Raw genomic sequence first — 92,912 nt, forward strand, 5'->3', positions numbered from 1 at the left:
CCTGCAAAACACAACGAGCCTCAGGCACTTATGCCTGAAGCTCGTTAGTCAGCTATCTTTTCATTTAAAACTTATAAGATAGGGTTGTAAGGAATTGTCGGGGCGCAATAGGATTTACGCTATAATTTTCATGTACGAAGTAATTAAGCTCATTGGTTATGTTCGAAACCTTAGCAAGCAAAGAAAAACTTCTCCAGGTATAGCCGGCAGAAAAATCTAATGTGGTAAAGGCACTTAAAGGGATTAACCTGATATTGGTCGCATTTTTGGCATCGTTCCAGCCGCCATTTCTTTTCCCGGTATAGAAGGCCGAAGTTCCAAGTTTAAGCCCTTTAAACATCCCATCTTGCAAGGTATAGAAGAGGGTGGCATTTGCAGTATTTTTAGTAGTGCCCACCAGGCGCACATCTTCAATCATACCGGTAACATCCGCAGTATTGGTGTAACGCATATAATTGTAGCTGTATCCAAACAACAGGTTTAACCCTTTTGCTAAATTTCCTGTTACATCCAGTTCTAAGCCATCGCTTGTGGTTTCACCATTCAACTGCCTAAATATAGTACTTGTTGTGCCATCCGGTAAAATTGCAGCTTGCGAAATGTTATTGTTGATTATCTTGTAATAAGTTAGGTTTACAGAAAGCTTGCCACCTAAGAAATCATTCTTAATTCCCGTTTCGTATTGGTCTACCACCGATGGCTTTAAGGCTTCATTGTTGATGTCTACCCCCGAGTTCGGAATAAAATTGTTCGCATAGCTTACATATAATGACGTAGTTTTTAAGGGTTGATAAATCAAACCTAACTTAGGTGAAATGGCATCATCAAACTTAGTTGCACCTTTCGTCAGGTTTCCTGATTCTAAACTTGTAGCACGAGGACTAGCTGTTTTCTGATTGGTGTAGCGCAAACCTGCAAGAACTTTGAATTTCTCGCTTAGTTCTACCAAATCCTGTACAAAAGCACCGTATCTATAAATTGGCGCCAACGTTCTGCTGATATTGAATGCTTCGGGCATAATACCTGAACCATAATAAGTATTTGGATCGAAAAGGTTTACATTACCATAGTTGAATGTCGTAATATTTGCACCCTGAGCAGTTTTTCCATAGGCGAAGGCGTTACTTGTAACACGAGATTGATCTGCATCTAAACCAAACAATAAAGTATGCTTAACATTTCCTGTAGTGAACTTGCCATTGAGGTTCATTTGTTGGTTATAGGTATATTCTTGCGTAATTGCCCTGGCTAAATTTCTTGCGGATATGCCACTAGCATTTGCCTGGATGCGCTCCGAACCGTAGTAATTTCGGTTGTAAGATTGAAACGAACCAATAACATTTAGTTTCCAGTTATTGCTTAGACTATGTGAAATGTTGGCTTGTGCGGTTGCCGTGTTAGTCTTGTTATAAGCCCAGGGTGTATTGATGAATTTGTCTCGGCCATAGTCTATTATTTGACTGTTTACAGAGCCTACTCCAAAATCTGGTGTATAGTCGCTTTTCAGATAGTCACCCTGCACTAAAATTTCAGTTTGCTCGCTAACTTTATAAAGTAACGAAGGATTGATATATAGCCGGTTTGATTTTACAAAATCTCGAAAACTGCCCGCATTCTCATATGTAGCTATTGCCCTGAAGGCAAGTTTTTTAGATATTGGACCGTATAGGTCAACAGTGGGCTTGTATTGGTTGTAGCTTCCCGTACGCATAAGTACCTCACCACCTGACTCAAATTTTGGTTTTTTGGTAATCATGTTAACCACAGCGCCACCAGAAACTCCACCATATAATAGTGCCGCACTTCCTTTCAATACTTCTACTGATTCTAAGGTGCTGGCCTCTGGGCTGCCCCCGATAGATGTTCTGGCACCATTCTTAAATACGTTATTACTTCCTAAACTATAGCCCCTGGCATAAAAATTTTCGCCCACTGAACCGCGATTTGCACCTAACGCTACGCCGTTAACGTTCTTCATTACATCTCCCAAGCTATTCGCCTGTTGATCTGCAATCACCTCTGTACCTATAACTTGTACTGCCTGAGGCAAATCTTTCGGAGCAATAGCAATCTTACCAAGATTAACAGGTTTTGTATTGGGCGTTCTATATCCTGTTACTGCTACTTCATCTAATTGTGCAGATGATGCTGCCATCATAAAATTGATCTCAGTTGTTTGTCCCGCGGAAACCGAAATAGTCTTTTCTTGCCCTGCTATTCCTATTGCGGAAACTTTTAGTAAGTATTTTCCCGAAGCTATATTCTTTAAGATAAACTTTCCCTGCTCATCGCTTTGAGTTGTTTTATTGGTGCCTTGCAGCCCGATACTCACAAATGGAGCTGGGTTATTATCACTTGAAGTGATTGTTCCGGTTATTGTACCAGTCTTTGTTTGCGCATAAATGGTCTGTGCCATCAAAGCCAAGAGGATAAAGCTAAAAGTAAATTTTCTACACATCTTATTTAGATTGATTCTTATTTAGGGCAAAGAAAGTATATTTTTGCTTTAAAAAGAAATTATTTTTAATTATTCTAAATAAGGATAAGGATTTACACTTAATACGCTTAGGATGATATTATTCTAGAGGAAGCCTGGATGCGAGACAACACAGAATGCTTTGATTGGTAAAATCAGCCGCAAAAAAAAAGTCCTTTGATAGGGGACATACCACCATCAAAGGACTTTTTTCATTTTTATAATGTCGAAGCTTTACTTCTTACCAACTTTTGGTGCCAAGGTTAGAAACATACGCTTTCCTTCTAATTTTGGAAGAAGCTCAACTTTGCCAATTTCTTCCAGCGCCTGGGCAAATTTTAAGAGTAAGATTTCTCCTTGATCTTTATAGACTATTGAACGGCCCTTGAAATGTACAAAGGCTCTAACTTTTTCACCGCTTTCTAAAAATGAAACGGCGTGCTTCAGTTTAAATTGAAAATCATGATCATCTGTGTTTGGACCAAACCGAATATCCTTAATAATAGTTTGTTTAGCCTTAGACTTAATTTCCTTTTGCTTTTTCTTCTGTTCGTAAAGAAATTTACTGTAATCGATAATTCTACACACCGGGGGAACGGCATTAGGAGAAATTTCTACAAGGTCTAAGCCTTGTTCTTCTGCCAGTTGCACAGCTTGTGCTAATGGATAGATGGCGGTTTCAACGTTTTCGCCTCTTAACCTTACCTCTGCCGAAGTAATAAATTGGTTGATCTTGTGTTCTGCTTCTTTCTTTCTGAAGGGCAAGCGTGGCCCTCTGTAAAATCCTGCTCTTTTTAATGCCAAATTTGATGAGTTTAAATTAATATTGAACCATTTAACTGATCTCGAAAAAATCAGTGTTGAGATAATATACGTTTTTAAACCCAAAATAACAATACAGATTTCGATGATGACATTACCAGGATATAAGATTTTAAGCTTTGCATCAGGCAAACCCTATTTTACATTTACTAATACCCTAGTTTTTTTGCAAGCTTACCGATGGTAAGGCCTTGCACAAGTATGGAGAAAATGACGATGATATAAGTAATGAGCACAAATTGATCGCGATACATTAATGGGCCTAATGACAAGGCTAAAGCTACTGATATTCCACCCCTTAAACCTCCCCAGGTCATGATAGTAACAGCATGTTTTTCGAAATCTACTTTGTAGCGCATCAGTGAAACAGGAAGAACCACCGAAATCCATCGGGCCAGCAAAACAACAACAATGCAAATGATTCCGATCCAAAAAACAGTTTGGTCTATTTTAATAATCAACATTTCTATCCCAATGAAAAGAAAAAGCACTGCGTTGAGAATTTCATCAATCATCTCCCAGAACTTACCTAGATAGTCTCGGGTAAGATCAGACATACCCTCACGTTTAGATTTATTACCCGTAAATATTCCCGCGACTACCATAGCAAGGGGTCCCGATACGTGCAAGCTTCCTGCAAGAAAATATCCACCAGTTACAATAGCCAATGTGATGAGGACTTCAACTTTGTAATCGTCTATAGAACGTAATGCCCAATACCCGATATAGCCGAGCAACACGCCAAATAAAATTCCACCAATTGCCTCTACCAGGAACAATTTGCCAATAGACAAGACCGAAATATCCGCACTTGAAGACCTTGCGATTTCTGCGATGCTAATAAATACAACCACAGCAACGCCATCATTAAATAATGATTCACCAGAAATTTTAAGCTCGAGGCTAGCGGGGATGTTCGATTTCTTTAGAATACCTAACACGGCAATAGGATCTGTAGGGGATATTAATGCGCCAAATAAAAGGCAGTAAATTAAGGGAATAGGCATACCGAACCAGCCAAATAGGTAATGCACCAATAAGCCTACCACGAAAGTGGATATAAGAATGCCCACAGTAGCGAGTACAATAACAGGGAAACGTTCCGATTTTAGTTTGCCAGCGTCTACGTGAATGGCTCCGGCAAACAGTAGAAAACTCAGCATAAAGTTCATCAAAACATCTTGGAAATCTACTGATCTGGCCAGTGAAAGTGCCTTTGTAGAAATAAAGCTTGTAGCACTCCCTAAACTAACCAGTAATACAGACGAGATAAGTGATAAAGCCATGATCCCAATGGTTGGTGGCCATTTGATGAAACGGTGGTTAATGTAGGCAAATAGTGCTGCCAGTACGATTGTGATGGCGATAATTTCTTGTGTACTCAATTGATAAAGGTTTGGTTGTGCGTTTTTATTGAATAGAACTGATGAACTAATTTAAAACAATTTTTACAGAATCGCCCTTAACCCGTGTTCTGAGCCATTTTTCTAGGCGCTCTTTTGTACCGGGCGTCAACCTTCCGTTTAAATCGCCGTTAAATAGTATTACAGTATCTTTCTTGGTGCTATCGATTAAATTAACCACCGTATTTGATAAGCTGTAGGATCTTATTTCTGGAAAAAGAGCCCCAATTTCGGAGCGGATGTCTGGCAAGGGTTGTTCCAAAGGATTCACTTTGTTATTTGATGTAGTGAGGTTTTCATTTTTAAAAACATCTTCCATAATGCTGGCTTTAATTTGAGAAAAATCGATTTCCTGCCTGGCGCTCAAACCCTGTCTGATCATAAGTTTAGTTCCCGCGAGCTTATATCTTTTGAGGTGTTCTTTGATGCCCTTTATCGTGGTTGCAGGCAATTCCTCTCCAATTAAAAGCAAGTCTATTTCTTTCTGTTTAGCACTGTATTTAAATGATTTATTTACAACTTGTGTATTCTGAAACTTAAATTCTTCTCTAATGAAAATCTGAGCGTTATTTTCGAAAATACTTTTCTGAACAATTCCGTAAGCCAGGTAAATGCTAGGCAAAATAGTAATGAGCACGCTAATTAAAATATACCTCGACACTTTCTTCTCCGTCCCTTTATCTTCGAAATGCTTTTTCTGGAACCTAAGAAAACGTACGATTAGGTAGGTTGATATGCAGATGAAAAGGCTATTGATAAAAAAGAGATAGATTGCACCAAGAAAATAGAGAAAATTTCCGCTTGCCAAACCATAACCCGCAGTACATAATGGAGGCATGAGTGCGGTAGCAATGGCCACACCAGGAATCACGTTGCTTTTTTCTTTACGCGTTACCGCGATAATTCCTGCCAAGCCTCCGGCAAAAGCGATGAAAACATCCCAAATAGAAGGTGTAGTTCGGGCCAGTAATTCACTTTGCGCATCGTGTAAGGGGGTTATATAAAAATACAATGTAGATGTTGCGATACTTATGATAGTAGCAATCAGCAAATTTCGGCCACCTCGTTTTACCAGATTAAAGTCGTTAGTGCCTATACCAAGCCCAATGCCCATAATCGGACCCATAAGGGGCGAAATGAGCATGGCCCCAATAACCACGGCAGTGGAGTTAACATTTAAACCGATTGATGCAATTAGAATAGCAAATATTAATGTCCACAAGTTGCCGCCTACAAATATTGAATTCCGCGTAATGGAATCTACAACCTCTGTTTCACTGGCTTTGTCGAGCTGGAGATTAAACCGGTTGGAAAAAAACTCCTTAAGTGCGCCAGAAACATCCCCTTTTTGTTGTTGCATATCATGATTAATTTATTAGCCAGTTGCATCGTGGAACAGGTTTGCCTTTATGCTGCTCCAAAATGATTGGTTAGTTATCGAACAAAACAAGTGATATTTTGTTGAGATGACAAAAAAATATCTTTCCAATTGAAAAATAGTTACCAGGATTAACCCATATATCCAATGCATAAACCTTAGAATTTAGCTAATTTGTTATACCTTTAGGCGAGAAATATGATTGAAATTCCCTACCCAGAAAATGAGTTAAAGCGTTTGCATGCGCTTGAAAGCTATGGCTTAATGGATAGTGGTAGTGATCCTGATTTCGATTCCATTGCGCTTATTGCATCTACGATATGTGGCATTCCAATGGCATTGATTACCTTTATTGATGATAAAAGGCAATATTTCAAATCGCATGTAGGAACAGAGCTAACCGAAAATCTTCGTGAACTTTCTTTCTGTACACATGCTATCGCATCGGCAGATGATATTATGATTGTTGAAGATGCCAGGCAGGATCTTCGTTTTGCCAATAATCCGGTAGTTACCGGACCAACAAATGTTGTTTTCTATGCTGGTGTACCACTTATAAATGAAAATGGGTTTGCTTTGGGAACCATTTGTGTATTAGATCAAAAAACGCATAAACTTAATGGCTCACAAGTTGCCGCATTGCAGTCGCTGGCTAAGCAAGTAATCGATAAAATAGAGTTAAAAAAGAAAGTTGCGACTTTAGAACTTGCTAACAGAGAGCTTTTGAATGCCAATACACTCATCCAAAAGTTTGCTTCAATGGCTGCTCATGACATTAAAAATCCGTTGAGTAGCGTTTCTTTAACTTCTCAGTTAATTAGAAAAATAGCGATAAACAACAGCGATGAGCGACTTGCTAAATTGGCAGATTTAAACATTTCCTCTGCAAAATCTTTATTATCTCTTGTTGATGAAATGCTGGATTATTCCAAATCTCCAGAAAGACTATTTGCACGAAAACAGCGCATTAATGTAGCAGCACTCTTCGAGCGGATAAATAACCTAACAAATATTCCGGATAGTGTGAAGGTGGATTATTCTACATCGCTTAGCGAGATTGTATTTCCTTCCATTGCGGTTGAACAAATCATGCTAAATTTGCTTTCTAACGCGATAAGGTATAATGACAAGGAATATGGCCAAATTTCGATTAGCCTAAGTCATGATGTGGACCATTACATTTTGAAGGTGGCCGATAATGGGATGGGTATTGCTGAAGAACACCACGAACTTATTTTTCATCCAGATACCACGCTGGCCAATCAAGACAGGTTTGGTGCTAAAAGCACTGGCATTGGCCTATCTACTGTTAAAAATTTAGTTAATGCGCTTAACGGATCCATATACCTGGAATCGGTGCTTGGGGCTGGCACCACATTTACGATAAATTTAAGAAAGATGATTGAAAGGGAAGACTAATGCCTTCCCTCACATCTTTAAATTTCTAAAGCTGCTCTGATTTTATTTTTACTAGTCGATTAATCTTGAGCCTGCTATTTCGACTATTTTTTTCGCCTTGACTCCATAATGGCTCTGATTTTATCAAATGGTTCTACATTGGCACGTTTAGCCCAATTGGCATAAGCAGTAGTCATTGTTTTCACTTGTTCTGGCATAGTAGCTGCCAGGTCATTCGTTTCAGATCTATCTTTTGATAAATCATATAATTCCCATTTGGGAGGCTTGTTGTCGTGATGTTCAGTTACGAGCTTAAATTTTCCCTGTCTAACTGCAGCATTGCCTTCGTGTTCCCAAAAAATTGGCTGGTTGTGTACTGGCTTCTCGATTCCTTCTATAACAGGTAACAGACTCTTTCCTTCCATAGGGTTTATGCTGTGACCTTTATATTGAGTAGGGTATTTGGCACCTGTTACGTCGACAACAGTAGCCATAATATCTGGTAAAAAACCATACTGATCTGAAAACTTTCCTTTTGTTGCAGCTGGCATGCCTTTGGGCCAGTGCACAATCAGTGGTGTAGCAATTCCGCCTTCATTTACCCAGTGCTTGTATTTTTTGAAAGGGGTATTCGATACATTTGCCCAAGACTGTCCGTAGCTTAGCAAATAACCCTTCTTAGTACCAAGGTTTTCCTTCAAACCACCGCCAAGCTGTCCGCCTTCTGCACAGGCACCGTTATCGGCTAAGAATAGAATTAAAGTATTATCTAGTGTTCCCGATTTTTCTAAAGACTTTATAATTCTTCCGACATTTTGATCCATCCGATCAATCTGAGCTGAATAGATCGCCATGCGGTAATCCATCTCATCTTGTTTTTCAGGCGTAAGCTTATCCCAGTCTACGCCATCTTCATCGGTAAGGTTTGTAGTTGAAGTAATAACACCCATGGCTTTCATTCGCTCATAACGGGCTTCTCTTAATTTTTTCCAGCCGAGTTTATACTCTCCGCGATATTTATCGATATCTTCCTTGAAAGCTTGCAGAGGCCAGTGTGGGCTCGTGTATGCGAGGTACATAAAGAAAGGGGTATCTTTTTTCTTAAACCCTTCCTCCATAAAATCAATTGCATGGTCGGTTATGGCGTCTGTAAGGTAGAAATTGTCGCCCTCTGGTTCTACGGGCGTATTCATTAAGGTTAGTCCCCTTAGACCTGTTGGCTCAAAATAATTGGCCGCTCCTGCCAAAATCCCGAAATATTTATCGAAACCTCGTTGTAAGGGCCAACGTTGTTTACCATTATAGCCCAAGTGCCACTTGCCTGACATTAACGTTTGATAACCTGCCGTTTTAAGCACTTCAGCAATGGTAACACAGGAATTGTTTAATGCACCCTGATAGCCCGGTAAATTCATTTGATATGCGGTGCTGTCTTCAGGATCGTTAGTCATGTGGCCAATACCCGCCTGGTGCGGATATAAACCCGTCATTAACGACGCCCTGGTTGGGCAACATCTGGCACCATTGTAAAACTGCCTAAACCGCAAACCATTTGTGGCCAAACGGTCTAGATTTGGCGTTGCAACCTCACCACCGTAGCTGCCAATATCCGAATAACCCATATCATCAGCAAGAATCACAATAATATTTGGGGCTTTATTTGGTTTAACCTGATCTGTTTTGGCAGTAAAAGAAAAACCGATAACTGAAAGGGTACATAATACCGCACAACCGATTGATATTTTTTTGATAGATTTCATGCTGATAATTTTAAAATGTAACAAAGTTTATTAACCCTTGTGCGGTATAAAATAAGCTATGGTTTTTTAAATTTTTGTTCTAAAACCTTAATAAAATAGCCCCCAACAACACTTCTTGCCTGAAAACCTACTTGTTTTCCAGTGGTAGTTTCATGCCAATCGCTTATTGGAACTCTCGAAGTAGTTTCCACCGCATATTTATACACCGGATCGATGAAGCTTTTAAAGTCTTTATCATTATCGGCCAATACCGCTGTCCAGAGAATCCAATCAGATTTTGTGTAAGTCTTCCTGCTATCTAATGGAAGCCCGTAAGCATTTTGCTTGGTTAAATAGTACTTTACTTCGGTATTATATACCTCTGATGGGAAAAGACCAAGATTGAGTAGTTTATCCCAAACCAGGTTATACTTCTGGCTCCAGGTTCTCTTTTTATCAAATGTAAGGGCATAATGATCGCCGTCTTTAGCCATGTCCATCCATTTCAATGCCATGTCTTTAGCCATTTTAGTATATTTTTCTGCGGTTGCTGTTTCTCCTAACTGAGCTGCCAATTTACCGTAACATCCCAGGGCAACAATGGCCTTAACAGATAAGTTTGAGTTTCTTGCCAGGTGTCCTGCGAAATCGTCGGTACACAATTGGTTACCTGGATCAAAACCCTCTTTGCTTAGGTATTCTGCCCAGATGCCTAACGTTTTCCAATGTTTCTTGGCAAAGTCGGCATTGCCCTCAGCTTTAGCAACAGCAGCGGTTAAAATAACCATATTTCCAGCTTCCTCTACCGGCATATCCTCACCATAAGTTTGGCCATTAGCAAGCGGATAGGTGCCCAAATCGTGAGCAGGGAAAGGTTTTGCCCATTTTCCGCTCTCACTATAATAAAAGATTCCATTTAACAAACCTTTGGCTAATGCCGGGTTGTAAGCTAAGAATAATGGTGCAGATGGATAGGTTACATCAACAGTATAGATAGATCCGTTGCTAAAATTTTCTTTAGACATGAATAGTAAATCGCCTTCTGGGCTTTCTACCAATTTATGCGCAGAAATTGCTTGGCGATAACCCAATACACAGAGTTTAGCGTATTTCTCTCCTCCCGCAGTTAAAGCATCCTGATACATTTGCTTATCAAAGGCATTACATTTGCTAATAATGTCTTGATATTGAGTTGTGGCAAGCGCCAGTTGTTTCTCGATCGTTTCCTTACCTGTTCTATTCCAGTATGGCTTCAGGTTTTTTCCAAAATATTGAACCGACTCTAAGTCATCATAACCCAGCATTACATACTGTGATTTAACAGCTTTTTCTACTTTTCCTAAAGAGATATTGGTTACCAACGATAAACCTGTACCAGTTACAGAATTTGCATTTGCACCCTGGTTAGCTGATGAAGATTGCCCCGTAGTAATATTTTGAGTTACTACCTTGGAAGTGGGAACCGCAACGTATAAATGGCCCCAATCAATGCGTAAGTTATCACCTTTCTTACCCAATATAGGTTGTTCTACCGTTCCCGCTTTTAAAATAGAAAGAGATGAATTAGTTACTTTTTCTGCTTTCACTTTTTGATCTTTGCTGTTAACTGCAAGACTAGAGGAAGTGGAGAACATAATTTCGGTTGTGTGTGCTTTGCCATCATTGGCGTTTGCAGCAAATGTGATGTATGATATTGGTCTTGATACTAAATCGAGGTTATTCAACAATAATGGAGAAGCAAATGTTACCTGCAAATTTATCGGCCCGGCAGCAAAATTATAAGTTGTTTGCGTAGCAGAGATGTTAACTTTTTGTTGTGTAGCCATAGCCATTGGTGATGCCTCAGGGATTTTAGTTACAATAGATGCATCCAGCCATTGTCCGCCTCGGGTGTTAGTAATATGGATTGCCAAGGTGTTCTGCCCTTTTTTTACCGCTTGTTTAGCTTCATTATTTAGTGGAACATATATAAAATCGTCTTCCGTCCATCCTCGTTTTTTGAAAGTTTGTACACCATTTACATACACTTCAATGTTGTCATCATGATTGATTTTTAAATACAGCGATTCTTTGTTTTCAGAAGTTACCGTAAATGTTGTTCTGGCCCAGAGGTCTTTAGAAGTCCAAGGCGTGCCCGAATTGCCAAATTTGCTTCCGAAAGGTGCATTGCCAGTTTTCCAATCGTCACTTTTATAATCTGCCGACTGCCAGTCGCCTTTGGGTTGGCTTTCGGTATAGCTAAACATTTTATCCTTGCTTAAAGCTTGATATTTAGTTTCTTTATCACCTAAAAAACGATAAGGTTTTCCATCTACGGTAATAATGCCTAATAGTGCTTGTTCTGTTCCTGTCCAATGGCGGGTAACAGATGATGTTAGTGAATCAGTGTTAGACCAGATACTGAAATAAGGATCATGAGTGATTAATGGATAGGATGGTGCTTTTGTAACCTGGGCATTTGCTGAGGCTGTAAAAAGAAATAAGATGGCAAGAAGTTGTTTATACATAAATTGTTTTTTTGAATGATTATTTTTTGGTTTTAGAAATGTGTTGATATTGTGTCTGGCAATGTTTGAAAGCCATAACTGCGATTATGGCTGCTCCAATCCCTGCTTTCCATTAGCAGAAATTTATGCCTTCAAAGCGGTAAGGTTTTGTTTTCGTATGGAGAAAAACCATGTTAATTAGATAGTTATATTTGGCCTCAATTGTGAAGTATGTAGTCTTCATTACAAATTAAATCAAATTGATTGAACGTTTTTAATCAATGTTATGCTGATTTGTCTCAATTTCGATTTAGACTTGTTCAATTTTGTTTAGATAACAATTAACAATCGTTATCATTGTATCCCAAGCAGATTTTTAAATCAGGTATTGCGGATTTCAAAATCAGTGCCTGTTTAATTTAAGCTTTACCAGCATAAAGATATAAAATTATAATAATCAGTGTCTCTAAGTCTTGTACTACAGTGAGCATTGGTCAAGCAAAACCCAACAACGATTAATTTTTACATCAGGAGATGAAGTATGTTTAAGCGATTTTGTCTGATAATTTATTTGATTTCAAATGCACTTCTTTCAGAAGCACAATCTTTTTATTTCCAAAACTATCAGGTAGACGATAAATTGTTACATAATACGGTAACAGCGATTACACAAGACCGCAGGGGATTTATTTGGATTGGTACCAAGGGCGGATTAAACCGGTTTGACGGATATTACTTTAAAGATTTTTCAATTGATGAGAAGCGCTCAGGGGAAAATTCGATTTCGGTATTGAAAGAAGATTTTCAAGGCAGGTTGTGGATTGGAACACTTAGTGGGCTTTTTTATCTTAACACCAGCTCTGAACAAACTACCAGGATTAATTTACCTTTTGGTGGTATAGCCAGTATTTCCTGTGCAAAGCCAGATATGTTATGGATAACCGCTAACGGTAAGATAGTTGGTTACCAACCCTCAAATGGGAAATATTTTAATACCAATGTAGATGCAGGTGTTAGCGAGTTAGACCAAAATAATCAATTGTGGATTGGTACAGCAGATGGCTCCTTAAAATCAATGAATGTTAAAGGCACTGACTTGCCAATCAAAGATTTAAACATTCAATTAAGGGCAAATTTAAATTGGCCCATCACAAAAGTATTGCCAACACCCAATGGGGTACTCATTGCCACTACACATGGGTTTTTTAGGTACGATGCAGTTACGGGCAAAACAAAGGCTTTACTTACTAAAAATGATGATGGCACCACAGTATACGTTCGGGATCTGAAAGTTCTATCAAACGGAGAATGTTGGTTGGCAACAGAGCGGGGAATCTATATTTACGATTTGGCGAAAAACACATCTAGGCACATCGGTAAAGAAATAGGTAATTATTATTCACTAAGTGATAATGCTGTTTATTGCTTAATACAAGATCAGCGCAAAGGGGTTTGGGCAGGTACATTTTTCGGGGGCATCAACCACATATCCATGGAAAACAATGCTTTTGAAAAGTATTTTCCTACCAATTCCGAAAATTCGATCTCTGGAAGTGCAGTAAGGGAAATTTGCGCAGATGCACAGCAGAATATTTGGATAGGTACCGAAGATGCCGGTATCAATCGGTTCGATCCACAAACTAAAACATTCCATCAATTCGCAGGCGGAAAGTCGCCATCCAGACTTTCATACCCTAATATTCATGGCTTGCTGGTTAATAACGGAGAAGTATTTGCTGGTCCTTTTCTGCGTGGCTTAGAAATTTTCAATAAAGATTCTGGCAAGTTGTTAAAGCGCTTCAATAGTATCCGTTTGCAAAGGGGAACTGGTAAAGCCTTTATTATGTCTATCGCCAAAACCAAAACAGGACAAATTTTGGTTGGCACTACCGGGGCTGGCCTGTACTACTATCTGCCCCAATCGCGTAAATTGATAGCCATCCCACAAATTCCACAAAATTCTTATGTATACGCCATCGCAGAAGACCACGAAGGAACAATTTATACAGGAAGCTTAGCAAATGGCGTATTCTTTCATAACCCTAACACAGGTAAGCATGGAAATATAAGATTTAAAGACAAATTCAATCCAGCATCTACGGAAAATCTTATTCAGGGCATCCACGAGGATAAACATCAGAATCTTTGGTTTTGTACAGAAGGGGGTGGCTTAATTAAGATGGCGAAAGACCATAAGACCTTTACACGATACAACACCGATACTGGCCTTCCTACCAATAATTTGTTCCGCATTTTAGAAGACGAATACGAAAACCTTTGGATAAGCAGTTTGAAAGGATTAATCTGCTTTAATATCAATACAGCAAAATTTAAGGTATATTCTAAAGCAAATGGTTTGTTAACAGATCAATTTAATTATAATTCTGCCTACAAAGATGGAAATGGGAAAATGTACTTTGGGTCTGTCAAGGGATTAATCGCATTTTATCCAGATTCTTTACCTAAACAAACACCCGTTCCACCCATATATATCACTTCTTTGCATGTTAGCGTAAACAGTGCCGAGGAAAATTCAACACAAGCTAAAAAGCCGATTTTATCTGTAGATTCTATCACATTAAATTACGATCAATCTACTTTTGATATTGAGTTTGCAGCTTTAGATTATGCCGCTCCGGATCTCATTAGATACCAGTATCGCCTGGTAGGCTTGAGCGATCAATGGACACAAATCAATACCAACAGGAAAGCTTATTTTACCAATCTTGCCCCGGGCGAATATCGTTTCGCTATTAAAGCTAAAAGTAACATCGGCCTATGGCAAACGCCAGAGCGGGTATTATATATTAAAATTTTACCACCTTTTTGGAAATCAAATACCGCATACGCTTTATATACTTTCCTTTCGATATTAGGTATTTTTCTGGTGATATATTTCTATCATCGATCGATAGAAATCAAAAATAAACGTAAAAACCAGCTATTTGCGCTGAAAAAAGAAAAAGAGATCTATCATTCGAAGATTGAATTTTTCACCAACATTGCTCATGAAATTCAAACTCCGCTTACTTTAATTAAAGGACCTATAGACTGGGCATTAAATAAAGCAGATGATGTGGCTATTGTTAAACGAAACCTGGAGCTGGTAAAGAAAAATATTCACCGTTTAATTACACTCACTACGCAGATGCTCGATTTTAGAAAAACAGAGGAATACCACTTTTCGTTAAATTTTGAGCGGGTAAATGTCAACAAGTTAGTTGCCGAGCAAGTGGAGATATTCTCTTTAGAGCTTTCTAACCGAAATCTTCAGCTGGAAATGGCATTGCCCAAGAGAGGTTTAATAGCCTACCTAGACAAAGAGGCTTGCATCAAAATAATTAGCAACCTACTTTCTAATGCAGTTAAATATTCTAAAAGCAACATTAAGATAAGTCTTAAATCTGCTACATTACAGGGTTGCCAATCCGTAATATTAAGGATTGAAAATGATGGAGAGCCAATCGAAAGTAAAGACCAAGAGCGGATATTCGAGCCTTTTTACAGAACTGAAAACCAACGCAGCATTCCCGGATCTGGCATTGGTTTAGCACTTGCAAAGCATTTAGCAGAGCTACATCATGGAGATTTGATATTGATCGAACATCCTGAAATTAATATCTTTGAATTAACCCTACCTGTAAACCAAGAAGTAAAAATCGAAATTAATTAAGACACTGAACAATGCCACATACCATATTACTGATAGATGATGAAAATGACCTTTTGCAGTTTATGTCTGAAGTATTGGGAGAGCACTATACGGTCCTTACCGCATCAGATGGATTTAAAGCGATAGATGTTTTAGAGCAACATGCGGTCCATTTAATTATTAGCGATGTAATGATGCCAGGAATGGACGGTTTCGAATTGTGCGCTAAAATTAAGTCTAGCGTTGAATACGCACATATTCCTATTATTCTGCTTACTGCAAAGAATACTTTCTCCGCAAAAATCGAGGGATTAAATCATGGAGCAGATGCCTACATCGAAAAGCCTTTTTCATATGATTTGGTTTTAGTTCAGGTTGCAAACCTGCTGAAAAATCGATCAAAGGTTAGAGAACATGCACTTCAGGATCCATTTAGTCATCTAAAATTCGAGCAACGTTCACAATCAGATAACGACTTTTTACAAAAGTTGGATCATTATATTTTAAAGAATCTTAGCAATAGCGATTTTGATATTGATGATTTAGCTGAACACATGAATATGAGCAGGCCTACGTTGTATCGAAGAATTAAGCAGCTACTCGATGTACCTGTTAAGGATTTGGTTACGCAAGCCAGATTAAATAGATCGGTGCAGCTAATGGCAGAAAATAACCATAAGATTTTCGAAATTGCACAAATTGTAGGCTATAAGTCTCAAACGGTTTTTGGAAGAAGCTTCCAGCGATATTTCAAACAATCTCCAATCGAATATATCTCAGCGCTTCGAGATAAGCTTAACAACGGTCAGTAATTAACTGTCTATTTTTCGCCCACTGGCGATATCATTACTATTATTTGAGATAAATCATCTAAAGATTGAGTAAAACGGACTTATCATTAGTACTACTTTCGTATAGTCTGATAATGAAGAAGGTAGCATAAATGTACTGCCCTTGGCGTCAGATTAATTAATGAACCAGATGGATAACAACCATCATATTAGGTAACCAAATATTACTCAATTATGCTGAAATTAACCGCAGTTTTTTGGCTGCTCTGTGCTTGCATTCTGCCGGCATACGCTATTAAGAATAACTCCAGATTTAAAAAGAATACCGCTTTTTTTCAGGAAAAAGAAGGAAACATTCGAGGGACAGTAACCGATGAACAAGGCGTCTCCATTCCTGCAGTTACCATCGTAATAAAAAATAAAACCATAAGAACAGTTACCGATGGAAATGGCCGCTACAGTATCGCAGCGAATGAAAATGATGTGCTTGTTTTTAATTACGTAGGTTTTAAACAACAAGAAATTAGGGTTGGTAGTAGCACAACCATCAATGTTAAACTAATCACTTCATCAGAATCATTAACAGAGGTGGTAGTTGTTGGCTATGGTGAACAACGCCGAACCAGTGTAACGGGGTCAATTGCAACCGTCAACTCGGCCGAATTAACTGAAACCCCTGTTCCAACCGTTTCACAGGCTTTAATTGGTAAAGTTGCAGGAGTTACCTCGAGGGCGCCAGACGGGAGACCGGGTGCCGAGGCGAGGTTACAGATCAGAAACTTAGGCGATCCCTTATATGTTATTGATGGCGTACCTTCAGGCGCCCAACAGTTTAATAACCTAAACTCAGAAGATATTGAAAGTTTATCTATACTTAAGGATGCGGCTGCGGCCATTTATGGTTTAAGGGCATCGAATGGGGTAGTATTGGTATTAACCAAAAAAGGTGGTTTGAATAAAGAAAATCGAATTAATGTAAATGCATACTATGGTTTGCAGAGTTTATTCCGTTTTCCAAAGGCGGCAAATGCAGGCGATTATGTGCGGGCACTTGCAGAGGCTGATATTAACCAAAATGGCACCTCTGTCTGGACACCTGAGGAGGTAAATAAATGGCAGCAGGGTGTTCCCGGTTACGAGGGCTTCGATTGGTCAACTTATATCAAAGATTACGCCCCACAATCTTATATCAACCTTAACACAACAGGTGGTTCGCAGAAAACCAGTTATTACCTGTCGCTTTCTCGAACCGATCAGGATGCAGTTTTTGAAGGGTATAATTTTAACAGAACCAATTTACAAACCAACCTCGAAACCCGTATTGGTCAGCGATTGAAAGCGGGCGTTAAGATCAACGGAAAAATCGAAATCAGAGATTTACTGGGTCTTCCTGGCGACGATGATTATTTCAACGCCTTATTGGGGCAATTTAGAAATCTACCAACCGAAAGTCCATATGCAAACGGAAATCCAAACTATCCTGCAACCAACAATAACTTTGCAACCAACTACGCAACTTTCGAATATTCGGGATATAACAAAACCGAGCGTAGAACACTACAAACTACTTTCGATCTGGAATATAAGTTTCCAATTAAAGGCTTAACGGCAAATGGAATGTATTCTTTTTTCTACAATAATCTATTAGGCAACACATACGAGAAAACCTACAAAACATATACATACAACGCTGCATCGGATACTTATAATGTTACCGGCGGACAGCAGAATCCATATCGGTCAAGAGATAATGGCTACATTATAGACAATGTTTTGCGTTTGCAATTGAACTATGCCGGAACTTTCGGAAAGCACAATGTTAGCGCTATTGGTGCTATGGAAACCCAGGAAAGGGTAGACAAATTATTCTTCGTGCGTTCACAACCGGTAAGTAATGAAATTGACATCATCAACTTCTTTAACGAATTGCAGGCGGTAAGTGATAGGGTTACAGAAGAAGCAAGAGCGGGCTTTATCTTCCGTGCAAACTACGATTATGATAGTAAATATTTGTTAGAAATAGGCGGAAGATATGATGGTTCTTGGCGTTTTCCAAAAGGTCACCGTTGGGGCTTGTTTCCATTTATATCTGCAGGATGGAGAATCTCTAAAGCAGATTTCATGCAGGGAGATGGCATTAAAAAAGTAATTACCGATTTAAAGTTGCGTGCTTCTTATGGCGAAACGGGTAGTGAGGATAATGGTGTGGGCGCATTTGCCTATCTGCCTGGTTATAACTTCGGATCTGGCAATGCCTATTTAGATGGCCAATTAATTACTGGTATAGCGGCAAGAGGACTTCCTGTTACCAGATTAACCTGGGTGAAGAGCGCTATAACCAATATCGCAGTTGATTTTAATTTGTGGTCTGGTAAGTTGGGTGGCTCTGTCGAAGTTTTCCGCAGAGATTTAACAGGAATACCAGCTCCCCGTTACGATGTTTTGCTCCCAATTGAAGTAGGGTTTACTGCACCGAGTGAAAATTTAAATGCCAATAGAACATTGGGTGTTGAAATGGCTTTAAACCACGCGGGCAAAACTGGTGGCTTAGAATATTCGGTGGGGGTGAATGCAACACTGGCAAGACTAAGAAATGTCTATACCTATAAACCTCGTTTCGGTAACTCGATAGATCGTTATCGCAATTCAATAGAAGATCGTTGGGCCCGAATCAACTGGGGATACGAATTTATTGGCCAATTCCAAACTGCAGAGGAAATAGCAAACTACCCTGTTGATATAGACGGGCAAAATAATACCACCCTTTTACCAGGCGATTTTATCTACAAAGATCAGAATAACGATGGCGTAATTGATGGTTTAGACGAAAGGCCAAATGGATACAGTGAAAGCAATTTACCGTACCTAAACTTCGGGTTAAACAGTTCATTTGCCTATAAAGGTTTCGATGTACAGCTTAATTTCGCCGGCGCAACCATGCAGAGTAGAGGGCGTGCTGCAGAACTTAAACTGCCGTTTCAAAACGATGCAAATTCGCCAGATTTTCTTTTAAACGATCGTTGGCACAGGGAGAATATCTTCGATCCGAATAGTGCATGGATACCAGGAACTTATCCCGCCCTTAAAAAATCAAATAATGAGAGCAACCAGCGTGCCTCTAGCTTCTGGTTCAGAAACACATCTTATTTAAGGCTTAGGAATGTGCAATTGGGTTATAACTTACCACAAAAGTGGCTTAAGGGCGCCAGCATTACCAAAGTGAGAATTTATGCCAACGGGTTTAATTTATTCTCTATTGATAACTTGAAAGATATTGGAATAGATCCTGAAACACAATTAAATACCGGCTTGGAATATCCTTCTGTAAGGGTATACAACTTAGGGGTTAACTTAACATTTTAGAAAGATGAAACAATTTAAGAAAATTATACTTTACGCAATCTGCGCTACTATGCTAAGTCAGGTGGTAGGATGTAAAAAATTTCTCGATCGTAAACCAACAGATGTATTGCTCGATGAGCAGGTTTGGAGCGATCCGAAACTTGCCATCTCGGTTTTGGCTAACATATATAACCGCTTACAGCCAACCGGTGGATTGGAAAGCGGAAAACTATCTCCTACCGATTTGGATGAAGCCATGTGGTCGGGTGGCCTTGGCGCAAATAATGCCAGGAATACCAGGGTAAATTATCCTTATACAGATAAACAACTTTGGTCTTACGACTTAATCAGGGATGTAAACCTCTTTCTCGAAAATCTCGAAAGATCTACTGCCATGGCAGATGCAGACCGTAAACATTTGCTGGCTGAAGGTCGGTTTGTGAGGGCTTACATTTATTTTCTTCATGTACGCAGCATGGGCGGTGTGCCACTTGTTACCAATACCTTTCAGTATGATGGTTCGCCAGATGTTGACGCACTAAAATTACCTAGAAGTACAGAAGCTGGCATTTATGATTTTATTGGCGCCGAATTGGATGCAATTAAAGATCAGCTTCCGCTTACAGCAACAAGTAAGACAAGGGCAAATAAGTGGACAGTTTTGGCCTTAAAATCTCAGGCAATGCTTTATGCCGCATCTATTGCCAAGTATAATAGTTTAATGACAGATCCTATCGTACTGCCAGGTGGCGAGGTGGGTATTCCGGCAAGCAAGGCAGAGGGCTACTATCAGCAGTCGTTAGCAGCTTCAAAAGAGATTATCGATAGTAAGCAATTTGTGCTCTATAATGAAAACCCAGATAAAGCTCAGAACTTCTACGACCTGTTTACTAAAAAAGCAAATAATAGGGAAGTGATTTGGGCACTTGATTACACCCTGGATGGCAAATACCACGATTATACTGTTGAAAGCATCCCTCGCTCTTTGCGTGAGAATGCTACAGGCTCTGCGGGAGTTACGCCTTCGCTTAATTTAGTTGAAGCTTTCGATTACCTAAATGGAACAAGTGGTGCACTCAAAATTCAAACGGCCAATGGCTCCGATTACATTTATTATACTCGTCCGGAGGATTTATTTGCCGGTAAAGATAACAGGATGTTTGGCAGCATTATCACACCAGGCTCTACTTTCCGTGGTAAACGCATTGATATACAGGCTGGAGTAATGGAATGGAATGCCGCAACCAATCAGTATGTTATTCGTACCTCTCCAGATTTGGGTAGTGTTTTTACCGACGGCGGAACTTTAGTGGCTGCAGATGGTCCGCTTCCAAACGCCGCTAACGTTACAAATACTGGTTTTTACATGAGAAAGTACGTTGATTCAAGGATAGGTTCAGGACAATCTGGTCAAGGAAGTGATGTCTGGTGGATTCGTTACCGTTTCGGTGGCATTTTGCTAAACGCTACCGAGGCTGCTTTCGAATTAAACAGAGTTCCGGAAGCTTTAGGGTACATTAATCAAGTAAGAGAAAGGGCTGGGTTTCCTGCAAATAGTTTGGCAACACTTAGCAACGATATCATCAGAAAAGAGTTTCAGGTAGAAATGGCTTTCGAAGAGCAACGTTATTGGGATTTGAAACGTTGGAGGATTGCCCATGAGGTATTTAATGGAAACAGGCAATCGCCAAACACCCTGGTGAATGCACTTTGGCCATATCGTGTAGTTAGGCCTTCAGACCCAACTAAACACAATAAATACGTTTTTGTAAAGCGTGTAGCACCAAGGTTTACACAACCAAGATTATTTAGGCTAGGTAACTATTATTCATCAGTTCCACAAAATGTACTTAATGCCAATTCACTTATAGTTAGAAATCCATATCATTAATTTTCATAATCATGAAACGAATATTATACAGTATCATTTTTTTAGCGCTGGCAATAACAGGTTGCGAATATGATAATTACGAACCACCTAAATCCCAGTTAAGCGGCCGACTTCTTTTCGAGGGCAAAACTTTTGGCATTAGACAAGGAATAAGTGTTTTACAGCTAACACAACCTGGCTTTGAAACCGTTACACCAATCAATGTTAATGTAAAACAAGACGGCACTTTCGCTGCCATGCTTTTTGATGGAGACTATAAGTTACTGCAGATTGCTGGCAATGGACCTTGGGAAGTTACAAGCAGTACAATTGATGTGGCTGTAAGAGGAACCACAAATATAGATGTCCAGGTTAAACCATATTTCTCTCTTAACAACGTTAGTTTTACAGTAGAAAATAATGTACTAAAATCGTCTTGTGTGTTGGTTAACAATGTTGCAGGAAGACAACTGGAGCGCATATCGCTTATTTTAGGTAAAACAACTATCGTTGATGATCCAACAAAATTGGTGCCTTCACCAGCAGATCCGTTAAGTACAAAAGTTGGAACAGGCTTAAATTTAACGCAACCGATTCTGTTAAGCCAAAATTTAGCAGTAGCGCCTTTAACTACCTTGCCGTACCTTTATGCAAGGATCGCAGTTAAAGTGGTTGGCGTCCCCGAGTTGCTTTATTCAGATGTTTTCACTGTAAAACCGCAATAAAAATCATCAGCACTATGAAAAAATATGCTTATACCTTAACATTGTTGCTCCTATCTGCTATAGGATGGTCTTCTAAAGCACAGGTCACACAACAATCTCGTCCTAACGTGGTAATTATTATGGCTGATGATTTAGACACCCGACAATTAAGTTGCTATGGTGGAAAAAATATTCAGACCAGAAATATTGATAAATTAGCTGGGGAAGGTTTGAAGTTTAATAACATTTATGCTTCCCATGCTACCTGCGTGCCTACCCGTGCCTCGCTGTTTACAGGCTTGTATCCTATGCGACATGGTTCATTCCAAAATCATAAACCGGTATATCCAAATATGAAAAGTGTAGGACATTATCTCGCAAACGTAGGCTATCAGGTAGCATTAACGGGCAAAGATCATAGTACCCGCCCGGCAAGTGCTTTCCCTTTCGAGATCATCAAAGGATTTCAGCCACAATGTACTTCGAGTAATGATGAATACGAATTGGATGATGTAGAAAAATTCATGACCAATCAGCAAAAGCCTTTTTGTCTTTTTATTATGAGTATTAACCCGCATAAACCTTGGGATCAAGGTGATCCTACAGAATTTAATGCAGACAAGTTAATTTTACCTCCAAGTATGGTAGATACTAAAGAAACCAGGAAAGAGTATTGCAATTACCTGGCGGAAATTCGTCGCTTGGATAACCAGGTAGGTGATGTGATGGCAATGCTTAAAAAAACTGGTCAGGATAAGAACACTATATTTATGTTTTTAGGCGAGCAAGGACCGCAGTTTGCCGGCGGTAAATGGAATTGCTGGGATTTAGGACAAAAAAGTTCGATGATTGTGCGATGGCCAAATCAAATAAAACCAAATATTCAAACGAATGCCATTGTACAGTATGAAGATATTACGCCAACCCTCATTGATATTGCCGGAGGAAAGGCAATTGATTCTCTCGATGGGAAAAGTTTTCTTCCGGTACTTAAAGGGAATTCTAAAACAGCTCGCAGTTATGCATACGGCATATATAATAACATTCCTGAAGGGCCTGCTTACCCTATGCGTAGCCTGCGAGATGAACGTTATAAACTAATTTTGAACCTAAGCCCAGAAAAAACTTACGGCATAAAGTGGTATAATGGACCTGGGGATCTGGGTGTTTGGAAATCGTGGAACGATAAAGCCGAAACGAATGCAGAAGCCAAGTTCTTGGTTAACCGAATTAAACACAGACCAGCCATTGAATTTTATGACACCCTAAAAGATCCTTACGAATTAAACAATTTGGCAAATAATCCATCTTACAAAAAACAAATTGATACCTTCAGTAAGGTACTGAAAGATTGGATGAAACAACAGCATGACGATGGTGCATCTGTAGATCGGGTTTATGCAAAACAAAATTAGTATGAATAAGACAATGAGAAGGGTAGTACCAATTATAAGCACAGCATTCGCTGTGCTTGCCGTGTTTGCATTCAGGGCCCCAGATAAGTTAGGTAGGCCACCGGCAAAAAAACCAAATATTATCTTCATCATGGCAGATGATTTAACCATGACAGACATCGAACCCTTTGGTAGCACCCAGGTACACACGCCAAATCTAAAGCGTTTAGCCAGCGAGGGCATGTGTTTAGATAACATGTTCAATATGGTGCCGGTGTGTTCCCCAACCCGTCAATCATTACTTACGGGTTTGGGTCCGGTAAGAAACGGTGCTTACCCCAATCACACCATGATTTATGATGGAATAAAGACACTTCCAATCTATCTTCAGGCACTTGGCTATCGTACTGCAATAATTGGTAAAAGGCATTATGCACCAGAGTCTGCTTACCCCTTCGAGTTTTTGGGAGGAAAAGATGGCGACAACGGGCAGGGTCAGGACGTTGATCTTTCGAAAGCAGAAAGCTATATCAAAAAAGCTGCCGGGAAACCTTACTTCTTAATGTTTGCCAGTAATCAGCCGCACGAACCGTGGAATCGCGGCAATCAGAATGCTTATCAGCCAGAAAAAGTGAAGCTTAATCCTAATATGGTAGATACCAAGGTTACCCGCAAGCAGATGACCAAATACTTTGCTGAAATTACTTATCTAGACAGTTTGGTAGGCGTTTGCTTAGACATGGTAGAGCGTTCGGGAGAAAAAGATAATACCATCATTATGTTTGCTACAGAACAAGGCAATTCTTTTCCTTTTTCGAAGTGGACGCTCTATGATCAGGGACTACGCTCTGGTTTTATAGTGCGCTGGCCAAATAAGGTAAAGCCCGGATCTCGTAATCCTGCTATGTTAGAATATGCAGATATTACCCCCACACTCATCGAACTCGCCGGAGGGAGCCCTGAGAAAATTAATACCGGATCCAAAGATGGAAATGGCAAAACCGGGTTTGATGGTGCCAGTTTTAGAAAGGTTTTGCTTGGAGAAACACAGCACCAGCGAGATTATGTTTTTGGTGAGCATACCACCCGTGGAATTATTCAGGGAAGTGATGCCTATGCCACGCGGTCAGCAAGAAGCAACAATTACCTTTATATTCAAAACCTAAATTCTGATGGCATTTTTAAAAATACTGTTACCAATTCGCCATTATTTAAATCTTGGATGGAAGAAGACGCCGCAAGGGCCACCGCTTATCAAAAACGCCCAAAAGAGGAATTGTACGATGTAATCAAGGATCCATTCAACCTGCATAATTTGATAGAAGATCCAAAGTTTAATGCGGTAAAAAAAGACCTCTCTACTCGGCTTGCCGCATTTATGAAACAACAGAACGATAAAGGCATAGCCACAGAAATGGATGCCTTAAATCGTCAACCTAAACATCAACAAAAAGATTAATATGAGAAACATCAGTTCATTATTCATACTGTGCCTGCTATTGATTAGCCACGTAGGGTTTACACAGGAAAAGCAACCAAACATTATTATTATCCTGGTAGATGATATGGGTTTTAGCGACGTAACTACCTTTGGAGGGAAGTTTGTGCCAACGCCAAATATAGATCGGTTAGCAAAGAACGGTCTTATGTTAAACCAGTATTACAGTGGTGCGCCAATCTGCTCACCATCAAGAACTAGTTTGCTTACCGGAATGTACCCGGGAAGGTGGAATTTTAGTACTTATCTCGATAACAGACAGCACAACAAGAATGCCGAGCAAGCAGATTTCCTTGATCCGAATGCCCCATCCATTGCCCGCGTTTTTCAATCTGCGGGTTATGCTACCGGCCATTTTGGTAAATGGCACATGGGTGGTGGCCGCGATGTAAAAAACGCTCCAGGATTTGAAAAGTACGGTTACGATGCCCATGCCAGTACTTATGAGAGCCCAGATCCAGATCCACTGCTCACTGCTACAAACTGGATTTGGTCAGATAAAGACAGTATTAAAAGATGGGATAGAACTAAGTATTTTGTAGACAAGACCTTAAATTTCTTTAAGCAAAATAAAAATAAGCCACGCTTCGTGAATCTCTGGCCAGATGATGTACACACACCATGGGTGCCAAATGTTGGTGAAGAATATACAGGGAATTTCCCAATGGGACAAGAGTCTGAACAAGCTTTTAAATTGGTGCTGAAAGAATTAGATGTACAGGTTGGCCGCTTAATCGATGGACTAAAAGAAATGGGTGAAGATAAAAATACCATCATCATTTTTACCAGTGATAATGGACCCTTACCAAGCTTTAAAGGGAGTAGAACAGGTGGTTTACGTGGATCGAAATTGTCTCTTTATGAGGGTGGTACAAGGATGCCATTTCTAATCTGCTGGCCTGGGCATATCCCTCAGGGAAAGGTAGATGCTACATCTGAAGTTAATGCGATTGATCTTTTGCCATCGCTGGCTAAAATGGCTGCTGTAAAACTGCCTTCTGCATACAAAGGCGACGGTATCGACCGAAGCAAGGTCTTCACTGGTTCAGCATCATTAAGAGGGAAGAATATGTTTTGGGAATACGGACGGAACAATATCGCTTTTAAGTATCCGGCTGGGCCAAATAAAAGCCCAAATTTAGCAGTACGTGCAGGAGAATGGAAATTACTAATGAACAACGATGGATCTGATGTACAACTTTATAACATCGTAAAAGATAAAAACGAAACAACAGACCTCAGTACCCAGGAAACTAAAATAACTAATAAATTAAAAACTGAATTAAGTGCCTGGTGGGAATCGTTGCCTAAACTTAAAAACTAGTTTGCCACATGAAAAACTTAAAAATAATACTTAGCTTTTTACTGCTGTATGCCGTAAAATTAAGCGCACAGGAAATAGACTATACTGAGCCTGTAAAGGGTCAGTGGTCTAAAGAGCGGGCGAAAGAGTGGTATGCCAAACAGCCATGGTTGGTAGGTGCCAATTACCTGCCCGCAACTGCTATAAATCAAATCGAAATGTGGCAGGCCTCTACCTGGGATCCGAAAACAATCGATAAGGAATTTGGCTGGGCAGCCCAAACCGGCATGAATACCATGAGGGTGTTTTTGCACGATATGGTATGGGCATCTGATAAAGCTGGTCTCTATAAACACATGGATGAATTCCTGAAAATTGCCTCAAAGCATGGAATCAGGCCATTTTTCGTGTTTTTTGATGATTGCCATTTTCCTAACCCAGTACTAGGTAAGCAACCGCTGCCAGTAATTGGTTACCACAATTCTGGTTGGGTAAACTCGCCAGCACGCGACTTAGCTTTAAGGTTTTCTGATGATAAGGCTACACCGAAAGAAGTTGCAGATTTAAAGGGTTATGTACAGGAAACCATCAAACATTTTAAAAATGATAAAAGGGTATTAATGTGGGAGCTTTACAACGAGCCTGGCAGAGGGAATAACCTAGATGGGGGAGATAAATCATCGAGCATTGGCGATAAATCCAATAAGCTTCTTCATCAAGCATGGGTGTGGGCAAGGGAAATCAACCCATCTCAACCCATAACTGGTACGGCTAAAGGCAGCTTGGGGGAAATGAATGTTAAAATTAACCGCATAAACGCAGATGTCCTTTCGGTACATAGCTATGAAAAGCCAGAAGTTTTAGAGCGTGTTATAAAGAACTACCAAGCCGATGGCCGACCGATTATTATGACCGAGTGGCTGGCGAGAACGCAGGAAAGTACGGTAGCAGGATGTTTGCCAATACTAAAAAAATATAATGTTGGTGCAGTAAACTGGGGTTTTGTATCTGGTAAAAGTGGTACCGTTTGGCCTTGGTTTAGCAGAAGAGAAGATGGTAAAAACATCAGCGTTAACCAAAGACGTGAGGAAGGGAAGGTGGTACAACCAGGACAACCTTTTCCCGAACCTAAACTTTGGTTCCACGACCTGTACCGGACTGATGGCACACCTTTCGATCAGAAAGAGATCGATATTTTTAAAGAATTAACCCTAAGCAAAAAATAATAAGCTCAGCCAGATTACGTATGAAGATGAGAATGAACAATATGATGCTAATTGCCCTTGGCATTTTCGCTGCCACGGCAATTACAGTTCCGCAGAACGTTGCGGCGCAAAAGAAGTCAACCAAAAAACCAAATTTTGTGTTAGTAATGGCCGATGATTTAGGCTTTTCAGATTTAGGTTGCTACGGTGGAGAAATTAATACGCCCAATCTCGATCGTATTGCCAAGCAGGGTATGCAGTTTACAGAGTTCTACAATGTGAGCCGATGCTGCCCCAGCAGAGCGTCTTTGCTTAGCGGCTTATATAATCATGATGCTGGAATAGGCGACATGACCACTCCTCAAAATGATGAGGGCTATCGTGGATACCTGGGCAAAAATACAGTTACTATTGCAGAAGTGTTGAAGGAATCTGGATATCGTACAGGTATGGTTGGGAAATGGCACATATCTAATACCATCACCCAGAGCAATCACGATGACCAAATGAAATGGTTAAATCACCAAACCACACACCCATTATTTTCCCCTGCAGACCAATATCCAACCAGCCGTGGGTTCGAAAAATTCTATGGTACCATTTGGGGTGTCATCGATTTTTACGATCCATTTAGTTTAGTAGAGGGTAACCAGCCTGTAACCAGCGTACCAAAAGATTACTACCATACCGATGCAATAAACGATAAAGCTGTTTCATATATCCAGGAATTCAGTAAAGGCAGCAATCCATTTTTCTTATACATTGCACATAATGCCCCACATTGGCCAATTCAGGCTCCAGAAGCAGATATAGCAAAATATGCAGATACCTATAAGGTTGGGTGGGATGTGATTAGAGAAAACCGTTACAAGAAAATGGTAAGCCTTGGATTAATAGATCCTAAAATCGTTAAGCTTTCTCCACGCAACCCCTCTCAATTAAGCTGGGCTGATAACCCTAAAAAAGAATGGGATGCAAGAGCAATGGCTGTTCATGCAGCGATGATCGACCGTATGGACCAAGGTTTAGGAAGGGTAATAAAAGCCTTAGAAGAAACCGGGGAAATGGAAAATACGGTTTTTGTATTTCTAAGTGATAATGGAGCAAGCGCAGAGTTATCAGATAAATATGGTCCTGGTTTCGACCGCCCCGGCCAAACCCGTGATGGTAAAAACATCTCTTATGCCACCGACAAAACGGTGATGCCTGGTCCGGAAACAACTTTCTTTTCGATTGGGCCGGCTTGGGCTAACGTAGCCAATACTCCTTTCAGACTATGGAAATCTCAATCGTTGGAAGGCGGAATCCATACACCAATGTTGGTATCTTGGCCAGCAGGAATCAAGAATAAAGGAAGCAAAACAGCTCATGTTGGTCATGTAATGGATTTTATGGCTACTTTTATTGAAATGGCTGGTGCGCAATATCCAAAGGAATTCAAAGGCAATCAGATTACGCCTTTGGAAGGAAAAAGTTTCACCAGTGTACTTGCAGGCAAAAATACGGTTTCGCACCAAGCTTTGTTTAATGAACATGAAGGCAGTAAATATGTACGTATGGCAGACTGGAAACTTGTTGTAGCTGGTCCGAACAAAAAATGGCAGCTGTACAATTTGGCTAACGACAAAAGCGAGTTAAATGATCTTGCTGCAGAATATCCAGATAAGGTTAAAACGATGAGTGCATTGTGGGATGAATGGGCAACCAAACATCATGTACTTCCAAAACCAGCTAGATAGCGCATTTAAATATGCAAGACAATCCTGTATGTAGTTGCGTTTATCAACTAGATACAGGATTTTTATTTCATTCATTTATCTACCCACCAAGATATGAAAACAAATATATTTAGTGTGCTTACTGCACTATTTGTAATGTGGTTTATGCCACAAACCGCAAATGCCCAACAAGCAAAAAAACCAAACATCATTATTATTTTGGTTGATGATTTGGGCTGGGGAGATGTGGGCTACCACGGCGGAGATATCCCCACACCAAACATCGATAAGTTTGCGAAACAAGGTATAGAACTGAACCGATATTATACTGCTGCGGTTTGTTCGCCAACCAGAGCCGGGTTGTTAACTGGTCGCTATCCCGATCGCTTCGGACTCAGGAAGACAGTAATTCCTCCCTGGTCTGATTTTGGTGTGAGTACTGACGAGGTTTTCCTCCCTCAGCTGTTGGATAAGGCTGGTTATAAAAATAGAGCGATACTGGGTAAGTGGCACTTAGGTCATGTGGCGCTTAAATACCATCCGTTAAATAGAGGCTTTACCCATTTCTACGGCCATTTGAATGGCGCAATAGATTACTTCACCCACACCCGCGAAGGTGAATTAGACTGGCACAATGATTTCGAAGCAAGCCACGATCAAGGTTATTCTACCGATCTAATTGCAAATGAAGCCATTAAAAACATTAAATCTTACAGCCAAACGGCTCCATTTTTCCTTTACATTGCATTTAATGCTCCACATGGGCCGCTACAGGCAAAGGAAGAAGACTTGAAACGGTTTGGTTATGATAGCAACAAGCCTAGTTTCGCCCAGCAAGGAAAATACGGGGCAGAGGGGAGAGGCAATACCAAAGCACAAACCTATGCAGCAATGGTGAATAACCTGGATGCCAACATTGGGAGAATTCTTCAGACATTAAGCGAACTTAAACTAGATGAAAATACCATTGTTCTGTTTCAGAGTGATAATGGCCCGGCACCAAACGAAGCTGGATCCAGTGGCGAGTTGAGGGGAACGAAGTTTACCGAATGGGAAGGTGGCGTAAGGGTTCCGGCAATTATCAGGTGGCCTAAAGGCTTTAAAGGCGGCTGGAAGAGCGAGCAAGTGATGGGTTATGTGGATGTATTCCCGACATTGATGGCTATTGCCGGGGTTTCAGAGAAAACCAAAAACCCTCTTGATGGAATTAATGTACTGCCTGTATTAACACAAAAGCAGCCAAATATTAAGCGAGATTTGTTCTTGGGAGCAGGGGTACTAGTAAACAAGGAATGGAAAGTGCTGGAGAAATCTGACCAGAATGCCAATATGAAGCTAACTTCAGATTTACTTTTCCAGATTGATAGAGATGTTAGCGAAAAAAATGATGTGAAGGAAGAAAACAAATCCGTTTATGACGCCCTTAAAAAAATACTAATACCATTTAATGCAATAAAAGCGCCAATTGAAGTGTCCAATTTCGATGCAGGGCGAAAAGGATTTGTGGCACCTAAGGAATGGAAAATAAACAACTAAAATAATCATCAACAATAAAAAAAGATTATATCCGCCTGAACATTGGACGTATATAATCTTTTTTTTACTTCCGGTTCTACTTGGTATTTACCGTAATTGCTCCGCCACTTAAAAGCAAGCTGTGGGGTATGAAATAGCCATCCATTGTTTTACCGTTTACACTAACAGACTTTAGATCTCGCTTGCCACCTGGGTTATTGATGGTTAATGGTTTCCCTGCATTAATTTTCCAGGTAACCTGGTCGAACTGCGGTACAGTTACCAGGTATTGTGGGTCGGTAGCCGAGAATGTGTACAGCCCTAAAGAACTTAATACATACCATGCCGACATTTCGCCTGCGTCATCCATCCCAGATAATGTTAATCCATCTTTCATTCCATAAAGGTTATTCAGGATATAATCTAATAACTTCTGAGTTTTCTCTGGCTTATTAATAAAATAGTAACTAAACGCAGCCTCATGGTCAGGCTGGTTTCCCTGGCAGTATTGGCCAATCATCGTTTCTACGTTTCTGGCAATGTACTTTGGGTTCCAGGGAGTAGTAAACAAGGCATCTAATTTATCTTCGAAGGGTTTAGCACCGCCGTATAATTTTATTAAACCATTCATATCGTGTGGCACATAAAACGAAACTTGCCAAGCATTGGCCTCACGGTACATGTATTCATAATAAGGATATTGCGGATTGAAATTTTTAATCCAGGAACCATCTTCTAATTTTCCACGCATGAACTTCGTTTCTGGATCGAAAACATTTTGATAGTTCTTCGATCTGGCCATCAACAAATCGTAATTCTTAGTATCCCCAAGTTTTTTCGCTATTTGTGCCAGTGAATAATCATCATATGCATATTCAAGCGTTTTGGATACACCAGCTCTTCCCTTTGTTTCCACATGGGGTGAAGCAATATCCGGGTCTGAGATATAACCTTTTTCCATATATTCTTTCAGAAACGGACGAGCCCTGCCAGGTACATTCGCATTTTTTAGCAGTAGCTCGTAAGTCGCTTTGATGTCGAAATTATCGATGCCTCTTAGATATGCTCCGGCAATAGACGAGGCGCCATGGTCTCCGTGAAAAAACGTAGGCATGGATCCGGTTTTCTCGCCAACATCTTTCATTGATTTAATTACGTCAAGCGCAACCTTCGGACTAATCAAACCCAATAGCACGTCTTTATTTCTATAAGTATCCCAAAGTGAAGGCTCCGTATAATAGTTGAAATCTGCCTTGGAAACTTTTTTTACTGCATCTCTATATTCGCCATTTACATCGCTTCGAAGTGCAGGCCACAACAAAGACCTGTAAAGTGAAGAATACAACATCTCTTTTTGTTTTGGATTGCCTCCGGTAACATCTATCTTCGAAAGTAATTCTTCCCAGCGCTGGTTAGCCAGATCGCGAACTTCAGCAAATGTGCGGTTGCCAATTTCCTGATCGAGATTTTCTTTCGCATTTTCTGCGCTAACAAAAGACAAACCAATCTTCAGTTCCACCACCTGTTTGCCATCATCAGCTAAATTGATAATGGCATAACCATTCTTTTCGCCAGCATTATTTACATCTAGTTTTTTGATTTTGGTATTCAGCTTTGCGAAAAAATAAATGTTTTCACCACCCTGGAATCCGTTAACTGCCGAATCGCCAACTTGTTTGATTTCCCATCCATTAACCCTGCTTAAAGCTTTAGACAAATCGAACAGAATTTGTTTGTTTTTCTTGTCTTTATACGCATAGCGATGATAACCACAACGTAAGGTAGAAGTTAAACTCACATCGATTTTATAATCTTCCAGGTATACCTGATAAAACCCCGGCGATGATTTCTCTTTTTGATGTGAAAATTTGGAACCAAATACTTTCCCTGGGTTAGAAAGCGGTAGAATGGGAATGTTGGCTAAGTTCCAGTGTCCTTTATTGGTGTGGGTAAAACTTAAAATCTTGGAGTCTTCGTATTGGTAACCTGCACCTGCAGGCTGATAGGCGGTCATGGGACTCAACTGCACCATGGCATTGGGCAATGAGCTGCCAGGAAATGTCAAACCCGACCAAGCCCTCCAGTCTTTTGGAAGTTTGTAGCCCAGAATGGCGCTATCGGTTAAGGGAGAAGTTCCAATAAATGTATTTACATAATTGGTATAGCGTTTACCACTCTGGCTCTTGGCGGTAATGCCATAGAAAAGTATCGGAATAAATAATACAAAGATTTTCATCTTCTGCTTTAACGTTTGTCCTGATTGCATGTTCGTTCATTTTAAAGAAGCCGTTGCGTGTGCGATATTGCTTAGCTCCATTCTCATTTGTGAAGCACTAAAATAAATCATTTGGTGATATGTTTGTACAAAGTAAAGGCGGTCTTTTCTGCATTTATTGAATAGCATTTTAGAACAAAACCGGAAAATATTAGGTTTGCGATGTTTCAAGCTAGTTTTTATCATCGCCAATACACAAGAAGGTGTTGGCGGGAAGTACGTAATATATCAGATTTGTGACTTGAGAAGTAAGCACTCTATAAAAATGAATACGCTTTTATGAGCGCATTATCGGTAGCAACATGCCTTAGCTTAAGTTGCAGGAATTAAAAAAGCCCGATCATGTATGTGATCAGGCTATATTATCTTTGGCGGAGAGCGAGGGATTCGAACCCCCGGACCTATTACAGTCAACAGTTTTCAAGACTGCCGCATTCGACCACTCTGCCAGCTCTCCGCTGCAAAAGTACAAAGTTGATCGTAATCTGCAAATCATTTTGAATTTAATATTCAATAAAAAATATTAAGCCTTGTTAACCATGATGTTAGAATTCAAATTTTCTTCAGAAGCCTCAAGTTTTTATTATTAAAATCATTCTTGAAGTGTTTTGATTGCTATTTTTTATGTTTTTTCTGCACGTTCGAACCGATCTACCGCAATAACGCCATTGCCTTCCACAATAAAACAGACTAAGCCAATTAACACTACTGTAGAAAGCCAGAATTCTGAGTAGGGTTGGAAAATTCCATTTGACATGTTAATAAAAAACACTGCGCCAATTAAGATAGGCAGGTTGATAAGGCAAGAGAGCCGCGTGTGTGTGCCAATAGCAATTGCCAGTCCACCAAGAATATGCGATAGAATGATGAGGTGCGCAATTAAACTGATTCCGAAAGCCGTGGCTAAAAATTCTCCACGCATTAGGTGGTTAAATGCTTCCATGTTAATATAAAAACTTACCCCTTTCCAAATTAAAACTGTTCCTAAAGCAATTCTAAAATAATCAATCCATCTTGGGTGATGATGGTCTCCCCATCTTTCAATTTTTTTAAGTAAGCTCATAATCTTTATATTTTGGTTGAAACAATTTACCAAAATAAATTGATTTAAAAAAGGAGAACCCCTTGTTTTTAAATGTTTTAAATTATAAGCTACTTCCCGGAGGGAGCTCGTATGGAGGCCGGCCATGCTCAAAAACACGGGTAAACTCTGTTCCCTCGGTACGAATTACGTCGCCTTTTCTAGTAATCCAGTTTCCCTCCCGTAAGCCAATTACCTTAGTATCATTTTGTGTTAGAAATTCCATAATTCTTGTTTCCCGGGTTTCGCCATTGTGTCTCAAATCAGGGTTTGGGTCTAGGTAATGAGGGTTGATGTTGAAAGGTACAAGACTAAGGCAATCAAAAGATGGTGGCAGTACAATAGGCATATCATTGGTCGTCTTCATATTTACCCCACCAATGTTACTTCCTGCACTGCATCCTAAATAAGGTTTGCCAGCTAAAATATTTCGTTTTAAAATAGGCATCAAACCCAGTTCGTGCAATGTTTTAACCAGTAGAAAAGTGTTTCCACCTCCGGTAAAATACCCTTGGGCCCGCTCAATTGCCATTGCTTTATCTTCAAACTCATGAATTCCATGCACAACAATGCCTAAGCCCGAAAAAAAAGTAGCCACACGTGAAGTGTAATCATCTAAAGAGATGCCTCCCGGCCGGGCATAAGGAATGAAAATAAGCTCATCGATGTTTTTAAAAAGTCCGGTGATTTCCTGCTTCAAGTAGGAAAGATATTCGCCCCCGAAGAGTGTTGAGGTGGAAGCTAAAATGACATTCATACCGTTTTGGGTTTGGTGTTAGAACCATTTCTAATTCTGCTTAACGTTTCTAAGCGTACACCGATGAACGAGGCAACACATTTAAGTGGAATCCTGTTTATCAATCGGGGATACATGGCTACAAACCTTTCATAGCGTTTTGCGGCGCCTGGCATGCGAGATAGCAATGCCCGCTCTGATGCTGCTTTTAAATACATTTCTGTTAGTTTCCGACCAATTAAGTTGGCAACCGGATACTGTTCGAACATCATTTTCGACATACTATGTGGAATAGCAATTGCCATTACCTGTTCTATGGTCTCAATATATTCATCGGTTGCCGCATCTTCCCAAAGGTTGTTGATGGTGCCAGCAAAATCATTTTCTATTGCAAACCAAGTGGTGATCTTTTGTTTATCAAGTTTGATGTAGCCATATGTTGCACCGCTTAAAATCAGAAAAAGATATTTATTTCGCTTAGATGGCGAAGCAATATGTTTGTTTTTGCCAAATTCAACAGGAAAGGTGTGTTCATTTATTATCGCCTCAAGTTCTGGAGTTAATGGATGAAATTTCCTGAATACCTCGATCAAAGGTGATTGTCCATTGAAGTTGTCCCATTTTTTCTCGCCATAGATATTTGAGATGTTCATGATCGTAGATTTCGCTGTAATACAATCGCAGCAGTTAATAATAGGGAGTTTAGTTAAAACAATAATACATAAATATTTATTCGCAGCGAGAATGTTAACAGATAATCAGATAAATTTTAGGGTTTTAAAAGCAGAATTGTTGAAATATTATTATTAACTAGATCATTTCTACAACCAATCGGTCATTTATGAGAGAAATCGTGGAAAGATTGAGACAGATCATCTTGATAAAAACCTCAAAAATATGCTAATTGCGCCTTTCTTATAAAAACTAATCAAATTACATATTACTTGAGTCTATTTTGATTGAATTACCATTCAACGGCTCAAACACAAACACAAACAAATGAAAAAATTATCTACTATTTTATCTCTCTTGTGCATTGCTGCATCGCTAAATGCCCAACAGAAAGCATCGCAAAGCTGGGCGCCGGTAAAAGGAAAAATTTCTACGCCTTGGGCCGATGAGCTCGATTCCAAAAATGTACTTCCAGAGTACCCTCGTCCTCAATTTGAACGCAGCAATAACTGGAAAAGTTTAAACGGTCTTTGGGATTATGCCATTGGATCTAAAACTCAAAAACCGAATATTAATCAAGGTAAAATCTTAGTTCCATTTGCTGTAGAGTCGTCGCTTTCTGGCGTTGGCAAAACTGTGGGTAAAGATAGCTTGCTGTGGTATAAAACAACGTTCACCGTTCCATCCACACTAAAAGGTAAGGAGATATTATTACACTTTGGAGCGGTTGACTGGCGAACAACTGTAACTTTGAATGGTAAAGAAGTAGGAAAACATGAGGGTGGTTTCGATCCTTTTAGCTTTAACATCACACCATTTCTAAATAAAAGTGGCGCACAGGTTTTAACCGTAGAAGTATGGGACCCAACCGATGATGGTCCGCAACCAAGGGGTAAGCAAGTGAAAAAGCCAGAAGGCATCTGGTATACGCCTGTAACAGGAATCTGGCAAAGTGTATGGATAGAGGGTGTAAACCGTGCGCATGTAGATCATATTAAAACCACTCCAGATATTGATCGTTCTACTGTAGAAATAGTTCCTTTTGCGGAGAATATTGCCGCAGGAGATCAGGTTAAAATTTCTGCCTGGGATGGTAAAAACAAAGTGGCCGAAGCAATGTCTGACGGGAAATCTGCTGTACAATTGAAAATTGAGAATCAAAAATTGTGGAGCCCTGCTAATCCTTTCCTTTATCAATTGAAAATAGAATTGCTTTCTGGAAATAAAGTAGTAGATGTGGTAAGTAGCTACTTCGCAATGCGTAAAACTTCAATAGGAAAAGATGCAAATGGGATCCAAAGAATGTTACTTAACAATGAATTTGTATTTCAATATGGTCCGCTAGACCAAGGATGGTGGCCAGATGGGCTTTACACTGCCCCAACAGATAAAGCCCTTAAGTTTGATATTGACAAAACTAAAGCAATGGGCTTCAACATGATTAGAAAACACATTAAAGTAGAACCTGCCAGATGGTACTATTACTGTGATTTAGAGGGAATGTTGGTATGGCAAGATATGCCTAGTGGCGATTTAGGCAACAGATGGGAAAACAGACCCGGCGTATTTGATCACCAAACAGATCAAAAAAGAAGCGCCGAATCTGAAGCTTATTACAGAAAGGAATGGACTGCCATCATGGAAACCTTGCACAACTTTCCATCTATTGTGGTTTGGACACCTTTTAACGAGGCTTGGGGCCAGTTTAAAACAGTCGAAATTGCCAAATGGACTAAAGAAAAAGATCCTTCCAGATTAGTAAATACGGCCAGTGGTGGCAATTTCCACCCAGTTGGCGATATCATCGATCTACATAATTATCCCCATCCGGCAATGCCAAGTCCTGATTATTTTGGTAAAGACTATGCACTTGTTTTAGGAGAGTTTGGTGGCTTAGGTTTGCCAATAGATGGCCATGTTTGGCAGCAAAAAAATAATTGGGGATACCAGAGTTTCAAAAACAACACTGATCTTTATAACAAATATGCAGAGTTCGTAAAACGGACGGAATACTTGATTAAAATTGGTTTATCTGCTGGTGTATATACCCAAACTACAGATGTGGAAGTAGAAACCAACGGTCTAATGACCTATGACCGGAAAGTGATTAAATTCGACGAGGCCAAATTGAAAGAGATTCATAGCAAACTCTATCAAGTGCCTGTAGCTATATCTAAATAACCTTATTAAGTCAACATCAGAACGCCAGGGTTTTTAATCCTGGCGTTTTCGAATAAGTGTAATTCCGATTTATATCATCACTTAAGAAGCTTAATTGCAATCCACTCAGAACTTATTGCTTCCGATTTTGTTGACTATCGGAAATGGAGATAAGTCAATATATCTTATTAATGCTCATTGCCGGATGCGCAAGTATTGGCATGGGTTTTATGCCCGCCCTGGCTAAACGGTTCAAAGTATCTTATTCGTTAATATATGTGGCTATTGGCGTGGTCATTTTTTTGTGCTTTCCAAATTTCCTTCCGGCACCTCTGCCCCAGAAAAATGAAACTTTGGTTGTCCACCTTACGGAGTTAATTGTAATCATCTCGTTAATGGGCACAGGCATTAAGATTGATCGGAGGTTTTCTTTTACAAGTTGGAAAACAACATTGAGGCTTATTTTTGGAGCCATGATTTTGTGTATCGCTATTTGTGTATTCATGGGCGAATATTTTCTGAATTTAGCATTGCCCTCTGCATTGCTGCTGGGAGCGGTACTTGCACCTACAGATCCGGTATTGGCGGCCGATGTACAGGTTGGCCCACCAAATGAAGTAGGGAAATCTGAAACAAAATTTGCCCTTACATCCGAAGCAGGTCTTAACGATGGAATGGCCTTTCCGTTTACTTGGCTCGCTATTTTAGTTGCCAATAAAGGACTTAATTTCGATTTGGGATTACATTGGTTTGCATGGTATTTCTTAGGTAAATCTATAATCGGTATCCTGCTTGGCTGGGCCTGCGGAAAGTTTGTTGGCTATTTGGTATTTTCTGTATCTGAAAAATATCGTCTTTTGAAGGCTTCAGATGGGTTCCTAGCCATATCGTTGACCTTACTAACCTATGCACTTACCGAATTATTGCATGGTTATGGTTTCATTGCGGTTTTTATTGCAGGGATCACTTTAAGGCACTATGAGAAGCAGCACAAATATCATCAACAGCTGCATTCTTTTACCGATCAGATGGAACGCATGCTGCTGGCTGTTTTACTAATATTTTTTGGAGGTTCGTTAGTGAGCGGAATACTAAAACCGCTCAACATCCAAATGGTGTGTGTTTCGCTGGCATTTGTTTTACTGGTACGGCCAGTAATCACTTACGTTGTGTTGGTTGGAACGGAAACGCATTGGAAGGAAAAACTCGCCATTAGTTTTTTCGGCATTAAGGGAATGGGCTCTGTTTATTATTTGGCATTTGCGTTAAATGAGACCGCTTTTAATGGTATCGATACCCTATGGGCAGTCGTTTCCCTTACTATCCTGCTTTCCATCATCATTCATGGCTTAACCGCAACATCCGTAATGGATTATTTAAAGGTGAAGGTCGAAAAAGTTCAGCAGCAGAAGCCGGCATAAGGATCTTTACAACTGAATTAAAGCCACTTATGCTTTCTATGCCATTTGAAGTATTCTATTATCGATTGCCTTGTTCCTGATTCTACTAAGCGTTTCAAGTCGGATGCCAAGATAACTTGCCAGGTAACGCTGCGGAATTCGGCTGATATCGATGCTAGAACTCAACAGTCTGTTGTATCTTCCTAAAGCCGATGGAATTCTAGATAGGATAGATCGTTCTGAAGATGCGTGATAAAATAGGGTTAATAGCTTTCTTGCAATGATACCTGACTCAGGGAAATGACTATAAATAAAGTCGTTGTTTTGATAAGGAATTCTGATCAGCTCACAATCCTCAATTGCCTGTAAATATTCGATGGAATGGATATCAACTTCATTTGGATTTCTGATTGCTTCAATAAATTCATTTTCAAAGCTAAATCTGGTACTGATATCTTTTTTATCTTCCTTAACAAAGGCTCTCGCAACGCCCTTCACAATGAAAAATATCGAGTTATTATTGTCTATTGGTGATAAGATATATTTGTTCTTTCTAACGTTAACCTGCTGGCAGTGCTCTTCCAAATAGGTTTTGAATTCATTCGATAGTGGGTTGAATAAAGTTAAGTAGCTGATAAGTGGTTTTATAGCCGTGTAAATTTTTGGGTTGGCAATCATCTTGGGTTGATTTAGGGAGTGAGGAGTGTATTGAAGTAAACTAAGCTTCAACAAATGATTACCCAAAGATATTTGTTAAGTCAAAAAAGATAGCCGCAGCGAACCGAAGTTATCTATAACCGTTCAACCGTTATATCGAAAATGTTAATTTTCATCTAAATTGATGTCATTTTTGACAGATATGCCGTAGGCATCATGCCTTTTTCTTTTTTGAAGGCATTGTAAAATGTGGCCTGATTTTTAAAACCGGCACCTTGGGCAATGGCTTCTATCGTTATTTTATCTCCCAGTAAAGGGTATTGTTTCAAAAAATAATCTACCCGGTAAGCATTAATCCAATCCCTGAAATTTTTGCCAATGTGATTGTTAAGTACGTACGAACAATGATGGACGGGGATATTAATTTTAGTGGCCAGGTCAATAATTTGCAACTCGGGTATGAGATAGAGCTTCTCATTTTCCATTACGTCTTTCATCAGCATAATATACAGCGAAATCTGTTGGACGTTTAAATTAGCTCTTTTTTGCTGTTGCGCCATTTCCTTTGGCAAATCAACAAGTTGCTGCTCCAATGCAGATGACGGTACGTCGATTGCCTGTGGCTTAATCTTTCCATCCGTTAAGTTGGTGAAGCTAATTTCTTCCAATTTATTGTCTGATGGTTTTGTTTCCTCAACCAATTGATATTCACTGTTCTTTCTATTCCAGTCGATTGAAACCAGCAAAAAACCATAAAACATATGTGGGCGATGGAGTGTGTAAAGTAATATTGAAATGAGCAGGCCACAAGTGATGGTAAGCAATGTTGTACTTCCAACAACGATACCCTCAGTTTTAAGTAATAACGGTACCAGTCGCATAAATTGGAATACACTAACAATACTTAGCAGGAAGAATACCCAATATTTGATCTGCGAATTTGATGCCTTTGAGAGACTTGCTTTATTTCTGACTACGCTAAACCATGTCAGCATCAAATATCCTAGCGTTACCAGAGGTCTAAAGAGTTGGTGAAAGGCAGGTGGAAAAAGTCCACTTCTTTCAGTGAGGCTATGGAATCCGTTTTCTGTAAGTTGCAAGCTAATCAGCTCCCAATTTAAAGGAGCGAGGTGTGGCCAGGGGATAACATGTATTAGCGCTAATAAAGCCGGTATAAAGTGTAGCCATTCTAATTTTTTGAGTCCTTTTCGCTGATTGATAAAGCCATTGATATAGAGATAAAAACATGCGGGGGCAGCGAAAAAGAGCGGTGTAAAAATTTGATACAAATAGCTTAACAAAGCTGGTTCACGCAAACTAATTAATAGCGCATTAAATACCTGGCCGAATTTAGCAAACAGCATAACTGCCAAAAGAAGATTTTGTTTCTTATTACCCTTTTTTGCAAAAAAGAGGTGCACTGAAAATAAAAGCAAAAAGAAACAAGTAATTCCGGCAAGAAAACTTAGATACTGCATATGTGTACGCTAAGTTAATTGTTTGATGTGAATTATTGTGTCATTCAGTTTATTTTTTGATAATAATCAATTTTATGACATTTGATGTGAGCTGATTTTCCTAAAGAAGACATTAGACCTAATTGACTTGTGGATTACGGTAGTTTGATTTTGTATTGCCAAAATTGAAAAGCAAGCTAAACCTAAGTGTATTTGCTAAAGGGCTTTGTTGAGTGGTGGCAGCGAGGTATGAAAGATCTATGTTTACAACGTTGTATTTCAATCCGGCACCGACCGTAAAATATTGCGTATCACCTTTTTGTGGGCTTTCATAGTGATAGCCAGCACGAAGGGCAAATTGTTTATTATAACGATATTCAATCCCGGTAGAAATACTAACCTCTCTCAATTCTTCGCTGAAACCTCCTGGTGCATCGCTGAAAGAACCAAAAATACCTGCTGGAACGGAGCGGTTAGGATCTTTTCCACTGATGATATTTCCTTGAATGTCATAGATAGGCTGCGTGGGTACCAGCAATTTGTTGAAATCCAATGCAAAGGTAAGCTCACTATAACTGTCTACCAGGAAGGTAGATGCACCACCAATTTTAAGATTTGTAGGCAAAAAATAGCTGTCTCCTTCTGCGCTGTAGCTCATCTTAGTTCCTATATTAGCAATATTTGCACCCAAGGATAAGATGGCATCGCTACCCAATAATTGAGTATTGGTTTTAACAATTCCTGAAATATCTACTGCAACAGCCTGGCCTGCAGAGCTTAATTGCGTACTTCCAAAGAGTCCAGATGAAAGGTTAGAACGAATGTACCTCAGGGTAGTGCCCAATGCGAAGCCATCGCCAAAGCTTCGAACAAAGGAAGCATCCAATGCCAATTCACTCGGACTAAAACTCCCCAAATCTTGCTGGTTCTCGTCGATCAGGTTAATGGATCCTAGCGAAAAATATCGCATTGACGCAGCAATGGTATTTCTATCATCCAGCTTATAGTAACCACTTAAATAAGCTAAATTAATATCGGGTACCAGGTTTTTTAACCATGGGCTATACGATACGCCAAACCCATAATCATCTGGTAAATAAGCAAGTTTTGAAACGTTAATACTAGAACTGTTAGCATCTCCCTCTACTGCCACACCAGCATTTCCCATACTGCCAGCTCTGGCATCGGGGGTAATTAACATGAAAGGTACTGCAGTAATGATATTGTTTGTTTGGCTTCCATTTGTTGTGGTTTGTGCATTGGCAGAAACGGCAATAAGCAGGGTAACCAAAAATGTAAGTGATGCTCTTGGGATGTAGCTTTTAAACATTTTCAAAATTAATAATTAAAATCAATGTAGTACTTACGAATTTTTTCGAGAAGAAAGATTGGTAAGGATACGTTTTTAAAGACAGCTAAAAAAAAAGATAGTTAAGAAAAAACCAAGATTTGTTGCATTCCGTATTTAGTCCAACTAAACAGACAAACCCTTCGTTCTATCGCTCAAAGTTAAATTCGTTCCAAAAAAATTGTATCACGATTGATAATATTTATATATCGTTGACTAACAGTATTTTGCATTTTATTTTTCGTATTAAGTGATCAAAACATGAAGATATAAGTCAAATTAATAATACAAATGTCTAAATAATGATTATTTTTGTTCATCGCTTATCAATATGTCCCTATTTATGAAAAGATCTTTTACGCTACTCGTTCTTTTTGGCTTCTTGTTTCATTTTCCACTCCGAGCGCAAGAATCATCGGGCGAAGACTTTTACTATAATAATTTCGATAACAATAATTTAGGGGCTACCGCGACTCGCACTGGTGCATCTACTATCGCACTGGTTTCCGCAACACCATCGGGCTACCAACTTGCTGCTGCAAATGCAGGCACAACCTTATCAAACATCAGGTGGAATTTTTTTGGTAACGGAACGGGGACATCGTTAAGTACTAAAAACTGGGAGTGGGAAATAGACTATTCGGCAACTGCTAATGGAGGCGAAATAGATAAAACAACACCAGATGCAAATTCGTGGAGATATTGGCTTACCACAACTGGTTACACTGGTACTAATGGCAATAATACTCTTGGTGTTTATCTCACCCACTCAGGTACAAGCATAAGACTTCGGTACAAAACAAGTGGCAATGGAGCTGGCCAGTTTCAACCACTTTGCGCTGATATTCCCATTACTAATGGCGTTAAATACCAGATTAGGGTTGTACGCAGCTATATTACAAGGCAATGGAAAGTGTATGTCCTTAACATGTCTTCAGGAGCAACAACCCCGTATAATGGTAATTACGATGACGGCTCTGCGAGTGCCGTTAATTACCGCTATTCTTATTTAGAATCTAATTGTAATATTGCGGGAAGATATACATGGGATGACCTAAATATGTATGCTGCGCAGGTTTACTATGAACCAATTACTGCTGCAAGCAATGGCATTACACCTCAACCCATTTCACCTGGACAAACTAACGTAATTCCTTATGGCATTGGAGTAAACATTAGGGGAGATATCGAATTTGGAAGAATCAGATTTACCGCTTCAGGCGGAAATCCTCAAGGCATTTATCAATCGGGCAGAATTTATAAATCGCTTGATGCATCGTTCTCTACCGCAGATATATATTTGAAAGATATTAGCGTGTTTAACAACGGTACCAACCAGATCGATCTTACGAACACTAACGATGGTCCGCAATACTATTATTCATCCGGGAATCGTGACGGATCGCTATTTACTTCACATTATTATTTTCTGCTTCTTCAGGCTCGAAACCCATTTAATCCCGCAGGAACTACGGCTATAGACTTCGCGGTTAGTCCAACCGGAGACGATAATTATGCATCTTTTTTCCAAACAGGATTTCCTGTAGCAGTGTCTACCACCTACGACTGGAACGGCAATACGAGTAGCGATTGGACAGTAGCTTCTAACTGGACGCCAAATGGTATTCCCGGGCCATATGACGTAGCGAGAGTGGGTTCGTCAGTTTCGTTTAATAACCAACCAACTATCTCAGCAGGAACAACCACGGTTGGTAGTGTAACTTTTGGTGTGCTTAAGCAAATTGATTTCACAATCAATGGAACCCTTAATGTAAATAATACGATAACGCAGGCAAATGCTGCCAATGCAGACATCGAAACAGATTTTTTAGGAACGGGGGCGGTTATTGCGAAGAATGTTAATATTGGAACCTTGTCTTCATTATCTGCCGCTGTTATACTCAACACAAACAATACCACTCGAATTAGAACATATGTAAATTTTACAATCACTTCTGATTTGATTGTCAATTCATATACCAGAAATGGCACCCCTTATCGAACAAATAATTCAGGCATACTGGTTTATCAAAACACCACATCTATCAATTCAATAATAAGTACGCATGGAAGTGCCAACAATATTTCGGGAGTCTACCTTGCTGGCGGAGGGTTGAAGTTTACAGGGCCTGCCGCTCTGGATAATATTTCAACTATAGGTAAAACTGTTTTGCTTACTGCTGGAGCCAGCTCTACAATTGAGTACAACAGTGATGTTGCACAAAAAGTATATCCCGCTGCGGCTTCTTTTGGGCAAGACCCTTTCGCCAATCCAAACCTTGAAATTGGCTATAGTTCTGTGCGATTTACAGGGGCTGGCACTAAAACAGTCCTTGCCGGAGACTTTAAGATTAAAGCAAATTGGAATTCGACTGGTGGGAAAGTTGATGCAACAACCAATGCCGTAAATATGATGTTTTATGGAACAACCCAGACAATTACAGATAACGGTTCTGATAATGGCAACGGAGTATTTTTTAAGAATGTTACTTTCAGTGGAGGCGGTACGAAAACCTTTACAGCAACATCAGGCGGGAAATTTTCAATTGCCCCTGATGGGATCGTTTCATTATCAGGAAATTCTACCGTAAATGCCGGAGGGATATTGTATTTAAAATCCTCAGCATCAAGCTCGGCCACCGTTGCATCTATCCCTGCTGGCTCAGCTATCACTGGAGATGCATTTGTTGAACGTTTCATGAAAGGTGGTTCGAATGCGAGGAGGGGTTATCGTTTGGTATCATCGCCTGTGAGGCAAACAGCAACACAATATAATGTACTTAACCTCATGCAAAACATGTACATTACCGGCGCTGGCGGTGTTGCTAATGGTTTTGACGCCTCTCCAAATAATGGGGCAACCATCTACAAGTACAAAGAAAGTAATCTAGGCAATGCCTCAGCAGCAGATTATACGCCTATAACCTCTGTATCTACCGACCTATTTAACCAAGGGCAAGGTATGTATTTATTTTATCGAGGTAAAAAAACAGCAACCGATGCCAATGGCATTTCTCGTTTTAGTACGGCTGTAATTCCCGAAGATAATGTAGTGGCTTTTAAAGGAAATCTAATACAAAATGTCATTAATTTCAATTTGTCTTACACCCCAACTACTCCAAGTAACGCAGCAGATGGGTTTAACTTAGTGGGGAATCCTTATGCATCTACCATAGATGTAGAATCTACAGGCTTCGCTACCGACAACCCTAATTTAAGAACGTTCTACTATCTCGATCCTTCTACTAAGCAGTTTACCGTTTATCTTAAATCTGGAGCCACTAATCCTGGCCTTTCAACCAGTAACGCCTCAAGATATATCGCCAGTGGACAGGGCTTTTTTGTTAAAGCAACAGCTACCGGACAAAGCATAAGATTTAATGAAAGCCATAAAGTAAATAACCAGTTAACAGGCTTGCAACTTTTAATGGGCACAACTCCTATTGCCAAAGCGACCCCAAGCTATTTTAAACTGGCGATGGAGAGTACTACTGATACGACTGCGAAAGATGATATTGTACTCAATTTTAATTCGCTAGCCAGTTCGGCTTATGTTGATGGCGAGGATGCATTTGATTTTGGTGGTAACGGAACAACATTTTTATCAAGCCTTTCTACAGACCAGGTAAGGGTAGCCATAAACACATTGCCTGCTATTACAAGCAAACTGCGGATTCCAATTGTTGCAAACAGTACCGTATCTGGCGACTTTACCTTCGCTGCGGGAAATTTGAGCTCGATTGATCAGAAGTGGAATGTGTTTTTGGTTGATCATTATAAAGCTGACTCGGTAAAGCTTAATATTTCACCTAGTTATTCCTTCGCTGTAAATCGCTCTATCCCTGAAACTTATGCTGCAAATAGGTTCGAAATCAGTTTTGAAGAAAAGCCATCTTACCTTGCAAAATTGCTCAGTTTTACGGGTAGTGTTGCAGGAGATGATGTATCAATTGCGTGGAAACCTGCTTCTTCGCCGGCTTATGACGTAACCTTCACGCTCCAAAGATCGGTTGATCAAAACAGTTATACTGATGTTTTTAATGCTAAATCAGATGATCGGACCATTTATTCTTTTAGAGATTTAGATTTACCTGGAAATACTTACTACTATAGGTTGAAACAGGAAGATGTAAATGGTTATGTGAGCTATTCAGCGGTTCTGCCTTTAACGGTTAATACCATTTCAATTACCGAAGCTCCGTTTAAATTATACCCTATTCCCTTCAAATCTAATTATACCATAGATCTTAATTTAAAAGATCAAATAGATGTAAATGTGAGGTTGATTGATATTTTCGGCAAGGTTGTGCAACGTTATTTATCTAAAACTAAATCGTGGAATATGGATGCTTCTACATTACCTGCGGGCACTTATATTATCGAAATTATTAACAATGGCACTAACGAGTTAATTGGCAGGAAGAAAATATTTAAAGGGATGTAAGTGTAGATAGCAATAAAAGCTAATTCATTGGGGTTGTTGACATTTGTAAAGAACTAAATTCAATTGACTAATATCAATTGCGATTATATTTTTATTTTTGCGTAAATCATTCAGATAGACCATACCTATCTGTTAGTCCCAAACGAATTGCGCTTATGGAAAATGTTGTACAAGAACGGATCTCCGGAATCTATCTCTTTAGGCCGAAATTTTTACCATTTTTTTTATTGTTTGTGCTTTTTAGTATGGGGGCTGCTGGCCAAACAAATTACTATTCAAAATCGACAGGTAGTCTAAGTACGCTGGCTACCTGGGGTGTTAATACGAATGGTAGCGGAGCATCTCCAGCAAGTTTTACTGCCGCCAACCAAATATTTAATATCAGAAATCAAGCAAGTCCTACGATAACAGCTGCTTGGACAGTAACAGGAGCAGGTTCTAAAGTGATTGTTGGTGATGGCGCTTCAGCATGCAACTTTACCATACCATCTACCTTCGCAGTTTCTACATCTACCCTTATTGATGTATCTAATGCCGGCACCCTTACCATATCAAACGCAACTATCCCTAATCTTGGAACACTTAACGCAAATAGTACAGTTAACTTCAGTTTAACGGCTAATCAAACAATACCAGCAAAAAGCTATGGTAACCTAATTATAAGTGGTAGTGCTAACAAAACATTGGGTGGTACGATTACAGTAGCAGGCGACTTTACATTAAGTGGAAGCGCTAATTTCGTTCAAAACAATCTAAGTGCGAGTAATGCCATAACAATTAGCGGCGACATGAATTTAACTTCTTCCGGCACATATGATTTTAATACAAGTCTTACTGGTTCATCAAATGTTTCTTTAGCTGGAAACTATAATAATACTGGGTGCATTTTAACAACATCTGGTTTTGGTACAAGTACTCCAAATGGGAAAATAATATTTACCGGACCAAGTACGGTCGCCGCTCCGCAAACTTATACAAATACGCCTGTCACCAATAATACATTTGTAAATTTCGATGTTGCGAGTGGAGCTGTTCTTGAATTGAAGTCAAATTTACCTTTAACAAGATCAGTTACTTACAGGGGTATTCTAACAGTATTAAATGGTGGAACATTGAACTTAGGATTATTTGCAATTACAGAAGTGAATTCAAACACAACCTGTACAGTGAATTTAAATGCTGGCGGAACCTTGATTACCTCCAATGCTACAGGTTTAACAGGTTCGTTCCCTGGTGCTAATACGACTGAAGTGTTCGACAATGCTGGAAATTATGAGTTCAGAGGAGTGAGTACAGGTACTTTCCCGAATACTACCATGAACGACCTAACCATTAATAATGCATCTACCACCACAACCACTGCTCAGGCTTTAACAGTCAATGGAAATTTAGCTATAAACGCTTCAAATATTTTTAATGTTGGTACAAATGCTATAGCAGGAACTGTCGCCTCAACATCTGGAACTGGTACCTTAAGAACTCAAAATACAACAGCCACACCTATTCCAACTGGAAAAACTTGGAACTTCAATACGCAATTTGATGGTGTAGGCCAGACGGTACCACAAGGTTCTTACGATGGCGGTTTAACCATGAGTGGCGGCACTAAGACTTTTGCTACCGGGCCAACTAATGTGGGAGGCAACTGGACTTCGGCCAGTTCATCTACCATCAACCTATCTACAAATAATGTCACCATCAATTTTGATGGAGTAACTAACCAAACCATCACAGATGCCGGCTCAAATGGTGGTGCTGGAGTTGTATTTAGAGCCATTAATTTTTCTAATGCTGGAACAAAAACATTTTCTGGTAATACCTCGGTCTTTGGAAACTGGACTTCAACGGGTGGTGAGGTCGATTTCTTAACCAATAATGTTACCGTAAACTTCACCGGTACTGCTGCGCAATCTCTATCTGATGCCGGTTCAGACTCCGGTGCCGGTATAGTCTTTAACAATGTCAACTTCTCGGGTGCTGGCACTAAAACAATGTCTGCAACCGGCAGTGGTAAATTTTCAGTCGCCGGATCAGGGGTACTCACTATGGCCGCATCAACACAACTGGCATCAGGTGGTGTATTGTATTTAAAATCTGTTGAAGATTTTACTGCATCTGTTGCAGCCATTCCAAACACATCAATTATTACTGGTGATGTATTTGTAGAACGCTTTATGAAAGGTGGGAACGATAATGCAAGAAGGGGATACCGTCTATTATCCTCAGCTGTACATCCGGTGGCTTCAGCAACAAATTATAATGTTTTCAACCTAAAGCAAAACACCTACATTACTGGAAGTCCAGATGCGGCTAACATAGGTGCATCATCAGCAGGCAATGCTTCGCTTTTTGACTGGTCGCCAAATCATAATCCAACCATATATCGTTACAGTGAGCCAGTGAGTGGAGGCGTATCACCTGCAGATTATATTCCCATTGGTTTACCACTTACAAATAATGTTTTCAGGGTGGGCGAGGGGATGTATTTTTTCTTTAGAGGTTTAAGGTCAGCGGCAGACGTAACAAGTGTTAGTAGATTTAGTACTTCGGTTAAACCGGAAGATAATACCTTAGTTTACAGTGGTGTGCTAAATCAGCAGAACTATTCTCCGGCGCTAACCTATACCAATACCGCTAATGCAGCAGATGGTTACAATTTAGTCGGTAACCCATATCCATCTACCATCGATTTGCAATCTGCAAATATCACCTATACCAACTTAACCAATTTCATTTACGTGCTTAATCCACAAACAAAAGTTTTTGGAGTTGCGGATCGCACTGGAGCAGTAGCTGCTACCGGGGGTGCCTCAAGATACATTGCCAGCGGACAGGGATTTTTCGTAAAAGCCAATGCGGCATCACCTGCCATCACGTTTCGGGAAACTGCTAAAGTTACCAATCAGCTTAAAACAGCTGTTTCTCCAATTTTGTTAATGGGCATCGAAGGCGTACAAAATGCAGTAATAAAGCCACAAATGTTTAATCTAAAAATGATTAATGAAGTAGATAGTAATGCGCAAGACGATATTGTAATCGCTTTTAACCCGAGTAATAAGCAAGTATTTGACGAAGGGGAAGATGCGTTCGACATGGGCGGCAATGGAACAACTTTCTTATCAAGTTTCTCTTCAGACAACATCAAGCTGGCCATTAACAGTTATCCTGCAATACAAAAAGATACCAAGGTAAGGCTGTCTGCAATTAGTACTCTTGGCGGGAATTTTAAGCTGGTGCCTGCAGGTTTGGAAAGCCTCGATAAAAAATACCAGGCTTATTTAGTAGACAAATATAAAGCAGATACGGTAAAATTATCAGATGCCGTTTCCTATAATTTCAATATTAACAGGGCGGTGGCAGAAAGCTACGGAGACAATCGGTTTGAGGTGATTTTTGATGAAAAGCCCTTATTAACCAATACTGTTTTGAACTTTTATGGAGCTGCAGCGGGGAGAAATGTTAATTTAGGCTGGAAGATCAATTCCAATCCAAAGCCAGTTAAATACACCCTGCAGAAATCTATAGATGGTATCAACTTTACTAAACTAATCAGCCTTGATGGCGATGATAGAACGGTTTATAACGCAGTAGATAGTGAACCGGCACAAGGTGATAATTTTTACCGTTTAGTGCAAACCGACCTAAATGGACAGACAAGTTACTCGAACATTGTAAACGTCAAATTCAGTACTTCTTCGTCTATCTCCATCAAAGGACTTAAGATTTACCCAAATCCGGTTGTCAATAAAATAAATATCGATTTAGAAAAAAACTATATTGGAGAAATTTTCGTAAAAGTTATTGATGTATACGGCAGAGTTCTAGTACAAAAAACGTCCACATCAAATACTTTCAGCCTTGATTTGAGCAAACTAAACACCGGTACTTACATTATCGAGTTGATTAATAACAACATCTCTATTGGTAGATCGAAAATTTTGAAGTTATAACATCACATCCCTAAAATGAAATATTTCTATCCCATTGTTCTAGCCGCTCTATTCGTATGCATTATCATTATCTCTACCCTACAAGATGCGTCAGCCCGTCAAGACCCAGGTATTCCCTGCGATCCGGATGCAATATTAGGCGTAGATCCTAATGCTTGCCCAATAGACGATTACGTACCTTTGCTTTTGGCTGGGGGAGTAGGGTTAATGGTACTTGCGCAGAAGCGCTCGGGCCTAGCTAAAGCTAGCTGAGGATTCTTGTCTTAGTTTTAATGGCAGGGTTGCCTTGGTAGATAGCGTAGGCATCCAGATCCTGGGTAGCCGTACTTCCGAAACTAAGGATGGCATGTGAATGGGCCGTAACACCTGGCGCCACGTTGGCATTTGCGCCAATCCACACACCCTCTTCTAAAACAATTGGTTTAATGATGAGATCAAAACCTGTTTTATTATAATTATGATTGCCTGTCATTAGCATCGCTCGCTGAGAGATGCAACAGTTCTTGCCTATGAATACCCAGTCGAGATTTTCAATATAGCAATCGGCAATCCAGCAGTAATCGCCAATAACCAACTTCCATGGATGTTTAATGTGAACACCGGGCTTTATGCGTACTTCTTTTCCAATTTTCGCACCAAATAACCGGAGTATGCCTACCAGAACTACACTGAATGGAATGATGTGCGATTTAAAGAATATTAGGTCGACAAAATACCAAAAGGTTCTTTTTAGTGCACTAGCGCCAATCTGATAATTGCCGGTATTGAAATTTTTATAAAGTTGTACCTTATTCAATTTACGTTAGTTAGGAGATTACTTTACTGTTTATTCGGGGTACTGCGTTTAACCCAAAAATAAAGTAGCGTAAATATAATGATATAGACTGCTACGTTGAAAACTTCGTGATGATACTCGAAATATCTCCGGCTAGATTTAAATGCGCCTCCAATAATGCCTAAACCAGCAATCCGGCAAATGTTAAGTATGTACACCAAAATAATTCCTATCGTAAGCATTTTTAAGGAGCGTCTCCAACTGGTTGGGTAGGCGAAGGTAAAGGCAGCGAGGAAGCTCATTACGCCTAAGCCCAGGCAAGAATAACTTACCCGCAAATAAGGGCCGTTTACAACTAAAATATCCTGGTGGTTGTGTATTGCATAGAAGCCAAATGCCTTTATGAGCATAGTAGATGGAGCAATAATGGCTAACCTTAAACCGGCTATATAATTAAAGTGGTTGGCGATGAATGGATTGTAAAACCTGCCGGTTGGCGTCATCACGCTATTCATAAAAAGATTACCCTGACTATAAATGAGATACATCACGAACATAGAAATAACAAAAGTGATGGCTTTCCTATCGGCTATTTTTTGTGGTGTGGTATTGATTTCGCTCATTTAAGATGCTGTTTTTTTAGCATTGAAAGTTTTTGGTCTACCCGTTTTCGAAACCATAAACCTTGGAGGTAATGAAAACGTCTTCCCGTTTTGCTGTCAAATATACCAAGTTTGAATAGCATTCGATAACCATAATAAAGATAAGGCCTAATGCCAAGCGGGAGCTTCCACCAAATATACTTTAACCATGCTTTCTTTTCATCAGGACTGCCGAAAACATTTGGTTTGATTGACTGAACTCGGAGTTTCTTCCAACGTTCGAGCTCCTCTTGCGCCACAAGGTTGCTATACCTTTCGTGTTTTTGATACCAAAATTCTATGTCATTTTCTTTCAAATTTTCCTCTAACAGATGCCCCTTCTTCCACACAACCGTTTTTCCAGTTACCAAAAACCGATGGTCCATGTTCTCATTTAAATCAGAATATCCCACCCCTGTGCGGAACATTTTGAGTAAAAAAATAGGATAGTAACCCCCATAACGAATCCACTGGCCCTGGAAAAAATTTTTTCGGTTAAAGTAGATTCCGTTAACCTGGCGGTAGTTGGTATCATTAAAATTCTGCAACAGCTGGTAAAGTTCTGGGGTAACAATTTGATCGGCATCCAAGCCTATTGTCCAGGGGGTAGAGATAGGAATGTTTGCTAGTGCATAATGCCACTGTTTAGGGTGATTTTCGAAGGCATGTGTTTTAACTTCAACCCCAAATGAAGCAGCTACCGCCAGCGTATTGTCTGTACTTCCACTGTCAAGGATATATGTTTTAGCTTTCAGTTGTTGAATCGACTGGAGAAGCCGTGGTAAATGCGTTTCCTCATTATAGGTAAGAATAATGAAACTGAACTGTTTATTGAACTCCATGCTACGCTAAGACCTCCTCGTACATCCTCAAATAATTGTTTACTAACGTCTTCTCGCTGAAAGCGCTTTGAATCAGCTCTGGAGCCGATGCCCTTATCCACCTTCTTTTATCAAGATCATGATATGCCACCTCCAATTGTTGTCTAAGGTCGTCGGCATTGAGCTTACAGACCCAACCAAACCCATTTTCCTGCACATAATCTGCCAGGCCAACCCGGTTAGAAACCAGCACCGGGGTGCCCACACTCAAACTTTCGACCACCACGTTGGCAAAGTTCTCATTGTACGATGGGAGCACCAACAAGTCGTGTCGGGCCATCAGCGCATATTTTTCAGTGTCTGCAATTTGCCCAACCCAGGTAATACGATTTTCTAGCTGAAGTTGTTTGGTAATGGTTTTTAAGCTCGCAAGATAGCCTGGCAGACCGGCACCAGCAATAGTCAGGTGCCAATTTTTCTTAAGGTGCTTTAAGGCATCAAATAAAATTTCCAAACCTTTTTTCTCTTCAATACGAGACAGAAAAATTAACCGGAAAGTTTGATCTTCATCCGCAATTGCGGGATAATTCATCATGTTATATCGATGAATATCCTTTGTTGCCAGATTCCAGATAACATGGCTGCTTTTTGACTGAACCATTTGCTTTATCTCGACCTGCTCTTGGGTGCTGGTAGCATGGATATGACAATAGCGCAGCAGACGTTTGCCGATAATCCAGTGGATAAATCGCTTTGCGATCGAATTTCTATTGTGCTGAGTGTACGAGGTAAGCATGCCCCGAGGAGAGAGCACTACAGGCACCCGGTACCAACGAGCCACCAAACAACTTAAAACTGAAACCATATTCCACCAAGCATGGATATGCACTATAGTAGGCATTTCCTTCGCTTTTGTATTGATAAGCAACTTCCGCAAATGCCACAACAGTTGTGGAGAAAAATGGGTATGGTCTTTAGTTAAACGCTTGAAATAAGTTACGGGTACACCATCGACAATTTGCGGGCTTCCACTTTTTATTTCAAGCTCATCAGCTCCATTGGCGGTGGTGGTGATGACTTCCAGACTAAGAGGCGCACTGCCTTCAATGCAGGCTTTCGTCTGCCCCCCGTCTGCATGTTGAATCAAGGCCTCGCATAATTTTCCTACCGATTGAATAGGGCCTCCATAAATAAATGCAGGTTTGTAGGAAGCTGTAACTTGAATAATTTTCAATCGAATAATTTTAGTTTCTTTTGATGGCTATTTTCGGTATAAGTATTTTAAAGGCAATTAAGATTTTGCTCAAAGCCAACATAATCAGAAAGCTGTAAAAGAAATTGTTAATCATAAACTCGAAATTATTTCCCCGCCACATCTGCTGAAATAAACTATTAAAGACGACTACGCAGCCCAATTCATAACCTCCAAAAAGCTCTTCTGATAGGTTACACATGCGCTGCATCACCACGCCATATATCAACATGCAGATAAATACGCCTGGGATGCCCCAACTTAAATAAGCGTCTACCACAGGGCGGGTTTTAGCAGAAACGACAGAATACCTGCTCACTACGCCGGCTTCATAAACCCTGGCCATCGACACTTCTTCCATATTGGGTTTACTTCTCCAGAATACTCTCGGAATGAGTGCCTCAAAAGAATCTTTCAAAATTTCGAAACCATAATAATCCCGGCTGGCTGGAACGTAGCGGACAAATTTGGTAAACATATCCATCTCGCTAAGCCTATTCGTAAGGAAAGTCCAGTTGGTTTCTTCAATTTGTTCTTCGTTTTCATTTCCTAAAAGGGTCTCAAAAGCCTCCGATCGGGCTTCTTCTGCAGATAATTCACCAGACCAGGATTGCCGCACCACGGTATTGTAGGTGGGTAAGAAGTAGAGCAAAATATAGGCTACGGGAATCGCCATCCAAAGAATTACTTTTCGGTAGAAAGGTAAAAATAGGCAGGCGAGTATAATGACATTGATGATAATGGGCTCTTTGTATCCGCTTAATGTTGCGTTTAAAAAGTTGCCAACGAAAATAAATGCGCCAACAAGTAGATAATTCAGGTTTTTTTCTACTACACCACGAACCAGCAAAACCGCCCCACAGCTTACCGCTGTTGCCAACACCGGAAATGCAATCTGGCTTAATCCAGGCACATACTGGCAGACGAAGCCGATAACATAGCTGATTAAACTTAAACGAATGAGGTAGTTATGGTTGGTTTGGCTAGGATAGTTTTTGATTATGGTTTCTTTCCTGTGAATTTGCAGAAGCATTCCAGTTACGAGTGCCGCATGCCCAAGTAGGCATAATCGCTGGCATTGAGCGATGAGGTAGGTCTGTTCAGATCCCTGAAATTTTAAACCTTGCGCCACTTCTGTAAGGTAGCGATAACCCAAATGATCCATAAAATAGAAAATGGAAGTGCAGCACATAAATCCGGCAAAAACGAATTGCGTAAGAAATATAGGGCGCATAATTTGTTTATAAACGGGTAGATCTGTTTTAAGGTAAACCGAAGGCGAGAACCATGTCCAATAGAAGATGAAGAATGACCCGATCCAGGCAATAAAATACGATACAATGGGGAGCCCGCTAAAAAGGTAAGCCATTACCACTGGTAAGTAAAGCGGTACAATGGTTTTAGATTTCTCGCTTGCTTGTCTCATCCTTTAAAATGCTGATAAAAATGCTTTCACCTGGTTCTCGAAACTCCATTGCGCAATTTTTTCTTTAGACTTTTTACCCATTTCCTGTAATAGCGATTTAGAACGGCACAATATGCTTAATTTTTCGAGTAAATCGGCTACGTCTCCGGCATTAAAAACGGCACCATTTTCTCGGTCATATACCAGATCCACGGCACAGCCTACGCGGTTGGAGACTAATGCTGCCCTCCCGGCAGCCATTGCTTCATTAACTGCCAAGCCCCACGTTTCGGCAGGGCCGCCAGATGGAAGACAAAATAAATCGCAAGCTTGGTATAACACAGGCATTTGCGTTTGATTTTGGAAATCCATAAAATGGATTGGATTAACAATTGATGGCCCACTTCCAACATTCGCACTTCGCACTTCGGACTTTAAACTTTGAACTTTGAACTTTAAACTTTCCTCCAAGTCTCCATTCCCTACAAATAGTAAATGAGCATTCCGGTTTTTAAGCTGCAGAAAAGCATCCAATAATAAAAGAGGGCTTTTTTTTGTTTCGAATTTCCCGGCAAACAGAATTAAAATTGCGCTGGAAGGAATCTGCAACTGTGTCCGTAAGTTTTGTGCTTCAATAGAACGATCTGTAGAAAAGCGTTCATTGTCTACAGCATGAGGTGAAAAAGTCAGCTGCCGGTCTTGTAATCCCGCTGCCTTGAAATATTGGTAGTTATTTGTACCGACATAAAACGCATGATCTACATTTTTGTAAACTGAACGCAGGTAAATTTTACGCAGTATTTTCCGGTAAAGTGGTTGCAAATCTAAAAGTGTGCTATCGCCCCGAAACCAAACCGGAAGCTTACCTTTAAAATGCTTCATCGCCTGCAGGTGGCTATGGTAGGCCCAACCATATATCAAAATCGCTCGCGGTTCGAAATTGGTGATATGGGCAATTAAATCTGGGTTAACAATTCCATTTCGGTGGTGGCTACCCGGTTGAGCAGATGTATTGGAAAGAAATTCATAATCATAACCTTCCAGTAAGGGGAGATCCCAGCGAACTTGTTGTTTGAATCCTGCATCATATTGTTCGGCATCGCCTAGCGTATAAAATACCTTTAAGTTTACATTTACAGAAAGCAACCTGAAAAATGGGGCATAGTATTGGATGGGATGAGATACAATGATGGCCAGTTTAGGTAGATTATTTACCATTTTTTCTTCAGGGATGAATGTCGACATGAATCAGCTCTTTATTAATTACGCGATTAAATAACTCACACTGCCTGCTCGTCATATTTGCAGCACTGTAACGCTCAAATTCCTTCCAGTCGGGACTTGTTTTCTTCAATGTGCCTGCCGCGAGCTGAGCCAGGTAATGATAGGTTTGTTCAATCCCATCTACCTCAGGTCTATCTAACATCACTACTTCCCCAGCTTGGGTATCAGCAACGATTTTCGCTGCGCTACTTTTCGAATGGAAGAAGGCTATCAAGGGTCGCTCTGCCATAATATAAGGATAAATTTTTGATGCCGTATACTGAGGGTCGTTAGAACCAATGATGAGCAAGGCATCTGCGCTAATTTGTGCGTAAATGCTTTGGTAAAATGGAATCCGATCGGTTTGCTCTTTAACATATTCTGCCAACTCCATTTCTTCAGCAATAGGGTAAATGGTTGGCACACCCTGGCTTGCTGCGTAACTGGTGCCTAAAAAGTGAAAGCGAAAACGACTAAAAGTTTCGTAGTTGTTTGCAAGCCCCTGCTTAAAAGCCCTGAAAAGAATCAATAGCGCATCTTGCAAATCATGCCCACCTCTTCCAGCATATACCAGATTAATGGTTGCTGCTTCCTTCTTATACGGAAGACGAAAAAGCCCGGTATGGTTTTTAACGAAATCTGTATCGCCTTTGAATGATGCAAAAGTAATTACGTCAGTGGGTACACCGTTTAATCGGGGATATCGTTTTTTTAAAGTATGAATGTAAGATTCCGATACGCTGATTATTCCATCAACATTTCGCATAGCTATCCGCTCCAACACCTTGTTCAGGCGAGAAGAAAACCAATGCTTCTTGGGTCTTTGAGATTTTGGCTTGTCATCATAATAAGTAGAATACCAGGGGTCTTGAATGTCAAAAACATACGGTATATTAAATTTCTTTTTCCAATATCCACCGAGGATGAGTACAGGAAACTGCGTGGTAGAAAAGTAGATTAAATCGAATTTATTATGCTTTAACAGCACATTAACTGTTTTTCGGAAAGATAGTAAAGAGCGCAATGCTAAACTTCCTAAGCCAATATATTTAGTTAGCCCAATGTTTAAAGCCTGTGTATGGTGGACCACAACATCCGCTGGTAAAGTTTGGTTTAGGTGTTCCTCTTTAACTGTTAAACAATGACGTTCATCCACCGCAACAATTTCATAATCCCAACCAAATTGTTTAAAATAATGTGTGCTCATGCGAATACGATGCATATCTGCCGTATTGCAGGGAACGAAGTAAGGAGAGATAATAAGTACCCTTTTCAAATTTATTTGTAAATTTTATCAAAAAACCTGGGATAAAGACCCATGGTCATATGAATTCCAAATGCTTTCAACAATAATTTCCTGTTATTCGAAAAAGGTAGCACCAAACTAATATAATATGAAATTCTATAGAACTTAGACGTTTTCCATCTTTCCCAACCGCCTGTTCTGGAATAGAAATCGATCACTGCCTGGTAATTCCAGCGCCAGTCTAGTTTATAAATTTTATTTGCTTTGAAAAGGACATCGTTTAATATGCCTTGGTCAAATGGCCCCCAGATTTGATTTTCAACTTCGTCCGAATGGTATTCTCCATCGGCATAAGCTTTTTCCAAAAGGGCTAAAGCCGTTTGATCACAAACAATGAATCCAGAATTTGCATTCCAGGTAACATGCTTAGCTGTGGTAATCTGCTGTACCGCATCGGGTACAAGGCCAACATGGCCGGGTGGCACTTCTTCCATTTTCGGTGCATATCGACTCATGATAATATCATCATCTACAATAATATAGCGCTTGAAATTGGGTAAAATCTTGTGTACCATCAATTTGGCAAAATGTGGCGATCGATAGGTTTCATGCTCGTATCCCTTTTTTAAAAGAATACTTGAATAGCCATTCGTTGCCGCCCATGATGCTAACCTTGGGTAGGTATAGTCGCTCAAATGCGTTCTGTTCCCAAGCGACACCATAACCACTATTGTTTCATTAGATACAGCAGATAATTTTGACATTATTGTTTATCTAGCGAATTTTTAGTTTCCGCTTTGCTTCGGTCCAGTCGAATAAATCATCTACAATATCATAGAAACCAAACTGGAGATAGGGCATTAAATGATGCTCTACTTTGTGGATAAGCTTCGGGAGCGTGCTGTAAAATAGCTCAGTTCGGTAGGGTGGATGAAGTGACCACATGCCACCATTCTCACCCAGAAAATCGATGCGCTTAAGTTTCTTTTGCTTCATGAAGTCTTCAACGAGGTGTTCTGGCAAGTCGGCGGTTGAATTGCCCAACCAAAGCGCCTTAAGTTGGTTTTTAAAGCTAGGCTTGCCCAACTTTAGTTTTTGGTTTTGGAATACGGATTTTTTGATCATAAATATCCGTGTGCTAAAGCCACCCAACTCGAACATGTAAGGCTTTGTTGTATATTGGTGGATGATTTGTTGCCCGGTTAAAGATTGATCTGCTGTTGGCGGACCAGGTAGTGGCGATACCGTAAAAACCTCTCCATCAGTAGCAAATAGTGTTTCTGCCTCTGTGATCCAGGTGATACTTTTGCCACCCAAGAACATATCCGCATCAAGATGTAATACCAGATCGTTAGTGCAAGCGTGTAATCCAAAAAAATAACTAAAAAATGGGCCTCCTCGGTGATCTTTGTCTGGAAGGCTATTTAAGCCAAAAAAGTAAGATGCAACAGCCTTCTTTGCAGACTTACTATAATCTACAGGAATAATCTTAATGGGGCGTTGCTTGGCTATTTCAGTCAGAAGCGCATCTAATTTATCTTTATTTGCCGACCAGTTTTGGCCAAACCTGCCCTTACTAGGCTTTGTTTCTAGCGTAATAACCACTTCATCTACCTGACTACTAAGCAGGCGCAGCTGATGTGGTAAAAGATGTTCTACCAATGGATAGTCTCCTGGGGCAACGTTGATCTGTAAACTTACTTTCATGTTATGATACATCGAGTTTAAGATAGTTAATTAGTTTCTGTACTTCAATTTCGTAATGCAAATCATTTGCGGCAACAATAGCCCTGCGCTTCGCTTCATTCATCGTTGCATCGTCCCTTAACCATCGTTCAAGCGCCGCACTCACTTCGCTTTCCGCTACATCTTCGATTAGAAAACCTGGCTTATATTTGTTAAAAATTTCCAACTGACCGAGTGTTGAGCTCGATATGATCGGTAAGCCAGCCTGTAAATATTGAAAAAATTTGTTGGTAATGGTTAAATTACGACTAGGGGGATGGTATTGTTCGAGCGCCAATCCAATATCGAAAGTACATATTTTTTCGTGTAAAGCATCAGGCGATACCACTGAATGAAAAACAATTTTGAATTGGTTTTTTGATGTTGCAATAAGCTTTTCCTGAAAGGATTTCGAAACGGCGCCTAACAGGTGGAGTTCGATGTTTACGCTTACGGCAGAGAGAATGCCAATTATACCTTCCAATCCACGGCCTGGTCCGATGGTTTGAGAAAACCAGAACAGTTTGATGCAGTTGCTTGAGATTGCCTTCTTATTGATTACATTAGGTTTTTCAAAAACATTATAAATAGTTGCAGGCTTTGGGCATTTATAATGAATCGATAGTTGCTCGGCAAGTACATTCGAGGTGGTGTAACTCTTGTAACCGAAGTGCAACGCCGTTTTTTCCAGCTTCCGGATCAGTTGTAATGGCCGCTTTTTTTGCTCTGCCGGCAGGAGGTCTTCAGCATACCAGTCCTCAAAATCAAAAGCCACCTTAAAGCCTTTTTTCAATAATAGGTTACCCACATATAACCCGGCTTCCTGGTGGCCGATGTATAAATCTGCCCTAAGCAACGCACATGGTTTAGCATACCGATGTAAGCCATAACCCAATGCAAAATAGTTCTCTACACGAAAGAAAGCATTTAAAAAGGTTCCCAGTTTAAATAAAATTCTATCTGTGTACGAGGCAATATCTTTTTTATTAAGTGCTGATATGGGGCGAATAGCAATATTGTAGCCCTGAATTAATTTATCGTCTTCATCACTAAAAACCTGCGAGAAGGTACTATTTACAATGGTAACGTAATGACCGGCTCTGGAAAAAGCAATCGCCTCCTTGAGTACCCGCGGATTTCTGCAAAGGTGCGACTGACTGATTAGGCAAATGTGTTTTTTATCACTCATACAGCGCTACTCCGAACCATCCGTTTGTAAGAGATTTTTTTAGATAATTGGATAAATGGCTTTTCTATCAATATATAAAATATCCAGGCAGTCAAAATACTGATGGCAAATCCTCCGAGAAAGATAAGCGCCTTGTTGGGAAACGTTTTGGTAACCAATTTACCTGCTTCCACTACGAAATTGCTGCCAATAATGTCATGAGTAAGATACAATGAAAAAGAAATTTTAGCCAAAAACGCAACTATTCGATTAGGCTTTAACGGAGTAAGAATCAGCAAAAATGCACCTAAGCCAATTAAGGTTTGCGGTATTTGTAGACGGTAAAAACTAATGATCAGCAATAGGGATAACATGAACAACAACATCCAACCATCAATTTTTTTGCTCAGGATGTAATAGGCCAATATGCCTAAGCTAAAAAGTGGGAAGAAATTGAGCAAAGAGGGTGTGGAAATGGGAATGATCAAACAAAGAAAATTGAAAGCAAGTAAAATCCAAATCCCCCATTTCTTATTTAAAAGAGGGAAGATCAATCCGATTAACAAATAGAATTGAAATTCAATAGCCAATGTCCAGTAGACTGGATTTAAAGCAGGTTGATTAAAGAACTTATCAACATAGAAAAAATGACCAAGCGCATTTACCCAGTTAGTGTGATGGTGATATAGTAAGAAATCGATTAAGACAAACAGCAGGATAGATGCCAGATAGGGTGGATTGATTCTGGTAAATCTTTTGGCAAAAAAAGGAAAAAAGTTATACAGCTGGTAGTTTTTGGGGAAAGACCAACAAATGATGAAACCGGATAGAACAAAAAACATCTGAACCCCTAACCATCCATAGTTTAAGACGGGTAAAGTTTTTCCGCCGAGATGAAAAATGGTTACCGCCAACGAAGCTATTGTTCTGATATAATCTACCGAATTTAAATGAGATTGAGATAGATGATTCAAAACAGGAGGTGTAGGCTTTACTAACGTTCTTCCAATAAGTATACTTAATGCTGCAGGTTTCAATTTAATTGACTGCTGTCGAAATGGTTAAGCAAGAATTTGAAGTGCTGCTGATACCGCTTTGGGGCGGTAATGATTTTGTAACATCTAGCCGGCCGTCTAAACCATGTTAGCATATATCTTAGTATTTCGGAAAATGTGGCTTTCTTTAAAAGTATGAAGGCGCCTTTTTCTGCAAGGGAGGTGTGTAACAAGGTAGTTTTATAGGGATTATTGTTAGCTCTTGCAGTATCCCATAGTTTTTCAGCAAGTCGACTTTTTTGTGATGATGGCACTTTCCTAAAAACAGAAGCAACAAGAAGGACTTGATAAGCCCCCCATAAATGACTATTGCTCGAGCGATTTGTGTCGAGCGTATTTGCGAAATGGACCAATGGCTCATTTATCAGGATAAACGGATGTGGCAAAATACGCTCCCTAAAGTGTTCTGTAACATCAATTGGTAAATCTATGGGCAAATTTACCTTTTCGATATTTTTTACCCGCCACATGGTCGCACTGTTGCAAACTTTTGCAAAACCACATTTGTTAGCCATCGTATCATGAAAGATAATTTCTCCTTCGTCAATTGGCCATATTGTATTGTTTGTATCTTCCCACTGGCCATCCTGGTGTTCCACCCAGATTTTTTCATTTGAAATTGCCACGGCAAAATCTGGCTGATCTTCCAACACCCCGATCATTTTAAGCAAGAAATCGTGATGATACCAATTATCATCTTCCAGGATACATGCAAAATCCTCATCAATATGTTGTGTGAAGGCATAGTTGAAATTTCCCGTACCGCCGCGTTTTATTGCGGGTTTTGAAAGTACAATCCTCGGATCGTCAAGTTGGTTTATTAGATCTTCGACCCCTGTATCTTCAGGTGCATCGTTAAGCACTTCAGCTATCCAATCGGGATAGGTTTGCTTAATCAATGACTGTAATGCACGTTCAAGCAGTTTATGGCGTAAATAAGTTACTACAAATACCCTTACCTTAGGCATACCTTCCTTTAGCAAGTGCCAATTTAAGTTTTTTTGTAAGCTTCCAACCCAGCAATAGCTTCAGGATACCGGTTACGCCGCTCGACTGAAATTTTACCGTTGGAGGCACAAGTTTGCTAATTTCCTTTTCTAATGTGGCAACCAGCGACTGTGAAGATGGATAAATCTCATAAACGCAACTCTTAAGCATGTTAGCAGAAGCTGCCTTCACCATTTTGTTATTCGGAAAAATTTTTACTGCCAACCGAGTAGCCATTATAACGGATGTTGCGAGTGATTGGTAAGCGCTGCCATTTTTTTGAGCGGAGATTCCATAATGCCCGGAACGGTAGTAAAGTTTGCTGGATGGGTTGAGTATGATGCTATCACATTTTGCAAACACCCGGGTGAAAAATTCTAAGTCATCGTTTAAACTTAGCGTTTCATCCCAAAGGCCAGCTTCTTCAACCAAATCTCTTGGTAATAATGCCCTTCCCGGATTTGTCATTGGGTTACAGTCCATCCAATATTGTTCAATCCATTCTACGAAAGTGAGGGTTCCACTAGGAATAAAATTTTCGCTAAAGGTTTCCAGACTATCATCATAAAATCTCCCCCAACCAGACATCACTAAAGATTTTTTTCTACCATCGAGTTTGTGAATCTGATTAGCTAAGAAATCTACTGGGATAATGTCATCAGCATCAAAGAAGATTATAAATTCTCCATTTGATCTTTTGTAAGCTTCATTTCTTGCAGCTGCTGCACCTGAATTGTTGATGCGGTAGCTAAATACCCGGGGGTCTTCAATTCCTTTGGCACATAAAAAAGTGTTATCATAAGAACCATCATCGATTACGATGATTTCGATCTCGAGATAGGTTTGCGCACATATACTTGCTAGTGTGGCTTTTATTGTGCGTTCAGCGTTGTAAGCTGGGATACAAAAAGAAACGAGTTTGCTGGAGTTCAACATCAACTGATCTGATGCTTCTTCTTTAATTTTTCGAAAAGAGAATTTTTGGAGTAGACACCATTTTTATCGAAACTACTATTTTTCCAAACTTCATTCCACAAATGCAGCGTATAGGATTGCTCGGTAATTCTTCTGCCAGGCATGGTACTGGCTTTCATAAATGGCCTTAAGTGCTCTTTCAGTCTGGCAGATGATGACCTTCTATCTAAAACGAGTTCGCCAATATTCTTCCAGGAGATAGGGTTAAAGGCTTGAAACGGTTTCACTTGATCAGACAGCTCCAATTCCCTTACTACTTTCTGAAAAAGAAATGGCCCGGCCAACCCAAAATCCATGTTCTCTAAGTCGATCTTTTGAATGTAATCGAGGCAAGTTTTAATAAATGGGCTATTGCTGTGCAATTTGAATATGCAATTGTTAACTAGGGAACCATATTCACCTTCATAACTAGAACAAAATAGATCGTCATCCGCTTGATCAAGTTTCTTGAGACAGATAATATCCATATCAACCCACCAACCGCCTTTTTTTTGTATTAATTTTAATCGGAAAACATCTGCAAAACCAGACACCGATCCCTTGGCCCAACCATGTTTATACCTAAATATTTCTTGTTCGGGCATAATTTCATTTGCATCACACAATTTCGTTCCTACAGGCAGATCCTTCATTTCCTCGTAGGTATAAAGATGAAATTCATGCCCGTGATCGATAAATGACTGGATACAAAGTTTCTCTACGTTAGAAAGTTGCCCGCCAATCCAAAGCGACTGTACACGGCTATTTAAATTTTTTTCCATGCAATTTTAAAATATGCCTCCTTTGAGAGATCTACATAATGATGTAATACACCATTTTGCTGTTCTACTTGTTTAAATGTTGGGTTTACGATATAAGCGTTTTTAGAAAGTATGTGTGCTTGCCCACTTCCAATAATCATTGCAGTAAGTGCCTGTTCCAGATAGTAAGAGGTACCCTCCTTTTTCTCTAATGCACCTATCCATTGATCAATCTTGTTCCAATCAATGTTTTCGCTGTTTAACCCAATAACACCTACGTTCACAAGCTTGGGTATTGCCGAACCGGCTAAAGTGGTCATCAGTTCTGTACTGTAGCCATAAGATTCGACACAATCATTCATATAGATTGGATGTTCAGGATTTTTGAGCCATTCTAAAAGTTCATCTGGATTATTCCAAAACAACATGTCTGAATCTAATACCAGTTTCCAACTTGGCTCCTCAGTTAGGCAATGAATGTCGGTAAGCTTTTTAATGTGTGGATATACCTTCCTTTTCTGAACGATGTTGGGGTATAATGTAGTTGGTAAATAATGAATTAGCCTTTGCTCGATATCATTACTCCGGTAAATCTTAACACCTTGAATATGCTTACGCACCAGCATTTCAAAATCATCATCCATACTACCGTCATCAACAAGCACAAATTCAAAACTAAATTGGGTGCACCTAGTTAACGATACGATGCAAAATAGTGTTTGATAGAAATACTTCTTCCCAGTTAAAAAATAGAGTTGCTTACCATTTGGATTGGATGATACGATTGGTAGATGATTAACGCTGATTTGCATTTCTTTCATTGCCAGCAGCATGCGCCTATAATTTAAATATCCACCAAACCGATTAACGTGCTTCATAAATGCCTTAGGGTTTCGGTAAAGGGTGTCTACAACATTTTGAATCATAAAAATCACCAGCTTTTTAAAAATGCGTCACGCCAAAATAGCTGTCTGATGTCGCTAGTATAATGTCTTCCAACTAAGTGGTCTTCTGATGTTGGTGTCAAGCTCAATGTATCTTTCGCGTGGTTTCCAATAATGGTTTCATCCCAAATTACGCCTAACGATTCACTGGCTATTTGTGCAAAGATGGTCTGCTCCGAAAGAAAATCGTATTTTGGGTGTATGGCAGATAGCTTAGCTTCCAATCCATATTTTTCGTAAAAATTGCTGCCACTGGCATATATTAATCCTGCATTAAATTTTTTTAACTGGTGTAGATCATTATTAAATAACTTCAGTAACCTGTCATCATAAGCAGCTCGCCAATCGCCCATTCCCCCAAGCACATCCCCGATACTATTTGCTGGAATGTACTGGGTAAAGTCTTTAAAAAACAAGATATCACTGTCGATCCAGATAATGGGATACAATGATGCAAACCTAAGGATGATTGCCATTTTCTTCCCGAAGGGATTGATTGCGGCATAATTTAGAAGGGCAGTTTTACCTGCATGATAGGCTTCGGTTTCTTTCCAGTGCTCTAAGTTCAACTCACCTCTCCAAAAAGCAAATTTCTTTTGCAACAGCTCAACGTTCATGCTGCCATCACTTATAATGGTGAGACGAGGGAGACGTTTCCATGTTTTTGCAATGGATAATACAGAAGCCCTTGATAAATTAATGTGATTCATCCCTGTCATCATTATCACATTTAAATCTAAGCCAGCTCGTTTCTCAGTTTTAAACGATTTTAAAGGCAGAAGCATTTCATAGATTCTGGGAAGCCGGTATGCAAGCGAATTTTTTATTCGGCTGATCATTTAGCTAAGCCTTTAAATGTGCCACAGGCACCTCTCCAACGTATAAAATATTCTTTGCCTTTCCATGCTTTATACTTAAACCAAGCTTTAGCGGATCTAAGTGCAACCGTATAAATGGGTATTTTTTTCCATGGACTAATTCCATGTGATCTTAACAATTGTACCCAAGAGCAGTTGGAATCGTGGATCAATCTCGATATATAGCTCACTGTCATCCTTTCTTTTGGAATAATGTGCTGCAAGACGAGGTTTGGAAAGTATCCGATCTGGTACCTTGCTTTCAAAATTTCAAGAACGATGTCGTTGTCGCCACCAGAACTGAGGCTGTTGCCCATTCGGTCGCTTATGTGATGTTCTTTTTCAAGATATAACCCCAGCGATTCTTTTCTAATTGCCATCCCAGCACCTATTGGAGCGAAAGCAGGATAAAAATTTTGCCAACCAGCCAAAAGCACATTTTCACCAGGATCTCTGAGTGCTAAACAAGGATAAAATTCCGCCAGCCAGGCTGGTGGTTCGATTTCAAACTTTGGTAGCGATTTTCCACCGATGGCTCCCAGCGTTTCGTTTTGTATGAAAGATGTTAGCACCAATGTTAAATAGCTTTCATCAATAATGTTGTCGTCATCAACCATAACAATAATACTTCCCTGAGCTATCCGAAAACCCTTTAATCTGGCGTTTGTAAGACCAGGGGAGGGTTCTTTAACCAGCCGTGCGTTAGGATGCCAACTTAAATCGGCCTCGACAGCCGTTGTAGAGTTGTTATCAATTACGATGAGTTCCCAATCATTTATCGATAACGATTGGTTTTTTAGACTACCCAAAGTGGCATTCAATCTTTCTAAATCGGGATTGTAAGTTGGTAGTATGACCGTTACTAACACTAAGTTATGGATTTATCGTAGTTGGTTTCATGATTGTGAATACCGAATAAGCGGTTTTTCTAGGCATTGATAAATATATTTTGAAATCACACTAATAATGCAATAAACTGTTGTGTCAAACAAAATATTTAGAAATAAATTTTGCTGTATAGACAGTGTTTTCAATCTACCTAATAGGAATACACCGATTGGAACATGAATTAAATAGACAGAATAGGAATATTGTCCTAGATGCGAAAATACAGTCTTTTTGATTGGAAAATAATTCGAAAATACGATAAGCGCAAATGTTACGAGAGAGACAAATACATAGTTGAGCTGATAACGAAAATTAATAAAGCAGGCCGAGCAATTAATAAGAAAAAATGCAACGATAAAATAGAAGTCTTTTTTGTTAGTGTAACTATTAAGATAATAAGCTGTGATACCTAAAGAAAATATTGGCCAATTATCTAAGAAAAATAAGTAATGGACTTGTGGTGATAAATTTAAGCATGATAAAAGGGAAATGGATATTAGCAATCGCGGAAAGAATTTTTTATGAAACATCATTATTACACCGATTATGATGTAAAAAAATATCTCGTATGTTAAAGACCAGTATACCCAATTCATAGTCTTTATATTTGTAAAGGGTGCTGTTGTTAAGGTTATGTTAGCTATAATCCCTTTGAAGGTGTCTGGAATGTTGGAGACTGAATTATAACCAGTGGTTATTTTTTGTACAACTGCGGAAGAGAGAACAATAAATAAACTGAACCAATAAGCTGGGAAAATTCTAAAGAACCTTTTCTTGAAGAATTTAACGAAATCAACCGAGTGATGTGCAGAAATAATAATGCAATAACCGCTGATTACAAAAAATATGGGTACTCCAAGCCAGCCGTACCTAACAACATTGCTGTAACTGTTATCGATATGTGCAAAGGATTGGTTGAGGTGAAAAACAACGACAATAAATGCTGCAATAAAACGCAGATCATCTATAAAATAATTTCGTTTTTGCATCATTTTCTTATTCAACTGCACGCCTTTTTTAAATTGATTATATTGCATCTTCTCGGTACCTAATAATTTTTGCTGGCACACCAATTGCCACAGAATATGGAGCTAAGTCTTTGGAAACAACCGAACCGGCTCCTACCACACAACCATCCCCGATGGTAACACCCCCTAAAATTTTACAGCCGGCGCCAATCCATACGTCATTACCAATTTTAACTGGAAGCGCAATATCAGGCTGATACCTGATCAAATCCTTTTTATTAGGAATAGTATGGTTAGAACTTACGATGCAAGTATGCATTGCAATCAATGTATTTTCTCCAACTTCTACCCCTCCGTGCCCGTATATACACACATATTCGCCAAGAAATGTGTTCTTAGCCAACGAGATTCTTCCACCATATGCCTTCAAAATAGTTCCTTTAGACAACTCACATTGAGGACCAATCGAGATGGAGCCATTTTTATTATTTATAGTAGACGTGAGATGTAAGGTAACTTGATTGCCAATACTAATTCCCCTTGCAATAAGGTAACCTTTAAATATTTTATTGATCAGTTTTAGCATAGGAATTGTTCCAGAATTTCCCTTAAATGACTATTACCATTGGTATCATTTTGTTGGTCAACAAAATCTAACGATGCAACGTGGTGATCTAGCTCACATAATGATGAAAGACGGCTATAACAGGGTTGATAAAAAGTATTTAGTTCGAAAAGTTCAAGAACTTTTGTGCCTTTACAGCAAAATAGAACGTTGCACAAGGCAGCACCGTGTGGTGCTATTACATGGGTAGCGCTTTGCATCGTCTTAATGGTATCTTCACAATTATACAGCGCCAGATCTATTTTTTGAATCATTGGCAAACTCGATAAAATATGCTCTTCCCAGAGAATATGGCGTGATTTTTCTTTTGCCCTAGATAGCCATATAATTTTTTTGTTCACCCCTAGCTTTCCTGAAGATAATGTAAGCAGTTTTCTAAGCACGGCAATTGCCCATGGGTTAACTTGCTGATCAGCAACTATCCGGTTTGAGAATATGAGTTGTTTGCATTTATAGTGTGACGTATTAGTAACCCAAACGATATCAGACTCACTTACACCAGCCAGCAACAACCATTTTATTTTCCATTCCGTGCACGGTCCATTAATTAAAATTTTTGCATCCTTCGCCAGGAAAGGTTTATAAAGCGCTAACTTCGGTAACGACTCGAGAATGAAATGGAAGAATCCTCCATCTGCGCCGTTGGTCAATAGAGAGAAAACTACACCATCAATCATCTCTCGCTTCGGGAACTTAACTATATTGGTCAACTTGGAGTACTTCAAATCTACCGTCCACTCCTGTGTGGATTCGAGAATATAGGCCCTTTTCTCTGCAGAAAACACTAAGCCCAATTGCCCAAATATGCTCCCGTTAGAAACACTATAAACTGTTCTATCTGGCGCTTTAAAAATCACATCACCAACGAACCTGTCTTTATTTTTAATGGTTCTATGCTTAGGCTGGTTTCCGTAGGATTGCGCATTTCGCATATAGCGAAAACCATCGCCATGTTCATAACTTAAAATAAAATTCAACGTTTCTGGCCGATCAATAGATAAACCCTGATCCCGAAAGACATTAGCGAAATTATCAATGCGGTACGGATTTTTCGTAAAAAAGATGATGATAGACCGCTTTAGCAGATAAAGCATTTTAGTTATCGGATTACTTCCCATTGCCGAAGTTAAGTTTAAATTTTACCAAGATGCAGGTACAATTTTTTATTAAACGAAAACATCAGTTGACTAATCCTTAACCTGATAATTAAATTATGAGATAAGATAGTCTTTAATAAGCGCCAAAGTATTTTTGTACTGTTAGGTACTCGAATACCACACTTTTCACTTAGCTTCAATGCAGTTATGGCATCTGGTATTTCGTTTAACATAATCAATCTACTCGCCACAGTTTGGGCTTCGATACCGATTACTTTTTGTTGCTCACCATTAAAGCATGACTTGCTATAGTCTTGTAAATAAGCCAATCTGATCTTCCAGCCCATTGTTTGGTCATTGCTGGCCGTATTTGTTCTTCTGATGGAATGACAAAGTGTTTTTTCAATAACGAAGAAGTTTGCATTTGCTCCCGCCAATCGTACGTGCAAATCAGCATCTTCCCATATTCTTGATGAAGTGTTATACCCTGATATTTCAATCAATGTTTGTTTTCTATAGAGACCATTTATTCCTCCAATAGGATGACTGATAGCGTAGGAGATGGGATCGGCATTAAGGTCGTGATTAGAATAATTCCAACTTCGCTCTAATTCGCCATCTTCATTCAACCAATCTACATTACATAAGACAACATCATAGGGAGCACTTTCAACCAGCCATGAAGTTTCTTTTAAGTAATCCACGTGCATAAAATCGTCTATATCATGGAAGTGAACAAATGTAGCTGACGATTTTGAGAGCAGCTGGTTCCTGGCATAACCCGGGCCGTTATTGCCTAAGCCCTTAATAACTTGCTGTTTGCGTTCCGTTAGTATCTGGTAGGTATTGTCTGTGCTGCCATCGTCATAAAAGATCACCTCATCGAAATGCCGAGATAACAATGAAAGGTGGTTCAAAAATTCATCAACGTACCGTTCGGCATTATAGCAAGGCACAAGAAGTGCGTAGGTGATGTTTTCCATTACAATTTCTGCATCCAAAAGCTAAATCCAGTAGTGTGGACAGTCCTTTTTTCGAATTTTTTTTCGCTAAGCGAATCATCAATTCTTTTAAGGTGCTCTATTAGTTTACCGCTATGTTTGGATTGATAATAAGTAGGATAAAGCACGCTGTAACCCTTTAAACCAGAGGCAAGCATTGCGGCTAGAATATATTGTTCCGACCAAAGGTGCTGCGATACACCTTGTTCATAATCATATGGTAAGTAGATATCATGAATGTGAACAACCGTTCCAGAATTTAGATTCGGTAATAGATTGAAGAAAAATATCAAAGTATCGTTTCCTTGAAAAACATAATGTGAGCCATCCATAAACAGGATATCATTTTCGCCCAGATTGAAAGCATTTTGTATGATAGCTTGCTCTAAAGGTAATCTGATCACCTGATCTGCAACATGTTCAATTTCAACTCTTGGAAAGGGATCGACGCAAATAATTTGAGCCTCTAGCGCATACTTCGATCGAAATAGGTGCATGTACCTGGTGGAAATACCAGATCCAATTTCGATGATTTTTTTAGGTTTGAGCTGCCGCATCATCGCTCCAAGAACAGCTGCATCAAGAATTCCAAAAAAATAATTATCTAAATAGGGAAGGCTAGGATGCGTTTCTTTAGCAGGCAACTCAGATAAAGCGGAAATTTCTGAAATAATATATAATTCAGTTTTTTCATACTGATGCGATGCTAACTCTGAAACCAGTTGCATGGTAAATGCTTCAGAAAAAGAATTACGCTCCGAGAGCTGGTCATAGTATATAGGGAAATAGGTTCGTTGCAAATTTATGCCAAAGCCGGGTATATGCAGGGTATCGAAAATTCGCCATGCATTTTTACTACTAATAATTCGCTTAAAAATGATTAGCTGTATTCTAAAGGATATTTTCTCTAGCAAAAACAGGAAGGACTTTATTTTATTTTTCAAAGACGCTGATGAGTTTAAGGTAGATACGATTTAGGAAAATCAGCAGATCCCAGTGGTAGACCGGTCCATGTGCTTCCGGGCTGCATATCAATTCATGGTCTTTCCTCCAAGATAAACCCATTTTTGCACTAGATGTTTTTGCCTCATCATGTACGTTGGCAATGGCCAAGATATGTGGCAATCTTCGCTTTTTTTTCCCTTTTACCATTCTTAACCAAAGTTCATAATCCATTGAGCATTGAAGGTCTTCCCACACAGGTTGATGTATAGTCTTGATCCAAAAGCAAGCAGGCTGTTGTAAAATTGGGATGCGTATAAAAAAATCGAGCAAAGGCTGCACTGTTACTTTTTGTAGCGTCTTCGTGGCGACAGTGAAGTTTGCACTGTGGCCGTATACAAAGGCAACGCCCTTTTGTTTAAATGCAGCCATTACCAACGAAAACGTGTTCTTGGTATAGTAGTCATCGCTATTAATCCAGGCATAATAGTCGCCTGAAGCCATTCCGAAACCAATGTTGATGGCATGTCCCTGTCCATTGTCTTTTTCAGACTGCCAATAACTTATCCATGGTGAATATTGCTCGAGAATTTGTACGGTGCAATCCGTACTACCCCCGTCGATAATAATGAACTCAAGATTTGGATAGTTTTGCAAAAGCACTGATCTAATTGTTTGTTCAATAAATGCTCCTTGGTTAAAAGAAGGCATTACAATGGTCAGCTTTGGCCAGGGAATCTCTTCATTATAAGTTTTTGGATCAACCTGATCATCCCACGGCCAGCCTTTTTCTTCACCCCTTAACTTAGGCAACTTTTCCAATAAACCATCACTTGTGTAAACAACTGGTTGTAGTGAACTCTTGGTTTTACCCGGTAGACTAAGGGATTGTTGTTTAAGTATTTCTTGTAATGATTCGGTTATTATCGATTGCATTATTGAATTGGCTTACGTGCAACTACCACGTAGTTCATGGTATTGGTATAATCAGGTGCTTTTTGATCTAAATAAGAAAATAACCAGTTGATGGTTTTTATACCACCCAAGGCCTGAAATATTATTTTAACAATTTTACCTTTAAAACCTTTAATATTCACTAGGGTAGGGAAGACTGCATGTATAAGTGCTTGACCAGCAACAGCCCATTTGCCTCCATTTGGATTTAAAGCCAGAACTTCGAAGCCAGCTTTAGTAAGAATATGATTTAAACCATGTTTCGTGAATCTAAAAAAATCATATGGTTCTTCGTGCAAAGGCCAGTACATAGGGCCACTTACAATAAAATTGCCGCCGCCTTTAAGCAATCTGTAAGCTTCATTTACTAAACCCTGATGATCTTCGACATGTTCGATCGTTTGTGTACTAAGTACAGTATCGAAAGTTTGGTCTGCTAATGGAATTTGGTTAGCAGGGCACAAAATTTCAACACAATTATCACTAGACTGAATAATATCACAGCCAACATATTGTTGAACATAGGGAGTGATTTGTTTTTTATAGGGCATGTTACCACAACCAATATCTAATAACTGACCATTCGCATATTGCTTAATCGCAAGAAATAACGCTTCGTGATAAAATTTATAGTGAAGGTATAGAGAATGGCCTTTTCCAATCTCTGAGTCAGAAAGTCTTGCTAAATGGGTTTCTCTGTTGAGCATTGACTGTATTATTTACCGAATAAAGGGTTCCCAAAAATGCCAATCATATTTCTGGTATGCATGGCATCCGAAAGGTAATTTTCCGTTTAGTTTCGCCACTGATGTGCTGGGTGCCATCTCAATTGAGAATTTCATTGCTGTTTCATCTTTTGGTAAGCGAAAAATTGGATATAGGATGTTGCCCCAATATTTAAAAAATCCATCTTCGTTATTCTTGTTCCATCGCTCTACCTGTTTCCGTAAATGTTTCACTAATAAGTAACAGCTATGTGTTTTTCTTAGCGAGAAGCCTCCATTACCAACATTTCTTACTGTGTGATTAAAAATCTTGGCGATTCGAGAATAGGTTTTGAGAAATTGCATTTCTCCCTTTTGGTTAGCATGCAATAATTGAGGCGCCCCGATAAAATCATAATTCTGATTACACCAATACTCTAGTTCATCACTAAAAACGAATGCATCTAGTTGGTAAATTAATATAAACTTGTAGCTAAGGAAAGTTTCGTAGAAATGTGGCGAAAGCATCAGTTGGTTGTATCCTGATAAATCATCAAAATACTTGCAAGCAAAAGATAAAAAACGAAAACGAATATTATTCTCTTTTGCTAGGTTGGAATATATCATTGTATTCAACCCATCAGGGCCAACAAAAATGATTTCGTGTTTTTTTAAAATTTTAAAGCATTGTGCTAAAGCATGTAACTCCTCATCTTCTGGATGTGCTTTATATATCGGTATTACAATTGCAACGAGGGTTTGAGCGGTTCTCATCTGAGGAGAAGTTTTGAAATTTTGTGTTTCAAATTAATGAATTTTTGAAAGATCATCTTGTAAGCCGGATCGATAATGATTTTGTAACGCTCAACAGATTCCGCATGTGCATGTACCCTTATTTGGGCTGGATGGTCAATTGTCTCTAAGTGATGCTGTAACATGTTAGCCTGATTAGAATCACCATCAAAAGTATGGGTTGCATTTGCTCCAAATCCAATATTTGATATCAAATTCTTCCAAGGAATTATGGTTAAACCGTTATGTTTCCATATGCTATACATCCATTGATAATCCCACGTATCCAGTCCCATTGGTATTAGGCTTAGATTGTATTTCCATGCTTCTCGCTCCTTAGCAGACTTGAAAGTTTTATCTATCACGTGATGTTGAACGTCACGATGATCGCCATCTAAATCTACACTATAGTGTTTCCAAGCTCTTTTCCAGGTTGCCCAACCCCAAACATGCACGTACTTCGAAAAATAGTAACTATACCTGTCCAACGGTCTGTTTTGGAAACTAGATCCACTAATCATCATCACGTTAGGTGCATGTTGGTAGGTTTTCAACAGCGATGCAGCAAATAGAAAAAAAGACTCATTCGGTAAACAGTCATCTTCCAGAATAACTCCTTCTTCATATAACCCGAAAAACCAATCTATTGCCGTACTAACTGCTTTTTTACAGCCCAGGTTCTCTGCTCTAAAAAGCAAATCCACTTTGCAATCCCAATCTATTTGTTGGGCTATCTCACGGCATTTATTACATAGGCTGATCTCATCAAGTTTGTCAACCCTCGGTCCATCTGCAGCAATACACAAGTATTTAGGTTTCCTTTTTTTTATTTCATCAAAAACCTTTTTAGTTTGGTTGGGTCTATTAAAGATTAAGAATAGTATAGGGGTTTGATACATGTTTTGCGTAATCCAGATTGGCCTTTCGAGAATTGTCCTTCTAGTTTTCTATTAAGTATTCTCTTTAATATTTCTTTTCAAAACATTTAAAAAAGCAAAACCGTGTTTTTGATCTGGCTCTAAATAATTTCCCTCTGCCCATTCGTTCCACGACTTCACAAAAAGTATTTTTTTATCATCGGCGTTACCTTCAATTAGCCTTAAAGCATTTTTTAAATGGGCATCGAAAGCAGCTGGGGTAGGATTTTTAAAAATCATAGACCGTATTCCCGATCGTGGAGAATTATCCCAATTAGGAAGAACACATGGATAGAAATCGAATTTGGGTTTAACTTTTGGTGTAAGATATTCTGCCACATCTTCATAGTCATAAACCTGAACTGGTCTTTTTCTTAACTTCACGTAGCACTTGTTCAACCATTTATTTTTTATAAACTGATTTTTGTATTTGGCATAGAGATACCGTTTATTATCTGGAATGCCCCTGTACAAATTTCCATGTAAAATAAGGTTTACAGCGTCGCAACCATGTAGATTAGGATCCCAATCTACAAGGCCAGTGTTAGCAACAATATATAATCCTGATAAGCCATTTTCCATTGCGAGGTCCCTAAATAGCGTAGTGAACGCATTGATATCAGGTAATTTTTCTGGTGCATTAATCACGAATAGAGGCTTTCCATCAACTTTTATATAGCGACTGTCTTTAAATGCCTTCAATAAATAGTAAAAATGAGCCGTATCGTCTTCAATGCCCAAATACTCTTGTTGGATTAGCACCTTTTTTGGATTTCCATGCCAAATACCTGTCCATGTTTCGTTTGCCCAACCTAGGCAGAAAGGAAAATTAGGCTCACCACTAGCCAGTACCTCATCAAAAGGTCTCTGCAATAGCTGTTTTCCATTTCCAAACCAGTAGTGCCAATAGCAAAATCCTTCTATGCCATGTGCTTCGGCCATTGCCGCCTGTTGCGCCCTGATCTCCGGCACTCTTAGATCATAAAAGCCAAGATCTGACGGAAGGTTAGGTTGCTGGTGGTTCTTAAATAGAGGTTTTGCTTTAGCGACATTTGTCCACTCCGTAAATCCTTTTCCCCACCATAAATCATTTTCAGGAATTGGGTGGTATTGAGGTAAATAGAATGCTATTGCTCTTGCTTTGTTTAAATTAGACACAATAAAAAAATTAGAATAATCTACGTTTTAAACTCATAATGATTGGTGGGATAAAATCTTTCATATAGTCTTTAAGTTTTTTTTGGCGGATGTCCTCTTTTGGTCTTAACTCATGTTTAGCGATCAGTTTCAAAAAGTTGATGTCCAATAATTGCTGATTACGCATCATACTATTATCATGGAGCCTAATAAGTGTTCTTCCATCAGAGCCATAAACATGGTTAAACTTAAAGCCAGCATGAACACATCGAAAATTAAAATCCCAGTCTTCCAGTGCGGATAAATTAATATCAAAAAAGCCTATCTGTTCGAAAACTAATCTCGGATATAATGGAGCAGATATAACAAAAGGATTCCGTAATTTGAGTAACTCATACTGACTTGCATGACTGTCATCCCACTTTAGCTCAGTATGCGCTATAAAACCTTCCCTGCCGACTATCTTTAAGTCTTCTGGTTTATCACTTTCAAAATATTTCATGCTAGAGTAATTAATAACATGATCTTTTAAATGAGATACTTTCGAGCTCAACGCATTTTGTTCAATGAGATCGTCAGAATCTAACAATTGAATAAAATCTCCATGAGCAACCTTTATTCCAGTATTCCTAGCGCCAGATAAACCCATATTACTTTGACTAAAATATCTAAATCTACAATCCTCTTCAACAAATGATGTTGCAACTTCGTGTGTTTCGTCTGCCGATCCATCATTTACAATGATACATTCCCAGTTTTGATATGCTTGATTTCGCACACTATTAAGTGTCTCTCGCAGATATTTTCCTTGATTATAACAAGGTACTATAATGGATATGGGGGGATTTTCAGTCAATTTTTTATTAGAATATCTTTAGCAATCAATTAAGCATACTTTGAAACAAGTTTGAAGATTATTTTTCTGTTCAGCATGGCTCTGCTAAATGAGATTAAATATATACAGGCAGCTAAAAATTTGTTTTTCTTTCTGAAATAATCACGAAATAAGCAGATGCATGCTTCATAGAATTTGCCATCGAAAATTTTCCACTTAAGCTTTTCGATAATTATTTTTCTGAATTGCATTGGAGCATAGTCATATATATCTAGAAAGGTATAAAACAAAGGAGCATCTAAAAACTGATTTTGGTACGTTACCTGTTGGTCGTGAGCTCTATAATAGAATAGTCGGTCAGGTATAGATTTAAAGGTATATTTGTGAATAAAAAGCTTGAGCCATAAATGATAATCTTCTGCGTTTTGGATATTTAAGTCTTCGCTAAAAGGCCTGCTGGTGCTCAATATAGATTTTTTCAAAATCACCGAGAGTATGGGTATTGGGTTTTGCGCTGCTATCACTTCAAAATCCTCGTCAGAACTAAAGTTTTTAAGCAAAACATCGAAATCACTTATCATCTTTCCCGCCAGGTGATATCCTCGTGAGAATACAAGATCTATATTATGCTCACTTTGAAGCAAAGCTACTTGCACAGCTAACTTGTCACTCGTCCACAAATCATCAGCATCTAGAAAGGCAACGTAATATCCAGTACTATTTGCGATACCTAGATTTCTGGCTTTACCTTGCTTACCATTGGGTTGATATAAATATTTGATTTTACGATTTGATGAGGCGAAAGACTTAGCGATAGTTGCCGTGCCATCTGTTGATCCGTCATCAATAATTAGTAATTCCCAGTTAGCATATGTCTGGTAGATAACCGACTCAATAGCTTCAGATATAAACCTATCTGCATTGAATGCAGGCATAATGATTGAAACTAAACCTTGATCCATTGATTTGGAACGATATCCGTTTCAGTTTGGACAAACCACTTTTTTGGCGCAACAACGATTTTAGTTTCATTTGTATTTAACCAGGCACCCCACCAGCTGTAACTGCTATTGGCTACAATATTATGTTTGCAACAACTCATCAGGTACATATCTTCCCAACCTGCACTCGAAAGGTTAGATACGAACTTCGCCCCCGGAAACCTTAAATTTTCTCTACACCAATCAATATCATCTGAAAATATGTAATAGTTAGGCGAGTTAATTGCCTTTTCTATTTCATTTTTCGCCTGGTAATAATATTCCAAGGCTAATATACCATGAAAGGCTTGAATTGCTGGCTTTAAATAATCTCCGCGTCTAACATGAACACTTACAGCATGTGGATCCTGATAAATTTCTTTGGCAATCACATCATTAATGGCAGACATGGTTGGAAATTTGAATTCAGCTAACAGTCGCGTCCTGATTGACGAAAAATAATTTTCATTTTGAAAGTAGCCATCTAGATATAAATTCGCTTCTTTAATTGCTTTAAAATCTATGAATTCATTATTTTCTGATTGATATATATACTTAGAAAAATATCGAATACCCATTTTGGTGAAGTATTTTGATATTTGATTTGGCATTTTAAAGGTTATGTTCTTAAAGATGGAAAGCTCAAATTTCCTTCCTGTAAACTGATCATTAGAAAAGCGGTGTTCGTTTAGAAAATCATTATCTAAATATAAGCGATTATCAGCAATTGCCTTTGCTGTTGCATATTGAAACATCTGGTTCCCTAAACCGCCTTGAAGTTTTACAATAACCATTTATTTTTTTTGAAACCAATAGCAACCACAGCCGTAGCTTTGTTTAGCGGCAAATTCCAAAGAAACGTGGTTTACAAATTCATTACTATCAGTTACCAAGGCGAACTCTTTTAATTTGAATCCATCCATTTGATCTTTGATGTAGCTAGGGTCATAAATTCGATGTGCATTGAAGACTATTTTTGGCATTCCAACAGGAACTACTAGGAGCAAATTTCCTCCTACGGCACATACTCTTTTAAGTTCTGAAAGTGCTTTTAAGTCTCCATCAGGATCTATCGGATCGCCATACCTTCCAAGTCCTATATGTTCAATGGTGTGCATACAAGAAATTGACTCAATAGAATTATCCTCAAATGGCAAATTTAACAAATCCCCTTTAAATGAATTTAGATTGGTTAAATTCAGTTTTGCTGGTCTAAAATCGTAGAAGTCTACTGGAATAAAGGCTGATAGTATACTGCAGAAATGAAGTGTGGAAGAAATATCAACATGCTTATTTGGATTTATTTCTTTTACTATCCTTGCAGCCCAGGCAGGATGATATACATAATGAGCATCAAAGCCAGTTTCCGTTGTGTTATCGTTTAAACAGGGATAAATATCACTCCAATTGCAGGTCAATCTTTTATTTTGATTGAGAGACGTGAAATTTTCAAAGTCAATTTTAAAGGTATTTTGATTTTTTTTGCCGTTTAAAATAGACTTAATTTTACGCTTTATCTTCAGGTATAGAGGCATGTGCTATTTAAATGTTCTGACTTTTCCAGAACTTCTCTGAAACAAATATGCTGTTTATGTAAGTGTCAGCATATAAGATATATCCATTTTCTTTTATAAAATCAATAAGACTAGTGTTTTTAATACCATTTCCTGAACTTGAAAATGACAAGGTCTCGACGCAGATCACTTTAGGCTGATTTGAAAAATCTAAATTTTTGATAACAAGTTCATCAATGCCTTCTGCATCAAGTGAAAGAAAGTCTGGAAAAACTCCTTGGTTGTGTTTATTTAAAACGTTTTTAATTGTATCAATATTAACCTTCTTGATTTCTTTAACAAAGTACTCTCCTTCACTTTTGTATAAGTCAATTTGTTCCAATGAGAATGTATTCAATGTCGGTACATTCATGATATAAAAATCTAATACATCGGTACTTTCGCCAACACCAATATTTAAATTTATATCCTGGACTCTAGTAATAGCAATCTTGTTGAACAAGTCAAAATCAGGTTCTATATTTATACCCCTGCTTCCCTTTTTATAAAAAAGGGCGGTATTACTTAGATAAAAAGGATCATGAGCTCCAATATCGATATAGCTTGGACGGTCAATTCCTAACTGATTGAAAATAAACTCTACAATTAAGTCTTCTCCACTTTGTGAGAAGGATATTTTGCCAAATTGATTATTCTCGATAGGTTCAATTAGCCTCCTAATATGTTTTTTAATTTTGTAAATCAAAGCCTTTGGTTTAGAATATGAATTTCCATCGGATTTAAAATCAATCCTGTACCTGCTGTTCTTATAATACTTTCATCGAGATCAGAAGATATAGCGTCAGATATGGTGAACGATGCCACATCTTCTATATACTGTATGGATTTTTCATAAGATGATAAGCCCAGGTTAATATGATAGGTATCTGTTGCAAAGATTAGGTGACTCTCTTTAAAAATGGCAGTATATTTACCTGGCGCCAAAGTTTGTTGTTGACTCCATGAGGTACGAATGTTCACCTCCAAACTGTTAGAAATACCAATAGCAATTATAAAATGTTCAATGGGCCTGTTAATTATAAAGTCGACTACAATTTGCCAGCCCAAACCAACTGGTATCTCAGACAGTAATTTGCCAGCTGTATCTTCAATTCTTAATTCATAGGCAGAGGCAGCAAGATCCTGAATATTTGGCTTTACAGGTATTTTGTAAACAGAGTTAGAGGCTATCTCAACATCAATATATTTTTTAATTGCTCTTTCAACTTCACCATTATAGGCAATAAGTCCATTTTTTAATATTATAGCTTTTGAGCAAAGTTTCTGAATCGCCCCCATATTATGACTCACAAACAACACCGTTCTCCCTTCACCTTTACTTACCTCGCCCATTTTGCCTAAGCATTTTTTTTGAAATTCAGCATCGCCCACAGCTAATACCTCATCCACTATCAAAATTTCGCTTTCCAGGTGGGCGGCTACGGCAAAAGCCAGGCGGACATACATGCCAGACGAATAACGCTTTACAGGTGTATCTAAATAGCGTTCGATACCCGCAAAATCTACAATTTCTTCAAGCTTTCTTTGAATTTCTTTTTTCCGCATCCCCAATATGGCACCATTCAGAAAGATGTTTTCACGTCCACTCAATTCAGGGTGGAAACCAGTACCAACTTCTAGTAAACTAGCGATACGACCTTTACCAGATATTTTACCGGTTGTAGGAGCAGTAACTTTACTTAAAATTTTTAATAGGGTCGACTTTCCGGCGCCGTTTCTGCCAATAATGCCCACCGCGTCACCTTGCTCAATCTCAAAATTGATGTCTTTTAAACTCCAGACTACATTACTTGAAGACCTGGTGTTTCTGTCGTTCGTTTCCCCGATTTTCAGAAAGGGATCTTCTTTCCCACGCATTCTCGCATACCAACGCTCCAAATCACGACTAACGGTTCCGGTGCCAATCTGGCCGAGTTGGTAGGCTTTAGATAGATTTTCTACTTTGATGGCGATTGACATTTATGGTGAGGTGATGGGTTGGTGAGGTGGTTAGTTGGTTAGTTGGTTAGTTGGTTAGTTGGTAAGTTGGTGATGTGGCTAGTTGATAAGTTGGTGAGTTGGTGATGTGGTCAGTCGGTAAGAGTTTAGACCTTTGCTCTAAATTGAGCTTTATGTAATGAGTTAATTTTGTTTGTGATTTCTTCTAATTTTGATCTTAATCCTACGTATTGCACCTCAGTAATGTAGGTTAAATCCAACGCCCCGATGATGTGATTTACAGTTTCTATGGTACTAGAATAAGCGATAACAAAGAAATGTGCCCTGTCTTTTGCAGTAAGTCTTGCTGATCCTTCAGAGATGTTATCTCCAATACTACTAGCAGAACGCTTCAGCTGACTTGTTAACCCAAATAGTTCTTCTTTCGGAAATCTGTTGACAACTGCGTAAACATCTTTTCTTAACATTCTGGCTAATTGCCAAACTTCTAACTTTTCAAATGGATAAGTATACATAGCTTTATTTAATTTTTTATAATAAATAAAGGATGATTTATTATTTTATCTCCAGCTCCCCAACTCCCCAACTCCCCACCTCGCCAACTCCCCAGCTCCCGAACTCGCCGCCTCACCAACTCCCCAACTCCCCAGCTCCCCAACTTTCCGTCTCCCCAACTCCCCACCTAAACCGTGTCCACAAAATTGCGTTCCACCTTGTTAAACACTATAATTCCAAAAATCAACACAATGGCAGTTATTAAGCCCACATAGGCCAAGCTAAACCAGCTAAAACTTCCTTCACCCAGGAAACCATATCTGAAAGTTTCAATAATGGGCGTCATAGGGTTGTATTTGATGATCCAACTATATGATGGGTATTTTTTTTCTGCCTCAGATAACGGATAAATAACGGTGGTAGCATACATCAGCAACTGTACTCCAAAACCAATTAAGAATGCTAAATCGCGGTATTTTGTTGTCATGGCAGTAATAAGCATGCCGAGGCCTAAGCCCAACAAAGCCATAAAAATGATAATTATTGGAAATAATAAGATATATAGCGTGGGCTGAAAATTGGAGCCATTGAAATAATAGTAGCAGAGCAAGAGTACAAATAGGATCATCTGTACGCCAAACCGCACTAAATTACTTACAACAATACTTAGGGGAACAATTAACCTGGGAAAATATACCTTACCAAAAATGCCTGCATTATCTCTGAATACTGTCGAAGTTTTGTTCAGGCAGTCTGCAAAATAATTCCATGCGGTGATTCCAGCCATATAAAACAGTGGCTTCGGTAAACCGTCAGTAGATATTCCCGCCAGGTTACCAAAAATGAAAGTGAAAATTATAGTTGTAAATAGAGGCTGAATGAAAAACCAAAGTGGCCCTAAAACGGTCTGCTTATAAAAGGAAACGAAATCTCTCCTTACTAAAAGCACCAATAAATCTCGGTACGCCCAAACTTCTCCAAGCTTTAGATCCAATAGCGATGCTTTTGCCTCAATTTTCCAGTGATGTAATTCTTCCGTTTCCACTAATTTATTTTGTAGGGTTGCGATGCTTATTTTTGAGCGACGAACGCAGCATGTTTAAAAGGTTTATACGCTCGAATCAAGCAAATAAGATACCCTGTTTTTATATAATTCGTAGCCAAAATGTTCTAGGCAACTGCGTTGCAGGGCCTTAATGCGTTCAATTGTTTGCCCAGATTTTAAGAATTTATGGATGGATGCCCGAATCGCTTCCTTATCATCAGGATTAACCAATAGACCTAAATCGCCGTCCAACAAAGCATCTTTGCTGCCGTCTTGATTCCCCGCTAGGGCAGTACAACCGCATGCGGCCGCCTCAATAAATACAATCCCAAAACCTTCTTTTTTGCTCGGCATCACAAACAGATCGGCGAGAAGAAAATAGTCAGCTAATTCATGATCCGGAATATAATCCAATAAGATGACATTTTCCATTAAACCGTTTGCTTCAATTAAATTGGTTAATCGATTTCGTTCATTTAAATCTGCCTTTCCTGCCAACAGGTACCGAATGTTGGGGAAATCAGTAATGAGTGATTTAACACACTCGATTACCACATCATAACCTTTATACATCTCGTAAGATGATAGTCTGCTCACAGTGAGCAAAACGGGCTGATCTGATTCAATTTGGTGTCTTGAAGCTAAATACGACGGACGAGCAAATTTATCTGGAATGGTAAAATAAGGATCCAGGCAATTATTTAGCACGACAATTTTATCAGTACTAATTCCATGTTTTTCAGCGAGTACTGCTGCGGTATAGCGACTTACTGCCCAAATTTCGACGTATTTTTTTAAAAACGATTTCTTCCACGGCTTCAACGGCCGCCAGACTTCAATTCCATGAGCGAGCATTATTATTCTTTTGCGCTTGCCAAAAAATATAATACTTGCAGCAATAGACACCAGATTGATATGGCTCAATAAAATAGTTTGTGCACTGAATGCCTTATATAAAGCACTTAGGGTAAATAACACTTTGTTTTTGCCATAGCCTCTAAAATTTTCTTTCTTGCAATACCTTGTATCCAGATCACCGGGCTGGTCGCACAGTGAAAGTACTTGTAATGGTTGCTTATCCCTGGTAAGCACATACTCGTGGAGTGTTTTAGATAGTACGCGGTTCACTTTCTCTATTCCACCGGTTTCACTAAACATTTTGAGCGTTAATAGTAGCATTTGTTATTTCATATCGTTCTTTCGGGATGTACTTAGGATAGGGGATTACGTTTATATACCTGGTAAATTGCTAATGCTTTAGACCAATGTATTTTATTTTTGCTAAAATCGTCAATTAATTGTTTTGCTTTTGTGTTATTCAAAGCTAAATTTTGGAAGCAAGGCTCTTCCTGCAGCCAATGCTGGAAAGGAAAAGTAAAGCCCATTTTCGGCCGCTTCCATATTTTTTCCGGAACCATAGCCCTAAATGCGTGAATTAATAATGATTTTGGTCTTTTATTTCCGAATTTGATTTTAGGATTAATCTGGCCAACAAGTGATATAAAATCATCATCGAGGAAGGGTACCCTAACCTCAACCCCATGTTGCATGCTCATCGTATCAGTATCTTTAAGCAACTGGTTTTGCATGTAAACATTTTGCTCCATCCACCCAGCTTTTTCTTTTTGGCTGAAATGTATTGGGATGGCTAATTTTACCTGATTTAGCGTCTCATCAACTTTCTTTAAAGGTATATTTAATAACTCCGATATTTCCGTCGGCCCATAAATTCCACGGAGAAAAAGGTATTCGCCAATATGGTTTTGATAAGACAAATAGTATGCTCTTTTCAAAAGCGATTTAGAAAAATGCCGACCTAGTCTTAGTATTTGCTTTGGAACTTTGCTCAACAAGGCAACAAATTTCATCCTTCTGAAAGAGGGATAACCACCGAAAAGCTCATCGGCGCCTATACCTGATAAAACTGCTTTCAAACCCATTTTCTTGGCAAAGAAACTCACAAAATATGTGTTTATTCCATCTGTGGTGGGCTGGTCCATACCTGCAATGGCTTGGGGAAACAATGTCGAGAATAATGTGCGATCGATAGTGAAGTCGCCATGTTGCCCATTAGTTTTTGAAACAACAGCTTCCTGGTATTCGCGTTCTGAAAAACCTTCAGCATCGAAGTTTAACGACACCGTATTTAAAGTCTGTTTAGATTTTTTTTCATTTTGGATTTCATTAGTTAATAATGAAATGATGCTGCTATCTAAGCCGCCGCTAAGAAATACACCTATCGGGGCGTCTGACAGTAAATGGCGTGCAACGGCATCCTTTAACCTCTTATGGATTTCCTCCGAAGCTTGCGAATAATCTGCTATTTGCGCTTGATTTTCAATTGCATGATATCGCCTCGTATCAAAACTAGTAAGTTCAAATTGGTTATTTTTGTGATGCCAGGTAAGGTAGTGGCCCTTGGGCAAAACACTTATGTCAGTATAGGTGGTAAAAGGCTCCGGAATGTGGCCGAAGGCGAGGAAATAAGTTTGCCAATCGGGATTTTCCTTGAACGCATGACTAAGGTATTTAAATGGCTTAACTTCTGAGGCAAATGTAAGGCTTTGATTAATGGTACTGTAATACAATGGTTTTATTCCATTTTTATCCCTAACCAGGTGTGTAACATTTCTCCTCTTATCAAACAAGGCAAATGCAAACATGCCCTTAAGTTTTGCAAAGCTTGCTAGCCCCCAAGCTTCATAACTGGCAAGAATAACCTCAGTATCGGTACTCGAATTAAATTGATAACCCAAAAGCTTTAACGCTTCGGCCAGTTCAAGGTAGTTGTAGATTTCCCCATTATAGCTTATCACCAGGTTTCCATCATCATACTGCATGGGCTGGTGACCAGCATTGCTTAAATCAAGTAATGATAATCTGCGATGTCCGAAACCCAATTGGTGTGCTTCATCGAAATAATACCCCTCATCATCCGGCCCACCGTGTGCCATGGCATCGCACATCAATTTAACCTCTGCCTGTATTTGATGTTGTTTTTTATTTCGGTCTACTATTCCGGCAATGCGACACATGGGATGTTATTAGAGATTTCATAGGGTGGATGAGGCACAGCTTCGCCTCCTCAGTCACATTTTTGAAAAAAAAATAGGACTGATTAGGCTTTGAACAATACAAGTGTACCGGCTCGTATCTACTATTTAAATAATGCTCAATGTACAAATACACCTTGCAAGCAAGCTATTCATCATCAAAATGGCGTTATAAATGCCATGGACGTATTGATATTGATGGAATAGCCAATGTTTTCTAGACGTAAAATAATACGTTCCTTATTTTGTATGGATACCAATTCGGCAATCATGTCTTTAAAAGGACCAGCTTTGATCAATACCTTTTGCCCTGGTTTAATCTGAAAATCAAAAATTTCAAGATCTGCATCCGTAGCAAGTAGTAGCTTTAAACCGTTCAGCTGTTGTTCTGGCAACGATGCAACCGCTCCAGAAAAATAGATAAACCTTGCAACACCAGTTGTCATTAGTACCTCAGCCTGTTCTTTGCTCGAAATATACACAAAGAGGTATGATTTTATAAGGGGTTCTTCAATAATTTTTTTTCTATCGCTCCATTGTTTCAGCGTTTTTTTAAGGGGCAAATAAGCCGTAATTCCTTTTCGCTGTAATTCGAGATAGGCTTTTTTTTCTGCCCTCGAATGCGTATAAACGGGGTACCACTTATAAGTATGATCAATCATTAAGAATGGGATTTTTTTGCTTAGGACACTACAGGATTAAATACTTTCAAGCCATATTAATCATTTTTCCTTTTCCAGAAATTCCACCATTTCTTTTCCTCATCGTTATAATATCCGCTATTTCCATATCCACTGTAATTAGAATAATAGTAAGTGCCAGATCCACTTTGGGTATAGTTGCTGGTATGCATGTTGGCATGCAGAATCTCGTTATCAAAAGAGTTAAGAATGATGGAAATGTTGTTTAATGCATATTCCTTCGATAGTCTTTCTGGAACAGATGCCGCACTAAATTTAGAAACGCCGGATCTAATGATAAACAGATTGATGTCTGCCTGTTTGATGATGGGGATAGAGTCTGAAACTAATCCTACCGGGGCAGTATCAAAAATAACATATTCATACTGCGTTCTAAGGGTCTCTATCAACATCTTCATTCGGTTACTGTGGAGCAGCTCTGATGGATTTGGTGGAACTGGTCCAGATGTGATATAATCAAAATGATATTGCTCATCACGGTGAATAATACTTTCCAATTCTGTTTGTGCAGAAAGGTAGGTGCTTAAACCGGTTAAGTTTTTAGAACCAAAAGCCTTATGTAGTTTCGATCGACGCAAATCTGCCGCAATAATAATTATCTTTTTATCTATAATACTCAGGGTGCCTGCCAAATTCAGGCTGACAAAAGATTTTCCTTCACCAGAAATTTCTGAAGTTATGCAAATTGTTTTGTTCCCTTTTTCTGATGCCAGAAAACTTAAGTTTGTTCGTACAGATCTAACTGACTCTGCGAAGATAGATTTCGGCTTCTCCAAAGAAAGCATCTGCTGGGTATCTGCTGTAAGTTTATGTTTAAACTTTAAGATTACACCGATAATTGGAATACTAGTGAGTCCTTCAACGGTTTCAACATCATAGATATAAGGATTAATGAGCCTCACCAATATAATCAGACCGATACCAAAAATCAATCCACCCATCATATACGTAGAATATATTTGGCTGGCTACAGGTGCTATCGGGCTAAAAGATGGTTGAGCTTCATTGATAATACTGGCACCGGGGGTTACCGCAGCCGAACTGATCTGGGCAGTTAACTTCTTCTCAAATAGAAGTGAAAACATTTTTTGATTGATGTCTAAATTGCTTTGCAACTTGGCAAAATCATTTTCTTTCTCTGGTAACTGACTTAGCGAACCGTTTACCTTCGAGATTTCCGAATCTATTAAAGCTATTGTTTTTTGATTTCTGTTTTTTAACGATTTAATGTTGCCATAAATAAGTTGCTTAACTTCATCAATCTGATTTTCAATTTGTTTTACAGGTGCTGCATCTGCATTGAATTGATTTAGCTTTACTTCCCGGTTTGTAATTAGCGTATTTAATTGGGCAATAAGGGCCGGCAAACCTAAGCTTGCAACGCCATCTATATCTAGATTAAATTTTATTTTTTCTCTATTGGCTTTTACCTGCTCTTCCAATTGTTGTATCGAAAATTTCTGAAATTGCAGCTCCGATTTTTGAGTTTGCAAGGTCGAAAGTTTTTCGATGTTGAATTGCTTATCCGTCACGGGATCAACCATCGTACTTCCCGAACGATAATTGGACAGGTTCTTGCCAGATTGATCAACTTGCTTGTTTAAAAAGTCGATCTGGCTATCCAGATAGGCAATCGTTTGTTTGGCAGACCGTTTCTTTTGTTCAGCATCATTGATGATATACTCGTTAATAATTGCATTTAGAATATCAGCAGAAAATGTAGGGTTAACATCTGTATGGCTAACATTCATAATATTACTAAATTTTTCTGCTTCGAAAATGTTCAGCCCTCCAACAGCTCGCCCGTAGAAGTCAGACTTGGCGTTGAATTTAAAACTATATTTACCTGAATTGGGAATTCTGCTTTTAATAGCGAAGACCATGTTGCCTAAAGATATCGGCTGGCCATATTTAAAAGTCATGCTCGTTTCAGGCCTTTCAAGTGTCGCAATTTCAAAATGATCTTGATCTAAAGGCTTTACGGTGTAAACAGAGCGTGCAAAATTAATACTGTCCTGAGCAATAATTTCTACTTTGAAAGGAATAGTTGGATATACTTCTGAAGTTAGAATACGTCCGGTGAGGAAATAAGATATTTTATAATTCAGGCGGTCAATGGCCTTGTAAATTACATCCTGAGAGCGCATTACGGTAGCTTCAGTTTGGATGTTGCTACCTTGGTAGTACCTGCTATAGTTCCGCATATTTGTTGCTCCGCCAGAAACGTCACTTTGCTGATCGTCGAGTTTTAATGATGCACTCGTAGTATAAGTTGGTGGAATAGTTCTGATGTAAAGCCAGGCGGCAATCAAACTAATCAAAACGCAAGCTAAAATCCAGTACCAGCGACTTAAAAAGATCTTTACAACTTTCCAATAATTTATTTGCTGATCTACCAACGTAGTTTTAATGGGCTGCATTTCCATAAATTACTTCGTAACGGTTAAAATGAGGAGCGCAACATTAATTACCACCAACAATGGCTGCACTAAACTATTTATCGACTGCATTTTCTCAGAAAGGGCAGCAGATTTGGTAGTTTGCAGGTATAGAATATCGTTATTTTGAAGAATAAGTTTTTTGCTTGCTAAACTGTTGATATCATTTAGGTTAACATAAATAATCTCTGGGTTTGCCCGGTCGCCACGGATGATTTTGAGCGACTTTGGATCTGCTGTTTTACTGATCCCTCCGGCCTCACCAATAATATCAATAAGAGTTGTGTTATCTTTTTCGAGTAAGAAGTTTCCTTGTCTGGCAAACTCACCAAGCAATGTTACTTTCAGGTTGATAATGTTTACTTCAATAATTGGATCCTTCAGGAGCTTTGCCTGATATAAATCTTGAAGTTTTATTGCAGCCTCTCGGCGGGTTAATCCCGCTACAGCTACCTTGCCAATGGCAGGTAAATTTACTTTCCCATCTAACTCTACCTGATATGATTGAGGTGATGAGGAATTTCCCGCAGATGACGATCCACTCTGGCCTTGAACACCTCCGCCAACTGCACCAAATTCCGGATTTTGAACATTTCTAACCGCTAGTAAATCATTCGCCTTTATCCGATAGTAAAGATCGCCAATCCCTTGATCGTTGACTACATATACCTGCTTTAGGGTATCTGTAACGAGATCTGTTGGTGCATTAAAAAGCGCCCGTTCCCTGCGCAAACTGCAGGATGAAAAAAAGATAACGGCAACAAGTGGGATGAAAAATATAAATCTTTTGGCTTTCTGCATATTCCATAGGTTTCGCAAAATCACGTTGAAGTGCAATCCCCTTTAAAATGATTCAAATATTTGTTTGTTTAATCTCTCAAAGTTACAAATTTACATCATTAATAAACGAAAATTATCCTACAGACAAATTAAGTCAATTTTCCAAGTTGCTGATACTCCAATGGCTATCGCCTTTATTGACTTTAATCAACTACATTTTTGAGTTCATAAACAATTAAAACGCCCTACGCTATGTGTAAAATCTTCGACTTAAGCTAATAATTTCTCAATCCGAGATGAAGATAGTGATGGAGTTTCCATAGATAGAAATTAAAGAAAATGGCTGAGCACTCATGTGTTGCCATTTTAAAATGATTGATTTCTTGTTTTTATTGGTTCAATTGTATTAAAGAAGTTATTATATTCGCTCCTGATTAATACTGATACTCATGAAAAAGTTTAGTTTAATCATCCCCAAAAGAAAACCCATCCCAACTTCAATTCAAATAACAGGTCGTGCCTTATGTGTCATTGTTTTGTGTTTGATGTGCCTAAATAGCTCGGCCGACGTGCATGATTACGGCTGTAGATTTGGTAATCGGATCTTTCAGATTTATGATACGACACATCCAGGGAGTACTAATTTTCAATACGACTCTGACAACAACGGTTTTCCAAATGGCTTTTCGAATGTTAACGGGCGTTGTCAAGATCCCTATTCTTCTACTCCGTGTACCATTTATAATTATGATGGCACTGTGCGTGGAACGGGAGTCCTTTCCGACTTTAGTATCGACTATTGTCCAATAGACGATTATTTGCCATTTCTTTTACTGCTCTCATGTAGCATCGCGTTTCAAAAGATCCGGAAGCAGAAGGCACCCGCGGAACTAAATTGATGGATGGGATCTGTGCACATTCAGTATAGCTAAAGCACACGTTAAGTATGGATAAAGCATAGATAGTGTACTGTAATAGTACCATATTATGCCTGCATAATAATATGGTGGTCGGTTAAATTTTGATCACCTCTAATAGTGATTGATTGCATCAGTTTAATTCAAGATGGATTGTTAAAATGTAAGGCTTGTTTAGCCTTGATTTTCTAATGGAAGATTATTGTCGGTATTGTTTACCTTTATGGCCGTTGTAGCTGAGGATGAAAACAGAAACCCGGCAAGGTCAAGATGAAAATATCCATCATCACCGTCGTCTATAATGGTGAAAAATATTTACGTAAATGCATTGAATCTATCATTGCCCAAGAGCATGTCGATATCGAATACATCGTAATCGATGGAAAATCAACTGATGGAACCCTGGCTATTATCAATGAATACAAATGCCACATATCACATTTTTTGTCTGAAAAGGATAGGGGTTTATATGATGCCATTAATAAAGGAATTGAGTTGTCAACTGGAGATGTCATAGGGATTTTGAATTCCGATGACATGCTGGCAAGTTCTGATGTGCTTGGAGCAGTAGCCCGGGTATTTCAAGAGGATACGGTCGATGCGGTGTACGGAGATCTCAACTATGTCAGTAAAGATAATGCAAAGGTAATCAGGAAATGGAGATCCATGCAGGCCGGTAAGGAAGCCATTGAGCGAGGTTGGATGCCCGCCCACCCCACCTTATATATCAATTCGAAGGTTTACAAAGCGTATGGCAAATATGCCCTGGATATGGGTACAGCGGCTGATTATGACCTAATCCTTAGGTATTTCTATGTAAATGAAATAAAAGCACTCCATCTCCCAAAATTAATGGTAAATATGCGCATGGGCGGTGTAAGTAATAGAGGTATGCCGAATCTTATTGCAGCATTGAAAAATGACTATAAGGCGTTAAAACGAAATAGCGTACCTCATGCGATAAAAGTCTTGTTAATAAAAAAAATCATTAAAATAAAGCAGTTTTGGTAACCGTGTGGATGCATTAAGCCAGTCGAACAAGAACAAGTATGAATTTTAAAAGTTCATCTGCTGTCAAATCCGGAAAATAAATCCTATGTTATTTTACATTCTGCCTTGTCGAAAAAGAGGCCTCGCTATTCAACAACCGAATACCCCTTCACAGCCTATACCAAAATACGCCGTCAATCCCAAGAGCCGGGAGATCAAAAAAACAGGAGCACAACAGCAAACCTTGCATTTGCAAACCTCAAACGCAGTGGTTTTGCGAAAAAAACCACTTTCAAGACCCTTAGCACAAACGAGCAAAACAAAGAGCCGCTGTTTTTTTGATGCGTAAGGGATGTGCGCAGGCTCCTAGCTGGATTGACGAGGCGCTTTGGGTACTTTGGCGCAGCAAAGTA

71 protein-coding genes and 1 tRNA gene are annotated in these 92,912 nt (G+C 39.3%); 18 read left to right on the forward strand and 54 right to left on the reverse strand.

From position 1 onward, the window contains the following. Positions 1-64 precede the first annotated feature (64 nt). The 4 genes from OQ268_RS15115 to OQ268_RS15130 form a co-directional block, all read right to left on the reverse strand. Positions 65-2,458 (reverse strand): TonB-dependent receptor, encoded by a 2,394-nt coding sequence (locus OQ268_RS15115; RefSeq protein ID WP_265857277.1) that lies wholly within the window; start codon positions 2,456-2,458, stop codon positions 65-67. A gap of 252 nt (positions 2,459-2,710) precedes the next feature. Next, positions 2,711-3,280, reverse strand: coding sequence for a translation initiation factor IF-3 (gene infC / locus OQ268_RS15120; protein WP_265857279.1), 570 nt, complete (start codon positions 3,278-3,280; stop codon positions 2,711-2,713). 167 nt (positions 3,281-3,447) lie between these two features. Continuing rightward, complete coding sequence (locus OQ268_RS15125) at positions 3,448-4,683, reverse strand: cation:proton antiporter (RefSeq protein WP_265857280.1); 1,236 nt, start codon at positions 4,681-4,683, stop codon at positions 3,448-3,450. Positions 4,684-4,729: 46 nt separating this feature from the next. Beyond that, positions 4,730-6,061 carry a TIGR00341 family protein gene (locus OQ268_RS15130; protein ID WP_265857281.1) on the reverse strand — a complete coding sequence of 444 codons (1,332 nt, stop codon included), beginning with the start codon at positions 6,059-6,061 and terminating at the stop codon, positions 4,730-4,732. Positions 6,062-6,277: 216 nt separating this feature from the next. Between OQ268_RS15130 and OQ268_RS15135 the strand changes: the two genes are divergently transcribed. Continuing rightward, positions 6,278-7,498 (forward strand): GAF domain-containing sensor histidine kinase, encoded by a 1,221-nt coding sequence (locus OQ268_RS15135; RefSeq protein WP_265857283.1) that lies wholly within the window; start codon positions 6,278-6,280, stop codon positions 7,496-7,498. A gap of 83 nt (positions 7,499-7,581) precedes the next feature. Here the strand turns inward: OQ268_RS15135 and OQ268_RS15140 are convergent, their stop codons facing one another. Both OQ268_RS15140 and OQ268_RS15145 read right to left on the reverse strand, forming a co-directional pair. Continuing rightward, positions 7,582-9,237, reverse strand: a complete 1,656-nt coding sequence (locus OQ268_RS15140; RefSeq protein WP_265857284.1) for an arylsulfatase — start codon at positions 9,235-9,237, stop codon at positions 7,582-7,584. Between the two features lie 56 nt (positions 9,238-9,293). After that, positions 9,294-11,723 carry a glutaminase family protein gene (locus OQ268_RS15145; protein WP_265857285.1) on the reverse strand — a complete coding sequence of 810 codons (2,430 nt, stop codon included), beginning with the start codon at positions 11,721-11,723 and terminating at the stop codon, positions 9,294-9,296. A gap of 520 nt (positions 11,724-12,243) precedes the next feature. Between OQ268_RS15145 and OQ268_RS15150 the strand changes: the two genes are divergently transcribed. The 11 genes from OQ268_RS15150 (at position 12,244) to OQ268_RS15200 (ending at position 30,715) form a co-directional block, all read left to right on the forward strand. Beyond that, positions 12,244-15,375, forward strand: a complete 3,132-nt coding sequence (locus OQ268_RS15150; protein ID WP_265857287.1) for a ligand-binding sensor domain-containing protein — start codon at positions 12,244-12,246, stop codon at positions 15,373-15,375. Positions 15,376-15,386: 11 nt separating this feature from the next. Further along, positions 15,387-16,166: a response regulator transcription factor gene (locus tag OQ268_RS15155; RefSeq protein ID WP_265857289.1), complete on the forward strand. Its 780-nt coding sequence runs from the start codon at positions 15,387-15,389 to the stop codon at positions 16,164-16,166. 213 nt (positions 16,167-16,379) lie between these two features. Then, positions 16,380-19,508, forward strand: coding sequence for a SusC/RagA family TonB-linked outer membrane protein (locus tag OQ268_RS15160; RefSeq protein WP_265857291.1), 3,129 nt, complete (start codon positions 16,380-16,382; stop codon positions 19,506-19,508). A 4-nt stretch (positions 19,509-19,512) separates the two neighbouring features. Continuing rightward, a complete protein-coding gene (locus OQ268_RS15165) occupies positions 19,513-21,378 on the forward strand; it encodes a RagB/SusD family nutrient uptake outer membrane protein (protein ID WP_265857293.1) in 1,866 nt (621 codons plus the stop codon). An 11-nt stretch (positions 21,379-21,389) separates the two neighbouring features. Then, entirely contained in the window at positions 21,390-22,082 is a 693-nt protein-coding gene (locus OQ268_RS15170; RefSeq protein WP_265857295.1) for a DUF3823 domain-containing protein, read from the forward strand. 14 nt (positions 22,083-22,096) lie between these two features. Next, entirely contained in the window at positions 22,097-23,476 is a 1,380-nt protein-coding gene (locus OQ268_RS15175; RefSeq protein WP_265857297.1) for a sulfatase family protein, read from the forward strand. A gap of 1 nt (position 23,477) precedes the next feature. Continuing rightward, on the forward strand, positions 23,478-24,914 hold the full coding sequence (locus tag OQ268_RS15180) for a sulfatase family protein (protein ID WP_265857299.1): 1,437 nt from the start codon (positions 23,478-23,480) through the stop codon (positions 24,912-24,914). Position 24,915: 1 nt separating this feature from the next. Continuing rightward, positions 24,916-26,277: a sulfatase-like hydrolase/transferase gene (locus OQ268_RS15185; protein WP_265857301.1), complete on the forward strand. Its 1,362-nt coding sequence runs from the start codon at positions 24,916-24,918 to the stop codon at positions 26,275-26,277. A gap of 8 nt (positions 26,278-26,285) precedes the next feature. Beyond that, on the forward strand, positions 26,286-27,482 hold the full coding sequence (locus OQ268_RS15190) for a cellulase family glycosylhydrolase (protein WP_265857302.1): 1,197 nt from the start codon (positions 26,286-26,288) through the stop codon (positions 27,480-27,482). A gap of 26 nt (positions 27,483-27,508) precedes the next feature. Beyond that, positions 27,509-29,200, forward strand: coding sequence for an arylsulfatase (locus OQ268_RS15195; protein ID WP_265857304.1), 1,692 nt, complete (start codon positions 27,509-27,511; stop codon positions 29,198-29,200). A 93-nt stretch (positions 29,201-29,293) separates the two neighbouring features. After that, positions 29,294-30,715, forward strand: a complete 1,422-nt coding sequence (locus tag OQ268_RS15200) for an arylsulfatase B (protein WP_265857306.1) — start codon at positions 29,294-29,296, stop codon at positions 30,713-30,715. A 76-nt stretch (positions 30,716-30,791) separates the two neighbouring features. Here OQ268_RS15200 and OQ268_RS15205 read toward each other — a convergent pair whose 3' ends face one another. The 5 genes from OQ268_RS15205 to OQ268_RS15225 form a co-directional block, all read right to left on the reverse strand. Beyond that, positions 30,792-32,960, reverse strand: a complete 2,169-nt coding sequence (locus OQ268_RS15205; protein ID WP_265857308.1) for a GH92 family glycosyl hydrolase — start codon at positions 32,958-32,960, stop codon at positions 30,792-30,794. A gap of 378 nt (positions 32,961-33,338) precedes the next feature. Then, positions 33,339-33,426 (reverse strand) — tRNA-Ser (locus OQ268_RS15210). Positions 33,427-33,591: 165 nt separating this feature from the next. After that, positions 33,592-34,032 carry a DoxX family protein gene (locus OQ268_RS15215; protein ID WP_265857310.1) on the reverse strand — a complete coding sequence of 147 codons (441 nt, stop codon included), beginning with the start codon at positions 34,030-34,032 and terminating at the stop codon, positions 33,592-33,594. Positions 34,033-34,114: 82 nt separating this feature from the next. Continuing rightward, positions 34,115-34,807 (reverse strand): dipeptidase PepE, encoded by a 693-nt coding sequence (gene pepE, locus OQ268_RS15220; RefSeq protein WP_265857311.1) that lies wholly within the window; start codon positions 34,805-34,807, stop codon positions 34,115-34,117. Beyond that, positions 34,804-35,439 (reverse strand): Crp/Fnr family transcriptional regulator, encoded by a 636-nt coding sequence (locus tag OQ268_RS15225; RefSeq protein ID WP_265857313.1) that lies wholly within the window; start codon positions 35,437-35,439, stop codon positions 34,804-34,806. Before OQ268_RS15225 ends, pepE begins: the two co-directional genes overlap by 4 nt. Before the next feature lie 346 nt (positions 35,440-35,785). On the opposite strand from OQ268_RS15225, the gene OQ268_RS15230 reads away from it, so the two are divergent. Together OQ268_RS15230 and OQ268_RS15235 are read left to right on the forward strand one after the other, a co-directional pair. Further along, complete coding sequence (locus OQ268_RS15230; RefSeq protein WP_265857314.1) at positions 35,786-37,639, forward strand: glycoside hydrolase family 2 protein; 1,854 nt, start codon at positions 35,786-35,788, stop codon at positions 37,637-37,639. 143 nt (positions 37,640-37,782) lie between these two features. After that, a complete protein-coding gene (locus OQ268_RS15235) occupies positions 37,783-39,039 on the forward strand; it encodes a cation:proton antiporter (protein WP_265857316.1) in 1,257 nt (418 codons plus the stop codon). 36 nt (positions 39,040-39,075) lie between these two features. Here OQ268_RS15235 and OQ268_RS15240 read toward each other — a convergent pair whose 3' ends face one another. The 3 genes from OQ268_RS15240 to porV all read right to left on the reverse strand — a co-directional run bounded on the left by OQ268_RS15240 (position 39,076) and on the right by porV (position 42,462). Continuing rightward, positions 39,076-39,696: a Crp/Fnr family transcriptional regulator gene (locus tag OQ268_RS15240; RefSeq protein ID WP_265857317.1), complete on the reverse strand. Its 621-nt coding sequence runs from the start codon at positions 39,694-39,696 to the stop codon at positions 39,076-39,078. Positions 39,697-39,851: 155 nt separating this feature from the next. After that, positions 39,852-41,039, reverse strand: coding sequence for a helix-turn-helix domain-containing protein (locus OQ268_RS15245; RefSeq protein ID WP_265857318.1), 1,188 nt, complete (start codon positions 41,037-41,039; stop codon positions 39,852-39,854). Positions 41,040-41,271: 232 nt separating this feature from the next. Continuing rightward, positions 41,272-42,462: a type IX secretion system outer membrane channel protein PorV gene (porV, locus tag OQ268_RS15250; RefSeq protein WP_265857320.1), complete on the reverse strand. Its 1,191-nt coding sequence runs from the start codon at positions 42,460-42,462 to the stop codon at positions 41,272-41,274. A 361-nt stretch (positions 42,463-42,823) separates the two neighbouring features. Between porV and OQ268_RS15255 the strand changes: the two genes are divergently transcribed. The 3 genes from OQ268_RS15255 to OQ268_RS15265 all read left to right on the forward strand — a co-directional run bounded on the left by OQ268_RS15255 (position 42,824) and on the right by OQ268_RS15265 (position 51,126). After that, positions 42,824-46,924 carry a T9SS type A sorting domain-containing protein gene (locus OQ268_RS15255; protein WP_265857321.1) on the forward strand — a complete coding sequence of 1,367 codons (4,101 nt, stop codon included), beginning with the start codon at positions 42,824-42,826 and terminating at the stop codon, positions 46,922-46,924. A 155-nt stretch (positions 46,925-47,079) separates the two neighbouring features. Beyond that, positions 47,080-50,874, forward strand: coding sequence for a T9SS type A sorting domain-containing protein (locus OQ268_RS15260; protein WP_265857323.1), 3,795 nt, complete (start codon positions 47,080-47,082; stop codon positions 50,872-50,874). Between the two features lie 15 nt (positions 50,875-50,889). After that, positions 50,890-51,126: a hypothetical protein gene (locus OQ268_RS15265; RefSeq protein ID WP_265857324.1), complete on the forward strand. Its 237-nt coding sequence runs from the start codon at positions 50,890-50,892 to the stop codon at positions 51,124-51,126. On the opposite strand, the gene OQ268_RS15270 is transcribed toward OQ268_RS15265, so the two are convergent. The 40 genes from OQ268_RS15270 to OQ268_RS15460 form a co-directional block, all read right to left on the reverse strand. Beyond that, positions 51,119-51,670 carry a WcaF family extracellular polysaccharide biosynthesis acetyltransferase gene (locus tag OQ268_RS15270; protein WP_265857326.1) on the reverse strand — a complete coding sequence of 184 codons (552 nt, stop codon included), beginning with the start codon at positions 51,668-51,670 and terminating at the stop codon, positions 51,119-51,121. The two genes, OQ268_RS15265 and OQ268_RS15270, sit on opposite strands and share 8 nt — an antisense overlap. A gap of 23 nt (positions 51,671-51,693) precedes the next feature. Continuing rightward, positions 51,694-52,272: an exosortase Y gene (xrtY, locus tag OQ268_RS15275; RefSeq protein WP_265857328.1), complete on the reverse strand. Its 579-nt coding sequence runs from the start codon at positions 52,270-52,272 to the stop codon at positions 51,694-51,696. Then, positions 52,269-53,132, reverse strand: a complete 864-nt coding sequence (locus OQ268_RS15280) for a glycosyltransferase family 2 protein (protein ID WP_265857330.1) — start codon at positions 53,130-53,132, stop codon at positions 52,269-52,271. Before OQ268_RS15280 ends, xrtY begins: the two co-directional genes overlap by 4 nt. A 1-nt stretch (position 53,133) precedes the next feature. Further along, positions 53,134-54,345, reverse strand: a complete 1,212-nt coding sequence (locus OQ268_RS15285; RefSeq protein ID WP_265857332.1) for an XrtY-associated glycosyltransferase XYAG1 — start codon at positions 54,343-54,345, stop codon at positions 53,134-53,136. 10 nt (positions 54,346-54,355) lie between these two features. Further along, positions 54,356-55,789, reverse strand: a complete 1,434-nt coding sequence (locus tag OQ268_RS15290; protein ID WP_265857334.1) for an exosortase Y-associated Wzy-like protein — start codon at positions 55,787-55,789, stop codon at positions 54,356-54,358. 3 nt (positions 55,790-55,792) lie between these two features. After that, positions 55,793-57,013 carry a glycosyltransferase family 4 protein gene (locus OQ268_RS15295; protein WP_265857337.1) on the reverse strand — a complete coding sequence of 407 codons (1,221 nt, stop codon included), beginning with the start codon at positions 57,011-57,013 and terminating at the stop codon, positions 55,793-55,795. Beyond that, complete coding sequence (locus OQ268_RS15300) at positions 56,994-58,307, reverse strand: glycosyltransferase (protein WP_265857338.1); 1,314 nt, start codon at positions 58,305-58,307, stop codon at positions 56,994-56,996. The genes OQ268_RS15295 and OQ268_RS15300 overlap by 20 nt, the downstream gene beginning before the upstream one ends. A 2-nt stretch (positions 58,308-58,309) precedes the next feature. Next, complete coding sequence (locus tag OQ268_RS15305; protein ID WP_265857339.1) at positions 58,310-59,041, reverse strand: glycosyltransferase family protein; 732 nt, start codon at positions 59,039-59,041, stop codon at positions 58,310-58,312. 10 nt (positions 59,042-59,051) lie between these two features. Further along, positions 59,052-59,984 carry a hypothetical protein gene (locus tag OQ268_RS15310; protein ID WP_265857341.1) on the reverse strand — a complete coding sequence of 311 codons (933 nt, stop codon included), beginning with the start codon at positions 59,982-59,984 and terminating at the stop codon, positions 59,052-59,054. Position 59,985: 1 nt separating this feature from the next. Then, complete coding sequence (locus OQ268_RS15315) at positions 59,986-61,191, reverse strand: glycosyltransferase family protein (RefSeq protein ID WP_265857343.1); 1,206 nt, start codon at positions 61,189-61,191, stop codon at positions 59,986-59,988. Next, on the reverse strand, positions 61,188-62,207 hold the full coding sequence (locus OQ268_RS15320; protein WP_265857345.1) for an acyltransferase family protein: 1,020 nt from the start codon (positions 62,205-62,207) through the stop codon (positions 61,188-61,190). The genes OQ268_RS15315 and OQ268_RS15320 overlap by 4 nt, the downstream gene beginning before the upstream one ends. Beyond that, complete coding sequence (locus OQ268_RS15325; RefSeq protein WP_265857347.1) at positions 62,204-63,193, reverse strand: glycosyltransferase family 2 protein; 990 nt, start codon at positions 63,191-63,193, stop codon at positions 62,204-62,206. Before OQ268_RS15325 ends, OQ268_RS15320 begins: the two co-directional genes overlap by 4 nt. After that, positions 63,186-64,148 (reverse strand): glycosyltransferase family 2 protein, encoded by a 963-nt coding sequence (locus OQ268_RS15330; protein WP_265857349.1) that lies wholly within the window; start codon positions 64,146-64,148, stop codon positions 63,186-63,188. Before OQ268_RS15330 ends, OQ268_RS15325 begins: the two co-directional genes overlap by 8 nt. Beyond that, positions 64,148-64,948 (reverse strand): capsular polysaccharide synthesis protein, encoded by an 801-nt coding sequence (locus OQ268_RS15335; RefSeq protein ID WP_265857350.1) that lies wholly within the window; start codon positions 64,946-64,948, stop codon positions 64,148-64,150. The genes OQ268_RS15330 and OQ268_RS15335 overlap by 1 nt, the downstream gene beginning before the upstream one ends. Next, entirely contained in the window at positions 64,933-65,853 is a 921-nt protein-coding gene (locus OQ268_RS15340; protein WP_265857353.1) for a glycosyltransferase family 2 protein, read from the reverse strand. The genes OQ268_RS15335 and OQ268_RS15340 overlap by 16 nt, the downstream gene beginning before the upstream one ends. Positions 65,854-65,858: 5 nt before the next feature. Beyond that, positions 65,859-66,656 (reverse strand): biotin carboxylase domain-containing protein, encoded by a 798-nt coding sequence (locus OQ268_RS15345; RefSeq protein ID WP_265857354.1) that lies wholly within the window; start codon positions 66,654-66,656, stop codon positions 65,859-65,861. 50 nt (positions 66,657-66,706) lie between these two features. Beyond that, positions 66,707-67,597 (reverse strand): glycosyltransferase, encoded by an 891-nt coding sequence (locus OQ268_RS15350; RefSeq protein ID WP_265857356.1) that lies wholly within the window; start codon positions 67,595-67,597, stop codon positions 66,707-66,709. A 27-nt stretch (positions 67,598-67,624) separates the two neighbouring features. Further along, positions 67,625-68,653: an acyltransferase family protein gene (locus OQ268_RS17985; protein WP_407674009.1), complete on the reverse strand. Its 1,029-nt coding sequence runs from the start codon at positions 68,651-68,653 to the stop codon at positions 67,625-67,627. Beyond that, complete coding sequence (locus OQ268_RS15355) at positions 68,643-69,170, reverse strand: acyltransferase (protein WP_265857358.1); 528 nt, start codon at positions 69,168-69,170, stop codon at positions 68,643-68,645. The genes OQ268_RS17985 and OQ268_RS15355 overlap by 11 nt, the downstream gene beginning before the upstream one ends. Beyond that, positions 69,164-70,327: a glycosyltransferase family 61 protein gene (locus OQ268_RS15360; RefSeq protein ID WP_265857360.1), complete on the reverse strand. Its 1,164-nt coding sequence runs from the start codon at positions 70,325-70,327 to the stop codon at positions 69,164-69,166. Before OQ268_RS15360 ends, OQ268_RS15355 begins: the two co-directional genes overlap by 7 nt. 14 nt (positions 70,328-70,341) lie before the next feature. Beyond that, positions 70,342-71,307: a glycosyltransferase family 2 protein gene (locus OQ268_RS15365; protein ID WP_265857362.1), complete on the reverse strand. Its 966-nt coding sequence runs from the start codon at positions 71,305-71,307 to the stop codon at positions 70,342-70,344. Continuing rightward, positions 71,289-72,251 carry a class I SAM-dependent methyltransferase gene (locus OQ268_RS15370; protein ID WP_265857364.1) on the reverse strand — a complete coding sequence of 321 codons (963 nt, stop codon included), beginning with the start codon at positions 72,249-72,251 and terminating at the stop codon, positions 71,289-71,291. The genes OQ268_RS15365 and OQ268_RS15370 overlap by 19 nt, the downstream gene beginning before the upstream one ends. Next, positions 72,241-73,185, reverse strand: coding sequence for a glycosyltransferase family 2 protein (locus OQ268_RS15375; protein WP_265857366.1), 945 nt, complete (start codon positions 73,183-73,185; stop codon positions 72,241-72,243). The genes OQ268_RS15370 and OQ268_RS15375 overlap by 11 nt, the downstream gene beginning before the upstream one ends. Then, positions 73,185-73,910: a class I SAM-dependent methyltransferase gene (locus tag OQ268_RS15380; RefSeq protein ID WP_265857368.1), complete on the reverse strand. Its 726-nt coding sequence runs from the start codon at positions 73,908-73,910 to the stop codon at positions 73,185-73,187. The genes OQ268_RS15375 and OQ268_RS15380 overlap by 1 nt, the downstream gene beginning before the upstream one ends. 12 nt (positions 73,911-73,922) lie before the next feature. Continuing rightward, positions 73,923-74,681 (reverse strand): DUF5672 family protein, encoded by a 759-nt coding sequence (locus OQ268_RS15385; RefSeq protein WP_265857370.1) that lies wholly within the window; start codon positions 74,679-74,681, stop codon positions 73,923-73,925. Further along, a complete protein-coding gene (locus OQ268_RS15390; protein WP_265857372.1) occupies positions 74,678-75,598 on the reverse strand; it encodes a nucleotide-diphospho-sugar transferase in 921 nt (306 codons plus the stop codon). The genes OQ268_RS15385 and OQ268_RS15390 overlap by 4 nt, the downstream gene beginning before the upstream one ends. A gap of 51 nt (positions 75,599-75,649) precedes the next feature. Continuing rightward, positions 75,650-76,774 (reverse strand): glycosyltransferase WbsX family protein, encoded by a 1,125-nt coding sequence (locus OQ268_RS15395; RefSeq protein ID WP_265857374.1) that lies wholly within the window; start codon positions 76,772-76,774, stop codon positions 75,650-75,652. A gap of 10 nt (positions 76,775-76,784) precedes the next feature. Continuing rightward, entirely contained in the window at positions 76,785-77,609 is an 825-nt protein-coding gene (locus tag OQ268_RS15400; protein WP_265857376.1) for a glycosyltransferase family 2 protein, read from the reverse strand. Between the two features lie 29 nt (positions 77,610-77,638). Continuing rightward, on the reverse strand, positions 77,639-78,550 hold the full coding sequence (locus OQ268_RS15405; protein ID WP_265857378.1) for a glycosyltransferase family 2 protein: 912 nt from the start codon (positions 78,548-78,550) through the stop codon (positions 77,639-77,641). After that, positions 78,535-79,362: an alpha-1,2-fucosyltransferase gene (locus OQ268_RS15410; RefSeq protein ID WP_265857379.1), complete on the reverse strand. Its 828-nt coding sequence runs from the start codon at positions 79,360-79,362 to the stop codon at positions 78,535-78,537. Before OQ268_RS15410 ends, OQ268_RS15405 begins: the two co-directional genes overlap by 16 nt. Continuing rightward, positions 79,363-80,103 (reverse strand): DUF268 domain-containing protein, encoded by a 741-nt coding sequence (locus OQ268_RS15415; RefSeq protein WP_265857381.1) that lies wholly within the window; start codon positions 80,101-80,103, stop codon positions 79,363-79,365. It abuts the gene before it with no gap. A gap of 7 nt (positions 80,104-80,110) precedes the next feature. Then, entirely contained in the window at positions 80,111-80,827 is a 717-nt protein-coding gene (locus OQ268_RS15420; protein WP_265857383.1) for an FkbM family methyltransferase, read from the reverse strand. Then, entirely contained in the window at positions 80,824-82,101 is a 1,278-nt protein-coding gene (locus OQ268_RS15425) for an ABC transporter ATP-binding protein (RefSeq protein WP_265857385.1), read from the reverse strand. The genes OQ268_RS15420 and OQ268_RS15425 overlap by 4 nt, the downstream gene beginning before the upstream one ends. A gap of 125 nt (positions 82,102-82,226) precedes the next feature. After that, complete coding sequence (locus tag OQ268_RS15430; RefSeq protein ID WP_265857387.1) at positions 82,227-82,595, reverse strand: four helix bundle protein; 369 nt, start codon at positions 82,593-82,595, stop codon at positions 82,227-82,229. Between the two features lie 167 nt (positions 82,596-82,762). Further along, on the reverse strand, positions 82,763-83,620 hold the full coding sequence (locus OQ268_RS15435; protein WP_265857389.1) for an ABC transporter permease: 858 nt from the start codon (positions 83,618-83,620) through the stop codon (positions 82,763-82,765). A 63-nt stretch (positions 83,621-83,683) separates the two neighbouring features. Beyond that, entirely contained in the window at positions 83,684-84,799 is a 1,116-nt protein-coding gene (locus OQ268_RS15440; RefSeq protein ID WP_265857390.1) for a glycosyltransferase family 4 protein, read from the reverse strand. 32 nt (positions 84,800-84,831) lie between these two features. Continuing rightward, entirely contained in the window at positions 84,832-86,655 is a 1,824-nt protein-coding gene (gene asnB, locus OQ268_RS15445) for an asparagine synthase (glutamine-hydrolyzing) (protein WP_265857391.1), read from the reverse strand. 176 nt (positions 86,656-86,831) lie between these two features. After that, entirely contained in the window at positions 86,832-87,335 is a 504-nt protein-coding gene (locus tag OQ268_RS15450; RefSeq protein WP_265857392.1) for a UpxY family transcription antiterminator, read from the reverse strand. A 56-nt stretch (positions 87,336-87,391) separates the two neighbouring features. After that, positions 87,392-89,794 carry a GumC family protein gene (locus OQ268_RS15455; RefSeq protein WP_265857393.1) on the reverse strand — a complete coding sequence of 801 codons (2,403 nt, stop codon included), beginning with the start codon at positions 89,792-89,794 and terminating at the stop codon, positions 87,392-87,394. A gap of 9 nt (positions 89,795-89,803) precedes the next feature. Continuing rightward, entirely contained in the window at positions 89,804-90,613 is an 810-nt protein-coding gene (locus OQ268_RS15460; RefSeq protein WP_265857394.1) for a polysaccharide biosynthesis/export family protein, read from the reverse strand. A 1,166-nt stretch (positions 90,614-91,779) separates the two neighbouring features. Here OQ268_RS15460 and OQ268_RS15465 point away from each other — a divergent pair. Next, complete coding sequence (locus OQ268_RS15465; RefSeq protein WP_265857395.1) at positions 91,780-92,520, forward strand: glycosyltransferase family 2 protein; 741 nt, start codon at positions 91,780-91,782, stop codon at positions 92,518-92,520. Positions 92,521-92,912 lie beyond the last annotated feature (392 nt).

It is taken from the genome of Pedobacter sandarakinus, assembly GCF_026240095.1.
Lineage (GTDB): Bacteria > Bacteroidota > Bacteroidia > Sphingobacteriales > Sphingobacteriaceae > Pedobacter > Pedobacter sandarakinus.

What these genes read in the sequence shown, in the direction of transcription:
- OQ268_RS15200 (WP_265857306.1), top strand. Translation starts at nt 29,294, where the DNA reads ATGAAAACAAATATATTTAGTGTGCTTACTGCACTATTTGTAATGTGG.
- OQ268_RS15265 (WP_265857324.1), top strand. Translation starts at nt 50,890, where the DNA reads ATGAAATATTTCTATCCCATTGTTCTAGCCGCTCTATTCGTATGCATT.
- OQ268_RS15225 (WP_265857313.1), bottom strand. Translation starts at nt 35,439, where the DNA reads ATGAACATCTCAAATATCTATGGCGAGAAAAAATGGGACAACTTCAAT.
- OQ268_RS15305 (WP_265857339.1), bottom strand. Translation starts at nt 59,041, where the DNA reads ATGTCAAAATTATCTGCTGTATCTAATGAAACAATAGTGGTTATGGTG.
- OQ268_RS15180 (WP_265857299.1), top strand. Translation starts at nt 23,478, where the DNA reads ATGAATAAGACAATGAGAAGGGTAGTACCAATTATAAGCACAGCATTC.
- OQ268_RS15280 (WP_265857330.1), bottom strand. Translation starts at nt 53,132, where the DNA reads ATGGAGTTCAATAAACAGTTCAGTTTCATTATTCTTACCTATAATGAG.
- OQ268_RS15425 (WP_265857385.1), bottom strand. Translation starts at nt 82,101, where the DNA reads ATGTCAATCGCCATCAAAGTAGAAAATCTATCTAAAGCCTACCAACTC.
- OQ268_RS15165 (WP_265857293.1), top strand. Translation starts at nt 19,513, where the DNA reads ATGAAACAATTTAAGAAAATTATACTTTACGCAATCTGCGCTACTATG.
- OQ268_RS15260 (WP_265857323.1), top strand. Translation starts at nt 47,080, where the DNA reads ATGGAAAATGTTGTACAAGAACGGATCTCCGGAATCTATCTCTTTAGG.
- pepE (WP_265857311.1), bottom strand. Translation starts at nt 34,807, where the DNA reads ATGAATGTCATTTTAGCTTCCACCTCAACACTCTTCGGGGGCGAATAT.
- OQ268_RS15130 (WP_265857281.1), bottom strand. Translation starts at nt 6,061, where the DNA reads ATGCAACAACAAAAAGGGGATGTTTCTGGCGCACTTAAGGAGTTTTTT.
- OQ268_RS15340 (WP_265857353.1), bottom strand. Translation starts at nt 65,853, where the DNA reads ATGATTCAAAATGTTGTAGACACCCTTTACCGAAACCCTAAGGCATTT.
- OQ268_RS15375 (WP_265857366.1), bottom strand. Translation starts at nt 73,185, where the DNA reads ATGCAATCGATAATAACCGAATCATTACAAGAAATACTTAAACAACAA.
- OQ268_RS15175 (WP_265857297.1), top strand. Translation starts at nt 22,097, where the DNA reads ATGAAAAAATATGCTTATACCTTAACATTGTTGCTCCTATCTGCTATA.
- OQ268_RS15315 (WP_265857343.1), bottom strand. Translation starts at nt 61,191, where the DNA reads ATGAGTGATAAAAAACACATTTGCCTAATCAGTCAGTCGCACCTTTGC.
- asnB (WP_265857391.1), bottom strand. Translation starts at nt 86,655, where the DNA reads ATGTGTCGCATTGCCGGAATAGTAGACCGAAATAAAAAACAACATCAA.
- OQ268_RS15255 (WP_265857321.1), top strand. Translation starts at nt 42,824, where the DNA reads ATGAAAAGATCTTTTACGCTACTCGTTCTTTTTGGCTTCTTGTTTCAT.
- OQ268_RS15390 (WP_265857372.1), bottom strand. Translation starts at nt 75,598, where the DNA reads ATGTATCAAACCCCTATACTATTCTTAATCTTTAATAGACCCAACCAA.
- OQ268_RS15465 (WP_265857395.1), top strand. Translation starts at nt 91,780, where the DNA reads ATGAAAATATCCATCATCACCGTCGTCTATAATGGTGAAAAATATTTA.
- OQ268_RS15410 (WP_265857379.1), bottom strand. Translation starts at nt 79,362, where the DNA reads ATGGTTATTGTAAAACTTCAAGGCGGTTTAGGGAACCAGATGTTTCAA.
- OQ268_RS15345 (WP_265857354.1), bottom strand. Translation starts at nt 66,656, where the DNA reads ATGCTTCTGCCTTTAAAATCGTTTAAAACTGAGAAACGAGCTGGCTTA.
- OQ268_RS15230 (WP_265857314.1), top strand. Translation starts at nt 35,786, where the DNA reads ATGAAAAAATTATCTACTATTTTATCTCTCTTGTGCATTGCTGCATCG.
- OQ268_RS15140 (WP_265857284.1), bottom strand. Translation starts at nt 9,237, where the DNA reads ATGAAATCTATCAAAAAAATATCAATCGGTTGTGCGGTATTATGTACC.
- OQ268_RS15335 (WP_265857350.1), bottom strand. Translation starts at nt 64,948, where the DNA reads ATGGAAAAAAATTTAAATAGCCGTGTACAGTCGCTTTGGATTGGCGGG.
- OQ268_RS15115 (WP_265857277.1), bottom strand. Translation starts at nt 2,458, where the DNA reads ATGTGTAGAAAATTTACTTTTAGCTTTATCCTCTTGGCTTTGATGGCA.
- OQ268_RS15360 (WP_265857360.1), bottom strand. Translation starts at nt 70,327, where the DNA reads ATGGGAAGTAATCCGATAACTAAAATGCTTTATCTGCTAAAGCGGTCT.
- OQ268_RS15325 (WP_265857347.1), bottom strand. Translation starts at nt 63,193, where the DNA reads ATGCCTAAGGTAAGGGTATTTGTAGTAACTTATTTACGCCATAAACTG.
- OQ268_RS15185 (WP_265857301.1), top strand. Translation starts at nt 24,916, where the DNA reads ATGAGAAACATCAGTTCATTATTCATACTGTGCCTGCTATTGATTAGC.
- OQ268_RS15150 (WP_265857287.1), top strand. Translation starts at nt 12,244, where the DNA reads ATGTTTAAGCGATTTTGTCTGATAATTTATTTGATTTCAAATGCACTT.
- OQ268_RS15215 (WP_265857310.1), bottom strand. Translation starts at nt 34,032, where the DNA reads ATGAGCTTACTTAAAAAAATTGAAAGATGGGGAGACCATCATCACCCA.
- OQ268_RS15385 (WP_265857370.1), bottom strand. Translation starts at nt 74,681, where the DNA reads ATGAGAACCGCTCAAACCCTCGTTGCAATTGTAATACCGATATATAAA.
- OQ268_RS17985 (WP_407674009.1), bottom strand. Translation starts at nt 68,653, where the DNA reads ATGCAATATAATCAATTTAAAAAAGGCGTGCAGTTGAATAAGAAAATG.
- OQ268_RS15240 (WP_265857317.1), bottom strand. Translation starts at nt 39,696, where the DNA reads ATGATTGCCAACCCAAAAATTTACACGGCTATAAAACCACTTATCAGC.
- OQ268_RS15235 (WP_265857316.1), top strand. Translation starts at nt 37,783, where the DNA reads ATGGAGATAAGTCAATATATCTTATTAATGCTCATTGCCGGATGCGCA.
- OQ268_RS15205 (WP_265857308.1), bottom strand. Translation starts at nt 32,960, where the DNA reads ATGCAATCAGGACAAACGTTAAAGCAGAAGATGAAAATCTTTGTATTA.
- OQ268_RS15355 (WP_265857358.1), bottom strand. Translation starts at nt 69,170, where the DNA reads ATGCTAAAACTGATCAATAAAATATTTAAAGGTTACCTTATTGCAAGG.
- OQ268_RS15135 (WP_265857283.1), top strand. Translation starts at nt 6,278, where the DNA reads ATGATTGAAATTCCCTACCCAGAAAATGAGTTAAAGCGTTTGCATGCG.
- porV (WP_265857320.1), bottom strand. Translation starts at nt 42,462, where the DNA reads ATGTTTAAAAGCTACATCCCAAGAGCATCACTTACATTTTTGGTTACC.
- OQ268_RS15310 (WP_265857341.1), bottom strand. Translation starts at nt 59,984, where the DNA reads ATGAAAGTAAGTTTACAGATCAACGTTGCCCCAGGAGACTATCCATTG.
- OQ268_RS15460 (WP_265857394.1), bottom strand. Translation starts at nt 90,613, where the DNA reads ATGCAGAAAGCCAAAAGATTTATATTTTTCATCCCACTTGTTGCCGTT.
- OQ268_RS15145 (WP_265857285.1), bottom strand. Translation starts at nt 11,723, where the DNA reads ATGTATAAACAACTTCTTGCCATCTTATTTCTTTTTACAGCCTCAGCA.
- OQ268_RS15170 (WP_265857295.1), top strand. Translation starts at nt 21,390, where the DNA reads ATGAAACGAATATTATACAGTATCATTTTTTTAGCGCTGGCAATAACA.
- OQ268_RS15190 (WP_265857302.1), top strand. Translation starts at nt 26,286, where the DNA reads ATGAAAAACTTAAAAATAATACTTAGCTTTTTACTGCTGTATGCCGTA.
- xrtY (WP_265857328.1), bottom strand. Translation starts at nt 52,272, where the DNA reads ATGAGCGAAATCAATACCACACCACAAAAAATAGCCGATAGGAAAGCC.
- OQ268_RS15380 (WP_265857368.1), bottom strand. Translation starts at nt 73,910, where the DNA reads ATGCTCAACAGAGAAACCCATTTAGCAAGACTTTCTGACTCAGAGATT.
- OQ268_RS15415 (WP_265857381.1), bottom strand. Translation starts at nt 80,103, where the DNA reads ATGCCTCTATACCTGAAGATAAAGCGTAAAATTAAGTCTATTTTAAAC.
- OQ268_RS15440 (WP_265857390.1), bottom strand. Translation starts at nt 84,799, where the DNA reads ATGCTACTATTAACGCTCAAAATGTTTAGTGAAACCGGTGGAATAGAG.
- OQ268_RS15450 (WP_265857392.1), bottom strand. Translation starts at nt 87,335, where the DNA reads ATGATTGATCATACTTATAAGTGGTACCCCGTTTATACGCATTCGAGG.
- OQ268_RS15295 (WP_265857337.1), bottom strand. Translation starts at nt 57,013, where the DNA reads ATGTCGACATTCATCCCTGAAGAAAAAATGGTAAATAATCTACCTAAA.
- OQ268_RS15330 (WP_265857349.1), bottom strand. Translation starts at nt 64,148, where the DNA reads ATGTTGAACTCCAGCAAACTCGTTTCTTTTTGTATCCCAGCTTACAAC.
- OQ268_RS15455 (WP_265857393.1), bottom strand. Translation starts at nt 89,794, where the DNA reads ATGCAGCCCATTAAAACTACGTTGGTAGATCAGCAAATAAATTATTGG.
- OQ268_RS15160 (WP_265857291.1), top strand. Translation starts at nt 16,380, where the DNA reads ATGCTGAAATTAACCGCAGTTTTTTGGCTGCTCTGTGCTTGCATTCTG.
- OQ268_RS15195 (WP_265857304.1), top strand. Translation starts at nt 27,509, where the DNA reads ATGAGAATGAACAATATGATGCTAATTGCCCTTGGCATTTTCGCTGCC.
- OQ268_RS15155 (WP_265857289.1), top strand. Translation starts at nt 15,387, where the DNA reads ATGCCACATACCATATTACTGATAGATGATGAAAATGACCTTTTGCAG.
- OQ268_RS15290 (WP_265857334.1), bottom strand. Translation starts at nt 55,789, where the DNA reads ATGAGACAAGCAAGCGAGAAATCTAAAACCATTGTACCGCTTTACTTA.
- OQ268_RS15430 (WP_265857387.1), bottom strand. Translation starts at nt 82,595, where the DNA reads ATGTATACTTATCCATTTGAAAAGTTAGAAGTTTGGCAATTAGCCAGA.
- OQ268_RS15245 (WP_265857318.1), bottom strand. Translation starts at nt 41,039, where the DNA reads ATGCTGTTTGCTAAATTCGGCCAGGTATTTAATGCGCTATTAATTAGT.
- OQ268_RS15405 (WP_265857378.1), bottom strand. Translation starts at nt 78,550, where the DNA reads ATGGATCAAGGTTTAGTTTCAATCATTATGCCTGCATTCAATGCAGAT.